This is a genomic window from Acetobacterium paludosum, assembly GCF_008086595.1.
Classification (GTDB): Bacteria; Bacillota; Clostridia; order Eubacteriales; family Eubacteriaceae; genus Acetobacterium; species Acetobacterium paludosum.
Window position 1 is genome coordinate 1 of record NZ_RXYA01000007.1, and the last position, 115343, is coordinate 115343.

At 37.3% G+C, this 115343-nt stretch carries 103 protein-coding genes, 1 tRNA gene, 1 other RNA gene and 1 other annotated feature (1 of these 106 running past the window's edge); of the genes, 82 read left to right on the forward strand and 23 right to left on the reverse strand.

Features of this window, described 5'->3' with window-relative positions; translation table 11 throughout:
* Positions 1-404: 404 nt before the first annotated feature.
* Genes FZC41_RS08465 through FZC41_RS08475 form a run of 3 tightly spaced genes read right to left on the reverse strand, consistent with a single transcriptional unit; the run spans position 405 to position 1736 of the window.
* Positions 405-905: an AP2/ERF family transcription factor gene (locus FZC41_RS08465; protein WP_148566974.1), complete on the reverse strand. Its 501-nt coding sequence runs from the start codon at positions 903-905 to the stop codon at positions 405-407.
* Entirely contained in the window at positions 895-1302 is a 408-nt protein-coding gene (locus FZC41_RS08470; protein ID WP_148566975.1) for a helix-turn-helix domain-containing protein, read from the reverse strand. Before FZC41_RS08470 ends, FZC41_RS08465 begins: the two co-directional genes overlap by 11 nt.
* A 41-nt stretch (positions 1303-1343) precedes the next feature.
* The gene (locus FZC41_RS08475; protein WP_148566976.1) at positions 1344-1736 is read right to left on the reverse strand and encodes a hypothetical protein; all 393 of its coding nucleotides are present in this window, start codon (positions 1734-1736) and stop codon (positions 1344-1346) included.
* Positions 1737-1903: 167 nt separating this feature from the next.
* On the opposite strand from FZC41_RS08475, the gene FZC41_RS08480 reads away from it, so the two are divergent.
* From FZC41_RS08480 to FZC41_RS08565, 18 genes are all read left to right on the forward strand, one after another.
* A complete protein-coding gene (locus FZC41_RS08480) occupies positions 1904-2932 on the forward strand; it encodes a hypothetical protein (RefSeq protein ID WP_243136679.1) in 1029 nt (342 codons plus the stop codon).
* A gap of 287 nt (positions 2933-3219) precedes the next feature.
* Positions 3220-4614, forward strand: a complete 1395-nt coding sequence (miaB, locus tag FZC41_RS08485; protein WP_148566978.1) for a tRNA (N6-isopentenyl adenosine(37)-C2)-methylthiotransferase MiaB — start codon at positions 3220-3222, stop codon at positions 4612-4614.
* Positions 4568-7213, forward strand: a complete 2646-nt coding sequence (mutS, locus tag FZC41_RS08490) for a DNA mismatch repair protein MutS (RefSeq protein WP_148566979.1) — start codon at positions 4568-4570, stop codon at positions 7211-7213. Before miaB ends, mutS begins: the two co-directional genes overlap by 47 nt.
* 16 nt (positions 7214-7229) lie before the next feature.
* Positions 7230-9446 (forward strand): ribonuclease R, encoded by a 2217-nt coding sequence (gene rnr, locus FZC41_RS08495; protein WP_148566980.1) that lies wholly within the window; start codon positions 7230-7232, stop codon positions 9444-9446.
* Positions 9447-9499: 53 nt separating this feature from the next.
* Complete coding sequence (gene smpB, locus FZC41_RS08500) at positions 9500-9958, forward strand: SsrA-binding protein SmpB (protein ID WP_148566981.1); 459 nt, start codon at positions 9500-9502, stop codon at positions 9956-9958.
* A gap of 10 nt (positions 9959-9968) precedes the next feature.
* Positions 9969-10366, forward strand: a transfer-messenger RNA (tmRNA) gene (gene ssrA / locus FZC41_RS08505).
* A 484-nt stretch (positions 10367-10850) separates the two neighbouring features.
* A complete protein-coding gene (locus tag FZC41_RS08510; protein ID WP_170253921.1) occupies positions 10851-12203 on the forward strand; it encodes a P-loop NTPase fold protein in 1353 nt (450 codons plus the stop codon).
* A 145-nt stretch (positions 12204-12348) separates the two neighbouring features.
* Positions 12349-12588, forward strand: coding sequence for a hypothetical protein (locus FZC41_RS08515; protein WP_148566983.1), 240 nt, complete (start codon positions 12349-12351; stop codon positions 12586-12588).
* 465 nt (positions 12589-13053) lie between these two features.
* Positions 13054-13395, forward strand: coding sequence for a cupin domain-containing protein (locus tag FZC41_RS08520; RefSeq protein WP_148566984.1), 342 nt, complete (start codon positions 13054-13056; stop codon positions 13393-13395).
* 538 nt (positions 13396-13933) lie between these two features.
* Entirely contained in the window at positions 13934-14725 is a 792-nt protein-coding gene (locus FZC41_RS08525; protein ID WP_170253922.1) for a flavodoxin family protein, read from the forward strand.
* Between the two features lie 236 nt (positions 14726-14961).
* Positions 14962-15810: a creatininase family protein gene (locus FZC41_RS08530; protein WP_148566986.1), complete on the forward strand. Its 849-nt coding sequence runs from the start codon at positions 14962-14964 to the stop codon at positions 15808-15810.
* Position 15811: 1 nt separating this feature from the next.
* Positions 15812-16084: a MerR family transcriptional regulator gene (locus FZC41_RS08535; protein ID WP_279235173.1), complete on the forward strand. Its 273-nt coding sequence runs from the start codon at positions 15812-15814 to the stop codon at positions 16082-16084.
* On the forward strand, positions 16068-16556 hold the full coding sequence (locus FZC41_RS08540; protein WP_148566988.1) for a hypothetical protein: 489 nt from the start codon (positions 16068-16070) through the stop codon (positions 16554-16556). Before FZC41_RS08535 ends, FZC41_RS08540 begins: the two co-directional genes overlap by 17 nt.
* Before the next feature lie 940 nt (positions 16557-17496).
* Positions 17497-18666, forward strand: a complete 1170-nt coding sequence (locus FZC41_RS08545) for a MerR family transcriptional regulator (RefSeq protein WP_148566989.1) — start codon at positions 17497-17499, stop codon at positions 18664-18666.
* 173 nt (positions 18667-18839) lie between these two features.
* The gene (locus tag FZC41_RS08550) at positions 18840-19862 is read left to right on the forward strand and encodes an alpha/beta fold hydrolase (RefSeq protein ID WP_170253923.1); all 1023 of its coding nucleotides are present in this window, start codon (positions 18840-18842) and stop codon (positions 19860-19862) included.
* Between the two features lie 467 nt (positions 19863-20329).
* Positions 20330-20728: a transposase gene (locus FZC41_RS08555; RefSeq protein WP_148566991.1), complete on the forward strand. Its 399-nt coding sequence runs from the start codon at positions 20330-20332 to the stop codon at positions 20726-20728.
* 24 nt (positions 20729-20752) lie between these two features.
* On the forward strand, positions 20753-20986 hold the full coding sequence (locus FZC41_RS08560; RefSeq protein WP_148566992.1) for a phosphotransferase: 234 nt from the start codon (positions 20753-20755) through the stop codon (positions 20984-20986).
* A gap of 272 nt (positions 20987-21258) precedes the next feature.
* Positions 21259-22110 carry a sensor domain-containing diguanylate cyclase gene (locus FZC41_RS08565; RefSeq protein ID WP_148566993.1) on the forward strand — a complete coding sequence of 284 codons (852 nt, stop codon included), beginning with the start codon at positions 21259-21261 and terminating at the stop codon, positions 22108-22110.
* 157 nt (positions 22111-22267) lie between these two features.
* On the opposite strand, the gene FZC41_RS08570 is transcribed toward FZC41_RS08565, so the two are convergent.
* Positions 22268-23200 (reverse strand): helix-turn-helix transcriptional regulator, encoded by a 933-nt coding sequence (locus tag FZC41_RS08570; RefSeq protein WP_148566994.1) that lies wholly within the window; start codon positions 23198-23200, stop codon positions 22268-22270.
* A gap of 119 nt (positions 23201-23319) precedes the next feature.
* Between FZC41_RS08570 and FZC41_RS08575 the strand changes: the two genes are divergently transcribed.
* Both FZC41_RS08575 and FZC41_RS08580 read left to right on the forward strand, forming a co-directional pair.
* Positions 23320-23958 (forward strand): type 1 glutamine amidotransferase family protein, encoded by a 639-nt coding sequence (locus FZC41_RS08575; RefSeq protein WP_148566995.1) that lies wholly within the window; start codon positions 23320-23322, stop codon positions 23956-23958.
* Positions 23959-24395: 437 nt separating this feature from the next.
* On the forward strand, positions 24396-25385 hold the full coding sequence (locus tag FZC41_RS08580) for a nucleotidyltransferase family protein (protein ID WP_148566996.1): 990 nt from the start codon (positions 24396-24398) through the stop codon (positions 25383-25385).
* Between the two features lie 40 nt (positions 25386-25425).
* Here the strand turns inward: FZC41_RS08580 and FZC41_RS17880 are convergent, their stop codons facing one another.
* The 3 genes from FZC41_RS17880 to FZC41_RS08595 form a co-directional block, all read right to left on the reverse strand.
* Complete coding sequence (locus tag FZC41_RS17880; RefSeq protein ID WP_148566997.1) at positions 25426-25686, reverse strand: TSUP family transporter; 261 nt, start codon at positions 25684-25686, stop codon at positions 25426-25428.
* The gene (locus tag FZC41_RS17885) at positions 25671-25997 is read right to left on the reverse strand and encodes a TSUP family transporter (protein WP_148567122.1); all 327 of its coding nucleotides are present in this window, start codon (positions 25995-25997) and stop codon (positions 25671-25673) included. Before FZC41_RS17885 ends, FZC41_RS17880 begins: the two co-directional genes overlap by 16 nt.
* 260 nt (positions 25998-26257) lie before the next feature.
* Complete coding sequence (locus tag FZC41_RS08595) at positions 26258-26830, reverse strand: TetR/AcrR family transcriptional regulator (RefSeq protein ID WP_148566998.1); 573 nt, start codon at positions 26828-26830, stop codon at positions 26258-26260.
* A 232-nt stretch (positions 26831-27062) separates the two neighbouring features.
* Here FZC41_RS08595 and FZC41_RS08600 point away from each other — a divergent pair, with 232 nt between their 5' ends.
* The 10 genes from FZC41_RS08600 (at position 27063) to FZC41_RS08645 (ending at position 36272) form a co-directional block, all read left to right on the forward strand.
* Positions 27063-27452 carry a DUF2089 domain-containing protein gene (locus tag FZC41_RS08600; protein ID WP_148566999.1) on the forward strand — a complete coding sequence of 130 codons (390 nt, stop codon included), beginning with the start codon at positions 27063-27065 and terminating at the stop codon, positions 27450-27452.
* A 15-nt stretch (positions 27453-27467) separates the two neighbouring features.
* Positions 27468-27905: an SHOCT-like domain-containing protein gene (locus tag FZC41_RS08605; RefSeq protein WP_148567000.1), complete on the forward strand. Its 438-nt coding sequence runs from the start codon at positions 27468-27470 to the stop codon at positions 27903-27905.
* Positions 27895-28209: a hypothetical protein gene (locus FZC41_RS08610; RefSeq protein ID WP_148567001.1), complete on the forward strand. Its 315-nt coding sequence runs from the start codon at positions 27895-27897 to the stop codon at positions 28207-28209. The genes FZC41_RS08605 and FZC41_RS08610 overlap by 11 nt, the downstream gene beginning before the upstream one ends.
* Positions 28210-28227: 18 nt before the next feature.
* Positions 28228-28581, forward strand: coding sequence for a phage holin family protein (locus FZC41_RS08615; RefSeq protein WP_148567002.1), 354 nt, complete (start codon positions 28228-28230; stop codon positions 28579-28581).
* A gap of 230 nt (positions 28582-28811) precedes the next feature.
* Positions 28812-29498: a response regulator transcription factor gene (locus tag FZC41_RS08620; RefSeq protein ID WP_148567003.1), complete on the forward strand. Its 687-nt coding sequence runs from the start codon at positions 28812-28814 to the stop codon at positions 29496-29498.
* On the forward strand, positions 29485-30474 hold the full coding sequence (locus FZC41_RS08625) for a sensor histidine kinase (RefSeq protein ID WP_148567004.1): 990 nt from the start codon (positions 29485-29487) through the stop codon (positions 30472-30474). Before FZC41_RS08620 ends, FZC41_RS08625 begins: the two co-directional genes overlap by 14 nt.
* Positions 30475-30556: 82 nt before the next feature.
* Positions 30557-31243: an ABC transporter ATP-binding protein gene (locus tag FZC41_RS08630; RefSeq protein ID WP_148567123.1), complete on the forward strand. Its 687-nt coding sequence runs from the start codon at positions 30557-30559 to the stop codon at positions 31241-31243.
* A complete protein-coding gene (locus FZC41_RS08635; protein ID WP_148567005.1) occupies positions 31240-33822 on the forward strand; it encodes an ABC transporter permease in 2583 nt (860 codons plus the stop codon). The genes FZC41_RS08630 and FZC41_RS08635 overlap by 4 nt, the downstream gene beginning before the upstream one ends.
* 358 nt (positions 33823-34180) lie before the next feature.
* A complete protein-coding gene (locus FZC41_RS08640) occupies positions 34181-35074 on the forward strand; it encodes an aminoglycoside phosphotransferase family protein (protein WP_148567006.1) in 894 nt (297 codons plus the stop codon).
* Between the two features lie 571 nt (positions 35075-35645).
* Positions 35646-36272: a 50S ribosomal protein L25 gene (locus tag FZC41_RS08645; RefSeq protein WP_148567007.1), complete on the forward strand. Its 627-nt coding sequence runs from the start codon at positions 35646-35648 to the stop codon at positions 36270-36272.
* A 251-nt stretch (positions 36273-36523) separates the two neighbouring features.
* Here the strand turns inward: FZC41_RS08645 and FZC41_RS08650 are convergent, their stop codons facing one another.
* Positions 36524-37969, reverse strand: a complete 1446-nt coding sequence (locus tag FZC41_RS08650) for an MFS transporter (RefSeq protein ID WP_148567008.1) — start codon at positions 37967-37969, stop codon at positions 36524-36526.
* Entirely contained in the window at positions 37966-38385 is a 420-nt protein-coding gene (locus FZC41_RS08655; RefSeq protein WP_170253926.1) for a MerR family transcriptional regulator, read from the reverse strand. Before FZC41_RS08655 ends, FZC41_RS08650 begins: the two co-directional genes overlap by 4 nt.
* Before the next feature lie 529 nt (positions 38386-38914).
* On the opposite strand from FZC41_RS08655, the gene FZC41_RS08660 reads away from it, so the two are divergent.
* From FZC41_RS08660 to kdpC, 9 genes are all read left to right on the forward strand, one after another.
* Positions 38915-40096 carry a glycosyltransferase family 39 protein gene (locus tag FZC41_RS08660; protein WP_148567010.1) on the forward strand — a complete coding sequence of 394 codons (1182 nt, stop codon included), beginning with the start codon at positions 38915-38917 and terminating at the stop codon, positions 40094-40096.
* A 12-nt stretch (positions 40097-40108) separates the two neighbouring features.
* The gene (locus FZC41_RS08665) at positions 40109-40516 is read left to right on the forward strand and encodes a hypothetical protein (RefSeq protein ID WP_148567011.1); all 408 of its coding nucleotides are present in this window, start codon (positions 40109-40111) and stop codon (positions 40514-40516) included.
* Between the two features lie 111 nt (positions 40517-40627).
* Positions 40628-41638 (forward strand): glycosyltransferase family 2 protein, encoded by a 1011-nt coding sequence (locus FZC41_RS08670; RefSeq protein WP_148567124.1) that lies wholly within the window; start codon positions 40628-40630, stop codon positions 41636-41638.
* 56 nt (positions 41639-41694) lie between these two features.
* Positions 41695-43887, forward strand: a complete 2193-nt coding sequence (locus FZC41_RS08675) for a glycosyltransferase family 39 protein (RefSeq protein WP_148567012.1) — start codon at positions 41695-41697, stop codon at positions 43885-43887.
* A 222-nt stretch (positions 43888-44109) separates the two neighbouring features.
* Complete coding sequence (locus FZC41_RS08680; RefSeq protein WP_148567013.1) at positions 44110-44499, forward strand: tetratricopeptide repeat protein; 390 nt, start codon at positions 44110-44112, stop codon at positions 44497-44499.
* 6 nt (positions 44500-44505) lie between these two features.
* Positions 44506-44595, forward strand: coding sequence for a K(+)-transporting ATPase subunit F (kdpF, locus tag FZC41_RS17890; protein WP_148567014.1), 90 nt, complete (start codon positions 44506-44508; stop codon positions 44593-44595).
* Positions 44592-46280 (forward strand): potassium-transporting ATPase subunit KdpA, encoded by a 1689-nt coding sequence (kdpA, locus tag FZC41_RS08690; protein ID WP_148567015.1) that lies wholly within the window; start codon positions 44592-44594, stop codon positions 46278-46280. Before kdpF ends, kdpA begins: the two co-directional genes overlap by 4 nt.
* Positions 46281-46290: 10 nt before the next feature.
* Positions 46291-48348 (forward strand): potassium-transporting ATPase subunit KdpB, encoded by a 2058-nt coding sequence (gene kdpB, locus FZC41_RS08695; RefSeq protein WP_148567016.1) that lies wholly within the window; start codon positions 46291-46293, stop codon positions 48346-48348.
* 14 nt (positions 48349-48362) lie between these two features.
* Entirely contained in the window at positions 48363-48923 is a 561-nt protein-coding gene (gene kdpC / locus FZC41_RS08700; protein WP_148567125.1) for a K(+)-transporting ATPase subunit C, read from the forward strand.
* A gap of 99 nt (positions 48924-49022) precedes the next feature.
* Here the strand turns inward: kdpC and FZC41_RS08705 are convergent, their stop codons facing one another.
* On the reverse strand, positions 49023-49892 hold the full coding sequence (locus tag FZC41_RS08705) for a LysR family transcriptional regulator (RefSeq protein WP_148567017.1): 870 nt from the start codon (positions 49890-49892) through the stop codon (positions 49023-49025).
* Between the two features lie 155 nt (positions 49893-50047).
* Here FZC41_RS08705 and FZC41_RS08710 point away from each other — a divergent pair, with 155 nt between their 5' ends.
* From FZC41_RS08710 to FZC41_RS08750, 9 genes are all read left to right on the forward strand, one after another.
* Positions 50048-51784 (forward strand): ABC transporter ATP-binding protein, encoded by a 1737-nt coding sequence (locus FZC41_RS08710; protein WP_148567018.1) that lies wholly within the window; start codon positions 50048-50050, stop codon positions 51782-51784.
* Positions 51781-53517 (forward strand): ABC transporter ATP-binding protein, encoded by a 1737-nt coding sequence (locus tag FZC41_RS08715; protein WP_148567019.1) that lies wholly within the window; start codon positions 51781-51783, stop codon positions 53515-53517. The genes FZC41_RS08710 and FZC41_RS08715 overlap by 4 nt, the downstream gene beginning before the upstream one ends.
* Before the next feature lie 257 nt (positions 53518-53774).
* Positions 53775-54851, forward strand: a complete 1077-nt coding sequence (rsgA, locus tag FZC41_RS08720; protein WP_148567020.1) for a ribosome small subunit-dependent GTPase A — start codon at positions 53775-53777, stop codon at positions 54849-54851.
* 104 nt (positions 54852-54955) lie between these two features.
* Positions 54956-55011: a sequence feature (sodium ion sensor (DUF1646 type); this cis-regulatory element may regulate processes involved in with the transportation of sodium ions), on the forward strand.
* A 204-nt stretch (positions 55012-55215) separates the two neighbouring features.
* On the forward strand, positions 55216-56547 hold the full coding sequence (gene rsxC, locus FZC41_RS08725; RefSeq protein WP_148567021.1) for an electron transport complex subunit RsxC: 1332 nt from the start codon (positions 55216-55218) through the stop codon (positions 56545-56547).
* Positions 56548-56558: 11 nt separating this feature from the next.
* Entirely contained in the window at positions 56559-57515 is a 957-nt protein-coding gene (locus FZC41_RS08730; protein ID WP_148567126.1) for an RnfABCDGE type electron transport complex subunit D, read from the forward strand.
* On the forward strand, positions 57515-58135 hold the full coding sequence (locus FZC41_RS08735) for an RnfABCDGE type electron transport complex subunit G (RefSeq protein ID WP_148567022.1): 621 nt from the start codon (positions 57515-57517) through the stop codon (positions 58133-58135). The genes FZC41_RS08730 and FZC41_RS08735 overlap by 1 nt, the downstream gene beginning before the upstream one ends.
* A gap of 15 nt (positions 58136-58150) precedes the next feature.
* Positions 58151-58741: an RnfABCDGE type electron transport complex subunit E gene (locus FZC41_RS08740; RefSeq protein ID WP_148567023.1), complete on the forward strand. Its 591-nt coding sequence runs from the start codon at positions 58151-58153 to the stop codon at positions 58739-58741.
* Between the two features lie 13 nt (positions 58742-58754).
* The gene (rsxA, locus tag FZC41_RS08745; RefSeq protein WP_148567024.1) at positions 58755-59333 is read left to right on the forward strand and encodes an electron transport complex subunit RsxA; all 579 of its coding nucleotides are present in this window, start codon (positions 58755-58757) and stop codon (positions 59331-59333) included.
* Positions 59334-59345: 12 nt separating this feature from the next.
* The gene (locus tag FZC41_RS08750; RefSeq protein ID WP_148567025.1) at positions 59346-60176 is read left to right on the forward strand and encodes an RnfABCDGE type electron transport complex subunit B; all 831 of its coding nucleotides are present in this window, start codon (positions 59346-59348) and stop codon (positions 60174-60176) included.
* Here FZC41_RS08750 and FZC41_RS08755 read toward each other — a convergent pair.
* Positions 60171-61160, reverse strand: a complete 990-nt coding sequence (locus tag FZC41_RS08755; protein WP_148567026.1) for a 2-hydroxyacid dehydrogenase — start codon at positions 61158-61160, stop codon at positions 60171-60173. The genes FZC41_RS08750 and FZC41_RS08755 overlap by 6 nt on opposite strands.
* Before the next feature lie 553 nt (positions 61161-61713).
* On the opposite strand from FZC41_RS08755, the gene FZC41_RS08760 reads away from it, so the two are divergent.
* The 15 genes from FZC41_RS08760 (at position 61714) to FZC41_RS08825 (ending at position 77141) form a co-directional block, all read left to right on the forward strand.
* Entirely contained in the window at positions 61714-63849 is a 2136-nt protein-coding gene (locus FZC41_RS08760) for a family 2 glycosyl transferase (protein ID WP_148567027.1), read from the forward strand.
* A gap of 11 nt (positions 63850-63860) precedes the next feature.
* Positions 63861-64982, forward strand: a complete 1122-nt coding sequence (locus FZC41_RS08765) for a hypothetical protein (RefSeq protein ID WP_148567028.1) — start codon at positions 63861-63863, stop codon at positions 64980-64982.
* A gap of 14 nt (positions 64983-64996) precedes the next feature.
* On the forward strand, positions 64997-66070 hold the full coding sequence (locus FZC41_RS08770; RefSeq protein WP_148567029.1) for a HEAT repeat domain-containing protein: 1074 nt from the start codon (positions 64997-64999) through the stop codon (positions 66068-66070).
* A gap of 3 nt (positions 66071-66073) precedes the next feature.
* Positions 66074-67471, forward strand: coding sequence for a glycosyltransferase family 2 protein (locus FZC41_RS08775; RefSeq protein ID WP_148567030.1), 1398 nt, complete (start codon positions 66074-66076; stop codon positions 67469-67471).
* Positions 67472-67918, forward strand: coding sequence for a ferritin family protein (locus FZC41_RS08780; protein WP_148567031.1), 447 nt, complete (start codon positions 67472-67474; stop codon positions 67916-67918). It begins immediately after the preceding gene.
* Positions 67919-67960: 42 nt separating this feature from the next.
* Complete coding sequence (locus FZC41_RS08785) at positions 67961-68953, forward strand: glycoside hydrolase family 16 protein (protein WP_148567032.1); 993 nt, start codon at positions 67961-67963, stop codon at positions 68951-68953.
* A gap of 226 nt (positions 68954-69179) precedes the next feature.
* A complete protein-coding gene (locus tag FZC41_RS08790) occupies positions 69180-69818 on the forward strand; it encodes a cobalamin B12-binding domain-containing protein (RefSeq protein WP_148567033.1) in 639 nt (212 codons plus the stop codon).
* Between the two features lie 12 nt (positions 69819-69830).
* Positions 69831-70538 carry a GntR family transcriptional regulator gene (locus FZC41_RS08795; protein WP_148567034.1) on the forward strand — a complete coding sequence of 236 codons (708 nt, stop codon included), beginning with the start codon at positions 69831-69833 and terminating at the stop codon, positions 70536-70538.
* Positions 70539-71258 carry a GntR family transcriptional regulator gene (locus FZC41_RS08800; protein WP_148567035.1) on the forward strand — a complete coding sequence of 240 codons (720 nt, stop codon included), beginning with the start codon at positions 70539-70541 and terminating at the stop codon, positions 71256-71258.
* A gap of 204 nt (positions 71259-71462) precedes the next feature.
* The gene (locus tag FZC41_RS08805; RefSeq protein WP_148567036.1) at positions 71463-72266 is read left to right on the forward strand and encodes a methyltetrahydrofolate cobalamin methyltransferase; all 804 of its coding nucleotides are present in this window, start codon (positions 71463-71465) and stop codon (positions 72264-72266) included.
* Between the two features lie 65 nt (positions 72267-72331).
* A complete protein-coding gene (locus FZC41_RS08810) occupies positions 72332-72958 on the forward strand; it encodes a corrinoid protein (protein ID WP_148567037.1) in 627 nt (208 codons plus the stop codon).
* Between the two features lie 56 nt (positions 72959-73014).
* On the forward strand, positions 73015-73998 hold the full coding sequence (locus FZC41_RS08815; RefSeq protein WP_148567038.1) for a uroporphyrinogen decarboxylase family protein: 984 nt from the start codon (positions 73015-73017) through the stop codon (positions 73996-73998).
* Positions 73999-74143: 145 nt separating this feature from the next.
* Positions 74144-75310, forward strand: coding sequence for a uroporphyrinogen decarboxylase family protein (locus FZC41_RS08820; protein WP_148567039.1), 1167 nt, complete (start codon positions 74144-74146; stop codon positions 75308-75310).
* Positions 75311-75319: 9 nt separating this feature from the next.
* Positions 75320-75442, forward strand: a complete 123-nt coding sequence (locus FZC41_RS17730) for a hypothetical protein (RefSeq protein WP_279235174.1) — start codon at positions 75320-75322, stop codon at positions 75440-75442.
* 310 nt (positions 75443-75752) lie between these two features.
* A complete protein-coding gene (locus FZC41_RS08825; protein ID WP_243136680.1) occupies positions 75753-77141 on the forward strand; it encodes a uroporphyrinogen decarboxylase/cobalamine-independent methonine synthase family protein in 1389 nt (462 codons plus the stop codon).
* Between the two features lie 79 nt (positions 77142-77220).
* Here the strand turns inward: FZC41_RS08825 and FZC41_RS08830 are convergent, their stop codons facing one another.
* A complete protein-coding gene (locus tag FZC41_RS08830; RefSeq protein WP_186855168.1) occupies positions 77221-78522 on the reverse strand; it encodes an EAL domain-containing protein in 1302 nt (433 codons plus the stop codon).
* 903 nt (positions 78523-79425) lie between these two features.
* On the opposite strand from FZC41_RS08830, the gene cooS reads away from it, so the two are divergent.
* The 4 genes from cooS to FZC41_RS08850 all read left to right on the forward strand — a co-directional run bounded on the left by cooS (position 79426) and on the right by FZC41_RS08850 (position 84894).
* A complete protein-coding gene (cooS, locus tag FZC41_RS08835) occupies positions 79426-81309 on the forward strand; it encodes an anaerobic carbon-monoxide dehydrogenase catalytic subunit (protein ID WP_148567041.1) in 1884 nt (627 codons plus the stop codon).
* A gap of 12 nt (positions 81310-81321) precedes the next feature.
* Positions 81322-81771 (forward strand): 4Fe-4S dicluster domain-containing protein, encoded by a 450-nt coding sequence (locus FZC41_RS08840; RefSeq protein WP_148567042.1) that lies wholly within the window; start codon positions 81322-81324, stop codon positions 81769-81771.
* Entirely contained in the window at positions 81768-83000 is a 1233-nt protein-coding gene (locus FZC41_RS08845; RefSeq protein WP_148567043.1) for an NAD(P)/FAD-dependent oxidoreductase, read from the forward strand. Before FZC41_RS08840 ends, FZC41_RS08845 begins: the two co-directional genes overlap by 4 nt.
* A gap of 253 nt (positions 83001-83253) precedes the next feature.
* Positions 83254-84894 (forward strand): MBL fold metallo-hydrolase RNA specificity domain-containing protein, encoded by a 1641-nt coding sequence (locus FZC41_RS08850; protein ID WP_148567044.1) that lies wholly within the window; start codon positions 83254-83256, stop codon positions 84892-84894.
* A gap of 50 nt (positions 84895-84944) precedes the next feature.
* On the opposite strand, the gene FZC41_RS08855 is transcribed toward FZC41_RS08850, so the two are convergent.
* From FZC41_RS08855 to FZC41_RS08875, 5 genes are all read right to left on the reverse strand, one after another.
* A complete protein-coding gene (locus FZC41_RS08855) occupies positions 84945-85787 on the reverse strand; it encodes a pentapeptide repeat-containing protein (RefSeq protein ID WP_148567045.1) in 843 nt (280 codons plus the stop codon).
* Positions 85788-85924: 137 nt separating this feature from the next.
* On the reverse strand, positions 85925-86545 hold the full coding sequence (locus FZC41_RS08860) for a hypothetical protein (protein ID WP_148567046.1): 621 nt from the start codon (positions 86543-86545) through the stop codon (positions 85925-85927).
* Between the two features lie 259 nt (positions 86546-86804).
* On the reverse strand, positions 86805-87260 hold the full coding sequence (locus FZC41_RS08865; RefSeq protein ID WP_148567047.1) for a ferritin-like domain-containing protein: 456 nt from the start codon (positions 87258-87260) through the stop codon (positions 86805-86807).
* A 158-nt stretch (positions 87261-87418) separates the two neighbouring features.
* Positions 87419-88324, reverse strand: a complete 906-nt coding sequence (locus tag FZC41_RS08870) for a DMT family transporter (protein WP_148567048.1) — start codon at positions 88322-88324, stop codon at positions 87419-87421.
* 168 nt (positions 88325-88492) lie between these two features.
* Positions 88493-88581, reverse strand: a tRNA-Ser gene (locus FZC41_RS08875).
* Positions 88582-88924: 343 nt separating this feature from the next.
* On the opposite strand from FZC41_RS08875, the gene FZC41_RS08880 reads away from it, so the two are divergent.
* The 6 genes from FZC41_RS08880 (at position 88925) to FZC41_RS08905 (ending at position 98420) form a co-directional block, all read left to right on the forward strand.
* The gene (locus tag FZC41_RS08880; RefSeq protein ID WP_148567049.1) at positions 88925-90820 is read left to right on the forward strand and encodes an APC family permease; all 1896 of its coding nucleotides are present in this window, start codon (positions 88925-88927) and stop codon (positions 90818-90820) included.
* 463 nt (positions 90821-91283) lie between these two features.
* Entirely contained in the window at positions 91284-93995 is a 2712-nt protein-coding gene (locus tag FZC41_RS08885) for a sensor histidine kinase (RefSeq protein ID WP_148567050.1), read from the forward strand.
* Positions 93988-94695, forward strand: a complete 708-nt coding sequence (locus tag FZC41_RS08890; protein ID WP_148567051.1) for a response regulator — start codon at positions 93988-93990, stop codon at positions 94693-94695. Before FZC41_RS08885 ends, FZC41_RS08890 begins: the two co-directional genes overlap by 8 nt.
* Before the next feature lie 57 nt (positions 94696-94752).
* Positions 94753-95241 (forward strand): universal stress protein, encoded by a 489-nt coding sequence (locus tag FZC41_RS08895; protein ID WP_148567052.1) that lies wholly within the window; start codon positions 94753-94755, stop codon positions 95239-95241.
* A 361-nt stretch (positions 95242-95602) separates the two neighbouring features.
* Positions 95603-97897, forward strand: coding sequence for a methyl-accepting chemotaxis protein (locus tag FZC41_RS08900; RefSeq protein WP_148567053.1), 2295 nt, complete (start codon positions 95603-95605; stop codon positions 97895-97897).
* A 25-nt stretch (positions 97898-97922) separates the two neighbouring features.
* Positions 97923-98420, forward strand: a complete 498-nt coding sequence (locus FZC41_RS08905; RefSeq protein ID WP_148567054.1) for a chemotaxis protein CheW — start codon at positions 97923-97925, stop codon at positions 98418-98420.
* Between the two features lie 263 nt (positions 98421-98683).
* Here FZC41_RS08905 and FZC41_RS08910 read toward each other — a convergent pair whose 3' ends face one another.
* From FZC41_RS08910 to FZC41_RS08940, 6 genes are all read right to left on the reverse strand, one after another.
* Positions 98684-100066, reverse strand: a complete 1383-nt coding sequence (locus FZC41_RS08910) for an LPXTG cell wall anchor domain-containing protein (RefSeq protein WP_243136686.1) — start codon at positions 100064-100066, stop codon at positions 98684-98686.
* Positions 100067-100598: 532 nt separating this feature from the next.
* On the reverse strand, positions 100599-101177 hold the full coding sequence (locus tag FZC41_RS08915) for a hypothetical protein (RefSeq protein WP_148567056.1): 579 nt from the start codon (positions 101175-101177) through the stop codon (positions 100599-100601).
* Between the two features lie 598 nt (positions 101178-101775).
* Positions 101776-102075, reverse strand: a complete 300-nt coding sequence (locus FZC41_RS08925) for a LytTR family DNA-binding domain-containing protein (protein ID WP_148567058.1) — start codon at positions 102073-102075, stop codon at positions 101776-101778.
* Positions 102076-102241: 166 nt separating this feature from the next.
* The gene (locus FZC41_RS08930; RefSeq protein WP_243136681.1) at positions 102242-103102 is read right to left on the reverse strand and encodes an ABC transporter permease; all 861 of its coding nucleotides are present in this window, start codon (positions 103100-103102) and stop codon (positions 102242-102244) included.
* Positions 103092-104006, reverse strand: a complete 915-nt coding sequence (locus tag FZC41_RS08935; protein ID WP_148567059.1) for an ABC transporter ATP-binding protein — start codon at positions 104004-104006, stop codon at positions 103092-103094. Before FZC41_RS08935 ends, FZC41_RS08930 begins: the two co-directional genes overlap by 11 nt.
* A 161-nt stretch (positions 104007-104167) precedes the next feature.
* Positions 104168-105043 carry a LysR family transcriptional regulator gene (locus FZC41_RS08940; RefSeq protein ID WP_148567060.1) on the reverse strand — a complete coding sequence of 292 codons (876 nt, stop codon included), beginning with the start codon at positions 105041-105043 and terminating at the stop codon, positions 104168-104170.
* Between the two features lie 274 nt (positions 105044-105317).
* On the opposite strand from FZC41_RS08940, the gene FZC41_RS08945 reads away from it, so the two are divergent.
* From FZC41_RS08945 to FZC41_RS08985, 9 genes are all read left to right on the forward strand, one after another.
* Positions 105318-105914: a TetR/AcrR family transcriptional regulator gene (locus FZC41_RS08945; protein WP_148567061.1), complete on the forward strand. Its 597-nt coding sequence runs from the start codon at positions 105318-105320 to the stop codon at positions 105912-105914.
* A 13-nt stretch (positions 105915-105927) separates the two neighbouring features.
* Positions 105928-108003: a chemotaxis protein CheA gene (locus FZC41_RS08950; RefSeq protein ID WP_148567062.1), complete on the forward strand. Its 2076-nt coding sequence runs from the start codon at positions 105928-105930 to the stop codon at positions 108001-108003.
* 29 nt (positions 108004-108032) lie between these two features.
* The gene (locus FZC41_RS08955; protein ID WP_148567063.1) at positions 108033-108545 is read left to right on the forward strand and encodes a chemotaxis protein CheW; all 513 of its coding nucleotides are present in this window, start codon (positions 108033-108035) and stop codon (positions 108543-108545) included.
* 48 nt (positions 108546-108593) lie between these two features.
* A complete protein-coding gene (locus FZC41_RS08960; RefSeq protein ID WP_148567064.1) occupies positions 108594-109934 on the forward strand; it encodes a HAMP domain-containing methyl-accepting chemotaxis protein in 1341 nt (446 codons plus the stop codon).
* A 67-nt stretch (positions 109935-110001) separates the two neighbouring features.
* Complete coding sequence (locus FZC41_RS08965; RefSeq protein ID WP_148567065.1) at positions 110002-110817, forward strand: CheR family methyltransferase; 816 nt, start codon at positions 110002-110004, stop codon at positions 110815-110817.
* A 50-nt stretch (positions 110818-110867) separates the two neighbouring features.
* On the forward strand, positions 110868-111338 hold the full coding sequence (locus FZC41_RS08970; RefSeq protein ID WP_148567066.1) for a chemotaxis protein CheD: 471 nt from the start codon (positions 110868-110870) through the stop codon (positions 111336-111338).
* A 47-nt stretch (positions 111339-111385) separates the two neighbouring features.
* Positions 111386-114448, forward strand: a complete 3063-nt coding sequence (locus FZC41_RS08975; protein WP_148567067.1) for a PAS domain S-box protein — start codon at positions 111386-111388, stop codon at positions 114446-114448.
* A 58-nt stretch (positions 114449-114506) separates the two neighbouring features.
* Positions 114507-114908, forward strand: a complete 402-nt coding sequence (locus FZC41_RS08980; protein WP_148567068.1) for a response regulator — start codon at positions 114507-114509, stop codon at positions 114906-114908.
* A 17-nt stretch (positions 114909-114925) separates the two neighbouring features.
* A protein-coding gene (locus FZC41_RS08985; protein ID WP_148567069.1) for an HD-GYP domain-containing protein crosses the window boundary here: on the forward strand, positions 114926-115343 show its 5' portion. The gene runs 413 nt beyond the window's last position; only the first 418 of its 831 coding nucleotides appear in the window; the start codon lies at positions 114926-114928; the stop codon falls past the right edge of the window.

Sequence of the window (115343 nt, forward strand, 5' to 3'; positions counted from 1 at the left end):
GGCCCGGGTTGCCATGCAGATCGGGCTGACTTTGGCATGCCTGAATATGAAAAAACTGGCAAATCTGCTGTACCGAAAACGAATGCGTTTTGGGTTGCCTTCACGTTTTATTCTGTTTTTTCATTTTGGGGCAGCAATATAAAAACCCGACTACAGCTTTGTTTGCTTGTAATCGGGTTTGTCTTCGCTCTGAAGCCCCGGTTAAGGGGCTAATCTTTTTTTCTCCAATTTTTATATTCCCCGGTTGTTTCTCGTTTATCTAAATATGGCTCGTCTTCTTCGATCACCCAATTTCTCCCGATCTTCCGGGCGGTTTGAAATCCACCGCGTAAAACTTTTTGCCGAACACTGTCGGGTGATTTCCCATGTTTTACTGCGTATTCCACTAAACTTATTAATGCTATTTATTTTTCACCTCGATACTTTTCTAAAATTGGTTTAAAATACTTTTCTTCGGCTTCTTTTCGGGCTTTTGCGGCATCTTCAATTTCACCAAAACGGCCTAAAAAAATATGCTTTCTCATAAAATTAATTTGTGCTACCCATTTTTTTCTCGATTTATCCCACGTGACACCTTTTATGCCGCTGGTATTTGTAGAAAGAAGTGGGATTTTTAAAGCCTGTATATTTGTACCGTCGACAATATTTTTGGATACGTGCGATGCCCCGACCTTTTTTCCGTTGTTCTGTCTGCTTTCTTTTTCTAAGCAACCGCAGCTTCTAATATCTTTTCGCACAAGTAAATATTCTGCAACGTCCTTAAAATTTCCACATTTACATTCACAACGCCAAATTACTGAGCCGTTATCTTTATCTCGCTTATCGGTTGGGTAGAGCGCTGTAAGCCTCCCGAATTTGAAATTAGAGATATCTTTGGCCTTAAACTTTGTATCTTTATTTTTCATTGGCGTCGTACAATTTTTCTAGTTCAAGCATTTCTACAAAAGATATTTCGGCGCTCATTATCCAATAATTAGCAAAGTCTTCTCTTGCAGAAGCTTCTCCGGAATCCCATGTATAAGGAAGACCGACGTCTTCACCGTTTTTAATTAAATCTTCTCGCCAAATTTTATACATATTAAATAAGACGGGTTGCTTTTCTTCATTGGTATTTTCCAACAGATCTTCAATCTTGCAGGAAAGAGCCGTCGATAATTTAAGTAAGGTAATGGCAGCAGCCTTGTTTATCTCTCTTTCACCGGACTCGTATTTTAAAATTATCGTTCGCGAAACGCCAGACGCTTTTACTAGATCGTTTTGGCTCAACATTCTCTTTTTTCGCATTTCCTGTAATTTGCTCATTATAGTTCTCCTTATTAAATTTTAAAAGGGAGAAAGCCTCCCTAGTTATTCCAGATTGTTAATTCAGCGTATTGGCAGGCTTCATCGAAATCAAACGTTTCGACAGTTTCGTAATATTCTGCTACACATTCATCGTCATGCCCGCTAACACCAGTGTCATATCCGTTAAAAACGATAAGGTTAAAATCTTTATCGAATTCATTTACAAATCTCATGCTCATAATTCCAGCAAATGTATCCATACAACTTTTTCCCGGTAAAACTGCTTCTTCTGGGTCTAAACCCATATCTTCAAAATCTTGTCTAGCTTCTTCTTCGGTAGAGTAGATCATTCCGAAACTTACATCGCCAACTTCCCATTCAGGGTTTTGGAAGCGGTAGAACATTTGGCTGTCATCATCGTATTTTTCTATAAGTTCTTTCGTAAGTTTCATCTTCGTAATCTCCTTTATCTCTTTCATTGATATAAGTGTACCACCATAGTGGTACAGTGTCAACCCCTTATTTCATTTATTTTTAAATTATTTTACTGTTGAATTTATCTCCCCATCAATGTTACAATCGTTACCATAGAGAAAAAAGTAAGAGGGAGGATGAATTTGTGAAGAAAAGTATTCAAAAAAGTTTTGTATTACTATTATCCCTGCTGTTAATTGTTGGATTAATTCCGGCGAGTGTATCTGCTGCGAGTACTCCGGGGGTTTCGTATCAAACCCACATTGAAAACATCGGATGGGAAGCTGATGCTGGCATTGGGATTAAAAGTAATGGCGATACAAGTGGCACATCTGGCCGATCATTAAGACTTGAAGGTATTAAGATCAATCTTGACTCGCAGGGCTACGATCTCGGTGTATCGTATCAGACGCATATTCAAGATATTGGATGGGAAGCAAATGCAGGCCGAGGTTGGAAAAGCAACGGAGTGATGAGTGGAACACAAGGAGAATCCAAACGCCTCGAAGCTATCCAAATCAAACTCACAGGTGCTGATGCTGATAAGTTTGATATCTATTATCAGGTCCATGCTCAAAACATTGGTTGGATGGGCTGGGCTAAAAATGGAGAATCAGCCGGAACCGCCGGATACAGTTATCGTTTAGAAGCTATTAGAATTCAAGTTGTTCCCAAAGGTACCGATCCGCCACTAAACTCAGGCGCCCCATTCAAGGATGCTTCTGTCGTGCAATACAAAGATGCTTATAAGCAGGTTGTATATCAGCTGTTTAAGGATAATGGCGCTAAATATGGCTACTCTCAATATGCTTGTCCTTACAGCTTGTTTGATATGGACAGCAACGGGATACCAGAACTATTTGTTAAAAAGGGCGACTGCGAAGCCAATTATGAATATTCGATTTATACATATGAAAACGGACAAGCAAAATTTATAGGGACGACAAACGGCGGACATAGCGGCTTGTATGGGCAGTCAAATAACTCAAGCGGAGAATTAATTTTACTCATGGCTCACATGGGATACCAACAAGTTGATGAAATTAACTACGTCAATGGGGTAATCACAAGAAATACTATTTCGAGCGGAGAAGTTCCAGCTGGCAAAGATTACTATAAAACTGATTATCCTGTTCCATGGGCATATGCTCGGGATACATCATTACTGAATTGATTTTTTGGAAAAAAAGTGTGATGTAATTACTAACCTTCAAAATATCACCGATATTCCCAATATAATGAGTTTTATATATTACCAGGAACTAAGTGACCTGTAAAACCAGAAAAAGCCGTCATAATCGACGGCTTTTTTCAATATGCTGCTTTGCTTAACTAAAAAAGGCCCAAATTAATACCTGAGCCTTAAATTTAACATACGTTCAATATTAACATTCATTTTTATTGTTTTTAGTATATAATAGATAGATATTTTAAAATAGATAATTAGGAGCAATAATATAGATGAAACATTTTAACAAAAAGCTAACGTTCTTTATAAAAACTTTCGGATGTGCGATGAATGAGAATGACTCAGAAAAGCTGTCAGGGATGTTAAAAGCTCTAGGGTATGTTGAAGAAAACGACATAAATAAAGTGGGATTGGTCATTTTCAATACCTGCAGTATCCGAGAAAATGCGGATGATCGGGTATTTGGAAATATTGGTGCAATCAAAACCGTCAAAAAAACGAATCCTGATTTAATCCTGGCAGTGTGTGGCTGTATGATGCAGCAGCCTGAAATTGTAAAAAAAATAGTCCGAACCTATCCTCAGGTCGATCTGGTTTTTGGCACTCACAATATTCACCAGTTTCCGGAACTGCTCAACAATTTTTTGGTTAATGGTCAACGGATGATCGAGGTCTGGGAAGATTCAGATGCCATTGTCGAAGATCTTCCAACGGATCGACGCTATCCGTTCAAAGCATTTGTAACCATTATGAACGGATGCAATAATTTCTGCACCTATTGTATTGTTCCTTACACAAGAGGGCGAGAGGTCAGCCGGCAGCCGGGTAAAATATTTAATGAGGTTCAGGCCTTAGTCGCTGATGGCTGTGTGGAAGTGACGCTTTTAGGTCAGAATGTCAATTCCTATGGAAATGACCTGGAAAAGGATGTCAACTTTGCTAATCTGTTGAGAAAACTGAATACCATCGAAAATCTCAAACGCATAAGGTTTATGACCTCCCATCCCAAAGATCTGACGGATGCGGTAATTGAAGCCATCGCCGACTGTGATAAAGTATGTAATTATATTCATCTGCCGATTCAGTCCGGGAGCACGCGGATATTAAAGGCGATGAACCGAAAATATACCCAGGAAGATATTATCAATCGGGTCCAGAAAATGAAAGACCGGATTCCCGATGTGGCCATTACAACCGATATTATTGTGGGCTTTCCCGGCGAGACGGAAGAAGATTTTATGGAAACTTTAAAGGTCATTAAGGCCTGCAAATTTGATTCGGCCTTTACCTTTTTGTATTCCATTCGTACCGGTACGCCGGCAGCAACCATGGAAAACCAGATCCCTGAAGAAATCAAGCATGACCGCATTAATCGCTGCCTGGAAGTGCTGCATCAGATCGGCCATGATATCAATCAGAACTATCAGGATCGGGTAGTGGAAGTATTGGTCGAAGAGACCAGTAGGAATAATCCGGATCGTATGACCGGACGAACCAGGACCGGCAAACTGGTTATTTTCGAAGGTGATTTATCGGACATTGGAAAGCAAGTCATGATAAAGATTACGGATGCAAAAACCTTTAGTCTGGATGGCAAAAAAATAGAACAGGAGGAGACCGATGGCAGAATTAACCCCTATGATGATCCAGTACCTGAAAATTCATGAAGAGGTCCCCGATGCACTCCTTTTCTTTCGACTCGGAGATTTCTATGAAATGTTCTTTGACGATGCGCTGAAGGCTTCCCGAGAATTGGAAATTGCATTAACCGGCCGGGATTGTGGCTTGGATGAACGCGCGCCAATGTGTGGAGTCCCTTATCACGCCGCACAAACCTACATTACCCGGTTGGTCGAAAAAGGCTATAAAGTAGCTATTTGCGAACAGATGGAAGATCCGAAAGAGGCAAAAGGAATCGTTAAACGGGAAATCATACGCGTGATTTCGCCGGGGACGATTTCGGAAGGAAAGCTCCTGGAATCCAAAAAGAATAATTATCTCATGACCCTTTATTTAGAAAACAATTGTTTGGGAATTGCCAGTCTGGATGTGTCTACCGGTGATTTTTTTGTGACAGAAATGAAGGGGAAAAACAAAGAGCAGTGGATGGCGCAATTATCCGACGAACTTGGTCGACTCCTGCCAGCAGAAGTAATTTTAAACCCGGAGCTGTTTAAAGATTCCCAGGCTTTGGGACTGATCGAAAATAATTTTGGTATTCTTGCCAGTCTTTATCCGGAGAAATACTTTAACGTCAGAAATGGCGGCAAGCGGATTATTGAACAGTTTGATGTGTTTGCGTTAGGTGCTTTAGATCTTGAAAGGCGAGATCATGCCGTTGCAGCCGCCGGAGCGCTACTTGGTTATCTTGACGCAACCCAAAAACGCGCATTGACACATATTAAAACGATTCGCTATTACAACAGCAAAGATTACATGGTCCTTGATTTGTCGACGCGGCGAAATCTCGAGTTGACGCAAACCCTGCGGACGCTTGAAAAACGTGGAAGCCTGCTGGGGGTTTTGGATAAAACCGTTACAGCCATGGGCGGACGAACTTTGCGACGCTGGGTGGAAGCGCCCCTTCTTAAAACCGAGAGCATTTTTGAAAGACAGGGCTGTGTTGATGCTTTTTACAATAATGCTCCCCGTTTGCCGGAATTTAAAACCATCCTGACTAAAGTCTATGATCTGGAGCGTCTTTGCGGAAAGCTTTCTTTCGGAAGTATCAATCCCAAAGATTTGTTGGCACTGAAACAGTCTCTGGGTGCTTTGCCTCTAATTAAAGACTTTATTGATACCATTGATTCAGAAAAGCTGCAACAGCTTTTTGATAACGACGACATTTTAGAAGATATATGGGACTATATTGAAAAGGCCATTGATGATGATGCGCCGATGGTATTAAAAGACGGACACGTAATTAAAACTGGCTTTCATCAGGAGATCGACGAATTTCGGGAAGCCACTGATAAAGGTCAGGACTGGATCAGAGATCTGGAATGCCGTGAAAGAGAAAATACCGGAATAAAAAACCTAAAAGTGAAATATAATCGGATTTTTGGGTATTTTATTGAAATAACCAAAAGCAATCTGTCACAAGTCCCAGAGGGATATATCAGGAAACAGACGCTTTCAAATGCTGAACGTTATTTTACCCCAGAACTGAAGGATATGGAAAATAAAATTCTTGGTGCTCAAGAAGGATTGCTCAGATGCGAGACCGAGATTTTTCAAAAAATAAGAGAGCAGTTGCTAAAGGAAATTCCTCGGATTCAGAAAAAAGCCCGGGAAGTGGCTGAATTGGATGCAATCTATTCCTTAGCAACCGTAGCCCAGCAGAATCATTATGTTTGCCCTAAAATCGTCGATGAAAAGACGATTTTCATTGAAAACGGTCGGCATCCAGTGGTAGAGGAAATGATTGGATCGGATCATTTCATTGGAAATGACTGCACCCTCAATAACGATGACCAGCGCATGCTCATTATCACCGGACCGAATATGGCGGGAAAATCCACCTTTATTCGTCAGGTGGCGATCATTACCTTAATGGCACAAATTGGGTCTTTTGTTCCGGCAGACGCCGCAACCATCGGAGTAGTTGACCGTATCTTCACCCGGGTGGGCGCCAGTGATGATCTGGCCAGCGGGCAAAGCACCTTTATGGTGGAAATGACTGAAGTGGCCAACATATTAAAAAATGCGACGGATAAAAGTCTGGTGATTTTAGATGAAATTGGTCGCGGAACGTCAACGTTTGATGGCATCAGCATTGCCTGGGCAGTGGTTGAATATTTACACAACGAAGACAATATCGGCGCCAAGACGTTATTCGCAACTCATTATCACGAATTAACTGAACTGGAATCCTTAAAACCGGGAATCAAAAATTTCAGTATTCGTCTTAAAGAAACGCCGGATGGGGTTATCTTTCTAAGAAAAATCATATCCGGCCCGGCCGATCAGAGTTATGGGATCGAAGTTGCTAAACTAGCAGGTTTTCCTACAAGAGTGACGCAACGGGCCCAGGAAATTCTGGGACATCTTGAATCAGGCGAAAATACCTATCGACAGGAACTGTTGGTGACAGAGCCACCCATGTTAAGCGGCGGAAAGGGCAGCCAGCTGAATTTTTTCGATGTGGCTAAAAGCATGACTGATGAGGAAGAAGCAGCATTAAGCACCCTTAGAGATTTGAAAATGGATGAAATGAGTCCCATCGAAGTTATGAATGTGATTTATCAATTGCGGGAAAAAATATAAGGTGATAGGAAAAAAAATGAAAACCAAAGAATTAAAACGAATCGTGAAACGATTGATGCAGGATAAAAAATATCAGCAAATGACATTTGATGAATTGTCAACGGTGATTGGTCTCAATAAAAAGAAAGAACGCCAAATGCTGACTCACGTCTTAAAAGAGACGGGAGTCAAAAGCAAGAATGAACAGGACCGAAACTGGTTTGGAAAAGAAAAAAGCTTTGGCGATAAAAAAGAAGTTGCAAAAGACAAAGGTTGGAGCGATAAAAAAGGCCGTGGCAGGAGCGACGAAAATGAAGACGACGATTCCCAAAAAGTTGTTGGTATTCTAAGAGGCAATCAGCGGGGTTTCGGTTTTGTCATTCCAGATTACAGCATTTTTTCAGAAGATATTTATATCCATGAAAAAAATCTTTTTGGCGCGCTGGATATGGATAAGGTCTGCGTGAAAATTATCTCTGAACCCGGAGAAAAAAGACCAGAAGGAAAAGTCGTTGAGATCATCGAGAGGGGTCATAAAAAAATTATCGGCCGCTACGAAAAAGGAAAAGGCTTTGGTTTTGTCATCCCCGATAATGATCGTATCTGCAAAGATATCTTCATTCCCGAAAGACGGGGGAAAAAGGCGAGAACCGGAGATAAGGTGGTAACCGAAATTCTCATCTGGTCTGACAATGGCAAAAGCCCGGAAGGTGAAATTGTAGAAATTCTGGGAAATAAAGACGAACCCGGGATTGATATCCTTTCAGTATTAATGGAATACGATATTCCCATGGACTTTCCCCACGAAGTTGAAAGACAATCCAATCTGTTGTCTGACGAAATTAATGACACTGAACTTGCTAAGCGCAAAGATCTCAGAAAAGAAGTCATCTTCACTATTGATGGCGATGATGCCAAAGATTTTGATGACGCGGTGTCCATTAGTAAAAATGAAAATGGGCATTTCATATTAGGCGTGCATATAGCCGATGTCAGTCATTACGTTCGATTCGGGGATGCGATTGATGCATCGGCTATGGAGCGCGGTACCAGCGTGTATGTAGTGGATCGAGTCGTTCCCATGTTGCCGTTTAAACTTTCAAATGATGTTTGCAGCCTTGTTCCAAAAAAAGATCGACTGACCTTCAGTTGCAAAATGGAAATTGATGAAAATGGACAGGTTTTGGATTACGATATCTTTAAATCAGTCATATGCTCAAAATCCCGGATGACCTACCGTCAGGTGGCGGCTCTTTTGGATGAAGAGAATGAAGAGCCAAACGTGCAGGAACCTTTTAGAGATGAGCTTGTCATGATGAATGAGTTACACGAGATTCTGCGGGTAAAACGTCGTATCAGTCGAGGTGCCATTAATTTTGATTTTCCTGAAGCGAAGATCACTTTGGATAAAAATGGCTTCCCGGAAAAAATTTCAATCGATGAACGGCTGGTATCTCATCGAATCATTGAAGAATTCATGCTGGTTTGCAACGAAACCATTGCCGAGCATGTTTCGAAAATTGATGTTCCCTTTATTTTTAGAAATCATCCCAATCCCGTACCTGAGAAAATAACTGCTTTTAGAACATTTGTCAACCGGTATGGTTTTAAACTTGGTGTAAATGATGAAGAAATGCCGACCGGAAAAGATTTTCAAAAGCTGGTGGAAGATATAAAAGGTAAAAATGAAGAGCATGTCATCACGTTGTTAATGCTTCGTACGATGCAGCAGGCCGTTTATGAAGGTCACAATCTCGGACATTATGCCTTAGGTGCAGAGTTTTACACCCATTTTACTTCACCGATCAGACGTTATCCGGATCTTTTTGTTCATCGATACCTGGCAAAATTTTTGCTTGGAAAAATAAACCAAAAATCAGTGGACTATATAGAAAAAAACATCGAAAATATTGCCGGACATGCCTCAGAAACCGAACGACGTGCAGAAACCATTGAAAGAGAAATAACCAAGCTTAAGATGACGGAATACATGACCAGGCACATCGGCGAAATATTTGAAGGTCGGATCAGCGGAGTGACTTCTTTTGGTATGTTTGTAGAACTTCCAAATACCATCGAAGGTTTGGTAAAACTCCAGGATATGAAGGATGACTATTATAATTACGATCCTGAAATGCACCATCACATTGGAGAACGTACGAGGAAAATCTATCGCTTGGGACAGGATATCAAAGTGATGGTTGCAAAAGCTGATATTAATTTAAAACAAATTGATTTTGAAATAGTTGATTAATTAATATCATTGTGCTATAATAATATACTAGCTAAGAAACAGAGGAGTTACGCATGGGCGAAAGCATAAAGATTATTGCCAAAAACAGAAAAGCACGTCATGATTTTCTCATTGAAGATACTTATGAGGTGGGCATGGTTCTTTCCGGTACAGAAGTTAAATCAATTCGACAGGGAAAAGTCAGCTTAAAGGAAAGTTTTGCGGATATCTATAATGGTGAAGTTTATGTGTATCAAATGCACATCGATCCTTATGAACAGGGAAACATCTATAATAAAGATCCGTTGCGTACTCGAAAACTCTTAATGCATAAACAACAGATCCGAAAATTAATCGGATTAAAGCAACGAGAAGGATACACTCTGGTACCACTCACACTCTATTTTAAAGATAATCATGTTAAGATGGAACTGGCTTTGGCAAAAGGTAAGAAGCTTTATGATAAGCGTCATGCCATTGCTGACCGAGATTCTCAACGAAGAATTCAAAAAAGTATGAGACATGAGGATTAGCTAATTATTTGGGGGCGCACTGGTTTCGACGGGGGTTTTGAAGCTTGAGTAGCGAGTCGATGTTGCTGATCATCGTAAAAAGCGGCGCATAAATATAAACGCAAAAACAGAAAAAAGTTACGGAATGGCTTTAGCTGCATAATAACGCACTAAAGTTGTTTTAAGACTTCGCGGCAAAATTATTGCCGCACGCCTCCCGGTTCAACCTGTGGTTCAGGGTTTCGGCGTTCATCGAAGCAGGGAACCGTTTTAGGTTGTGTCTCGGGCCTTTAACGCATAAGAGACTGGTTTCTTTTTTCCTTTGTCATTGGAGAAGAAGAGGAATGAGAAAATAATCAATGACTGCACTCGGAGAAGCTCCTGTGAATGGACTTTCGGACGTGGGTTCGACTCCCACCGCCTCCACCAATTTTATAAACAAAGCTCTGGAATGACCTATATATGCGGCATTCAGAGCTTTTTTATTTGCCGAAAAAATATTTTGCCCATAATTTTGCCCATTATAACTTTCTTATATCGTTGTTAGCAAGCGCAAATGATCCGGTTGCAGTAACGGCACCGGTTTTTACTTTACCAGAAGGGGCGGCGTCTGAGATTTACTCTACATGCTAGGTAAAGCCATAGACTGTTATTGCCTAGGACTGGGCATCATCGAATTTGCGCGGATAGCATGGCATGTATTTGGAATTGCGGTTAGGGTATACTTATCACAGAAATTTGCTCATTTAGAGTTGCCGGATCTTGGTGGAGTGTACAACCAGGAAACCGGCGATTTTATTTATTGATTTTGGCCACCTTCGGGTGGCTGTTTTTATATTTTTGTTTTTAGACAATGAAGGGAAGGGGTGTTATAATCAAAGAAAGTTTAAATTGATGAATGGAGAATGACTTAATGGAGATAGAAAAAAAGAATGATTTATTTGTGCAAAGAGAGCAATTAATAGGTGAGCTGATTAAGTTTAATAACATCGAAAAAAATAGAATATGCTCATTGGTTGGAGAATGGGGAAGTGGAAAAAGCTTTTTTATTGATAAATTTATCGAACGAGTTGAACAAGAAGATATTCTTAAGACTAGTGAAGAAGAATCGGAACCAATGACAAAACAAAGTTTTAAAATTATGAAATTTGATGCTTGGGAGAATCAAGCAAGTACGAATATTAATGGTATTTTTTTGGAGTTTGTTTATAATGACTTGATAAAACCTTTAAAAGATGGGAAGTCTTTTTATGAGTTCATGCAAGAATATGGGCTCAAGTATTTTAAAGACTTAATAAAAAGTGTAGGTGAAGCTCTGTTGCCGCTGACTAAGGATGTTAGCAAACAAATGATAAAACCAATTGATGAGTTCAATAATATGGCAGTGTATAAAATGCTTTCTAATACTATTTTGAACGAGATCATTGATGAAAAAAAATTCTATGAAATTATGATTGACTTGCTTTTTTCCGAAGAACAAATTAATAATAAATACCTATTAATTATTGATGAACTTGACAGATGCGAGCCCAGGTTTTCAATTGAGCTAATTAAAAAAATAATATATTTGAATAAAGAAATAATGAAAAAGGGAAAAGACGTTAATTTCTTAATATCTATAAATAAACTAGAATTTGCAAACTTACTTAATGGTTATTATGGAAATGAATATGATACACATCAGTATTTTGATAAGGTATTTGATTATGAATTTTATTTGCCAGAAGCTCAAAATAAATATGAGTATTTAGGTACTCTACTGACAAAACAAATTAGCTTAGAGTATGAATTAAACACGAAAATAAGTTTAAAAAGCAAAGAAATTTTTGAATCACTTAATTATCGAAAGTTAAATATTTTGGCAGAAAAAATAGAAAATAAGAGACCAATACAATGGGAAAATCAATACTATATGAGCGGGTTTGATCCAGCTTATTATTTTGATATTACGCGCTTCATCATTGAAGTTATTAAACTAAAGAACTTTAAAGAGTATTTAGAAATAAAAAGTGCGATTCTTAGATTAAGAAAATATAATAATTTTTCTATCGTTAAAGGAGAAGCAAGAATTACTTTTAAAAAAACTATAAAACAAAAAGATGCATTCATTAAGGATATTTCAAAAGTTAGTGAGTATTTTAAAAAAGAGGATCTTAATGAAATTGGAATTATCAGTAATGGATATTTAACTCAATCTGAAGAAGATCAGCTTTTTACTTTAATTAGTCCTGAGATACTTTGTTTGATGATGGATTGTCCGATCTAGCTTTAATGGTGTTGTTGTTGATGGCAGTACCTATGTTTCGCCAGATTTATTTAAACTTACAGGAATAACAAATGTAAATGTTAATTCCTCTTTCGATATAAGTAAAATAAAATTAATCAATAATAATTATACACAAGGTATTAACTTGCGTTCTTATACATATACAAAAGTTAATAGTGTTGCCGATTTGAGTATTGAGGGAAAATATTATTATGGTTTTGATTCTACTACAAGCTCAAATTGTTTGATAATTTCGCTATCTTCAGCAGATAGTTTATTATTTTATGGATCTGATGAAAAAATAACAGCATTGGAGGGCTGGAACATAATAGGTACAAATGCTCCAGCATCTCAAATTGGTCCAATACCGGTTACTTATCAGTAATAATGGTCTTAATGGTAATAAGTGTTTGGTACAATGAAGTTGTGCAGTGGTTTATGAGAAGATGGATAATGGTATAGGGCTTATGTTATAACGTTTAGGGAGTTTTTCCGAGTTAGTTTGAGATTAAATATGACGATAATTAGAAATATTTATTGTCACCTTGAACCGGTACGGTCCGCCTCCACCTAAAATGAATACTATGTAACATAAAAGCTGCTAAATAGAAATATTTGGTAGCTTTTTATTTAAAACGAATTATAAAAGTAAAATATTGGTAATAAAATAGAGCTAAATTGCTTAAATTTGTGAAGGAGGTTCGGAACGGCTCTTTTATTTGCTTTTCATTTGAAAATTTCTTCTTTATTTTATTTTTATTATTGACCTGTAAATGATAAAATAAGCCATACCGATTTACTCTTAAATTTACAAATACTTTTGTTCGAACAGAACAAGGAGGTGCTAAACATGAAAGATTTTCCCAAATTTATGAAAAATGAAAAGAATCATATTAGTAGCAATCAACAAAATACTGAAGATATTGATGGATATTATTTTGAAGGTGAAAGTGGTAGCCAAATGGCTTTTTGGACATGCTATTCAGATAGGGTTTCAAAAGAACATAAGCATGAATTTGATGAATATACAGTTGTCGTTTCGGGTCAGTATACAGCAATTATTAATGAAAAAGAAATTATACTAAATCCAGGTGATGAGATATTTGTTCCGAAAGGAACTTTACAAGGTGGAAGGTACGTTGCTGGAACGAGAACAATTTCAGCTTTTGGAGGTAAAAGAATTCATAAATAAATTTTATAAGTGAGAATCGCACTTATGACAAAAATAAAAAATATAAGAATGAATTTGAAAGTCAAATCGAAGAACTTTTTCATGAATAACAGAAATCTATTTCCTCGTTAAAAACGGTTTAACTCGTGAATATAAAAAGGTGATCTGCCTAAATTGGAAGTTATGCAAAAGGAACAGTTTACTTTAAAGATATTGAAAATAAAAATAGAATTCATTTATTCTTTGACGAATATCGCAAGAAACCGAGCAATGTCATAAGTTTGGCAGAGTATCAGTTTATAAAAGAGTAGCGTGAAGCGAACAGTAGAAAATCAGGTTTTAAAAGCCGGAATCTTTCTTTAATTTGTTTCTCAGGAAACTGGGAGATTAGCATTAAAAATAAGATAAAAAGCGGATAAGAGATAACTAAAGAATTATTGGAAGATCATAGGGCAATTTCTAAACTGACATAGGTTCTGATATCGTTATTAGGATTGGCTAAATTTTAATGATGGAATGATAAATTGATAAATAATTATTTTTTAAGGTGGAGATTATATTGAGGATAATATCATTGGTCAGCAGCTATAGAACAAATGGCAACACAAACAAGACTGTTTCACTGATTGAACAACAACTTTTATCAATTGCTAATAAGGAGAAGATTACTCTGGAGATTGAAAAAATACTGTTGAGTCACTTTGATATTAAGACCTGTTGTGGTTGCAGAGCTTGTTTTGATAAAGGAGAAGAAAAATGCCCTTTGAAGGATGAGCTGCTTTTTATCTGGGAAAAGATATATCAAGCAGATGGGATACTTGCAGCAAGTCCTGTATATGTGGAGGATGTCAATGGGATAATGAAAAACTGGATCGACCGAATGGCATTTAACTGCCACAGGCCTGCGTTTGCAGGAAAGAATGTATTTATAGTAACTACTTCGGGAGGCGGCTCATCAAATCATACAATAAATACTATGAAAAACGCATTTACCACTTGGGGTATGAATTTGGCAGGGAGCAGCAAGTTTCGGACAGGCAAACAGATGGATTCTGTTGAGATAGAATCAAGATATAGTAAAGAGATTAAAAAGGTAGCCGAAGCGTTATTCAAGGCAGTTAAAAATAAATCTAATCAAAGACCCTCATTTTATTCGTTGATCACATTCAGGGTTCAACAAAAATGTTGGCAGAAGTCAACACAATGTCAAGATACAGTTGATTATAAATATTGGCAAAGGAATGAATGGCTTCAAAGAGACTGTAATTACTATATCCCCAATAAGGCGAGTTTTCTAAAAATTAAATTTGCACAGCTAATTGGAAGTATAGTTGCAATTTTCTATATGTAGAATGCATTAAAGAATAAGTCTGATAACCAGTGAAATCAATACAGTCTAGACGCTTTATCAGTTTTTTATCTGTAATAAAATTACCGATAAAACCTTTAAATTGTCAAATAATAAGGAAAATGACAAAACCTAGATAAAAAAGATAAAAAATATGTTTCGAAATCCCATTTTATGCTTGACCTTCCGGTAAATAGAATGTTTATACTTGATATATAACCGATCACAGGAGGTAATTGATGCGTTTAAATATTTTGGAAATTAATTGGCCGGAAGTTGAGCAGTGTAACAAAGAAAAAACCATTGCGTTCATTGGCTTGGCACCCATCGAAGAGCATGGAAGACATCTTCCTTTAGGTGTTGACGTTTATGAAACACAATACTGGATGGAAAACAGTTTGAGCAAACTGGAGGTCGAATTTGGAGATTACACATTTCTTACAATGCCTGTTATCACCTTCGGACATGCCAATATGAAGGGAATCCCGGGAAATATTCATCTTTCGCAACAGTTATTATATGAACTGGTGCTAGCCACAGTAAACAATATTGTTGAATGGGGAATAGAACATATTGTTATTATTTCAGGGCATGCAGACCCCAAGCATACCATTGCAATTGAACAGGCGTGTGAAAAAGTGAATAATGAAAATGGAATAGTTGCATTTGCTCCTATGGGGGCGATATTTTCTGGGAAAGTTCCAATCAAGGCTGGAAATCAAGATCAAGATATGAAACAAAAATTGAAGGCATATCCAAATGATTTTCACGCAGGTTGGATTGAAACATCAAACATGTTAGAGATTCGAAAGGATTTAGTTAAACACGACTTTATGAAACAGCCGGATATAATTGTAAATGACAAAGATATGCTCAATCCTGAAGTGGTGATGACAAAAACTTCAGGATACGGACATCTTGGTTATCCCAAGGAGGCGTCAGCGATGTTAGGGAAAACGCTGAATATGGCAGTAATTGAAAAAATCAGATATTGTACATCGTGCTTTATAAAAAGACAAAACTTTCAACAATTTGCACATCATAAATTGTATGGTATCCCATCGTTGCATGTGAAAGGAGTTGAGTGACTTGTATAGCATCGGGAAATTTTCGATTATGTTAAATCTTAACAAAAAAACGTTGCGCTTTTATGATGAAATTGATTTATTTAAACCCGCATATGTAGATGAAACAAATCAGTACAGATATTATGAAGAGTCTCAGATTGATGAGATCAAAGAAATAATTAGACTTAAAAATATTGGCATTTCACTTGAACAGATCAAAATAATTACGATTAAAATGAATGGTGCAAGTTTAGAGACTATATATCAGGAACGCTTATTTGAAATTACTGGCTAAACAAAAAGAATTAATTATCAATGAACAAAGGCGTACAACCGGAGAAAATGATGATGAAAATGACTGCATTGTTGACAAGGGGTATTTTATTGAACAGGGCAATGTATATTATCGAAATATACATTGCGAAATGGATCAGTTAAATCGTTTCATGAGTGAGTTTTATGAAAATGTAAAGGGTAAAATGCTTCGCAGCGGACATATTTTAAAAATGAGTTTAGCAGATGATGCAAAGGACATTTGTGAAATATTTGCCTATACTGATGAGGATGAAAAAGATGAGAGTGTTCGAATTCAAGAAAAAGAAATGTGTATAAAAGTTGCATGTAATAAAGTCGGACAAAGAGAAAATGGCTACAAGTCTTTATTTGATTATGCAGAAAAAAGCAAAGCCATCATCCACAATACTTATGAAAAATACAATATGAAGGATGGTCAGATGCATTTGGAAATAATATGTAGTATTGCCTAAATGGATAAAAAACTGCTTATGAAAATTTGTAATAACACGATATCCGCTGAGAATTTTTTAAAACTGATTTGTTGATTCTTATTTGCTGACTTTGAATTTTGATAAAAGAAATCAAGCTGTATTTGTCGGCGACCTGCAACCGTACAGAAGGTTGGATTGAGATTCATTTAGTTGTTTGGTGCAAGCTGATGGCGAAGTCCAGGGAACTTTTCAAATAACTTAGAAAGAGCGATAAAAATGAACCCGGATTGAAAGAATTAAAATTGTTAATTAGGTTCCCCGGCTGAGCCTAACATCATAAAAATAAGGAGATCCAGAAATATTAATTGGATTTCCTTATTTTTGTTTATGTATTAGAATATAAGCAGGGGTGGCATGAATGGTAATCATGCCAGAAAATTCAGAAAAATGTATGAATCGATTAATTCAGAACAAATCAAGCCACATGTTCATCTTGAAAACCCAAATAGTTTTTCAAGGAAACGCAAGAAGCCACTTGAAGACATTATTCTATGTACGTTTTTAAATAAATATAAAAATAATCAGAAGAATAGTTTTTGAAAAGCGCATAAAGATCAATTTTATAAGATGTGATTTTTATGCGCTTTTTCAAGTGTTAATTAAGGATAAATGTGGATATTCTTGATAAATCTAAACATGTATAAAACGGAAACTCTTAAGCTTATGATGTTGCGCATAGCAGGTGGTTTATTGTTTAGCGCGCTCAACAGACTAAAGACTATAATAAATTCTAATCTTGTTTATGAAGAATAAATGAACTATGCGTACTAAAACCAATAACAGTTTTAAAAAATGTTGACACTCACATCATGTCATAGTGTAATATAAAATTAGAGTTTGAAGATATAAACTAAAACTCATAGCCGGCAGAGTATTAGGCATTATTGACAGTTCTAAATCATGTTTGGAGGGAATAGTCATGAGAACAATAAAACAAGTTTCGGATCTGACTGGGGTAAGTGTGCGCATGCTGCATTACTATGATGAAATAAGATTGTTAAAGCCAAGTGCAGTTACAGAGGCAGGTTACAGGCTTTATGACGATAAAGCTCTTGAGACCTTGCAGCAGATTTTATTTTTTAAAGAACTTGATATTCCACTAAAAGAAGTTAAAGAAATCATGGTTAGTCCATATTTTGATAAAATGCAAGCTCTGGAAAATCAAAAAAAGATTCTGATTTTAAAACGAGATAGATTGAATGGTTTGATAGGGCTTATAAATAAAACCTTAAAAGGAGATAATACCATGAGCTTTAAAGAATTTGATATGACAAAATATTATAATGTATGGATAGAATTTAAGAAAGAAAATAAAGATAGAGTAATCAAGACTTGGGGAAGTATAGGTGAATTTGATAAAATGATTGAACAAATGAAACATAATGAAACTAAACTTGCTAAAAACGCTATAAAACTGTATGGAAGTATAGAAAATTTTACTGAATCTACGAGGAAAGATTTAAATAATGACGGGTTAATAATTATGGGAGAAAAATATGATGAGTTTGAAAAGGATTTTCTTCACTATAATCATCCTGTATTAAAGGAATTATATAAAAATCTTACAATTGATTTAAATAAAGATCCTACTTCAAATGAAATTCAGCAAATTGCTAAAGAAATAACAGATACTGTTAAAAAAGACTATGAAATTTTTAAAATGGATAGAGGTGATAATCATTGGTACATTATGATGACCATGACAGATCGTAAGTGGAGAGAAGCCGTAGATAATAAATATGGAAAAGGTGCAGCTAAGTTTATTAAAGAAGTTTTTAAAATTTATTTGAGAGATAAACAGCCTAAACTAGATAGATTATATGAAAAGCTTGTAGCTGACTTAAGTAAAGATTCTACTTCAAAAGAGATTCAACAAATTGTTGAAGAAATAGCAGATACAACTAAAAGCAATTATGAACATTATCATATAGATATGGGAATAAACTGTAAGGCTTTTTTATCCAACATGGCTGATATTTATTTATCAAATGCCAATAAAAATCTGAATGTTGTAGATAAGAAATTTACGAATGACGAAGCTAAATTTATTGGAGAATCTCTAAAAATTTATTCTGAAAATAATAAGTAATGAATTAAAATGGGATGCTAAGCAGATTTTAATAGATTAAATACTTGATATGATATATCATAAAAAAGCGCTAGTAGAGCGCTTTTTAGTATTTGAAATAATTTGACGATGTTTGTCGTGAAAGATATAAACATTCAGGCATGACAATTCAATTAAAAATTGGAGGCATTCTTATGTCACTATTCAGGGCTTATACACCATCCTTTAAGGATATGAAAGGGAGAGAATTAAAAAATAGTATTACAGAGATGAGCATGGTTATAATCGGAAATACAAAAGAGTCGATCATAATTCGTGGAGAAAACAGAAACAATCCCGTGCTATTGCTTTTGCATGGCGGACCTGGTTCATCTGAAACTAGTCTTTTCAGATATTACAACTCTCCATTGGAAAAAAAATTTGTAGTTGTGTATTGGGACCAGCGAGCCTGTGGAAAATCATATACAAAAAGGACTGCAACCGAGCCATTATCGGTAAGTATGTTTGTTGCGGATATTTGCGAGTTAACACAGTATTTAAAAGCGCGCTTTAGCAAGAATAAAATTTTCTTATTGGGTCATTCCTGGGGAACGTTAATTGGGACTTTGGCAGTATTGCAACATCCAGAACTTTTTTGTGCATATATCGGAACAGGGCAGGTTTCCAGCATGCCGGCAAGTGAGTTGAAATCTTATCAATTTACATTAAACGTCGCCGTCGAACAACATAACCGAAAAGCTATTCGTGAACTTAAAGAAATAGGTAAATCCCGGAACGGCATCTATAAATGCGGGGTAACCGGAACAAGAACACAAAGAAAATGGCTCGCTTATTTTGGTGGAGCAATTTACGGTTCTAAAAACTTGAGTGCGTTTATTATGAAAATATTTACAGTCAAAGAATATAATATTACCGATATTATCCGATTCTTCAAAGCAATGAATGCACCATCAAGGAATAGCATGTCACAAAATGAATTTTTAAAAATTGATCTTTTTGAAACAGTGAAAAGCCTGGATGTACCAGTTTGCTTTTTCCTTGGCAAGAATGATTTTCAAGTTTCTTCCATTGTCGCTGAAAAATACTTTCATTACTTAAAAGCGCCCAAGAAAAAACTTGTTTGGTTTGAAAAGTCAGCGCACTCTCCCTGTTTTGAAGAATCTGAAAAATTTAACAAATTAATGATCGACATGGTTTTATCCGAAAACAGATTATAAAATAATAAAACGGCGTGGACAATCTTGGTATTATGAAGTCATGCTTTTATCTGTTGTTACTACATTCTCGCTATAGACAAAATATACAATGAAGTTGTCAAAATCAACACAAGTCAAGCAAATAGGATAATCGGAGCCGATCGTGATGTGTAATCTCTTGAAGTCATTGCAGAATTTTCTATCACACTTATCCTACTTGAGTGCATACCCTTTTATGGCGTTCTTTCGTTAAAAAGTTTAAATAATTTACTCAATCTATAAGTGGCTTTTTACATTACTGTAGCAGAGTCTTTAAAGATTTCGTTCTTTTTATATTTTTAAATCAAATTTTGGTTAGGGGGTCAAAAGTAATATCGATCAATTTTACATATAATATGGTGAGTAAAAGTGTATGCCAAAGTCAATCAACCGTCTTGAAAAAGTATCCTTTGACGCATATAACGAAGCAAACTATCTGATCGAAGTGATTGAGCGATACAAAGATCAAATCGGAGTTTATTCGTCACGGATTCTGGCACAAGGTTTACCGAAACCGGGAAAACCTCAAGTTGTGCAAAGTAAAAGGGATTCGATTATCAGGTCCGGCACGAGGTCGCCCACCCCAAAATGATGTGATTGATAAAAAACAGGACTACGTGGATATTTGTGAACGTATTGAAGTTGAACGAAAATTCAGTCTGGCCAAATTCAAATGTGGTCTGGGTCTGATCCGGTTACGTTTGCTAGATACCGGCCTTTGTACCATTGCACTGTCGATTGTTGTTCTGAATCTGAATCTTCGAAAGGTTCTTTGTGCCCATTTTCAGTTTTTCATGTTGGGATTGAATGGGGACAGTTATTTCCGAAAATTGGTGATGATTCAGTAGGCATTAGATAATCAAAAATTAGTATTGAAAATTTCTGGAGATGAGGTTGCACTTAAGTTTATCAATGATAATCTTGATAAGATATGGTTGAAACCTCAGGTATACCAACATGGGGATTTCCTTTCTGAAAATTTGATATTGACACCTGATGGAAAATTTGTTGTAATAGATTTTAATCATTGGGAAATTGGTGATCCGTATGAAGAATTTTATAAGCTAGAAAGTTTTAGGACAGAAGTAAGTAGCCCTTATTATTGAGAACAGATTGATACCTGATTTGGGGATAATGTACCGGAAGATTTTTGGGAAATACTTGTAATATATGTAGCTCATGACTCATTCTATTTAATAAAATGGGCTGATGAATTTGGACAATATGATTGAAATATGCAAAAAATCATTGGCCATTATGAAAATTTACAAAGCGTATACCAAACTGATATAAAAAATTCGAGTGCAGTATCAGGTATCATTCAGCGTTATTTATTCCTGATAAATAGAAAAAGTGAATATACTTGAGAGGAAATTGAATGAATTTAGATAATGATCAGTATCGTATAATTGTAGAATCTTCGCCAAATATGATTTGGCGATCCGGGAAAGATACTTTATGTAATTATTTTAATACAACCTGGCTGAACTTTACCGGTAGACCTCTGGAACAGGAAATGGGAGTTAGATGGGCGGAAGGTGTCCATCCTGAAGATTATGAGACCTGCCTCAAAATATATTTAGATGCCTTCGAAAAGGAGGAATCTTTTGAAATGGAATACCGTTTGAAACGCAAAGATGGTGTCTGGAGATGGATTAATGACAGAGGAGTGCCCTACTATATTAACAATCACGAGTTTTCAGGATACATTGGAAGCTGTATCGATGTGACTGATAAAGTAGAAGGACAAAACATGAGAGAACTTGCACAAATAGACGGCCTGACTCGTATCAATAATCGACAATACTTTGAGCAACTGGCAAATGTTGAATTTTTAAAAACAAAACGGTTTCAGACCAATCTTTCAATTGCTATGATTGATGTTGACTCATTTAAAAATATTAATGACACTTACGGTCACCATGGAGGAGATCTTGTTTTAATGGAAATAGCAAAAACGATCAATGAAAGTATCCGTGAGTTTGATATTTTCGGTCGCTTTGGTGGCGATGAGTTTATACTACTTATGTCAAACACAAATTACGCTGAAGCCAACCTTTTGATTAAACGAATGAAGAATATTATTAATCATATAAAAATAAGCTATAACGACAGTGTTATTCATGCTAGTGTCAGTTTTGGATTATACCAGATGTACGATGAAGACACTCTTGAAAAAGTTATTATTGAAGCGGATAAAAAGCTTTATGAAATTAAAAAAAGTCGCTGAAAAAGATAAGTGGATAAACCAGTGCCCGACTTATATAACTTAATCTGGTACGGTTAAATAACTGGCATGCCGTTGACTATTATCTTGAGCATGGTAAATTCGTATCGCGGACAGTGAAAAAGCTTGGTATTGTGAATATGAGAATAGACTCCTTGTTTTAGTTTTCGTATAAGCCAGCTATATCCTGTATTCTACGCTTCATTTCTGTGCGGATATGTAATGGCTCTAAACACTCGCATTTATCCCCAAAACTGAAAAGAATATTGTAGTAGTATTCGTTCTCTATGAAAGGAAAACTAACTATGTAATGCTCATCACCATCTGGCGAAAAGTGTTCATAAGTGCAATAATCAAGTACCCTGTCCATGACCGATTTATGAATACGAATTTTGATTTTTGTTTGCATCGTTGCCAAAATATCAGTAAAATCTAACTGCGGTTTTTGATAATCCCGTGGCGTAAAAAATTCTTCCTGTATTTGTAGGTTTGATGTCCGGGATAGTTTAAATAAGCGAAAATCATTTCTCTTATGGCAATACCCTTGCCAATACCAATGACTGCTTTTCAATACAAGCTGATACGGTTCGGCTGTTCGTGCAGTTTTATTTCCGTAACGGTCTGCATATTCAAATGAAAGTAGCTTGCTTTCCTGTAAAGCTGTTTTGATAATTTCTAAATAGGGTTGTACGTTCCTGTTGCCCATCCACGGACTTAAATCGATATATATTTGATTTGCTTTTAATTCAATGTCTTTCGCTCTGTCGGCGGGGATAAAACTTTTGACTTTCGCAAGGGCATTTACCAGTTCATCACCTCGGATCATGTTGGAAAGACTGGAAAGCCCCATCAAGATAGCGGAAAGGTCGGCAGTTGAAAAAACCTTTCTGTCAATCTTATATTCCTGCATGATTTCAAAGCCGCCGCCCACTCCCGATGTTGACCGCACAGGAATACCCGCCATGTTGATTGTGTCGATGTCGCGGTAGATTGTCCGGGGTGAAACTTCAAACATATCTGCTAACTCCTGTGCGCCGATACGCTTTTTATCAAGGAGTATCATAATAATGCTAACAAGCCTGTCAACCTTCATCGGATAACCGCCTTCCAAAATTTCTTGTTATCATTATAGATTGTTGCCATACTGTTGTCAACAATTACACGGTATAATAAAAAAGTAAACAAATCAATCTACCAATTAGGAGGAAATTTATGTTTAAAATCTATGTTTATGTTCTTGATACTTTAGCCGACTGGGAACTGGGGTATGTTACTTCGGAGCTGAATTCTGGTCGGTTTTTTAAAAATGGCGCGCAACGGGTATCGCTCAAAACGGTTAGTTATTCTCAAGCGCCAATCAATACAATGGGTGGTATGACAATTTTGCCCAATTGCTTAATTGATGATATTGTTGTGAGTGAAACAAGCATGTTGCTATTACCGGGCGCAGATACATGGAACGACCCAAAGCATAGCGCTATCATCGAAAAAGCAAGCGAATTTCTCTCTTTAGGTGCTACGGTGTGTGCAATTTGTGGGGCTACCGCTGCGCTTGCCAACTTTGGGCTATTGGACAAGCGTCCGCATACCAGTAATGGACCGGGATTTCTTGAAATGGTTTCGCCTGGTTATAAAGGGCAAAGTTTTTATATAGACAAGCCATCTGTAGCGGATAACAACCTGATTACTGCAAGTTCCACCGGAGCTTTGTTATGGGCGAAACAAATTATTGAGCATTTAGATGTTTTTCAATCAAACACACTGGAATCTTGGTATGAATATTTTAGTTCCGGTGAGCCTGAACATTTCTTTGCCCTCATGCAAACTTTGCCGTCTAACAATGAAAACTGATCCACCTTTGTCATAAACAGAACGGGGACATAGAACATATGAGATGCCTAACAATCAATCTTCATCTGGTTCTTGAATTCATTAGTATATCTACTTCATGGATGAGATAAGTTCTTGAGTAGATCTCCATTTTTTATTAATTATTACTCTTATTTTACTTGCCCACAATTTTATTGTACAATTAATTGTAACCTTTCTCTGAATCTAAAATTATTGAACAAGTTCAAGCAGAAATAAAACACAGGAGCAATATTGGAATTATCAATGGTAAGGCAACGAGAAAAGGAACACACTATAAGCATAAAAGCACAAAAAGAACTGTGCATGATTGAATATATCTGTTATATTTGATTTTGTGTGAGCGATAAAATGAGTTGGGCATTCTGATTATCATTTGATAACTGATGTTCAAACACTTTAGGAAGGAAAGTGCATCTGTGAAAAAATTAAATGACTACTTATATTCGGGGGATACCGTTCTTAAGATTTTACAGAGATATTCTGAGGATCTGAAACAGGCGGCGAAGGAAACTAATAATCAGATTGATCTTTTGCATAGTAATTTTCTGCTTCAAATTGCAGAACTTTTGGAGCACAACGAATTCCTGACTTCGCAATCTCAACGGATTCGGGAATTCTATAAACTCATGGCAAATGAATATCCTTTTCTGGCATTTACTTTTAAGGGCCGAATTAAATCTCTGATCCGCGCGGAAGCAAAATTTAATGGATACATTGTGGAATATATTTACGATTATTATACTCAACACGGCAATTACCCTTCTCTTCCTGAACTGAAAAACTCTTTAAATTGTTTTCGCGACTTGATCGCATACAGAATTGTGATTTCTCTTCCAAAATGTCACTTGCAAGAAGGGGAGACTTACGCGGATGAAGAAATAAAATATCTATATGATGTTGCCAACCAGTTGCCTGGTTTCCTAGAGGAACGCGGGTTTACGGCAGAAATGTCTTCTTTAACAGATCAGAAAATATCGCTCTTGTTAGAAGAGAGCGTAAGCCCGTATTATCGGGATTACATTGCAAATTCAGAATCTAATGGCTATCGTTCACTGCATATAACATTTTATGATAACATTGCCCGTTGTTATGTAGAAGTACAGCTTCGCACAAAAGAAATGGACGATTTTGCTGAAATTGGTCCTGCTAATCATTTTGGTTACGAAAAACGACAGGAAAGTGAAAGAGCCAGACGAGATGCAATACCAAAAGGAGAAAATATTTATTTTGATGATGCAAATGAACGAGGGATCATATTGCAGCAGCTTGAATTATCAAAATTGGATGTAAATATGTTTTCAGCAGTGAATAATTCCCTTATTAACGATGGTTGCGGACTCTACCGCGGAAGACTTATTCTTCCGTATGAGCATCTTTCAAGTTTCCAGAATGACCTAATTGATTAATTTTTTCACGAAGTTGTTTATGAAAATCACAAAGTTTGGGCTAGAAAAGTTGAGTTAGTAGATATATACCGGCAATAATTGCCATAGCCGCTAGAACGATGGTGAGAACTTTTCGATTAATTTTAGGTGTAAGTTTTGCCCCCAATAAAGCGCCCACGGCAGAGCCGATACCAAAGATCAGAAGTATTTGAGGGTCTATATATATTTTTGAAATATGAAAGGCGTAACTGCTTATGTATATTATCGAAATACTTAGGACATTTCCAACAAAGCTAACAAGAGTCGTTAAGCCAACGGCCAAGCCACGGCCAAGCTAGGGGAGAAGTCAAGCAGTCCAATCAGGTATGAGGAACTCATTGTGCTGGCGCTGAGACCTGTTGTTCCAGTGGTAAGGCCTGATACAAGCCCGACCGGCGCAATGATTGGCCGCCTTTTTATGGCTTTTGATATCTTACTTCTGCTATGCCTTGAGGATTTTACTTTCAGTAGGGAAGTCAGACTTGATAAGATCATCACAAAAAAAATAATGACTTTCAGAACATTCTCATTGATATGGTTCAGTAACATATTGCCAAGCAGAGTTCCGATGATATCCAAGATTGAAAGAATGATAAAATAATCCGTTCGAAACTATCGCTTTTTCCAGTATTGCCATGATGCACCGCTCAACGTGAGCGTTGAAAGAACAAGCGCTGTAATGGCGGCTGTTTTCGCATCCTGATGAAAAAAAAAGCAAGATAACGACATAAATTCCACCGCCACCACCCCCTATGATTCCCATCAAAAGCCCAATGGTAACTGATATGATGACAGTTAAGAATACCCATAATGAGAGCTCTTAAATATTAATTTAAAACAACCGCATGAGAATTTTATAATCTGGTATTTTGGAAATTGTCCCCTAAACTTTTAAAGAGGCAAGGCCAAGAACTGTCGAAAAACAAGTTACGGCAAGATCCTTCCGGATTACCTTCTCTTATTTGACCAAGTTTCTGACCTCTGACTACTATATCTCTGAGCAGCGTTAAACGATTCATTGACTTCTGAATGATATCGGATGCCGAGATGGGGGTTGCCTCACATGAGATTGCATTCATCATTAGTACATAATAATAGCCGGGAGCTTCTCTGTTGTCGATGCTTTCAAATATACGAGAGGCAATCTGGAGAAGCTGCTCGATTGGTTCATCCGCAATTGCCTTTATCTCCGTAATCACATTTCCAAGCGAATCGATTGCATATTCAATGAGCTCTGTGAAAATTTCATCTTTCGACTTGAAGAAGTGATATACAAGGCCATCGCTTATTTCAGCATCATTTGTAATATCACTCATTTTCGTTGCAGAGAAACCGTTTCTGGCAAATCGCTTAAGAGCTGCTAGAAGAATTTGATTTCGACGTTCATCTTTTATTTGGTCGTTGGCTTTAACATTACGCGGTGCCATATTTCCTCTTTTCTAAATTCGATAAATTCATTATGGAATATATTGACTGATAAATCAATCATAAATTAAATATAGCCGATTCAGCTTCTCAATACGCATTGATAATAATTAAAATAATCAATCTATTAATCAATATAATTGATGCTTATATTAATTATATTGATTAATGGATTGACATATTTACTTTTTTGTGCTATTTTATAATAAAATAATCGATAAGGATTGTGAGAATATGAAATACAAAGCTCCGGGTAAATGCCCTGTCTGTGATGAAAAACTTTCCATAACTAAACTCAATTGTCCTAAGTGTGCAACCACCATTGAAGGCAACTTTCAACCATGCGAATTCTGCCGTCTACCGGATGAAGATCTTGAATTTATCAAAGTATTCATCAAGTGCCGGGGAAATATCAAGGATGTTGAAAAAGAACTGGGGATCTCTTATCCAACAGTTCGCGGTAAATTGGATACGGTCATCAGAGGTTTGGGCTATGAAGTCCCATCAAAAGAACAGCTTAAAGAAAAAGAAGATAAATCAGTGGTCAGAAATGAAATCTTAGATCAGTTATCGAGCGGTGAGATCACCTCGAAAGAAGCAATGGAACGAATAAAAAATTTATAAACGGAGGTTTAAGTGATGAATGAACAACAAAAGATTTTGGAAATGATTGAAAAAGGACAAATTACTGCTGCCGAAGCGATGGAGCTTCTGGAAGCGCTGAATATGACAAAGGAAGTAGCTGCGATTCCCGTCGTTCAAACTGCCCCAAAACATAATTATAAATTTTTCAGGATAAAGGTTACATCGGATAACAATTCTGTTAATGTGAATGTCAATATTCCGATCGGCCTTTTGACCTCTATCGGTGAAATTGCCGACAAGATGACCACGATGATTCCTCCCGATGCCAGAAAAGATATGGAATCCAAAGGAATCGATATTGCCAACATCGATTTTGCAAAAATCATTGAAGAGGTAATCAATGGGACACTGGATGAACCGAATATCATTGAGGTGGAAGCCTGGGATGAAAGTAATAAATCAATGATTAAGGTACGGGTATATGTCGATTAATGGATTCCGTGCATTGTGGATCCGGCTTCAGATTGAGGACCGACGATTCATAAAGATACCCTTTCCAATCCCGTTGTATATCTTTGAAGAGTTGCTGGACTGTTTTCTGGACATTCTGATTATTGCATGTTTTTTTACACCAAAAGTACTTGCTTCGAATACAACATCCCGTATTTCAGTCCATTTAGTGAAAGAACTCACTTATGATGTTATCAAACTGCTGCAATCTTTAAATAGCAATGAGCCCTATGATCTTATTGATGTCAGCACTGATAAAGTCAAGGTTTTGATTAAAATCAGATAACCTGTTTGAGAGGTAAAAATGACAAAACTGTTTATGAAATATTTATCAATCATCGTGACGATCTATTTTTTGTCACTCGTTTTTCATACGATTCAGATTGACAGCATCTCGGCATTGCTGATCATGGGATTGGTTCTGTTGGGAGTCAATTTATTATTAAAGCCGATTCTGCTATTGGTTACACTACCGCTCAGCCTTCTTACTCTAGGATTATTCAGTTTCATTGTGAATGCCTGGACGATCATGATTGCCGATCATTTTGTAACCAATATCAGTATGGGTGGTTTTCTTAATTCTTTAATTGCCGCTTTCATCATTGTTTTTATTAATCAATTATTTATGGATATAAATAAGAATCCGGCTAAATATTAGTTAAAAAAAGTCCCAAATAATTACAGCCGTGAAAAAGCCCTTTGCGAAAATTTAACGTAAAGGGCTTTTTTTACGTTGTTTTAGTTTTTCTAACGAAATGTCTCCGCGTCATATTAAAGAGTGTGAATGACTTTGCACGTGCCTCTATTCTTTTCTCGATACCTCAGCTTGTATATTTTCGTTGAAAGAAATATAATATAAAAGCAGTAAAGCAAAGGTGGGTAAAATAAATGAAACGGATATTTTTGGTTGAGGACGATAAGGAAATTGCAAAAAACCTTATCCTTTTGCTACGTTCGGAAGGATTTACAGTCACCCACGCCGCGACACGGGGTGAAGCCCTTACCGTGTTTGCCGGAAATAAATTTGACTTGGCGTTGATTGATATTTCTTTGCCGGATGGAAATGGCTTTATGGTTTGCACGGAAATCAAAGAAACGCAAGATATTCCCGTTATCTTTCTGACGGCTTACGGTGATGAGGCGAGTGTTGTGACCGGGCTGAACATGGGCGCGGACGATTATATCACCAAACCTTTCCGTCCGCGTGAATTGATTGCGCGAATAGGAACCGCGTTGCGAAAAAGGGGGCATTTCGGGTCGGCTTTTGAAATCCGCGGGCTTTATGTCGATACGGCCAGCGGAGTTGTGAAAAAAAACGGCAATGAGGTTTTTCTTTCAGCATTAGAATACCGCTTGTTGCTGGTGTTTATTAGCAATCCAAAAAGCATTATCACGAGGGGCCAGCTGCTTGACGAATTGTGGGATGCGGCGGGTGAATTTGTTAATGATAACACCTTGACCGTGTACATCAAACGCTTGCGGGAGAAGATCGAGAGCGATCCAGCAAGCCCGCAAATAATTCTGACTGTGCGCGGGACAGGGTATCGATTGGGGGATGCGGATGTTTCGAAATAGAGAGCTTCGGCGGTTTGCCATTTTGTTCGCCTTAATGGCCACTGTCGCAGTGCTGTTAGGATTTACAATCAATACGATGGCGGGAATCTTTACCATCGTCTCTACCGCCGCCTATGGCACCGCGTTTTTCACATTTACCAAAGCCCGATACAAGAGTATTGAGCGAATTTCAAATCAAATTGATTGTGTGCTTCATAACGCTGACCATCTGTATATTGGGGAATCGAACGAGGGCGAACTTTCTATTTTGCAAAGCGAGATAACAAAAATGACGCTGCGTATTCGGGAGCAAAACGATGCGCTGAAAAAAGAAAAAGAACATCTTGCCGATTCGCTGGCTGACATTGCCCACCAACTCCGCACTCCTCTGACATCTGTAAACCTTATTCTGTCTTTGTTAGCGAATAACCCTGCTGAAAATGACCGAAAAACATTGCTGCGGGAAACCGAGGAATTGCTGATACAGATGGATTGGCTACTTACTTCCCTGTTGAAATTATCTCGTTTAGATGCGGGCATTGTGGTGTTCCAAAGCGAGCAGATCGATGTAAACAGCTTGATAAGCGCTGCACTTCGCCCGTTTTTGATCCCAATGGAGCTGCATGATATTGATTTGCAAATTGATGTGCCGAAAGGGATGACGATTCAGGGCGATTCGGGGTGGCTTTCGGAAGCCATTCAAAACATCCTCAAAAATTGTATGGAGAGCACTAGTGAAAACGAAAAGATTGAGATTATCTGCACTGACAACCCGCTGTTTACGGAGCTTGTCATCCACGACAACGGTGCGGGCTTTGAAAAAGAAGATTTACCTCGCCTGTTTGACCGATTTTATCGTGGAAAAAACTCAAATGCTGCCGGATACGGGATTGGATTGGCTCTCTGCAAGATGATTATAACTCGGCAGGGAGGGACGATTACTGCCAAAAATCACCCGCAGGGCGGTGCGATTTTTGTTATTCGCTTCCCAAAGTGACGAATCTCTCACCTGAAAGTCACCGAGATGTAAGTTGATGCTGCTATTATATGGGTAAACCATGAGAAAGGGGACTCACATAATGGAGTTTTTAAAAATTGAAAATCTATGCAAAGTCTACGGCAAGGGTGAAAACCAAGTTACCGCGCTTGACCATATTTCGCTCACAATTGAAAAGGGGGATTTCACCGCAATCATCGGCTCTTCCGGTTCGGGCAAATCTACATTGCTTCACATCATCGGTGGGGTGGACGTGCCGACAAGCGGAAAGGTGTATTTGGACGGACAGGATGTCTATGCCCAAAGCAATGAAAAACTCGCCATTTTCCGGCGGCGACAGGTTGGACTGATTTATCAGTTTCATAACCTCATTCCCACTCTGAATGTAGTGGAAAATATTACCTTACCGATCCTGATGGACAAGCGGGAGGTCAACGAGGAACGGCTGAATGACTTGTTGGAACTGCTGGGGTTAAAAGACCGAGAAACGCATTTGCCCAATCAGCTTTCGGGCGGTCAGCAACAGCGTGTTTCCATCGGACGCGCTTTGATAAACGCTCCGGCGGTCATGCTTGCCGACGAACCCACGGGCAGTTTAGACAGCCGAAATGGACATGAAATTATTAAACTGCTGAAAGAAAGCAATCAAAAATATCGGCAGACACTGCTTCTCGTCACGCATGATGAAAATATTGCTCTGCAGGCAGACCGCATTATCGGCATATCAGACGGTAAAATAGTACGGGATGAGCGGATGGTGAGGCGATGAATATTTTCAACAAAGTCACCCTGCAAAGTATGAAAAAAAGTCGTACCAGAACGATTGTCACGATTATCGGCGTTGTTTTGTCTGCTGCTATGATTACGGCCGTCGCCACTTTTGGCGTTTCTCTGCTGAACTATTTGGCCAACGGCGCGGCCCAGAAATACGGTGATTGGCATGTCGAGTTTTTAGATGTTCCTGCTTCTTTTGTTCAGGAACGAACCCACGACGAGGGCGTTGCCAATACCACGGCAATTGAAAATATCGGCTATGCAACGCTTGACGGTGGTAAAAACCCGGACAAACCGTATCTTTTTATTGCCGGTTTCAGTGATGAAGCTTTTAATACTCTGCCCATCAGCCTGATTTCCGGGAGGCTGCCTGAAAACAGCGGGGAGATTCTTGTTTCGGGGAGCGTCGCCGCCAATGGTGGCGTTAAATTTGCGGTGGGTGACACGCTTTCACTTACTGTCGGCAGCCGCATCAGTAGTAACAAGATGCTGAGTCAGCACAACCCTTACACTTACGAGGGCGAAACGCTGGTGCCGCAGGACGAACGAACTTACACGGTTGTCGGCATCTACCAAAGGCCCGGTTTTGAGGAATCGACCGCACCGGGATATACCTTAATAACGAAAGCAGATGCTCAAGATCAGGTGGATAGCTTCAGTCTCTTTGTTACGCTTAAAAACCCGCGTGGGGTTCACGCTTACGCCAGCAGTACTGCCGACGTAGGGGCTTATGTCTTAAACGATAAGGTGTTGAGCTTCATGGGCCTTTCGGACGATAATGTGTTCAACCAATTTTTGTACGCGGTCGGCGGTATTTTGGTCGCCATCATCATGATCGGTTCAATTTTTCTGATTTATAACGCTTTCAACATCTCGCTGAACGAACGTACTAGACAGTTCGGAATTCTTTCATCGGTGGGCGCCACGGCAAAGCAACTGCGAAATTCGGTGTTGTTTGAGGGGCTTTGTATCGGTGTGGTCGGCATCCCGATTGGCGTTATGGTCGGTATCGTCAGTATCAGACTGGTGATTTTGGTTGTCGCCAGGAATTTCGAAAACGTTATGTACAGTAATGTTCCGTTAACCTTGACGGTGTCCATTCCCGTTATTGTCGTTGCGGCGGCGGTTAGTATGGTTACGATTCTGATTTCGGCCTATATTCCGGCCCGAAAGGCCGCAAACACGCCCGTAATGGAGAGTATTCGCCAAACCAACGAGGTTAAAGTTGAATCCAGAGCCGTGAAAACATCAAAAATGGCCCAGCGACTTTACGGTTTGGAGGGAACCCTGGCACTAAAGAATTTTAAAAGAAACAAGAAAGGTTACCGCAGCATTGTACTCTCACTTGTTTTAAGCGTCGTGCTGTTTATCTCGGCCAGTACTTTTGTAACGGATATGAAACAGGCGGCGGAGCGTTCAGTAGAGGTTACGACCTATGACATCGGCTTTGCTACGCAGAATATGGACGATAGCGAAATGTTGCCCCTTTACGACAAACTGAAAACCGCTGATGGCGTTTACGAAAGCTCGTATCAAGCGTTGATGAAGTATTCATGTGCTGCCAAAGCCAGCGATCTTTCCGGCGATTACTGGGAAAGCGTGGGTTCACATGCGTCGGACGAAACGGTCAATCTGCCCATGGACATCCAGTTTCTTGATGACAATACCTATTTGAATATGCTAAGCGACTTGGGCTTGTCGGCTGAGGACTATACCGGGCCAAATGCGAAACTGATCGCCGTTGCCAAAATGCCAGACCAATCCAATCAGAAGGCGGAGGTTGATCAGCTTAGTGATCTATTCGTAAGTTCTTCCCTGAATTTTACCATTGCTCCCGAAACAAATGGCGCACCAACGACGGAACCGGGGCAAAACATCAGCATGACTTTTGTCGAGACCGTACCACCAGATACACTGCCGGTACCGGGCAACTCCGGGTCGGATAATCCGTTCTTTTTTAGAGTGATGGCCCCTTATTCGCTCAAAGAGCAATTTGAAACCGCTGATACCCAGGTGGCTGTTAAGGGCATAACCTTTCGCTCAACGAACCCCACCCAGTCGGCGGCTGAAATGGAAACGATGATTCAGGGTGCGGGAATTACTGCCGATTACAACCTGTACAATATGTATAAAATGTTTGATGAGAGCCGTAATTATATCTTCATTGCCAATGTGTTTGCTTATACCTTTATCATTATGATTTCGCTGATTGCGGTGGCCAATGTGTTCAACACGATTTCCACGAATATTAAGCTGCGTCGGCGGGAGCTGGCCATGCTTCGCTCGGTGGGGATGTCCGACCGCGATTTCCAGAAGATGATGAATTTCGAGTGTGCCTTTTATGGCCTGAGGGCGCTCTTGTTCGGGCTTCCTATTGCGGCAATCGCTTCCTGGCTGATTTACAAAGGGATGGTCCTCGGCGGGACCGATAATATCGATTTTGTGTTTCCCTGGGGCAGTATGGCAATTAGTATATTTAGCGTGCTCTTTGTCGTGTTCATTACCATGCTGTATGCCATTAGCAAGATAAAAAAAGAAAATATCATCGACGCACTGCGGGATGATATGACTTGATTCAAAATCGATATTAACTTGATAGAAAATCAAAAAATATCGATGTGATTGAGTCCAAGTGATTCGCAATCGTTCCGAAAGGCGAATTAATTTCGGACCATGCCTATTTACTGCCCCAGCTGCCGTTCCCGTCTTCTTCGTTCATCAGCCATAGTCTGTGGAACAATCCGCAAACATGATGAATGGGAGAAAAAAATAATGGAGAAGCTATTAGTTGCATTTTATATAAATTCGCCAATGAGAGTCAGATTAGCATTGAGGTTTTAACTTCTGTCAAGGAACTGCTGGAACAGTTCGATTTTTTGCTGGCTGAAAATAATTTCCAAATCTAAAGTTGGATTTTAAAAAGAGGGTTGCGATGTTTGAAGAGATTATAAATAATGACACATGGTGTAAAATTGAGAAAATCAATAAAGGTTGGTCTGACGATACTAAATACTATATTGAAACGGTAGATAATCAAAAATTAGTATTGAGAACTTCCAACATAGATAATTATAAGCTAAAAAAAAGAGAATATGAGATTATTTGTAAATATTCAAGTCTGGGATTTAAAATGTCAGAACCGGTTAGTTTCGGTCTTTGTAATAAAAATCAAAATGTCTATATATTATTGACCTGGGTTGAAGGAGAAGATTTAGAATTTGCATTACCTAAACTTGACTGGAATAAACAATACATATTAGGTAGGGAAGCCGGGATGATTTTAAGAAAAATCCATAGTTTAAAAGTATCTGTGGAGGAAATACCAATACATACAAAAATACCTAAGAAAAAAAAGCAAATTCAAAAGTATATTGATTCGGATGTGAGAATTTCTGGAGATGAAGTTGCACTAAAATTTATTGATGACAATCTTGACAAGATATGGTTGAAGCCACCTGTATATCAACATGGAGATTTTCATCCGGGAAATTTAATATTGACACCTGATGGGGAAATTGGAGTAATAGATTTTAATCGTTGGGAAATTGGTGATCCCTATGAAGAATTTTATAAGCTTGAAAGTTTTGGGACAGGAGTAAGCATTCCTTATTGTAGAGGTCAGATTGATGCTTATTTTAGTGATAATGTACCGGAAGATTTTTGGAGAATTCTCGCGATATATGTGGCTCATGCCTCACTCTATTCAATAAAATGGGCTGAAAAATTCGGACAAAAAGATATTGATAATATGGTTGAAATATGCAAGAAATCATTTGGACATTATGAAAATTTTACAAGGTGTATCCCAAACTGGTATAAAAAATAAAATTCTTCGCAGACAAGAAATCAGAGAAAACGGAATACCTTTAGAACTGAAAATTACTGTTTCAAATCTGGAAACGGTTTGAGCTATGAAATTGTTCGAATTGAGAAAGAAATGAAAGACACCAAGTTGGGAGCTTACTTTAAGCTAAATTAAAGGTGTTTTTCAAAATTATGTGTTGCAATGTAATACAAATTGTCATCTTGAAGCGATACGGACCGCCTCCATCGAACATATTAAAAAGCTCTGTAATGACCTATTTAAGCGGAATTTAGAGCTTTTATATTTCAAAGAAATCTTTCGCTCATAATTTTGCCCGTTATAATTTTTTTTATTGTTTAATCGCATTGAGCTTATCGATGTATCTTTTGGAAGCCTTATAAGCAGATCAAGGTAAGTGTACTGTTGCATTTTTTTTTAAAAACTTGATATTAATTCATTTGCTTGGTATAATATAAAATATAATAGATAAACATAAAAAAGAATAATTCGGCAAGGTTTTAATTGAAATATACCAAATAAAAACAATACGAATAATATTATGTGAGCGTTTATCAAAAGAGGAGAAAATAATATGAACGAAAAAGTAACAATGGCAATTGAAAAAAGAGAAAATGGAAATGGCAGTGCCGGTAAAAAACTAAGAGCTATAGGTTATATCCCTGGCGCTATCAATAGAAAAGGTCTGGAATCAGTTTCAGTAAAAATAAAAAAAGATGAATTGATAAAAAACATATTTAAATATGGGAAGAACTATTTATTCACTCTCGATCTTGGGGGACAAGAATCATATTCGGCAATGATAAAAGAGATACAACATTCGCCAATAAAAAGAGAAATTTTAAATGTTGTTTTTCAGCAGGTGTCTGTTACTGAAAAAATTAAATTCAATCTTAATATTAAAATAGTTGGCAAGGAAGCAATAGAATTAAAAAATCTTCATTTTGTGGAGCAAATGGACAAAATACTTGTGACAGGATTACCACAGGATATACCTGATTTCCTTGAAATCGATGTAACGGATCTTAATTTGAATGACAAAATATGTGTCGGTGATATTAAATTTCCAAAAGGAATTGAACCAGAAATTGAAGCTGATAAAATCGTATTAGTGATCACTGAAACGAGATTAGATGATACGATCATAGAAGATGTGTTAGATGATAAAATCTCAGAAGTCGTTCAGGAAGAAAACCTGTAAAGTTTATTGATTAGTGTGCAGATCACAATATCAAAGAGTATGCTTTAGCCCTAATGGCGAAAATCTTCTTTGTAACATTTACAGGTTTCTCAAAATTGGTGGTAAGCATAAAGATTGCGAAAAAATAGCTTAAAAAAAGCCTTCTATGATAAAGTAAGTAATCATAGGAGGCTATTTTTATTGTTGAAATAGGGCTCGGTGTCAAATGGTGTTGGTAGCATAAGACAAGAAAAAATTACTCAACTACTCTATTAAGCGGGCTTTTCATAGGGGGTGTTTTTCCATTTCGGCGCGGGTCCCCTCATATAAGACAGGATGGAAGCCAAAATGCTGAAGCCAAATGAAATGCCAAAAGCCAGCCGCAGTCCGCCGATAAAACTATCAACAACAATTCCCTGAGATCCAACCTGCGTTCCGAAGAATAGCCCCTGCATGGCTTCAGGGGAGACGCTTGAAGTGACGATTGCCATTGAAATTGCGATGCTTAAAACATTCCCGGCATTGTTGAACATGGTTCGAACGCCAGAGGCGATTCCTCTTTTATTCGGTGGAACAGCTCCCATGATTGAATTGGAATTGGGTGAAAAGAACAGTCCCGATCCTAGGCCCATAATAAACATCCAGATGAGCAGCAAAATCGTGGGCGTATCATCTGATATCCACATAAGTCCGAAGAGTCCAATTGCCGAAATCATCAGTCCCAGGGAACTTAAAAAACGCGAGTCATATTTATCAGACAAGATACCACTGATGGGTGAAATGAGGAACATCGACAAGGCCATCGGTGTCAGCAATATTCCTGCAGTCATGGGATCATCACCTTTTATTCCCTGAAAATAAAATATCATAAGAAAGGTAATCGCGCCTCTAGCGATTCCATTGAATAAATTGCTTGCGAATGCAAAGGCTAATACCCGGGCTTTAAAAAGCTGCAAATCCAGCATCGGCTGAATTGTGCTATTTTCGATTAAGACAAAAACAATCATGGCCACAACGGCAATGACAAACATAGCAATTACTTCAATGCTGAACCATCCCGAAAAACTACCGATTGTCAGAGCCATGAGGAATGAAAACATCCCGAGTGTAAACGTCAGAGTACCGAACCAGTCAAACTTTTGTTTTTCGGTGTAAGAATAGACTTCACGCAACTGAAAGGCCGCCCATAGGGTTCCAATGATCCCTACAGGAAGATTCATGTAGAAAATACTCCGCCATCCAATACTGACAAGAAATCCTCCTAAAATTGTTCCGATAACGCTTCCTACACTGATAAACATCAGGTTAATTCCCAGTGCTTTTCCAAGCTCGTTCTTAGGAAAGGCATCAGCAATAATGGCTGTGCTGTTTGCCACTAAGAGTGCTCCACCGATTCCCTGAATCAATCTGAAAATCAGCAGTTGGATGCCGTTGTTCGACCAAGCGCAAAACAACGACGCGATGGTGAATAAGGCAAATCCACCCACATAAAGCTTTTTTCTTCCAAACATATCGGCGACTCTTCCGATTGATGGCACCAGTATCGTCAGGACAAGCATATAGCCCATCAGGATCCACGTCAGAATACCCATTCCAGCGTTCAACTCCTTCATGATATCAGGCAAAGCGACAATAAGAGTACTACCACTTAGAACGGAAAGCAATGCACCCATTGTAGTGCAGGAAAGTGCAATCCATTTATAATTTTCGTTTTTCATAACTGACATTCCTCCGGTTGTTTAGTTCTTTTTTCTAGTTCATTTAAATATTTATTACAGTTATTTTTGATGCGTTTAAGCACCGCATCTTTTTCATCCACCAAAATCATTAATTCTTTAATTTTATCTTCAGTTTCTTCGATCTGTCTAATATCTTTTGTATCGCCATCCAGAATTTCTAAGATGCTATTTTTCAGTCCCAAAAAATGTTGAATCTGTTCAAAATTCATGCCTAGTTTGATTCGTAATTCTTTTATTTCTTTAATAATTTCAATATCCGACTGTGTATATAAACGGTAACCGGCCTCCGTTCGCATCGGTTTTAACAGTTCCATTTCCTCATAGTATCGGATGGTTCTTTTGGTGATTCCTGTTGATTTGGCAACTTCATCGATTTGGTAATAATTTATGTTCATCTGTATACCTCTGGAAAGGATTTTACCATGCCTTAACATTCACGTCAATGTTATAGTCGAAACATGCGATCGTTATAAAAAACAGAAAAGCGAAGGTTTTATGGCGTATTGTCTTTCGAAATACCCCTGGAAAAATTGAATATGTTGGATTTGCCTGCTATGATTATTATGAATCCTTTAAAACTATCATTAATTATCGGGATTGAAATATTTGTCAGAGCTAACTGAATTATACTGCCTCAATTTTACAGAGTTCATTTTGTTAGCCTGGTTTTTGAGCAATTTAAATCCTACCCATTCACAAAAAATTCACATTGCGTTCACCTATTTACTACAAATAAAGAGTAAGATTACAACAGTGTGAATTGGAGATGATGTAATGAAAATATGTTGAAAATGAATATTTAAGTTGCAAAAGTTTGATGGTCCCACCTTTCATTTCTTTGAGATAAGATTTACATAATAATTGGATGATGTGACTGAATTTATTCATATCTTTTAATAAGAAAAAGTGAGGAAATAGAATGAGATGAAGCTAGTCAAAAATAATTTACTGAAGATATGTTTGATTTTTATGATGTTTTTAGCAGGTGCAGTTTGTATCTATTCCGTTGTCGTTTATAGTGGCACCACCACTGAGATGATGGAGAACACTCAGCAAATTAACACCCAGCGTTCCAATTCGAGTGATTCGACAGCGCAGCAATCTGCAAAGAATAATCTCCAGACACAAACACAGCGTAAGGATTTAACTTCGGGAAATCAGTCAACGGTTCAATCGCAAAATCAAAATACTCATACCAGTACGCAAAACGCGAACATTCAGTATGCGCCCTTGCTGGCCATTTATGCACTAATCTTTTTAAGCTTGTTTAGCTGGGTCTATTTTGTGAGGGGAAGAATAAAGACCCTATCTGGTGACGGTAAGAATGATAAACTAATAATCGTAACGGTGCTGATTGTTGCCCTTTTAATGAGAATTTCTTTGGCAACGGTTATTCAGGGTTATTCTGGAGATATCAGTCTCTTTAAAAGTTGGGCGACAGCGGCAGCAAAAGATTTTTCAAATTTATATGCAAGTTCAAACAATATTGATTACCCTCCATTATATATTTATATTTTAGCTATTATTGGCAAACTGGCAAACATTGGAATATTCAGTAAATACTATATTCTGATGCTTAAGCTTCCTTCCATTTTGGCTGATGTTGCAACCTCACTGATTTTGTATAATTTAAGTAAAAAACGATTTTCCATACAAATTAGTCTTTTACTGGCGGCATTTTATGCCTTTAATCCAGCCACTTTTCTAAATTCAGCGCTTTGGGGACAAGTTGATTCATTATTCACCCTCTTGGTTGTGCTGTCTTTTTATTTCCTTTCAGAGAAGAAAATAACTATTTCAGCAATTTTTTTTGCTTTAAGCATTTTGATGAAGCCACAGGGAATTATTTTTGCTCCTGTTTTATTATATGAACTTGTACGTGAAATAAGCCCTAAAAATTTCATAAAAGCAGCATTAGCCGGCTTGGTTTCCGTTTTTGTGGTAATTCTACCTTTTTCTTATCAACATGGCTTCTTATGGATTTTCGAGTTATATTCAGGGACAATAGCAAAATATCCGTATGCCTCGATGAATGCTTTTAATTTTTTCAGCTTAATCGGCGGGAATATGACCAATTACAATAATACGTTACTGCTGTTCAGTTAACATACCTGGGGGATGATCTTTATTATCCTTGTTTCAGCCTTATCGTGGTTTTTATACGGAAAAGAAAAAAATAGTTCCTATGCTTTTTCCGCGGGACTAATACAAATTGTAGGTGTCTTTATTTTTTCAGTGGGAATGCATGAACGTTATTTATTCCCGGTCATGGCGATCGCACTTTTCGCGTTTATCTATTTAAAGGATAGAAGATTTCTTTTGCTGGCAGGTGGATTTAGTATTTCTTGTTTTGTAAATACATACTGTGTTTTATTATATGGTCTACAAGGAGGCATGGGATCCGTTACCAATAATAGTTCTCTGATTGCTGGTATTACAGCACTTTTCAATCTATTGCTATTTGCGTATCTGGTAAAAGTTGCTTGGGATAATGCGCTGAGAGGTACAGTTTACAGTCTTGAATAATACCGAAAATTCGAGAGAATTCACTGCAAAACAATTAATTTATGCCTACTATTTATAAAAAAATTAAAAAATACAATTCATCAAGAACGAGGTGATGATATGAAAAATAATATGATCTATGTAGTAGCAGATGATCGGAATGATCAGATTGATAATGATGATGTAAAAAATCAAGTGATTTACTCAATTGTAGTTCCTTTATTTAATGAGGAACTGGTAATAACGGAAAGCTACAATCGGTTAAAGGCTATCATGGACAGTACCAATGAAAATTACGAAATAGTCTTTGTCAATGATGGCTGCAAAGATAAAACGGAATCGATTGTGCGTGAAATTTGTGATCGGGATGAAAATATCAAGCTGGTCAATTTTTCTCGAAACTTTGGTCATCAACCCGCGATTACGGCGGGGATGGTCGAAGCATGCGGGGAGGCCGTGGTGGTGATTGATGCCGATTTACAGGATCCTCCGGAAATAATTCCGGCAATGATCAAAAAATGGCGGGAAGGATTTGATGTTGTTTATGGCAAAAGAACGAAAAGAGAGGGCGAAACTTTCTTTAAGAAATTGACATCCAAAGTTTTTTATCGCACGTTCAACAAACTGACTAATATTGACATTCCCTGTGATACCGGCGATTTTCGATTGATTGACAGAAAAGTATGTGATAAGCTCAATACCTTGCCGGAAAAGAACCGTTATGTCCGGGGATTAATCAGTTGGCTGGGTTTTAAACAGACTTCTGTAGAATTTGTTCGACAGGAGCGATTTGCCGGCAAGACAAAATATCCATTAAAAAAGATGATCAAACTGGCTTTGGATGGCATCACTTCATTTTCATACAAGCCAATGACCTTTTTTGGTTATTTCGGAGGCGCACTGTTTTTAATCGGATTTATTTCTTTTGTGGTAGATCTAATGAGGGATGAACTCGGTAATTTAGGCGTCATGAGTCTTTCTCTGTTTTTAATCATCATGATGATGATGTTCGGTATCACATTCATTGCCATTGGCATTATGGGGCAATATATTTACCGGATTTTAGATGAAAGCAAAAATAGACCGAATTACATCATCAGCGATGTCATTCACTATAATAAAAAAAATAGCAAAGATAAATAGCCGTTCATTTTAATGTGTTTAGAAGTATGTTATAAAATATTTGTTAGGGGATTACAATGAAAAAAATAAAACTTACTAAAGAAAAGATAATACTTTTACTGATTATGATGATGTCTGCAGTCTTGAATTTTGGAAATTTAAGTATCCAGGGCTATGGAAACGCCTATTATGCAGCCGGTGTGAAGAGCATGACAATGAGTTGGAGCAATTTCTTCTTCGTCGCCTTTGATCCGTCCGGATTCGTAACAATCGATAAGCCGCCACTGGGATTTTGGATCCAGGCACTTTCCGCTAAGATTTTCGGCTACAGCGGGGTAAGTATTCTGTTGCCGGAGGCATTGGCCGGCGTGATATCCGTCTATATTCTGTATCGATTGGTCAAGAAATCTTACGGTAGTACCGCTGCTTTGATTTCAGCATTTTGTATGGCCACAACTCCAATTTTTGTTGCGGTCAGCAAAAATAATACGATTGACGGTATTTTGGTTCTCACGCTGCTGCTTGCCTGTCTGGCATTATCCAGAGCGACTGAAACTGGAAAATTCAGATATTTAGTCTTAAGTTTGGTGATTGTAGGAATTGGTTTTAATGTAAAAATGGCGGAGGCTTATATGATCCTGCCGGCGATCTACATCACTTATTTTTTTGTTTCAACGATTCCCATAAAAAAAAGAATCCTACAGTTGGTTGCCGGAACGTTGATATTGGTAGTGGTCTCACTTTCATGGGCTACCATTGTTGATTTGGTTCCAGCCGTAGATCGTCCATTTGTCGGCAGCAGCACCAATAACAGTGAGTTGGAACTGATCTTTGGTCATAACGGTGTCGAACGTTTAACCAGTACCAGTGGCAGTGGAATGGGTACCCGTGGTGGCGGAATGGGAACAGCGGCTGACGGCCAATCGCGAGAAAATGCATCAGGTAAAGATACGAATCAGGCGTCAACATCTCAGGCTGTGCAAGATTCATCCGAAACTGGTCAGGATCCAACGAGCACTGTTGGATATGATGATATGAGCGATGCTCCTGGTGGGATGGAAAACGGCCAAAATGGCAATACCCATAGTGGAAGTATGTTTGGCGGATCGGAACCTGCCAGTATTATAAGATTATTCTTAAACAACGGCTTAACCGACCAAATCATTTGGCTATTCCCCTTTGCTGTGATCGGATTAATTGCAGCCTTCCTGAATGAAAAGAAAAAAGCTTCATCATTCGATGTGAAGAAAAAACAGGGGCTGCTGTTATGGGGAATGTGGCTGGTACCAGTGTTTCTGTATTTCAGCTTTACAACGGGACTGTTCCATCCATACTATCTGATTATGTTAGCCCCGCCGATTGCGGCGCTTACTGGTATCGGCATGGTATCGATGTGGGAATTGTATCAAAACGGAGGCTGGAAAGGCTGGATTTTACCGGCAGCGCTGATTGTGGATGCAGCAGTAGAATTACTGGTTTTAGCCTATTACTACACGACTTCAGGTCTTACCCTGTATTTGATGATTGCAACAGGTGCCTTGTGTTTTGTGGCAGCTCTGATGCTGGGCATTCTAAACGTCATAAAAGACAAAGAAAATCCATCGGAAAGAAAGAAAAAACTCAAGCTAATTTTCGCAGGCGTGGGATTGCTTGGGTTAGTTATAGCACCGACCGTTTGGGCCGGTACAACTCTTTTCTATACGGAATCAAGCTCAATGCCTTCGGCTGGGCTGGAGCTTGCGAGTTCAAACGATAAGGGTGGAAATAATGGCGGAATGTCCAGCACGGAAAACACGGATAAGTTGGTGAGCTATTTAAAAGCGCATACGACCAATGAAAAATATCTACTGGCAGTTTCATCTGCGAATGGGTATGCTTCGGACATCATCATAAAATATGGTGAACCTGTTATGTCTTTTGGTGGATTTTCAGGATCAGACAACATCTTGACTCTAAATGAATTTAAGCAAATGGTTGCTGATGGCGAAATTCGCTATGCAATGATTAATGGCGGCGGAGGAGCCGGCGGCATTAATGAAATTAGTGGCGATGGAGAAACCGTTGGTACCAATGAATTTAGTGGCACTGAGGCAACCGGTAGCAACAATGAAATCACTGCATGGATCAAGGCAAACGGCAAGACCATTTCTGAAAGCGAGTGGTCCGAAACAGCTTCGTCAACTTCAACGGTATCAACAGCAACATCTCAAAATGCTGATAAAGGGATGCTGGGCGGTAATTCAGAACAATTATATGATTTAAAACAATAATAAAAAACAATCAAGATAAATACAACACAGAAAACGGCTAAATATTTCAATTTAGCTGTTTTTTTTGTGTTCCAGGATATCTGGCAAAAGTCCCGGGGATGGAAGGAAAGATTGAATTCTTAATAGAATCTTTATCTTTCAGCATGTTTTTGATATAACAAATTTATTGAGAAATAACTATAATAAAGGTACAAAGAAATAACTTTTATTAGGGAGAAAAAAATGTCTAATTATCAAAATGCTTTTGAAGAATATATTGATTTAGCAAAAAACGCCTTAAAATTGGGGAATTTTGTGCTGGCGGAAGAAAGAATTAAGAATGCGATGTATGAAAATCCGCATTCTCCATGTGTTCATAACCTATACGGTATTTTAGAGGAACTGTTAAAGGAGGATAATTTGGCCCACAAACATTATCGGGTTGCCAATGTTTTGGATCCAACATATAAACCCGCATACAGAAATTTGGAAAGAATATCGTCTTTTGAAGGTCGACCCACGAATAAACCTATTGATTTTGGGGATGAACCAGAGAAAGAAGACGATGATTTATATGTTGTCGAATATGACAAGAATCACGTTGGTCATTTGCAAAAAAAGGAAGGGAAGTGACAATAAATGGGAGTTGTTTTAATCATTTCAGGATTTGTAGCACTGGCTTTGTTGGTATATCTTGTTTATGTGTTATTTAATGGTGAAAAATTATGAGCTCTATTGTAATTGAGGATGGTTTATTTTTAATAGTATTAGTGGCTCTTTCATTTCCTCTTGGTCATTACATTTATAAGGTAATGACTGGTCAAACGGTATTTCTATCTCGTGTCATTGTTCCTGTTGAAAGAAGTATTTATAAGTTAATGGGAATGAATGATGAAGATGAAATGAGTCCGCGAAAATATGCTTTTTCGGTATTAATATTTAGTGTTATCGGACTCATCTTCGTTTTTGGAATTCAAATGTTTCAAAGTAGTTTGCCCTTTAATCCAGAGAATTTTCAAGCACCTAGTTGGGATTTGGCGTTTAATACAGCGGCAAGTTTTGTTACAAATACAAACTGGCAGGCTTATTCAGGAGAGCTTAGTCTATCATATTTTACTCAGGCAGTGGGGCTAGGCGTTCAGAACTTTTTAACAGCAGCAACAGGGATTGCCGTTTTGTTTGCATTAACAAGAGGTTTCATAGCAACAAAAAAAACAACAATTGGAAGCTTTTGGAAAGATTTAATAAGAACAACGTTGTATGTGCTCATTCCATTGTCACTGATACTTGCGATTATTCTTGTTTCACAAGGTGTTGTCCAAACACTTGCACCTTATAAAGAAATTGTAACACTTCAAGGTGGATCAGCTCAGACAGTACCTTTAGGACCGGCAGCAAGCCAGATTGCAATTAAACAGCTTGGTACAAATGGCGGCGGATTTTTTGGACTTAACTCAGCGTTTCCTCTCGAAAATCCGACAGCATTGTCTAATTTTCTGCAGCTTTTATCAATTCTATTGATTCCGGCAGCCCTTTGCATTTCTTTTGGAAAAGCAGTAAAGGACAGTAAACAAGGAAGATCAATTTATGCAGCTATGCTCATTCTGTTTGTGGTGGCACTTGCAGTTTTAACATATAGTGAGCAATATCTAGCACCTGTTTTTCAAGGCGTCATGGCCTCAGGTAATATGGAAGGTAAAGAAATCATTCATGGTGTTGGAACATCAGCTCTATGGGGAGCAGCAACAACAGCAGCTTCTAACGGTTCGGTAAATGCGATGCTTGATAGTTTCACGCCATTAGGTGGGATGATGCTCATGTTCTTAATGCAGCTTGGCGAAGTTGTTTTTGGTGGTGTTGGTAGTGGATTATACGGGATGATTGCGTTTGTGATCCTAACTGTGTTTATCGCCGGGCTGATGGTAGGAAGAACGCCTGAGTATTTAGGGAAAAAAATTGAAGCGTTTGATATGAAAATGGTATGTCTAATTGTTCTTGTTCCCCCGCTTTTAACCTTGTTTGGAACAGCAACTGCGGTTCTCATGCCCCAGGCGAGCACATGGTTAACAAACTCGGGAGCACATGGGTTTTCAGAATTACTCTATGCATTTACATCAATGGGAGCTAATAACGGAAGTGCCTTTGGCGGTTTTACGGCAAATACGATATTCACAAATGTGATTGGCGGGATAATGATGCTGTTTGTACGTTTTATCCCGTTAGTTGCAGTTGTGTTTCTCGCTGGGAATTTATCAAATAAGAAAATTGTTGCTGCAAGCGATGGAACCCTTTCAACAAGCAATGGGTTATTTGTAGGACTGCTTATTGTTATCGTGCTATTAATCGGAGCACTCAGCTTTTTGCCTGCTTTAGCATTAGGGCCAATTGCAGATTTCTTTACAACGATCAAGTGAGGTGATATTAGTGAAAGATAAAGATTTAAATAAGAATATTTTCAAAGATGCAATAAGGCAGTCTTTTGCAAAATTGACACCGCGAATTCAGATTAAAAATCCGGTTATGTTAGTCGTTTATATTGGAGCGATTTTTACAACCATTCTATTTTTTATAAGTTTCGCAGGAATAAAGGATGAGAATTCAGGTTATACTTTGGCAATTGCTCTTATTCTTTGGTTTACGGTTCTTTTTGCAAATTTCGCTGAGGCCATCGCAGAGGGCCGAGGCCGGGCACAGGCAGACAGTTTACGCAGTGCCAGAAAAGATGTAAAAGCCAAAAAACTGAAATCAGCATCCGATTTTGAAGACTATACCGAAGTACTGTCAAATCTCTTGAAAAAGGGCGACATTGTTTATGTTAAATCTGGAGAACAGATACCCATGGATGGGGATGTGATTGATGGAGCTGCATCAGTCGATGAAAGTGCCATAACAGGGGAATCCGCACCGGTAATTCGAGAATCAGGCGGGGATAGAAGTGCTGTTACAGGAGGAACTACCCTTTTGTCCGACTGGCTTGTCGTTCAGGTAACAGCGGAAGCGGGAGAAAGCTTTCTCGATAAGATGATTGCAATGGTAGAAGGCGCTTCTCGAAAAAAAACACCAAACGAAATAGCGCTTCAAATACTTCTGGTAACACTTACCATTATTTTTCTGGTGGTTACAGCAACCTTGTTGCCGTTTTCAAATTTCGTAAGCAGTCAGGTCGGTCAAGGGTCGGCAATTTCTATCACCAATGTGATCGCATTATTAGTATGTTTGGCTCCCACAACAATAGGAGCACTTCTTTCATCAATTGGGATTGCTGGGATGAGTCGGCTTAATCAAGCCAATGTATTGGCAATGAGTGGCAGAGCGATTGAAGCCGCAGGTGATGTGGATGTCCTTTTATTAGATAAAACAGGAACCATTACCCTTGGAAACCGACAAGCTAGTGTTTTTATTCCAGTTAATGGGGTGACGGAAAAGGATCTTGCCGATGCTGCTCAGCTTTCTTCACTTGCTGATGAAACAGCTGAAGGCAGAAGTATTGTCGTTCTTGCTAAAGAACGCTTTGGAATAAGAGGACGTGATCTTACCAAGCTAGGTGCAACATTTGTCGAATTTACGGCAAAAACGAGAATGAGCGGGATTGATTACCAAGGGAACGAGATTCGAAAAGGTGCGGCAGAAGCAGTGAAAAACTTCGTTCTAGACAAAGGTGGGGATTATCCGGAGGAATGCAACCAAATTGTAAAGCAAGTGGCAAGTGATGGCGGAACACCTCTTGTCGTTGTAAAAAACAACATCATATTAGGCGTGATTTATCTCAAAGATATTGTTAAGAACGGTGTTAAAGAACGCTTTGAAGACTTGCGAAAAATGGGCATCAAGACCATTATGATCACTGGTGACAATCCTATGACAGCGGCTGCCATCGCAGCCGAAGCAGGAGTAGATGACTTTTTGGCAGAAGCAACGCCAGAAGCTAAGCTGATACTAATTCGTGATTACCAATCCAAAGGACATCTTGTCGCGATGACTGGCGATGGAACCAATGATGCGCCGGCCCTTGCCCAGGCAGATGTGGCAGTGGCAATGAACACTGGGACGCAGGCAGCCAAGGAAGCAGGAAATATGGTTGACCTGGATTCAAGCCCAACTAAACTCATTGATATTGTAAGAATAGGAAAGCAGTTATTGATGACAAGAGGCGCACTAACAACATTTAGTGTAGCAAATGATGTGGCAAAATATTTTGCCATTATTCCAGTTCTGTTTTTTGGTATTTATCCACAATTAATGGCACTTAACTTTATGGGACTAACCAGTACAAAAAGTGCTATTTTATCAGCCATTATCTACAATGCCTTAATAATCATTGCGTTGATTCCTTTGGCTCTGAAGGGTGTGAAATATCATGAAATGCCAGCTGGCAAACTATTAAAAAGAAATATGCTAATTTATGGTTTAGGTGGGATTGTAGCACCTTTTGTGGCAATTAAACTGATTGATGTATTGCTGACCGTAAGCGGTTTGGTATGAGGTGAAATGATATGATGAAAAGAATTGGAAAAGATTTACGACCAGTGTTGGTGTGTTTTATGGTTATGACTTTACTTTGTGGTGTTATTTATCCGATTTTTGTGACAGGTATTGCACAAATTGTATTTCCAAATCAGTCAAATGGTAGCATTATTACGATAACACAAGAAAATGGCACAAAAATAGATGTTGGGTCTGCATTACTTGGGCAGGAATTTACCAATCCGGAATATTTAATTGGCAGACCGATGGGTGCATCTAATTTATCACCAACCAGTGAAGAACAAAATACTCTGGTGCAGGAACGTGTAGCAGGGTGGCATGTCCTCGATCAGAATAATACTGGAGACATTCCCATGGACCTGGTAACAGCATCTGCAAGCGGAGTTGATCCTAATATTTCTCCTGAAGCAGCTGAATATCAAGTGGCACGTATTGCCAGTGCAAGAGGAATCAATGAGGATGCCGTTAGAACAGTCATAAGTAAATATACTTCTGGAAGTTTCCTTGGATTTTGGGGCGAATCTGGAGTTAATGTATTAAAAGTGAATTTAGCACTGGATGGATTAATATAATAAAAGGAAAATCGATGCCACAACTAATGAAACTCAGGAACAAATAAAAAACCTAAAAAGCGGCTAAATGCTATTATTTAGCCGCTTTTTAGGTACAGATTACACAATTCCAAAGCTCTTGATAAAGTTCGCTGCAAGAGGCGAGATATATCTATCTTTTACCCATATTGCAGCTATTTTTGTTTTTAGCTTTTCACTTTTGATCTCTTTGATAACCAGATTACTATTGGCTGCAAGTTCAAATGCGGATTTGGGAATAATCGCTATTCCAGTCCCTGCATTTGCCCATAAAAGCGCTGTTCTTGCATCATCACATTTACAGAATATTTCAGGAGCAAAGCCGTGCTCCATACAAGTATCGCAAATGAGCTGTTCAAATCTACGGTAAATGATCAACGGCTTATTTTTGAGTTCGCGGATGGATAGCGTCATGTTATTTGATTTCCAATTCATTTCTTTTGGTATGGCTACAATCATCGGTTCTGTTTTTGCATATTTACACTCGAAATTCAAAGCATTGAAGGGTGTCCTGACAATGCCCACTTCAATAATCCCTTTATTTAACAAATCAATCAGAGTAAAGGTATTCCCTTCGAATATTTCAAATTTAATATTGTCATATTGCTTGTGAAATTCCGACATTCTTTCGTTTAAAAGAGTTGCTCCCGAGGAAGAAACTGTACCGATGGATAAAGTTCCCTGTAATCCATTGCTCAAATCCTTCACTTCTTTTACAACTGAGTTGGTTAGCTCTAAAATTTGGTGGGCTCGGTTCATCAGTATTTTTCCTGAATCAGTAAGCTGTACATGCCGAGGACCTCGCTCGAAAAGTTTCACTCCTAGTTCTTCTTCCAATAGCTTAAGCTGATGACTTAATGGCGGTTGAGCCATATTAAGCTTTTTAGCTGCAGCAGTTATTTGGCCTTCTTCAGCAATGGCAAGAAAGTATTTCAATTGCTTGATATCCATAGGAACCTCCAATAAATATATACCATATGATTTTCGTATATCACCCATACAAAATAGATATTTTTCATATGTGAGTTTACATGTTATAATTTTAATCGGGAAACTAAAATTAGGCAATAGATTTATAATATTTTCGAAAATGGAGGTTGATATATTTGTTCAAACTTGCTGTCTTTTTAAAACCATATAAAAAAGAGTGTATCATTGGCCCTGCATTTAAGCTGCTGGAGGCAATATTTGAGTTGCTGCTGCCTACTCTTATGGCACTTATCATTAACAATGGGGTTGGTCAGCATAATCAAGATTATGTTCTTGAAATGGGAGGAGTGATGCTTCTGATGGCAGTATTAGGATTTTGCTGCTCGATGATCTGCCAATATTATGCGGCGCGAACTTCCCAAGGATTCGGTACAACTTTAAGAAATACCCTTTTCAAACATATTTCATCCCTTTCTTATGTGGAAATCGATCGATTTGGCACGTCTTCATTGATCAATCGCATTACAAATGATGTCAATCAACTTCAACTTGCGGTTGCCATGCTGATACGTCTCGTTATACGCGCACCCTTTATTTGTATCGGTGCCATAATCATGTCCATGATTATGGATTTTCGTTTATCACTGATTTTTTTAGCTGCTACACCTGTTTTTGCTGTGATCTTGTACCTTGTTATCAGCAAATCATCACCACTTTACCGTAAATACCAACAGAAACTTGACAAAATGGCATTGATCTTACGCGAAAATCTTTCTGGCGTCAGAGTAATCCGAGCCTTTGCCCGAACTGAAAAAGAGAAGGAACGATTTTATGATGCCAATGATGATCTAACTGGTATCGCCATTCATGTCGGTAAAATCTCAGCATTACTTAATCCACTGACATCCTTTGTGATGAACGCTGCCATCATCGCGATATTATGGACAGCCGGGTTTCATATCAATTCAGGAACTCTTTCGCAGGGGGAAATCATTGCCTTTGTCAATTATATTACTCAGATACTGCTTGCGCTGATCGTCGTGTCGAACTTGGTGATTATCTTCACTAAGGCCGTGACATCGGCTGGGCGTATCAATGAAGTGTTGGCGGCTAATACATCCATTCCCGACAATCCCAGTCAGATTTCACAAGTGATGAGTAACAGTAGCCCATCCATTCAATTCTGCAATGTGTCCTTTACTTACAATCAGACCGATAATATGGCACTTGAGGATATTTCAGTCACCATTAAAAAAGGCGAGACCATTGGTGTGATCGGCAGTACTGGATCCGGAAAATCTACTTTTGTTAACCTTATTCCCAGATTTTACGATGTGGTAAAGGGTGCGGTGTTTGTTGATGGTATCAATGTTAAAAATTATCCACTGCATGAGCTTCGCAAGAAAATCGGGATCGTTCCACAGAACATGATGCTGTTTACTGGAAGCATTGCAGAAAATATTCGTTGGGGAAAACAAGATGCCACGGATGAAGAAGTGATAACAGCCGCAAAAATTGCCCAGGCCGAGGAATTTATTTCAAAACTGCCTGAAGGTTACAATACCCATGTTTCGCGTGGCGGATTGAATTTTTCAGGGGGGCAAAAACAGCGATTAACGATTGCACGGGCGATGGTTTCAACGCCTGATATTTTGATATTGGATGATTCTTCAAGCGCACTGGACTTTGCCACAGATGCTGCCCTAAGACTGGCTATTAAAAAAAGCAGTCAAAACATGACGGTTCTGATTGTTTCTCAACGAGCCAGTACGATCAAACAGGCGGATAAAATTATTGTTTTTGATGATCGGCATATTGTCGGCTTTGGGTCACATAAAGAGCTGATGGATAGTTGTGAAGTTTATAAAGAGATCTGTCTGTCCCAGCTTTCAAGTGAGGAGGCTTTATTATGAACAAAGCAACGTTAACCCGAATTTTAAAATACATCGGAAAATATAAAAGCCACGCAATCGGATCCTTTATGGCTGCTATTTTAAGCGTTGTTTCGACATTGATCGGACCGCTGCTGATCGGTAAGTCCATCGATCATATGATCGGGATTGGTACGGTGGACTTCGCCGGTATAAAATATATTTTAATAGCGCTGGCGCTGATCTATATTGTTGGTAACATATTTGTCTGGCTGTTAACTTATTTAACAAATTGCTTAGCTTATCAAACGGTTAATGATATGCGTCATCAACTGATTGCCAAAATAAATACGCTACCGCTGAAATTCTTTGACACCCATTCTCATGGCGATACCATCAGCCGCTTTATCAATGACATGGACGCTATTTCAGATGGAATGCTCCAAGGAGGGGCAACGCTGCTGACAGGGATTGTTACCATCATTGGAGCGATCGGATTCATGTTGTATATCAAACCAGAGATGACGCTGGTTGTTGTTTTATCGGCTCCGGCTTCTTTTCTAGTGGCCCGGTTTATTAGCACACGTTCACAGCAAATGTTTAAAGGTCAGGCAAAAAGCTTGGGTGAATTAAACGGTTATGTTGAAGAAATGATTGGCGGACAAAAAATCGTTAAGGCTTTTAATTATGAAGCGCATTCTTTCGAAGAATTTGCGAAGATTAACACCGCATTATATCGTTCCGGTGTAAAATCGCAGTTCTATGGCTCGCTATCCGGACCAACAACCCGTCTTGTCAATAATATTACCTTTTCTGCTATCGGTGTCATCGGCAGCATACTAGCAATTTCAGGCCAACTCACAGTGGGTGAGCTATCAAGTTTTCTGATTTATGCAAGCCTTTTTGCAAAACCGTTTAACGATTTATCTGGAGTCTTTACACAAGTACAATCGGGGGTTGCATCAGCACAACGTATCTTTAATATTCTTGACATGCCGTCAGAAAAACCGGAGGCAAAAGACGCCATCATACTTAAACACAGTCAGGGTGAGATCAGTTTTAATCATGTAAGCTTTTCATATAACCCGGATCAGTCGCTGATTATTGATTTCAATCTTGATGTAAAGCCAGGAAGCAGAATTGCCATCGTTGGTCAAACCGGTGCAGGTAAGACGACCCTCGTCAACTTACTAATGCGATTTTATGATGTTGACAGCGGTTTTATATCGGTTGATGGCACAAATATCAACGCCATCAAGCGTGACAGTTTACGGCGTAATTTTGGTATGGTCCTACAGGATACCTGGTTGTTTGCAGGCAGTATTCGCAACAATATTTCCTATGGTAAACCGGATGCAACGGAAGCAGAAATCATTGCTGCAGCTAAAGCGGCTGAAGCTCATGACTTTATAAAATGTTTGCCGAATGGTTACGACACCTTGATTTTTGACGAAGGTGAAAATTTATCGCAAGGACAAAAACAACTTCTTACCATTGCCAGAGTCATGCTTGTCGATCCGCCAATGCTTATTTTAGATGAAGCTACAAGCAATATCGATACCCGAACAGAAAACCATATCCAAAAGGCATTTGAGAAAATGATTAAAGGCCGGACAAGTTTTGTGATCGCCCACAGGCTTTCAACAATACGCGACGCCGATTTGATCCTGGTACTTGATCATGGCAATATTGTAGAACGCGGAACACATCTTCAGTTATTAAAAAACGGAAGCTATTATGAACGGCTTTATAATAGTCAGTTCGCACCGGTATAGATTAATGTATTCCATATTTACAGAAAACAATAAAAATTCAATCAAACAAAATTAAGTTTTGGAGTATTAATCATAGAGATGTCATATATTTGTCTTGACTTAATTAAAAAGAATCATTTACAATAAGATCAATATAAAAGAAAAGGAGAATTTATGAAAAAAAATAATAAAGTAGATATTGTATTAATACCGGAGGGTAAAGTAATACAATAAACTTTTAACCTTCCAATAGGATTAATACAAAATTGGAGGAAAAAATGAATAGACTGAATTTAGAAAAATATGGATTAACACCACGGTTTAAGCAGGAAGCAGCCTTATACAGCAATTTGTTTATTGCCAGGGTTTCGGAGCAACATCGTGATTTATATAAGGTCATCAGTGAAAACGGAGAATTACTGGCTGAAGTTTCGGGAAAATTTTTATTCAATGCAGAAGATAACACTAGTTTTCCCGTTGTGGGTGATTGGGTAATGATTGATCGGCTGGATGACACTTCGGGCAATGCGGTGATTCACCAGGTTTTGACACGCAAGAGCCTCTTCGAGCGAAAGGCCGCCGGGACCAGTAAAGGGGTGCAAATTGTTGCATCAAATTTTGACCTTGTTTTTATTTGCATGTCTCTGAATGCTGATTTCAATTTACGTCGGCTGGAACGCTATCTATCCATTGCCTGGAACAGCATGGCTACACCGGTGATTGTGCTGACAAAGGCGGATTTATGTGATGACCTGAATCGTCGTCTGAATGAAATTTCCAGTGTCCGGGTGGGAACGGATGTGGTGGTCTGTTCCAGTAAGGATAATCGGGGCTATGATGAGATTGCTGACTACCTAACACTAGGAAAAACAATTGCCTTTATTGGATCATCAGGTGTGGGCAAATCTACCATCATCAATCGGCTCATGGGGGAAGAAGTTCTGCAAACCAAAAACATTCGCAATGATGATCGTGGGCGTCACGCCACAACCCATCGTCAACTGCTGTTGTTGCCAAATGGCGGGATTGTCATCGATACCCCTGGGATGCGGGAACTGCATTTAGATAGCGCAAATTTAGCTAAATCTTTTGAGGATATAGAGAGTTTGGCTGAGAATTGCCGCTTTCGAGACTGTACCCACACCGGAGAACCTGGTTGTGCAGTGCAAAATGCCATCGAAACGGGGATATTGTCAGAAAAACGATTTGCAAATTATTGTAAACTGCAAAAAGAAATGGAATACGTGGGCCTGAACTCGCGACAATTGGAAGAGGAGAAAATAAAAAAAATGTTTGGCAGCAAAGGTGAAATGAAACAAGCCAAAAGACAGGTAAAAAACAAAAACAAACGATGAGGTTCAATCCCGATTCGGATGTTGGCAAGATGGTCTGTAAATTTTAAGATTGCAAATACTATCAAAGTTAGGTATAATGAGTACAAATTTAATATTTGACATACGGTTGGACAGGTGAAAATCTGTTTTCAAGAAAAATATGTTTCCTGGGTGGGAAGCTCTTTTATAGAGTTTCCCACCCTTCTTTTATTCTAATAAGATGGCTGTTTAATAAATCAAAATTACTTAATAACTAATCATTTATATATAATATATCAAAATGCGTTCATTGATTAATACTAGCTTTAATATTTAAAGTGCATTTGTATATACAAATATCTAGATGGTTCTTATAAAATCATGATTGAGAGGTGTTAAAATTAAAATGAATGTAAAACATGGAACTTTTAGGGGGGGGATCCATCCGCCTTATGGAAAGGAAAGTACAGCTGCAGTTCCCTTGGAATTTGGTGAAAAACCAAAAATGGTGACCATACCCATGTCGATGCACATTGGGGCACCGTGTACGCCAAGTGTGAAAAAAGGTGAATACGTTTATCTTGGACAAAAAATTGGGGAACCAAACGGTTTTGTTTCGGTACCAATACATGCGAGTGTTTCTGGAAAGGTTGTTGCAGTCGAGGTCAGACCGCATCCATCTGGGGATCGGGTCATGTCTGTGGTTATTGAATCAGATGGACTGGATATACTTGAACCCAGCATCAAACCGTATGGTTCATTAGAGAAAATGGATGCTGAGTCCATCAAAAATATGATCTTGAATGCTGGCATTGTCGGACTGGGCGGGGCAACCTTTCCAACCCATGTAAAATTAACTGTTCCACCAGATAAAAAGGTGGATTCTATTATTTTAAATGGTGCGGAGTGTGAACCGTATTTAACCGCAGATCATCATTTGATGCAGACACAAGCTGAAAAGATTGTACTAGGGTTAAAAGTTGCAATGAAAGCTGTTGATGTCGAAAAAGGCTTTATTGGAATTGAAGATAATAAAGGTGAAGCTATTGAAGCGTTGACTAAGGCGATTGGAAACGATTTAAATTTGGAAATATATTCTCTACATACAAAATATCCTCAAGGAGCTGAAAAACAGCTGATTACTGCAATAACCGGACGCGAAGTCCCTTCAGGTGGACTTCCAGCCGATGCCGGGGTTGTAGTTATGAATGTTGGAACAGCTGCTCAGATAGCCGAGTCTATGACAACCGGAATGCCATTGTACAAACGGCTTTTAACCTGTACCGGAGATGCGATTAAAAATCCGCAGACCCTTGAAATCCGAATTGGTGTATCCTTTCAGTCCGTCATTGATCAGTGTGGTGGATTTATTTCCGAACCCGGAAAAGTTATTTCAGGCGGACCCATGATGGGGGTTTCTCAATTCGAAACCGAAGTACCGGTAATCAAAGGGACTTCAGGAATTTTATGTTTAACTAAAGAATTTGCCGACGTATCCATCCCATCAAATTGTATTCGCTGCGGAAAATGTTTAAGTGTCTGCCCCATTCATTTGGAACCACTTAATCTGGCAGCGTATTCTCAGAAAAACAAATGGAAACAATGTGAAGAAAACCATATCATGGATTGTATTGAATGCGGAAGCTGCTCCTATATCTGTCCTGCAAAAAGAACCTTGGTTTCTTCAATTCGTGTGGCTAAACGTGAGATTGTTGCACAGAGAAGAAAAGGAAATTAGGAGGAATTATGATGAATAACTTAAATCTTACCATATCCTCATCTCCTCATATCCATGCAAAGCATTCAACGGCAAGTATTATGCAAAATGTTTTGATTGCGTTGCTGCCAGCGTTGGCGGTTGCAGGATATGTTTTTGGAGTATGGGCATTGGCATTAGTGGCAATTTGTGTTGTTTCTGCAGTGACTACAGAAGCAATTATTCAAAAATTATGTAAAAAAGCAGTCACCATCAATGACTGGAGTGCGGTTGTAACCGGAGTGTTGCTGGGCTTTAATTTACCAATTAATGCACCTTGGTGGCTGGCAGTCATTGGATCTGTTTTTGCAATTGCAATTGTAAAACAATGTTTTGGCGGATTGGGTCAGAACTTTATGAATCCTGCTTTGGCGGCAAGAGCTTTTTTGCTTGCTTCATGGCCAACCCGTATGACCAGTACCGCCTATATTCCAGCTTATGATACGGTGACAACCGCAACACCGCTTGCTCTTCTTAAATCAGGCGATTTAACAAACATGCCATCAACACTGGATTTATTTACAGGCTTAAACGGGGTTTACGGTTGTATCGGCGAAATCTCGGCTTTGGCTTTGTTAGTTGGTGGGTTATATCTTATTTTTAAAGGCATTATTAGTTGGCGGATACCAACGGTTTATCTTTTAACCGTTGCAGTTTTTGCAGTTTTAGTTGGACAGGATCCTCTTGTGCACATTGTATCAGGTGGTGTCATGTTGGGTGCTTTCTTCATGGCAACCGATTATGCCTCTTCACCGGTTACCCCAAAAGGTCAGATAATATTTGCCCTCGGATGTGGTTTAATCACAATGATTATTCGCTTATATGGCGGATACCCGGAAGGTTGTTCTTATTCGATTCTTCTTATGAATATTGCAACCCCTTTAATCGATCGCTTCACAAAGAAAAAAATTTATGGTGTTGCCAAAAAGAAAAAGGAGGTGCAGGCATAATGGAAAATAAAGTTCAAATTGATTGGAAAAATGTTTTTAAATTGGGCTTTATTCTCTTTGCGATTTCAGCTGTCGCTGCTTGCTGTTTGGCATTAACAAACTATGTGACAGCGGGTACAATTGAGAAAATGAATTTAGCAACAAATCAAACGGCTCGTCAGGAAGTGCTTTCCGAAGCGGTAGATTTTGAAGAGATACCCGCTGAAGATCTGACAAAGATCGGAACTGAAATAGGTCTGGACAATCCCGATGAACTTGTTGAAGCCTATATTGGGGAAAATGGTAATGAAGTGGTTGGGTATACCGTTAAAACGGCGCCACAAAGTGGCTACAGTGGAGAAGTACAAGTATTGACCGGTATTTCAACGGATGGTGTTGTTCAGGGCGTAATCATTCTTGAGCATAATGAAACGCCGGGGTTGGGTGCGCTGGCGACGCTACAGAAATTTAAAGATCAGTATAAAGGTTTGACTGCTTCAGAGAAAATCACGGTTGTTAAAAGCAACCCTGAATCGGGAAGTAATTCAATTCAGGCCATTACTGGAGCAACGATCACGTCCAGTGCGGTAACACTTGGGGTAAACATCTCAAATGAAGTTTATCAGATTTTGTCGAAATAAGAGGGGAGAATATAGATGAATTTTATAAAAAACCTGACCAGAGGAATCATAAAAGAAAATCCAACATTCGTACTTGTGTTGGGGATGTGTCCAACTCTTGCGGTTACAACATCGGCGATTAATGGTATGGGAATGGGTTTAGCGACCACCGCAGTGCTTGTCGGTTCCAATGTGGCTATATCAGCATTGCGTAAAGTAATTCCCAATAGTATTAGAATCCCGGCTTTTGTCGTGATTATTGCATCTTTTGTAACAATTATTGGCATGTTAATGAAGGCTTATGTACCAACCTTAGATGCCGCATTGGGACTGTTTATTCCCTTGATTGTTGTTAACTGTGTTATTTTAGGCCGTGCGGAAGCCTTTGCTTTTTCAAATGGAATTGCGGATTCTTTTGCTGATGGCCTTGGAATGGGTCTTGGATTTACATTGTCATTAACGGTTCTTGGCTCTGTGCGCGAGATTTTAGGAGCAGGCAGTATTTTTGGCCTTTCATTATTTGGTGCTTCGTATGAACCTGTCATATTGATGATTCTTCCACCAGGCGCTTTTTTAACGCTCGGTCTTTTAATGGGGCTTATTAATTGGAAAAAGAAAAAGGTATAGGGGGAAGAGATAAATGAGTTTGATTTTTATTCTGATTAGTAGTATATTCGTTAATAACTTTGTATTATCCCGTTTTTTAGGTATCTGTCCGTTTCTAGGCGTTTCTAAAAAAGTCGAAACAGCTCTCGGTATGGGTGCTGCTGTAACTTTTGTTATGGCTTTGGCTTCAGCGATTACCTATGTTGTGCAGTATACGATTCTGGAACCCCTAAACCTTGGTTATTTACAGACAATCGCCTTTATTTTAGTTGTTGCGGCATTGGTTCAGTTTGTCGAAATGGTTATAAAAAAAATGACTCCGTCCTTGTATCAGGCTCTTGGTGTGTTTTTGCCATTGATTACAACAAACTGTGCTGTGTTGGGAGTGGCATTTTTAAATATTCAGTATGAATACAATTTTATTGAAACGGTTGTTAATGGGATTGGAGCAGCACTGGGTTTCACACTGGCGATTGTGCTTTTTGCAGGTGTTAGGGAACGTCTTGAATCATCAGAAATACCAATGGCTCTTGAAGGATTTCCCATTGCCTTATTAAGCGCAGGATTAATGGCGATAGCATTTTTAGGTTTTTCCGGAATGAAACTGGGTTAGGAGGATATGGAAATGTTAAATGCAATTTTAGTTCCAGTCGGTATCATTAGCGCGTTTGGTTTGATTTTTGGAATTGGTCTGGCTATTGCTGCCAAGGTTTTTGAAGTGCAGGAAGACCCTCGGGTTTCATTAGTCAGAGCGGCTTTGCCGGGCGCAAATTGTGGCGGATGTGGCTTCCCAGGATGTGATGCATTGGCCGGTTCAATTGTGGAAGGTTCAGCAGCTGTTGATGTCTGCCCGGTTGGCGGAGGTGATACGGCCGCTGTGATTGCCAAAATTATGGGCAAAGAAGCTGGCAGCGCGGTTAAAAAAATTGCAACCGTTATTTGTCAGGGAACCTGTGAAACGGCACCTAACCGTGCTGACTATTATGGTGAAATGGACTGCCGTGAAGCAATGATTGCTTCGGGTGGTGCTAAAGGATGTCGTTATGGCTGTATGGGGTATGGAACCTGTAAGTCCGTTTGCCCATTCAATGCGATCAGCATGGGTGAGGACGGACTGCCGAAGGTCGATCCTGATAAATGTACATCCTGTGGTAAATGTGTGGATGCCTGTCCAAAATCAGTCATGAATTTGGTGCCGATAACACAAGAAATCATCGTTAAATGTCATAACTTGGACAAAGGGAAGATTGCCCGATTATCCTGTACAACTGCTTGTATCGGTTGCGGAGCCTGTGAAAAAGCGTGTAATTTTGATGCCATAAAAGTGGAAAATAATTGTGCGAAAATTGATTATGATAAATGTCGCCAATGTTATGAATGTGTTGATAAATGTCCGATGAACTGTATATCCGGTGATATTGAATATGGCAAATCAACAGCTCAAACTGGATTATAACCCATTAACGCAATTGATTGGTTGTTCCCCCTGTGATACCGCTAAAATATTTGCCCATACGGTTTTGTGCATTTTTTCAAAAGCCTGTTTGGTAGTTCCGGCAATATGGGGGGTGAACAACAGTTTATATTGGTAATCCTCCGGCAGATTAAGAAGAGGATTATCCAGGGTAACAGGCTCAGGATTCAATGTGTCCAATCCTGCTCCTGCAATCTGTCCATTGACTAGAGCTGTGACCAAACTTTCCTGGACAACCAGTTCGCCTCTGGCAGTATTAATAAGCAAGGCTGTTGGTTTCATCAGTGTCAACAGCTCCTGATTGATCAGTCCTGTCGTTTCTGGTGTTACAGGCAGATGGAGGCTGATGATATCACATGTTTTACAGAGTTCTTCCAGTGGTAAATAGGACAGTCCCAATTCCTTTTCGGTCTGGATTTTTCTGGTGCGATTAAAATAACTTAGCTTTGAGCCAAAAGGTTTCAATCGCTTTGCCGTTTCAAAAGCAATAGAACCCATTCCCACTAGACCTATATGACAGGCCCCTAGTTCGGAAATTCCTTCTAGAATAAATGACCCCTTTGCCTGAATCTGTTGGCCGCTGCGAACCATCTGATCCCCCTCCAGAAGCCTTCGCTGAAGCCCCAGCATCAGCAGAATAGTATGTTCTGCCACCGCCCCGGAGTTAGCGGCAGTATTATTACAAACATAGACACCTTTTTCTTTTGCGGCATCAAGATCAATTTTATTATAGCCCACCCCTTCAGAATGAATGAGTTTTAGATTGGACATGTTATCAATTAAGTTTTTACTGACCTCTCGAACGGCATCGGCAAAAATAAAATCGGCATCGCCTCCGGCATAAAGAATGGCGTCATCGGTAGTAAGGTCTTCACCGAAAATGAGATCCCAATCTTTTGGAATATTTGTTAAATCGGAAAACTTTTCCACCCGTTTCTTAGATGTTAAAATCAGTACCTTAGTCATAGTGTAACCTCCGTTATTTTGATATAATTCATTATATCGTGTGAATGAATTAAACGCTACTAATTATTTCTGTTGTCGTACCATAGCTACCGCTCCTGTTCTAATTATTTTTCTGAGAATATTTCCGGCACAGAAAAGGTTTATTTTTTTAAAGAATACGATGATTATTAGGGGAAATTTCTCTTTAATTTGAGAAATTGGAAAGCTTGAAGAGCTATTATCATGTTTTTCTGAAATAAAATAATTAAAAACTATAATTTGCATTATATTTGGGTAATAATATTAAAAAGTTATTTTCCACTATATATTGGAAAAAGTGTACATGTTGTTGAATAGAAAAATATACAGATTATTCAAAATATACAACAGTAGAATTGCAAGATGAGGATGATGCTCGAGCTTGTTATTCAGCGGGATAGGAAAAAATTGTTAGATGTGAAAATATAAACGAACTGGCATAAGGAATTTTGAAAATTTTGAATATGGATGAGTTTTCATATCAAACGTTTTGCTAAAGTAGTTCTGATTTTTATAGTGAAGGTGAATCGCAATAATGAAGAAAAAGATTATCATAGTTGTTATCTTAATTAGTCTAGCTGTAATTGGTGTTATCAGTTATCAAATATTTTCGAGAATGATGAACAATAAAATATCCATGTACACAGATACGAATGATATTCAATATCTGGCCAAGGTTGATTCAGAATATTTTTATGTCTATCGGAATAACCAATGGCAAAAGGAATTTATTAAAGGTGTTAACATTGGTGCGGGTATGCCCGGTAACTTTCCGGGAGAATTTGGAACCACTAAAGATGACTATCTACGATGGTTTAAATATATTAGCGATATGAATGCAAATACCATTAGGGTTTATACCATTTTAAAACCTGATTTTTATAATGCCCTGCTAGAATATAATCAAAGCGCGAAAACGCCGCTATTATTGATCCAAGGTGTCTGGATTAATGAAGAAGATATTGCCACCTACATGGATGCCTATAATCCAGAGATCAAGGATAAGTTTAAAAGTGAAATAGAAGCAACCATTGACGTTTTGCACGGAAATAAAATCGTGCAAAAACAGACAGGACATGCCTATGGGGTCTATGAAGCCGATGTATCTCAATATGTAATTGGGTATATTATGGGAATCGAATGGGATCCGGGTTTTGTGATGACGACGAATAATAACAACTCGGAAAAGACAAATTATGATGGCCAATATCTTTACAGTGTGAATGCTTCTCCCTTTGAGAATTTTTTATGTGAATCAGGGAATGATTGCATTGCCTACGAAACGGATCATTATAAAATGCAAAAAACGGTGAGCTTTGTAAATTGGCCCACAACCGATATGCTGAGTCATCCCAATGAACCTCTTGAAAACGAAGACAGTGTGTCAGTCAATATGGAACATATTAAAAAGAAAGATACATTTAAACCCGGCCTGTTTGCTTCCTATCATATCTATCCTTATTATCCTAATTTTATGAATTATCAGAAGCAGTACATTAATAATAAAGATGAGAATGGAAATGTGGATACCTATGGAGGTTATTTAGCGGATCTGAAAAAGCAGCATACCATGCCTATTCTTGTGGCAGAGTTTGGAATACCCGCTGGTCGTGGTAAGGCTCATGATAATATTTACATGGGGTTTAATCAGGGGAATGTAACCGAGACACAACAAGGTGAAATGGAAGCATCAATGTTAAAAGACATATATAATGAGGGATATGCCGGTGGTTTGGTGTTTGCATTTCAGGATGAATGGTTTAAGAGAACCTGGAACACCATGGATTTAGATTTGCCACAACGACGCGCATATTGGAACAACCAGCAAACCAATGAGCAGCACTTTGGTTTACTCGCCTTTGATTCCGGCGAAAAAGAATGCCCCTGCTATGTCGATGGGAATGCAAAAGAGTGGGAAGGTAGCACGCCGATTAGTACAAACAACGAAAATGAGTTGTTTGTAAAATCCGATGACGCCTATGTCTATTTCATGGTAAAGACATCAAATTACAATTTTGATCAAGATACTCTGATTATTCCGGTGGACACCATACAAAATCAAGGGAATACCAGCAATAATGATGTGAGTTTTGATAAAGCAGCTGATTTCTTGATTTCAATTAATGGAAAAGATAATTCGAGAATCATGGTCGACGCTTATTATGATAGTTTTCAGTATCTTTATGGTGAAAATAGCAACATAATTCCAAAGAAATCAGAATTCAGTATTAATAATAGTGGCGCATTTGATCCCATGAATCTATACTTAAGTAAGGATTTGTATTTGCCGGAGGATAAAATTACGGTTCCCTTAAGTCAATATGAAACAGGTAAACTTGCTTACGGAGATGGGAATCCCAATAACAGCGATTTTAATTCCCTGACGGATTTTTGTATGAAGGATAATATTCTTGAAATCAGAATACCCTGGCAGCTCCTAAATTTTATGGATCCTTCTTCTAAAATAGTTATGAATGACTTGCATATTAATGGAATACAACCCCTGCAAATCGATGGTATTAATGCTGGTGTGGGGATTTTAAATAATATGACCGATGCAAACATTGCGATGAATTTTTATGGTTGGGAAGATTGGGATATCCCAGTTTACCATGAACGACTGAAACCATCTTACTACATTTTAAAAGATGCATTTAATTTATATCAATAGAGAGGCATGCAATGAAGAGACGAAAAAATCGTAAAATAGTTGAAATAATGGTTTTTATTCTGGTCATTATCGTTGGGGCACCTTTTGGAGTCTGGTTTGTCCAACCTTCAAAAACTCTTGATGTCGTCATCATTGACAAAACGGTTCCCGACACTACCTATCGGGAACACAAGGGCCTCATGTGGATACTCAATAATTTAAAGGTAAATAACGGGGAATTAAACAAACCATTTAAATATGAAGAGGATTATTATGGCTTCTTTCCTTTGAATAACGAACAATACACCATCAAAGAGATTCCTGATAATCTGGGGAAGCCTGATTTAATCTATTTAACCGACACTTATGGTGTTTACAAAGAGGATTTCTACAATAAAAGTGATCAGGGTAATCGCTCAGGAATCATTTATGGTGGGACCCAGGAAAAAGAAGTAACCAGTATCAAGAATGCCCTCGATCATAATGTGATTATTGGAGAATTTAATATTTTAGCCAGCCCTACCGAAAGTCAGGCAAGAGCAGACCTGGAAAATATTTTTGGAATTAAATGGAATAACTGGATGGGTCGGTATTTTTCCGACCTTTCAAAAGAAAACCTTGAAATCCCCGCCTGGATGAAAGAAAATTATGCCATGCAATATGGAATAAAGTGGGACTTTACCGGAGCCGGTATTGTTTTAGTTGGTGCTGATGATACCATTATTGTTTTAAGAAATAATGTTGAATTGGGAAAAGACTTGAATTCCATAAATTTTTCAGAAAATGTAAAAAATGAATTTCCAATAAGAAATAATACAAACTATTATTATTGGTTTGAAATAGCAAGTGCAGATAAAGATACTGAGGTTCTTGCTAACTATAAACTGGACGTAACTGAAGCCGGACAAAAAATATTGGATGAATATGAAATCCCCACAGTGTTTCCAGCGATTGTGAGGAAAACAGGGCCTTACACCAGTTATTACTTTGCCGGTGATTTTGCAGACAGTAAGTCAACACCGAGTATTTATAATATGCCAGGAATTCCGTTTTTAAATCGGATTACAACTTTTGATGAAGACTCCAATCAAAATTACTTTTATTGGAATGTCTATTATCCTTTGATTGAAAAAATTATCAGCTCAATAAATTAGGATGGTGAAAAAAAATGTTTTCAAATAATATGCAGTCATTTATTATCTTAAACATATATATACTAATCATCGTCAATGTCATCTTGCTAATATCTGTTTATTATCAAATCATAAAAGACAAGATTAAAAAAAAGCGCTATGAAAAAAAATCCATTTATTTAAAACCAATGATTATTGCCTTTCTAAATGACGAAAACCATGAGGTGCAGGTCAAACGGGAATTAAAGAACAATTATTTGAAAATGATAGCCATAGACATAATGGTAGAATATGCAGAAGCAAATCATGTAAATCTCAGCACACAATTTGTTAGTCTTAATTTGGTAGACTTAGTCATTAAAAAATTAAGAAAGAAACTGAACATCATTTATCTGAAAAAGCTGGCTTTAATGGGATCTGAACAGGCATATGATATCCTAATGGATTTTGCCCAGTCTGAAGATTTGGACATCAGCTATATGAGCTATTTTGGACTAGCGCGTATCAATGCTCAAAAAGATAAAAAAATAGCAGCCATCCAGCAGTTGGTTCGCTCCGATATTTTCAGGGATCGAATTATTGAGATTTTGAGACAGTTTGATCTGGCTTTTGAAGAATGGCTCGAGCTGCTGGAAAAAGAGGAATCAGTCAAAGGAAAAATTATTTTTATAAAAGTAATTATGATAAAAGATGATATTCTAAGAGAAGACTATTCCGATCATTTGGAAAAATTCTTGAATGATCAGAGAGAAGTGAAAATTGCGGCAATTGAAGCATTAGGCAACAGCCGGAATGCAAAATATATTGATGTGCTGAGAAGAATATATGAAAATGAAGAAAATTGGCAAGTCAGAGTGGCTGTTGCAAAAGGTCTCAGCAGTTTTAAATTTGAAAGTGTCAAAGATGTTTTGCTGAAAATGACAAAAGACAGCGAGTGGTGGGTACGCTATAATGCGATTAAATCAATAGTGGCAATGGGTGAAGATGGTTTGTTCAGTCTTATCGATTTGTCACTTGAATCAAGTGATGAAAAGATTTCTGATTTAGCCTATTATTTTTTAAATGCTAATCACGATGTTTACAATACAGTAAAGAATATTGAGGTGTAATAAATGGATATAATCGTAAACAGCATCGCAATTTACAGCCAAATAATATTCGTGTATTTTTTTGTCGTCAGCTTGTTATATGTCTTATTAATACTCATATCCTCGGGAGAGCTCAAGGAATTTGTTAAGCGCATTAATAATGATGTTACCATTATCAGTAATTATACAAAACCCATTTCCGTCATTATCCCAGCTTTCAATGAAGAGGCAACAATTATCGATAATATTATTTCACTTTTAGATCTAAATTATCCCGAATTTGAAATAATTGTGATAAATGACGGTTCCTCAGACAATACTCTGGAGAAAACAATCGACTATTTCAATTTGAGAAGAATTGACGTAGAAATAAATATGCAAGTTGATTGTAAAGAAATTAGAGGGGTCTATGGATCCTTTGTTATTCCAAATCTTGTTATTGTAGATAAATTGAATGGCGGAAAAGCAGATGCTTTAAACGCAGGAATCAATTTATCCCGGTATCCCCTTTTTTGTGGAATTGATGCAGATTGTATCATCGAAAAAAATGCCTTATTAAGAATTGTAAAGCCATTTCTCATTCATGAAGATACTATTGCAGTTGGTGGTATTATCAGAATAGCAAATGGATGTACCATCAAAGAAGGCAAATTATTGGAAGCAAAATTACCCAAGCAAGCCATTGTCAGATTTCAAATTATTGAATATTTCAGAGCCTTTTTAACGAGTCGAATTGGGTGGGAAAGAATCAATGCACTGCTAATTATTTCTGGAGCTTTCGGGGTCTTTAAAAAATCAGCGGTGGTTGCTGTGGGAGGATACAGTACAACTATTGGGGAAGATATGGAACTCACTTTAAAAATGCATGAATATTTTAGAAAAAACAAACTGAAATATAAAATTGATTTTGCGTCAGATGCTGTCTGCTGGACACAGGCACCAGACACGCTAAAAGATCTTAAGTCTCAACGAATTAGATGGCAACGCGGTTTGAGTGATTCCCTTCTGAAGCATAAGAAAATGATATTTAACCCTAAATATGGGACAGTGGGAATTTTAGCCATGCCATATTTCTTTTTAGTGGAAATGATCGGTCCTGTCATTGAGACTTTTGGTTATTTCATGTTTATTATTGCAATCATTACTGGAAGTGTTTCAAAATTCTTCATCTTTGTTTTTTTAATGGCTTTTCTATTTGGTATATTGTTTTCACTTTCAGGGATATTATTTGAAGAATTTTCTTACAAACGCTATAGTGGGTTTAAAGAAATTTCTAAACTTATACTTTACAGCTTTTTAGAGCAATTTTTTTATCGCCAACTTACGGTATGGTGGCGAGTCCGATCTTTTTTTAATTTCAAAAAAGGAAGTAAGGATTGGGGTACAATAAAAAGAAATACCTTTTCAAACAAGGAGGAATAAATGAATTTACAAGAATATTTTTTAGAGCTTTCTCATGTTGAGAAACTCGGAGAAGATTTATATGAAGAATTTTCCGAATCATGCAGCGAAAAATTAAAACCGGTTGTTCTTGCCTTTTCCCAGGAAGAAGCAAAGCATCAGCGATTAATGTTAGATCTATCTAGAGACGAACACATAAAAGATGAAATGGTAAATAAAGAAATTGAATTGATTTTAAACCAACAAATCGATCATATAAAAATTAATGGAGGAAAACTTGATATCCATTCAGAGAAAGAATTTTTTCAATTTGCTTTGCAAGTAGAAAAGAATTCCATAGATATCTATTCAGCGCAATTAAGTGTATATGAAAAAGAGTCGAATAAATATAAAATGTTTAAAAATATTACTAAAGAAGAAAGAAAACATATGTTGTTTATTTTAGATCGACTTTATGAACTTAAATAAGAAAACAGACATCTGAATTTGTGCCAAAAAAGATTAGGAGCTATGATGAGAAGGGTACTACTGTTTATTATCAGTATAACTGTACTTGGCCTTACAGGTTGTCATTTAAATAATGAAAACCTCGTGATTAAAAGTTTTCATCACCCGAATGGCGTATATTTTTGTCAAGAAAAAGTCAGTTCTGAAATAAATATTCTTAATCCAATGAAAAATGAAAAAGAAGTTTGGGTTGAGTTTGAAATCAAAGATAATTCTGACAATCAGATCGATTCATCTATACAGAAAGAGACAATTTCTTCGGAAAAAGAAACGCATGTCGCTCTTGATTGGACCATTCCAGTTGATTTTAAGAGTGGCAGTTATAAAACTGAAATTATTGTTTGGGACAAATCTCCAGAAAATTCCGACGCTAAAGAAATTGCTCAAAGTGTAGATCAAAAAGGCTTTTTAATCTTTAAGAGCCAAGATGATTTTAATGAACTGGATGGGAATGTTTGGTTAGTGTCAGAAGGTAATCTTGGCAGAAGTGAATTGAAAAGTGAGAATGTAACATTAAATAATGGTTTGTTAAGCATTGAAATGCCCCAAAATACTCTTAATGGTGGAGAGATATATTCCAAAGAACTTAAAGATTACGGGGCTTTTGAAACGAGGATGAAACTACCTGATGCACCGTCTTCAATCACAGGCTTTTTTCTATACAAGGCTCCGGACTATTTTTATGAAATTGACATTGAAGTCTATAATCAGTCAGATGGAAACCTAATGCTTACGACTTACTCAGATGGCGAAAAAAAGAATGTTTATAGTGGTAACTTGGACTTTGATCCAACAAAAGATTTTCATGACTATCGAATAGAATATCAGAAGGATCATGTCGCGTTTTACATTGATAATATTTTTATCCAAAGCTGGTCAGATGGTTTTCCGAAAGAAGGAATGTATTTAATGATTAACTGTTGGTATCCTAAATGGCTGGATGGAGAAAAACCAAAAGAAAACCAATACTTATTGGTAGACTGGATCAGATTTTGATAAAGATTTAATTTTCGTTCCGGGAGACAGAATTTCATGCTAAACTTTCTGCTCTAAATTGCATTTCTAATTGTTGCATAGTCTGAAAATCTGTGGATATTTGAGCCAAGGCAGTTTTACAAGAAAAATTGTAGAATCCGTTTTAGCTCTTTTTTGATTAAATGCTATTCATTATAATAAATATTTATGCTATACTAAAATTAAATTAAAAAAATGAGGGTTTATAATGGAAGAGCTACTTATTCAAGCGGTGAAAGATGTCAATGAAAAGGATATTCTAATGTTGGTTGACCAGGCATTCGCGACCGGTTATAAACCGGATCAAATTATCGAATTGCTAAAAAAGGGAATGGACTGCGTTGGTAAAGAATACGAAACCGGGAACTATTTTATCGCTGATTTAATGATGTCTGGTATTATTTTCAAAGAAATTCTTTCTCAAGAACGTATGCAGCCCAGCACATCAAAGAAAAATCAGAATTATAATGGCACTATTCTGATCGGAACTGTAAAGGGTGATCTTCATGATATTGGAAAAGGTCTTTTTTCCGGTTTGGCACTATCATGCGGTTATAACGTTATTGATCTTGGTGTCGATGTTTCTCCGCAGACCTTTGTTGATCAGATTATAAAACTCAAGCCCGAAATTCTTGCATTAAGCGGGGTGTTGCATACCGCTATTAAAAGTATGAAAAACACAGTAGATCTTATTGAAGAGAACGGATTAAGAAATCAAATAAAAATTATTGTTGGTGGAAATCCCCTTACTCAGGAAACATTTCATTTTATCGGAGCTGATGCATTCAGCCGTGATGCCACCGAGGGAATTAATATTATAAAAAGCTGGACTCAAGAACAAAAATAAAGGGAGAATAATATGGCTGAACCGGTTTATTTGAAAATTGCTGACGATATCCGAAAGCAGATTACTTACGGACTTCTCAGTGCCAATGATCCTCTTTCTTCAGAAAAAGAACTTTGTTCTAAATACAGTGTCAGTCGAATGACAGTGAGAAAATCACTATCTATTCTCGTAGATGAAAATCTGCTTTACTCTGTGCCGGGAAAAGGTTATTTTACAAAAAAAATTAATCGTGATAAATATCTCTTTTTATTCGATGAACTGGATATTCTGATCGGTTCAAATAAAGAAAGTCAACTGATGGAAGTTGAAATTATCAAACCCACTGCTGAATTGATTTATCATCTGAGAGTTTCGCCTGATAAACGGATTGTCGTGATCAAACATCTCCTTTACAGTGATGGCGAAATTGTCGCTTATGACATAAAATACATCCCATATTTTACAGGAATACCCATTGTGGAAAAAGAAATAAATTACATTACATTTCCGGAAATTATTGCCAGCCGAACATCGATATTTGATGTTCATCGAAAAATCGCAATTAGCATGGAAATCCCCCCTGATGAAATCATCAATTTATTGAATCTTTCGCTTTACGATCCGGTAATTATCATTCAACAGCATATATTGGATCAAGAAGGTTTACCCATTGGATTTGGACAATTGTATTGTCATTATAAAAAATGTCGCATTGAAGGAATTTCTGTAATAGGTGAATAAATGAAGCAGCAGATTTATCAAGTCATTCAAGAAGATATAATAAAAAAAATAAGAAACAATACCCTTAGACCGGGAGATAAATTACCAACCGAATCAGAGTTTTGCGAGATTTATGATACCAGCAAGTCTTCCGTAAAAAAAGCGCTGAACCGACTCGTAAATAACGGGTACCTTTATGCCATTCAGCGTGTTGGTTATTATGTGAATATTCCAAAATACAACAACTATATTCTTTCTTTTGATCCCATGGAATTATTCTATCAAGGAGAAAAACTCGATCAAATTAAACTTGAACAAATATCAGAAACTGATACTTATGATTTTAGAGATGATTCTGATCCGAAGAAAGCTAAAATCTTATGTCTGCCTGAACTTTATTCGGTGGGTAATGTTGCTGTGGCTTTATCTCTTACTAAATTTTTTTATCGTAAGGCACTTTTCTTAAAAAATAAAAGTACACTCACACAGATTCCAGATCATAACCAAATAGGGGAGCTGTTAAAAATATTTACTCACAATCGAAAAATAACAATTTATGGCAAGGATTCGCCTATGATTATTGAGAAACTTCTAGAATTACCATCACAAATACCGCTGTTTGTTGTTGAAGAATCTTTTTATGATCGATATGAAAAACTATTTGGGAAAAGAACGATTTATTACAGAAAAGAATACATTGTACTCTCGGGAGTTTCAGACAAAAATAACATCATGTTATAGATTTTACTTTCAACGAGAAATGTTTCTTAAAATATATTTAATACCGTTGACAATTAATAAAAAGAGTGCTATTATCATTTTAAGATATTGGTGTATACATGTAGTATTCAACATTCTAAGAACTGCGTTTATACCTTATTGCTCCACAAAATCTGAGTTGGAGTATTAAAAAAAGAATTCTGTAAATATGGAGGTAACAGAGTATTGATAATTATTGGAGAAAAAATTAACGGTGCCATTCCTTCCACCGCGAAGGCCATTGCCGCCAAGGATTCAGAGTATATTAAAAGTTTAGCCATCAAACAGGCAGAAGCCGGTGCCGATTTTATTGATGTCTGTGCTTCGGTGGATGATGCCATCGAACTGGAAACCATGAAATGGCTGATTGATATCGTCCAGGACGCCACGGATGTGCCGATTGCAGTGGACAGCCCCAACGTACACACCTGCGTCGAGTCGATGAAGTATTGCAACAAACCGGGATTGTTTAACTCGGTATCATTGGAAGGTGATAAAATTGATTTTGCATTTCCTGCAATCGCTGACACGAAATGGGAATGTGTTGCTTTGTTAAACAGCGACAAGGGCATTCCGAAAACAGCCAAAGACCGTAGCGATGTTTTTACCGATTTAATGGCGAAAGTGAAGGAATACCAGATCGATCCATCAAGAATGCACATCGATCCGTTGATCGAAATGCTCTGCACTTCAGAAGAAGGCATCAGCATGGTAACCGAAGTCATCAGAGGCATTAAAGAACAGTATCCAACCATTCATGTCACTGGTGCTGTCAGCAATATTTCCTTCAATCTGCCCGCCCGAAAAATCGTCAACCAGGCTTTTGCCGTACTGGCGATGAACGCCGGAATGGACAGCTTTATCCTGGATCCGCTGAATCAGGATCTGATGGGGATGCTGTTTGCTACCGAAGCCTTGTTGGGTGAAGATGATTACTGCATGGAATATATCGGCGCCTATCGCGAAGGTATTTTTGGTCAGAAAAAATAATTTTAATAATTAACGACACACATCGTTAAGAAATAATCATTTAAAAGAAAAAAGGAGAAAACAAAATGTCGAAAATTGAAGAAGTAAAAGCCCTGGTGGAAGCCGGTAAATCAAAGAAGATTGCTGCAGCGGTACAGGAAGCCCTGGATGCCGGAGATAAAGCGCAGGATATCCTGGATGCCATGGTTGCATCGATGAGTGTTGTTGGCGATAAGTTCTCAGCCGGAGAAATCTTCGTCCCGGAAATGCTGATTGCTGCCAAATCGATGTCCAAAGGGGTTGAAGTACTGAAACCCGTGATGGCCGGTGATACCTCAAACTCATTGGGAACCTGCATTATGGGCACCGTCGCCGGAGATCTGCACGATATCGGTAAAAATCTGGTTGTGATGATGCTGGAAAGCGCTGGTTTTGATATGGTTGATTTAGGCGTCGACGTAGCGGCTGAAAAATTTGTACAGGCAGTCAAAGATAATGACAATGTCGTCCTGGTAGCCTGTTCAGGTTTGCTGACCACCACCATGCCGGCATTAAAAGAAGCGGTACAAACCGTAAAAGCCGCCTTCCCAGACATGAAAGTTATTGTTGGCGGAGCACCGGTCACCCCGGAATACGCAGCCGAAATTGGTGCCGATGGTTATGCGCCTGATGCCGGCAGTGCTGCTGTGAAAGCAAAAGAATTAGTCGCTTAATATAACCATTATGATTATTCAAAAATTAACAACTACAATTCCAAGGAGGAAATAATATGTTATCGATAAAACAAAATTTATTAGAAACAATACAAGGCGGAAATCCGGATCGATTTGTAAAGCAGTATGAATTTCTTGATATTATCATGGAAACACCAATGGAACTGGCTCTATGTCCTGGACCAGGCACAGAAATAGTGAATTCTTGGGGAGTTACTGTTAGATGGCCTAAAGGTCAAATCGGTTCTTTTCCAGTACATGATGCTGAACACATCGTTCTGAAAGATATCACTGAATGGCGAAAATATGTTAAAGCCCCTTCAGTTGACTATCCTGAAGAAAGATGGACGGCAGCGATTGAACATGTCAATTCAGTTGATCGCAACGAAAAATATGTAACAACTTTAGTGGCACCCGGCGTTTTTGAACTGACACATTACCTGATGAGTATGGAAGAGGGATTAATGGCTTTTTATGAAGAACCAGAAGCGATGCATGAACTGATTGACTACATCACCGACTGGGAAATAAGATATGCAAAACAGGTCATTGATCACCTTCATCCAGATGCACTTTTCCATCATGATGATTGGGGTAGCCAGATTTCCTCATTTATTTCACCTGCAACTTTTGAGGAGTTTTTATTACCTGCCTATAAAAAAATCTACGGCTTCTACAAAGCAAATGGAGTAGAGTTGATTATTCATCACAGCGACAGCTACGCAGCAAATCTTGTTCCTTTTATGATTGAAATGGGAATCGATATATGGCAGGGCGTAATGTCAACCAATAACGTTCCTGAATTAATTAAAAAATACGGCAAACAAATTACTTTCTGGGGTGATATCGATAGCGGGAAAATTGATACCCCGGACTGGTCACAGGAAGTCATTGCACAAAATGTAGAACATGCCTGCAGAGAATGTGGAAAATTGTATTTTATTCCTGGCGCAAGCCAAGGCTTAAACATCAGTTCATTCCCAGGTGTTTATGAAGCAATTGACGTAGAAATTGATAATATGACAAAAAAAATGTTCTAAAATCAAATCAATTTAATAATTATAGTATAATTATCGTTCTGTTCTTTTTAATTCTATCTGTTTTAAATGGAATGGAGCGATTTTTATACCTTTTTTTATCCAATATGTTATAATTGACCTGTTAAATAACTTTAAGGGGTTCAATATGGATTCATCAATACAAACAATTTATACAGAAAAAATTGATCGTTTCAATCTTGCCTTTAAAAGAGATACACCTGATCGAGTTCCCATTTTGTTTATGTCCGAAATGTGGCCTGTTCATCATTGTGGTTTATCAGCCGAAAAAGTTTTAAAAAATCCGCTTCTGTTTTACAAGGCTTTTGAAAAAACGTTTTCTGAAATTTACATCGATGGGTTATACGGACTGGGAAATTTATGGATTAAACCCATCTTTGATGCCCTCAATAACTCAGGAAGTTACAAATTGACGGATGGTATCGTCAACTATGAAGATAAAATTAGTTGTTATATGGATGTTGATGATTATAATTCCTTGATAAAAAATCCTGGCCACTATATTCTAAATGAGTTTTTCCCAAAAAAATTCAAAGTGCTTGAATCTGGTGACACAATATCTGCTCAGGCACTTGAACATGCGTATAATGCTTTTGTTAATTATCGACAAGCCAATTTAGAACTTATCGATAAGACTGAAAACGTTTTAGGTATCCCGATTTTTGCAAGAACCTTAGCTTTTTCCGGACCTGATATGCTTCTGGATTATTTCAGGGGATTTGAAGGAATTATCACTGATATTAACCGGATTCCCCAACTTTTTTTAAAAGCTTCATCGGCGCTCAATTTGTTTATTACCAATATTAAAATGCGTATTTACAATACCCCTGAAGATGGGCATTTCATTTTACTGCCGCTTCATCTTGGAAGCTACTTAAAGCCAAAAGATTTTGAAAAATACTATCTGCCATTTCTTAATCAGTTATTGGAGATGTATACTAAAAACAATTACACGGTATGTTTGTTTTTTGAAAATGACTGGACACCTTACTTGGAATATTTTGATTCATTTCCTGACGGAAAAATCCTTGGAATTTTTGAATATGGAGATCTTTCAAAAATCAAAAAAAAAGTTGGCCATAAAATCTGCATCATTGGGGGAATGCCCATTAGTCAGTTATCATACGGCACTAAAAAAGAATGCATTGATATGGCAAAAAGAATCATCGATGAATGTGCTCCTGGTGGAGGATACATTTTCTCCACCGATAAGATACTCCTTTCTTTGGATGATGGTTGTTTTGAAAATATCAGAGCTGTTCATGAATTCGTTTATGATTACGCTAAATATTAGGAGTGTATTATGGAAGAAATAAAGAGTGTTGAAATGTTATTTGAAGACTTAAAAAACAAACATAAAAATGAAATGGATGAGGAATCACTTGAAATGATTATTGATGAAATGATTTTTTCATTACTTTTTTAATTGTATTCTTCTATCATCGGGAGTTTAGGAGATTAAATGGATTTACAATATTATTTTTCAAATGATTTTTCAGCTTTACTTCTGAATGTATTTTAAGATACAGAAAAGTGCTTTACTTTGTGTTAGGATAGTCTCATTAATGCAAACGTTATATATCCAACTGCAGTTTTAATCCAAACAGGTTTATTGAACATGCCAAATCGACATAGTATAATAATATGTCGATTTGGCAATAGCTTTTTTAGCATTAGGCAAAACGATTGAGAAAAAAGAAAATTGTCAATTCAATTTCAGATTACTGGAGGTAATAATGATGAAAGATACAGTAGCATTACAGCAGGAACGAGGAAAAATATATTCTGATTTCTATTCAAATAAAATACCAGAAAGAATGCCGGCCAGTATTACATTGCCACAGCATCTGATTGCTGAATACGGCGGACAGAATTTATTCGATTTTCAATTTGACTATTCAAGACTTGCTGAACCGGCCAAAGAATTATGTAAAAATATTTACTCTGACAGTTGTCCGATACTTCCGGCTGATTTTCTTCTGTCGAGAACGCCTTCAATGTATCAGTTGTACGGCTCTCAGTCTTTTGTTATGGGAAAGGGCGGTTTTGTTCAGCATCCTGAAGTTATCGGCATGATTGATAATGAATATCCCCAATTGATTGAAAAAACTTTCGACTTTCTTGTGGAAACAGTCATCCCAAGACAGCATAAAAATCTTGATCCAACCAATCCCATAAAAATGGCAGTTGCAATTCAAATGGGAAAATCTGCTCTGAATGATGATATGATGTCACTTCTTCCAACCTTTCTGGAATTAATTCAAACTCATGGTTACTATACCGGAAGCCCTATGGGTTCCTTCTCTTTTACAGAAGCTCCTTTCGATTTTATTGCAGATCAGCTCCGAAGCTTCTCCGGTATGAGTATGGATATCAGAAGACATCGATCAGAAATAAAGGAAGCTGCTGATGCCGTCATGCCGTTGACATTCCAATGGGGGCTGCCAGCAAATCCGCAACCAGAAGGTGGGGTATTCATCCCGCTTCATATGCCAACTTTCATGCGGGAGAAGGACTTTCTTGAATTGTATATACCATCCTACAAAGCGATGCTGGAACAATATGCCGCTATTGGTGTAAGACCTCAAATGTTCTGCGAAGACAACTGGATGCGGTTCCTCGATGTTTTGTTGTCTGAAATACCTGCCGGTTCCCAGCTGATGTTCGAATACGGGGATCCACAAACCATCAAAGACAAACTCGGCAAGAAATTCTTGATCAGTGGTTTATTCCCAAGCAGTTCGCTTAAGACGGATACGCCGGAGCAGATTGTCGACCGGGCGAAGAAATTCCTGGATATCATGCTTCCCGGCGGCGGTTATATTTTCGGACTGGACAAGGGACCACTGACACTTAATGAAGTGAGAATGGATACACTGGCAGCATTGATGGAATTTGTACGAGATTATTCAAAATATGACAATGCCGGTGAGTCTTTCGGTACGCCGCTAAATAGTGAAGGATTTAAATTCGATGCAAACCGAGTTGCCCTGCCACAATCGCAATACTTGTTCAACTGGGATGAATTCAAAAATAATTATCCCTTAACACCAGATTTTGCCAGAGCAAATTTCGAACGATATAGTCTGGAAGTCTTTAATTTCTATATGAATCTTCTGATTTAAGTTTATATGTTTTTAAAATTACTGATTTCATTTGGATATAATTTGAAGGCTGTCAATGAAAATTGGCAGTCTTTTATATTTACATGTTATTTGTTATTTTAAAGTCGGATTCTTCATTACTAAGAGATATTGGCTCCTTTTTTTCCAGAAAATCCACACATAATATATATTTTTTATTTGTATGCTTAAAAATTTTTGAATAGGTGATGCATAGACTGCCAGTTGCCATTGATACATAAGGTTCAGTCACGTAAGTATTTTGTTTTCTTCTAATTAAATTGTAATAATATTTTTTAATTGAATGATCCACACCGATCTTTGCAGAATGAAAAACAAGTTTCTCACAAATACTGGAGTGTTTTGCTCCGACTGTTTCACTGCATTGAATTCCAGATTCATCCAGAACATAGGCGCAGTCTATCAATACGGAATCTTGGATGCATTTTAATAATTGAAAATTAAATTCAGACACATCATAAGTTGAGATGGATTTTATCATCCGATTCACTGTTTGAGAATACTTGAGACATTTCCGATTATAATCCTCTAGCTCCCTGAACAAAAAAGCTTTGTACTCCTCAACTATATCAATATTTTTTTCTAGAAGCGCTTCGCTGAAAACAAACTCTTCGACTGGCTTTGAAAAGTAAAAGCCCTGTATAAGTTGTCCGCCAAGGTTTAACACTTGTATGGCCTCTTGTTTTGTTTCAACGCCTTCTGCAATGATTAAGGCACCAATTTTATTTGACAAATTGACAAGCGATTTAAAAACTTCCTGTTTATGATAAATATAATCCATTTTATGAACAATAGCACGATCAATTTTAATGATATCTGGTTTTAGATCTGCAATTCGATCCATATTTGAGAAGCCGGCTCCAACGTCATCCAGAGCAATTAGAAAACCATAATTTTTATAAGTATCTACGAATTGCATAAGTGCCAACGTATTTTTTGCTTTGGATTCATTAATTTCAATGACAATGTTCTTGACATTAATCCCATTCTGATTAACCTGATCATTCAGATAGTTGGAACATCCAACTTCATCGATAATCGAAGTATCCAAATTTAAAAATAATAAAAGATCCTGGTCTGATTGATAGAAAGGTTTAAAGGCTGCTAAAACCTTATCTCTGCAGGCCCGATCAAGATCTTTTGACAATCCTTCTTTATTGCCGGCTTCAAACAAAAGTAGTGGTGATATGATTTGTGTTGTTCCGGGTATAATCCCGCGGATTAAGCCTTCAAGGCCAATTATTTTATTTCCAGTTACAGACATGATGGGTTGAAAGTAAGCCAACAGGCTTTTTTGCTGAATGATTTCACTAATATTAAGTTCTTTCTCTATTGCTGAATTTTCTCTTTCTGTTATTCTCAATTCTTCTCTCCAAATTCCCAACATTTTTATATTTAAAATTCAACTTGAACTAAAACTAAAACTAAAACTAAAACATCTATATGAGTAGTTGCAACGATTTGAATAATTATCATTTGAATAAAAATTCACTTAACTAGTATTAAAACTAATTTTCATTAAATGTCATTTACAATTGCGTATTCTTCAAAAAATAGTTAATCTTTTACGTCAATGCTTTATATTGATTATGCTAATTTAATTTTCCAGAACAATTATATCGTTATTTTACTGTTTAATGAGTATTTATTCAATCATTTTCGTCATTCAAACAGAAAAATATTCTATAGTATGTTCAAATCCATCACAAGTTTTACTAATTGAACTTACCTTCAACATTTTTTAATAATTCCGAAAAACACACTTCAAAAACTCTCGTATAGTTATCATTGAAAATATATGTTCATATTTTTCATAATGATAGCTTTCAATTTATATAAAATTCTAAATGCTTTTCAGGATAGTAAATTAATTCAAGTCTATAACTTGAAGGATAAAAATGAATCTTTTATTAAATTTAAAGAATAAAGCTAAATTATATCAGGAATCATTCTTGACATATACTTAACACTTAATTATAATGATTATAATATATTTTTAATGAATGTGATTCTTTCAACCAAGTTATACTATTTTAAATTAAGTTATAAAATAACCAACATTCTAATTTTATGAATTGATTATTTTATGTCTCAGGTTAGATATGCCAAATTTATCTGATCAACTCATGCAATACAAACAATTCTCATTATTGAATTGACAATGCTAAATTTGTATTCTGAAAATTACAATTGCCTTGAGCTATTTCTTATGTAAAAAATCACAATTATTAGGAATTAAAATTTTAAAATTTATGGAGGGTATCAAATGAATTCAAATTTTAACTGTAAAACCTGTGCAAGTGCGGATCAAAAGCTGGAAACCTTTATCTCTAATTTAAGTCAGGAAACGTCCCATCACCGAATGGAGGGACAAAGTGTAAAATGCGGTTTTGGATTACAAGGAATTTGTTGTCGTCTCTGTTCAAACGGTCCCTGTCGAATCACGCCTAATGCTCAAAAGGGTGTTTGCGGTGCCACAGCAGATACAATTGTTGCGCGAAATTTTTTAAGAGCAGTTTCTGCTGGTTCTGGTTGTTATATCCACATCGTCGAAAACACTGCTCGATTATTAAAAAAGACGGCCGAAAGCAATGGTGTCCTTAAAGGAAAACAGGCACTAGCCAAGCTTGCATCATTATTTGAAATCGATGAAAGCGATGAGCACATCTGCGCGGGTAAAATTGCGGATCTGGTTTTAGCCGATCTATATAAACCAGATTATGTAAAAATGGAACTTGTTGAAAAAATGGCTTACAAACCAAGATTTGATCGTTGGAAAGAATTAGGAATATTACCCGGTGGGGCAAAATCAGAAGTATTTACCGGAGTTGTCAAAACATCAACAAATCTAAACTCAGATCCAGTTGATATGTACCTAAACTGCCTGAAATTAGGCATTTCAACTGGGCTTTATGGCTTAACTTTGACCAATCTCTTAAATGACATCATGCTGGGAGAACCTTCCATTCGTTTGGCATCAGTTGGTTTGCGGGTAATAGATACTGACTATATCAATATTATGATCACCGGCCATCAGCATGCCATGTTTGCATATTTACAGGATCGCCTGATTGAAGATGATGTCATTGCCAAAGCAAAGGCAGTTGGAGCAAAGGGTTTCAAATTAGTTGGTTGCACCTGTGTGGGTCAGGATCTTCAATTACGTGGTGAACATTATCAGAAAATTTTCAACGGACATGCGGGCAACAACTTCACTAGTGAAGCCATCCTTGCCACTGGTGCCATTGATGCTGTTTTATCTGAATTCAACTGTACTTTGCCAGGGATTGAGCCTATTTGTGATGAGTTAAAAATCAAGCAAATCTGTTTGGATGATGTCTCCAAAAAAGCCAATGCGGAAATGAAACCTTTTGTATTCGAAGAAAAAGAAAATCAAAGTAATGAAATTATTGATTCAATTATTGAATCATACCAAACTCGTCGGGGTGAAATTACATTAAATATGCTGCCAGATCATGGCAATGACGATACTTTAACCGGTGTCAGCGAAGGTTCTTTAAAGTCTTTTCTAGGGGGAACATGGAAGCCGCTCATTGATTTAATTGTCAGTGGTGAAATTAAAGGAATCGCAGGGATTGTGGGATGCTCAAGTCTAACTGCTGGGGGACATGATGTTCTCACTGTTGGTCTGGTTAAGGAACTAATTGCTAAAGATATTCTTGTATTGTCAGCAGGCTGTTCATCAGGCGGATTGGAAAACGTTGGCTTGATGTCACCTTCAGCTGCTTCTCTTGCTGGTCCAAAACTTCGGGCTGTTTGTGAAAGTCTTGGTATTCCACCGGTTCTCAATTTTGGTCCTTGTTTAGCTATTGGTCGTTTAGAATTAGTTGCAACTGAATTAGCAGAAGCAATTGGCATTGATTTACCGCAATTGCCTCTTGTCTTATCAGCTCCACAATGGTTGGAAGAACAGGCCTTAGCCGATGGAGCTTTTGGTTTAGCACTTGGGTTACCGCTCCACTTAGGATTACCGCCATTTGTTACCGGAAGCCCTGTAGCCGTGCAGGTATTCACTCAGGATATGTTAAATCTTACCGGAGGACAATTGATCATAGATGACAATGCTCAATCTGCAGCAAATACCCTCAATGAAATCATCGAAAAGAAAAGAAAAGAATTAAACATCTAAGGAGGTGTAATCATGAAACGAATCATCATTGATCGTGAAAAATGCGATGGTTGTTTAAACTGTAATGTCGCTTGTATTAGTGCCCATGAAGAAGGCAGTAATTTTTACACCGTTAATCTTGGAAGTGTGGATTCTGAAACTCGTAACTTTATAAAATTTGATGCAAAAACCGGTTACACCCCTATCTTCTGCCGCCATTGTGACGAACCGGAATGTGTTTTGTCTTGCATGAGTGGTGCTATGGAAAAAGATCCGGTAACCGGGCATGTAAAGTATGACGAAAGTAAATGCGCTGCCTGCTACATGTGTGTCATGAACTGTCCTTTTGGGGTCTTAAAGCCGGATAATAAGACCCGCACCAAAGTTATAAAATGTGACTTCTGTGAAGAAAAACAAGATGGGCCAAGTTGTGTTAAAGCATGTCCAAAGCAAGCCATTGAAGTGAAGGAGGTAAGTAGATGAAAATTGTGATTATTGGAGCCAGCGCTGCCGGAATAAGTGCCGCCAAAACAATAAAGGTTGCAGAACCAGATACTCAAATAGTTGTCATTTCAAAAGAAGACAGTATCCATTCCCGTTGTATGCTCCATAAATATTTGGGGCATGAACGGGATGCCAAGGGAATTAGCTTTGTACATGAGAATTTCTTTGCGGAAAACAATATCACTTGGCTGAAAAATACCACAGTTGTTGATTTGGATACCGATAAAAAGTTTGTAAGAACGAATGACAACCAAGCGATATATTTTGATAAACTGCTTATTGCCACCGGAGCTTCTTATTTTATTCCGCCGATTCCAGGATTGAGAGAGGCCAAAAACGTCTATGGTTTCAGAGATTTAAAAGATGCTCAACTGCTTGATTCGGAATGCAAAACTGCAAAAAACGCTGTGGTTATCGGTGCCGGACTGGTTGGAATGGATGCTGCCGTAGCCCTATTGGAGCGCGGTTTAAAAGTGTCTGTTATTGAAATGATGAATGGCATTATGGGTTTACAGCTTGATGAAAAATCAGCCGAAGCTTACCAACAGCTTTTTGAAGAACATGGGGCTGAATTCCTGTTGTCGGATAAGGTCACGTCTGTTGATATCGATGAAGCGGGGAAGGGCAGAACGATTCATCTTGCCAGCGGGAAATCAGTTTGTGCGGACGTTATTGTTATTGCCGCTGGGGTTCGTCCTTCATTTGATTTTGTAGAAAAATCAGGTATTGCGACTAAAAATGCGATTCTGGTCGGTGATGATTTACAGACAAATATAAAAGGCATCTATGCCGCCGGCGATGTAATAGGAATTTCTGGAATTTGGCCAAATGCCATGAAGCAGGGAAAAATTGCAGCAATCAATATGCTTGGAGAAAAACTCCGATACGAAGATCGATATGCTCTTAAAAACACAACTAATTTTTATGGACTCGCCACACTTTCATTGGGCAATATTAATCCAAAACTTAAAGAAAGCTTCGATGTTTTAATAAGAGAAGATCGAAACAATTATCAAAAGGTTGTCATGAAAAACGGTATAATTCTCGGTGTCATTATGCAGGGGAATATAAACAGTACGGGATTCTGGCAATATCTTATTAAAAACAAAATCGATGTTTCTGGCATTGACAAAGACGTTTTTGATTTAAGTTATGCTGACTTTTACAAAGTAGATTCTATAAGCGGAGAATACCTTTACGCCATATAATTTTCTACTGAGAGACAATTATATATCGTTGTAGACATCATTTTTTGACCGACATTTCTTGTTTGGCTTAATGTCTATAATTGATACATAATTGTTTTTTTTGTGGGCAATAAGTCCTAATCCTAATGATATTTGTTTTTATTTTCTTTATCAGGGTATTTATATCTGTAAGAAGGTACTTCCACTCGAAATGCTGAAATTATATCGAAAACAGTAATATGTCAAAACTATTTCCGAAAGGAGTGTATTGAAGATGAAAGTCAAATTTTTAGGCGCCGCCATATCCGTTACCGGATCCTGCCATCTGATTACCACAGACAAGGTTAAATTCTTGCTGGATTGCGGTCTGTTTCAAGGAAATGAGGCTTTAGAGGAATTAAACTATCAGGATTTAGGCTTCAAACCATCTGAGATTGACTTCATGATTTTAAGTCATGCACATGTTGATCACTGCGGACGAATACCTTTATTGATTAAGCAAGGATTTAAAGGCAAAATATACTGTACCGGTGCAACCGCTGAAATTGCGGACATTATGCTTCAGGACAGCGGTAATATCCATGAAATGGATGCAATCTGGAAGAATAAAAGATCTCGTAGATCCGGCCGGCCGCAGGTTAAACCGCTTTATACCCAGGTAGAAGCAGCCGCTTGCGCACGCTATTTCAACTCGATCAGCTATGGCGAGTTGATCGAGATAAGTCCCGGTGTTACCGTCAAATTAAATGATGCAGGCCATATATTGGGAGCCGCAATTATAGAACTTTGGATCAATGAAGGCGAAAAAGTGACGAAGATTGTCTATTCAGGGGATATCGGGGATAAGAATCAGCTAATGCTTAACGAACCCACATTAATAAAAGAAGCGGACTATCTGATTATGGAAACAACCTATGGCGATCGTGCTCATGAAACACATGCACAAAGCTCAAGGCGGTTTATGGATATTATTTTCAAAACAATTAATCGTGGGGGTACCATTGTCGTTCCGTCCTTTGCGTTGGGCCGAACCCAGGAACTGATCCGTGATTTGGAGCTATTTTACGAGAGTCATGAGAAACATCGAAAATCACTTGATAAAGTCATGGTTTATATCGATAGCCCTCTTGCGACAGATGCCACAGAAATTTTTAGGACAAATTCGCAGTATTTTAATGAAAAAACGAGAGATTGTATCTCAAGAGGTGATGAATTTCTGAATTTTAGGAACTTAAAATTCACGAGAAGTATTGACCAGTCCAAGCAGCTGAATCATAATTTATCGCCGAAAATTATTATTTCTTCCAGCGGAATGGCTGATGCCGGGAGAGTTCAGCATCATCTGAAGCATAACCTCTGGAAATCAAAAAACAGCATTGTTTTTGTTGGATACCAAGCGGAAGGAACACTTGGAAGATCCATTATAAGAGGTGATAAATTTGTGCGACTGTTACGTGAAAGAGTAAGCGTTCATGCAGAAATTTATTCATTAGAAGGTTTCTCGGCGCATGCTGACAAGGACTATCTTTTGGAATGGCTTTCCGGATTCCAGGATCCGCCGAAAAAAATATTCCTTGTACATGGGGATGAAGGAGCAAAGAAGTCTTTTGCAAACACAGTGAAAAACATACTCGGGTATAACTGCACGGTTGTGGAAGAGGTATCGGAATACGACTTTGATGACGAAGAAAAGGTCTGCATTGATGATGTCAGAAATCGTGTTGATACAAAATCTCAGTTAATAAAAATAAAGGATAATCTTGAAGATATGCATGATGATTTAGATGCTCTTCTACATAATGAAAATCTTGTTATCGATGAAACATTTCCACAGGATAAAATCGAGGACATTTCAAATCTAACACAAGATCTTGAGAAAACATGTTTGAAACTGAAGTCTATAATAACCGATTGATATATGGCATGGCTTAATCAATAATAAACAGTATTTTATCAGGGTGCAGGTCACTTCCGCCAATGATCCGGAGTTCGAAGCATCTTGGGGAGCTTTGTATTGGAATCACCTTTTGCTGAGTTGATCTGTCCCTGAGTAAGAAAGAGACTGTTTTTCAGATTGGCTCCACTTATATCGGCATCCCGCAAATCGGCACCAATAAAATTGGCGCCATTCAAATCTTGATCTTTAAGATTTGCTGCAATGAGGCAGGCTCCTTTGAGATCTGCACCTATCAGGTCGAAATCTTTAAGATTAACGCCAAAATAATCACATTGATGGCTTTTGATATTTTTTGAATATTTGTGCTTTCCGATCCGAGCTTGTTTTCTTGCACGATCACTCATATTCTGCAGGAATCTCTTCACCTCGTTTCGATGCTCATCCACATCCACTTTAAGTAGGGCATCTACTTCAAGAAGAGTTAAATTTTCTGTTTTCTCCAGCAATAGACCGATTTTTTCCTTGATAATGGGTTCCTCCTGGAGAGCAAAGGCTTCGGCGAGATACCACAGGATTTCATGAAGCTGCCGCATAATTAGAAAGGATTTAAACATTTTTATAGCGGATTCTGGTAACTGCCGCCAGTCAAGCCCATGGAAGGTATGCTGGGCGACCTTTTGTCCGGCGCCTAGACAGTCATAGGCGGTGCAACCCTTAAGTCCATTCCTAATCAGATCTTTATGCACTTTGCAGGTAAAGTCTTCTTTCAAGTTTATACAGGGAGTATTAGCATCTTTATCAGTGGGGAAGCCTTCCGAAGCCGAAAAATACAGGGCTACACAACAGAATCCGAAACATTTTTCGCAGTCAGCCCTTAACTCTGTTTGCCGCGGATCTACAGTTTTAATCATTATATCTATCACCTCATAATATAAATCAAAATAATTTCAATAAAATTATATCATACGAAAGGTTAAGTTGAAAACAACTGATTTATGTTCTTTTTTTATGTGTTTGCCAGTCGGAAATATTTTTCGACACAAATTATCTATAATATCTTCATGATATCAATTACAGTAATATCTTCCAATTTAATTCTGAAGCTGGTCATAATATTATTCTCATCAAATACCAGATCTATTCCATGTTTGCCAATATCTTTTTTTAGTTGTTTTACATTACCATTTAAAGCGTTCTCTAAAACATTCTCACCTGAAAGACGAAGAGTGCCACGTTTCGTGTAAGATAGGACTGCCTCATCCAAAACGAGCTGCTCATCTAAGTAAATAGGGCTTTTGTTGTTGAATTTACTACTTAATTCACTTAGCCATGGATGATAGTGTAGAGGCACGTTAGCAACAGTAATATCAATTAGTATTTCGCCAGCAGCAATCGCTCTTGCCGTTTTTTTTATCAAGTCGGATTTCTCAGTTATTAACTTGGATTTAAGAGCATTCAATTCGTTGAAAATATTATCGGGTAGCTTAATCTGAGTCTTTCCTCCCAAGTTAAATTCTCCAAGAGACATTGTTTTAGAATGTTCTGAAAGTTCAGAATTAAAACATTTGTTATCCATTTTAAGTTTGCAAACAAGGTGGTTATATTGATCTAATTGTAAATTTTCAAGCACAAACTCTACATTATTATCAGTAAATCGATATTCTTGCATAAGTAAAACTCCTTCACTATAATTTTGTGGTTTTTCAATGCTTTTATTTGGGTGTGATTAGGGAATTCATTCATCGGAACAATTTTACACTTATTAACGATTGATCAAATTTAGATTTGATAGTAATGGAAAGAATATTAAAAAAGGAAACTGAAGATTTCCCAGTAAAATATTGAGAAGCTTCGGTTTCCTTTTCGATAAAGAGAAATAAGACATCGATTTATAACTTAAAAAAGCTATTAGCAAGGCACACTTATAATTATGCTTCTGCTAACAATTTCTTAAGAATAACCAAATGTCCTTCTTCTTCCTTAATTATGGTTGCAAGCATTTCTTTTGTTTTCTCTTTTGAATGTTTTAATAAAAACTGATAATACTCAATAGAATTTTTCTCTGTTACTATACCTTCTTCAATAGCATCCTTAATAGAGGTTATTTTCACCTGTTTTCTATTAAATGCAGCTGAATTCGCATAAGTTTTAAAATATGCGGTTACTTCTTCTTCAAAAAGATAATCAACATCTGGTTTTTCTTTTAAGTCATTATATAAACCTCTGTAATAGGATGCATGTTTCATTTCGTCTTTTGCTAAATTTTCTAGTACTTCTTTTACATTTCCTTTTGTAGTAGCAGCCCATTTTTCATAAAATTTAATGCCTTCATCTTCTAAATTAATAGCCAGTTGCAACACTTCATAAATTGACGCGTTTTCCATATTTATCCCTCCATCTAGTAATATGTTTTTCAAAAATAATATATCTTAATTGTAACCTATTTAGTAAATTATTTCAACCTTTTTGATAAGGATCTGTTTATTTCAATATGTTGAAAAAACTCATTTACCGACAATTATCAATCGTTGTCAATAAAGTTCTATTTTTTATTAACGATCCATATACCAATACTTACACTGACAAGAGCCAACAATATATGCAGGGTTAGGAACTGCTCTTCAAGAAAAATGCCAGATAAAACAACGCCAAATACAGGGATCATAAAGGAATAAATGGCTATGATCCCGATAGGATTGTGCTTCAAGAGTACCGCCCAGATTGTAAAGGCTACTGCTGACAGAAATGCCAAATAAAGAAGCAATAAGATTCCCTGAATTGTTATCTGGGTTATTTCGCCTCCCATTGTCAAGCCGCCGATGACAAGTACTAAGCCGCCGATAATCAGCTGATATGCGGTTAATATCATAGAATCACATTTTTTGGTAAAGATTCGAGTCAGCACTATACCCAATGCAGAGGCTATACAGGCTAAAAAAAGAAAACCATCACCCATCAAAGAAAAACTGCTGTCAACTTTTGGACCACTGACCTGTATGATGAGTACTCCGATCATTCCCAGAACGCATCCAAGTACTTTTGCTTGTGTCATCTTTTCGTTCTTTAAGAGAATGTGAGCAAACAGAATAGCAAAAAATGTGGAAGATGCATTGATGATTGCGCCTTTAACACCGGATGTGTTGGCCAAACCAACATAGAAAAATATATACTGAAGGGTTGTTTGCACAAGTCCTAGGGTTATCATTCCCTTTAACTCGTTTTTTCTTGGTATGATCCATTTTCTGTAGAAAACACTGGTTATAATCAAGGTCAGGATTCCTGCTAGTGTAAAACGATATCCGGCAAACAGAACCTGAGCACCAGTGGTCTGTATGTTAAAAAGACTGTATCCTATTTTTACTCCGGGATAGGCACTTCCCCACAAGAGGCAGCAGAATGTTGCTAATGCAAACACAACGCCTTTATTTTGTAGTTTACTAGTCGTCATTTATCCTCCTTTGGCAGGAATACAATATATAATCTATGCGACCTGTTTAACAGATAGTTTATTCTGAAACGCGAAAGCATTATTTAATTATTTTATCCAACTATATAAAAACACCGCTACTAAAGCAGCAGTGTTTATTAAAATTCGAATTTGATGTATGATATTTTGTGGCGGAGAAGGTGGGATTCGAACCCACGTGCCTTTGCAGGCAACCGCATTTCGAGTGCGGCTCGTTATGACCACTTCGATACTTCTCCAAATAGTTTTAAATTCATAAAATGTTTATATAATTATACCCTTAATTTAATATCATTACAACTACAAAAACATTAGAACATTATATATTGCATTTTCTCTTTTTTTTGGAATCGCATCTCAATTCCTTTGCGATGTCATGAGATCATCAGGAACAGACATGGTCTAAATGTCGATTGTGCGAATACTATGTTAGTTGGTATCTTGCGTTCTTTATGAATTTAACACTAAATTTATGCGAAGTCGTGTTTTCTTTATACAAACTTTATATCAATTATGATATTTTATACGAGTTGTAAAAAAAAAAATATTTTTACTATTTTATAAAGAAACAGGTGATTCATTTTGTTTAAAGTTAAAAAAGCACTGCTAGGAAAGTCATTACGTACAGATGAAATCAAACAAGAACGGCTGTCACAACTCTGGGGCTTGCCAATTCTGGCCAGCGATGCTGTTTCATCTGTCGCCTATGCCGTTGAAGAAATATTACTCGTTCTGGTTCCATTACTTGGTTTTGCCGCTTTTGGCTATGTTCCCGGGGTTGTTGCCGCCATCATTCTTTTACTGCTGATTCTGTGTTTTTCTTATTCGCAAATTATTTCCCATTACCCCAGTGGCGGTGGGGCCTATATTGTTTCAAAAGAAAATCTCGGAGAGATGCCGGCTTTGATTTCGGCCGCCGCCTTGATTGTGGACTATATTCTGACAGTTGCTGTTAGTATTTCAGCATCAACCATGGCGATTGTGGCAGCGGTACCAAGTCTTGCTCATCATGCGGTCCTCATTTCAGTCGCCTGTATTGTCCTGGTCACGATTGTCAATCTCAGAGGGATGCGGGAATCATCCAAAATCTTCGGCATTCCCACCTATGCTTTTATTTTTTCGATGGGTATTATGATTGCCATTGGTCTTTTCCGTTTGTTTTCCGGAACGCTTGCACCGATCACCTACTCAGCCGACCAGTTGGCCAGTGTTTTACCGACTGAAGCATTCCAGGGCCTTCTGGTTGTCGTCGCTTTGCATGCATTTTCATCCGGCTGTTCGGCATTAACCGGTGTCGAGGCGGTAAGCAATGCGGTACCATCCTTCCGAGATCCGTCACAGTATAATGCCCGCCATGTCCTGTATCTGTTGGCTGGTATTATCGTGTTGATCTTCGGCGGCACCACCGTTCTTGCCGTGAGCCTGCATGTTGTTCCACTATCCGGGACAACCGTAGTTGCCCAGATAGCCCAGACGATTTTTGGACGGAACTTTTTTTACTATATAATCCAAATAACAACATCATTGATCTTGATTCTTGCCGCCAATACTGCCTACAATGGCCTGCCGACTTTACTCTATCTATTGGCGCAAGACCGTTATGTACCAAAGCAGTTTTCCCAACGCGGGGCCAAACTGAGCTTTTCCAACGGGATTGTATTTATAATGGTCATCGCTATTTTCCTGGTTATTGTCTTTGGTAGCAATCCACACAACTTAATCCCGCTCTATTCTGTCGGTGTTTTTATTTCATTTACATTGTCGCAATATGGCATGTTTCGAAAATGGCTTCGTGAAAAAGAAAAAGGGTGGCAATACAAATCCCTCATCAACATATTTGGAGCGATTGTAACAGGGATTGGATCGATTGTCATCTTTTATTCGAAATTTCTCCAAGGTGCCTGGTTATTGGCCATTGCCATGCCGATTATTATTCTGGTCATGATTTATATCCGAAATCACTATGCCGAAGTCCAAAAGCAGGTGGAACTAAAAGAATTTGCTCCCTATTACCCACGACCATCCGGGGGAAAGGGAACACCCTGTATTGTATTGCTTCAGTCCATCAATAAGGCAACTTTAAAAGCCCTCAACTATGCTAATACCATTTCTGACGACATTACGGTGCTCCATATCTGCCGCTATCCAGAGCATGCTATCCAATTACGTGCGCAATGGGCCGAACTGCAAATCCCACTGAAACTCGAAATAATAGAAAATCCATACCGAGATACTTCCAATACGCTGAAATGTTATGTTTACAAAAGAGCAAAGAATCTTGGTCATGGTGAAAATCTGACGGTTATTATGATCAAATATATTGCCAACCATTGGTATGATGTCGTTTTACACAATCAGACAACTTACTTTCTGGAACAGAATCTCAGCCATTTCAAAAATGTAACGACCATTCTGATACCTTATCACTATTCGCTTGATACAATTGTTGAAAAAAAGACAGATATTGATGAGGACTAAAAGGCTTGAATGTTCACTATTTAAATTACAAAAATAAAATTTAGCCCATGCAAAATAAATCTTACTTTGAGACATTTTGCATGGGTACATGATAAAAATAATATCTTTATGATTGGGGGCTTATGGCCTCCTTTTTATAATTTAACTGCTTGACATGTTCCTAACATATGTAGTTTAGTGTGATTAAAAGAGCAACGATATTGAAGACTCTATAACCGTAGTATCGTGTTTTGTTATAAAAAATGTGATCATGGATGTATCTTTCTGGCAATCACAACAAATATTAATTATAATCTATTTCCAAAAGAGGCAAATGGTAGTATTATGACTATAAGATTACAAGAGGGGACACAAAAATAAATTGCAGGGAATTTGGCTAACGTTTTTTGTGAATGTGATATAAGTAATTTTGCACTTAATGAATTAATTTTATATAAATAAAGTGACTTAAGGTGGTGAGTAAATGGTTGATTTCAGTGATAAACGACCAAACCCTGATGATATTTTAGAAGATTTATCTTCGAATTTAGAAAATGGAAAAGGCCGTCTTGAAATCTTTTTTGGATATGCAGCAGGGGTCGGGAAAACCTATGCTATGCTTGATGATGCCCAAGAACAAATGAAGAGCGGCGTTGATGTCCTGGTTGGTTATATAGAACAACATACCCGTCCAGAAACGATTCAACTATTGAGTGGATTACCTGTTTTGCCACCAAAGATTATAGAGTATCGAAATATTCAACTAAAAGAGTTTGACTTGGATGCAGCCCTTAAAAGAAAGCCAAAATTAATTCTGGTGGATGAGTTGGCTCATACAAATGCTCCCGGCGTGCGGAATAAAAAACGATATCAAGATGTCGAAGAACTTCTTAATGCCGGAATTGATGTTTTTACAACCGTTAATGTCCAGCATCTAGAGAGTTTAAATGATATTGTAGAAAACATTACCCGTATTAGTGTACAGGAAACCATACCAGATTATATTTTTAATAATGCCGATAAAATCAAACTGATTGATATTGAACCTGAAGAACTTCTGAATCGATTTGAGAGTGGAAAAATTTACCGTCAGGAACGTACTGAAAAAGCACTTGAAAACTTTTTCACGAAAGAAAACTTGCGTCTTTTGCGTGAGATCGCTATGCGGAAAGTTGCAAACAGAATTAGTTATGCGAATCAGAATGAACCGCATTTGTCTCCCAAAATGGCGAATATCAAACTATTGGTTTGTATCAGTGCTTCGCCATCCTCAACCAAATGTATCCGTTGGACAGAAAGAACGGCCGAAGCTTTTCATGCTCCATGGACAGCTGTTTATGTTGAAACCATGGAAAGTGATTATTTTACTGATTTGGAAAAGCAAAGCATCCGTGATAATTTAGCTTTAGCAGAGCGATTAGGAGCAGAAATTGTTACGCTTAACGGTTATGATATTGCGACTGTGATTGCAGAATATGCAAGACTTTCAGGAATTACAAATATTGTCATCGGAAAAAGCAGAAATAAAAAAACAATTGGTAATTTATTTAAATCAAGTCTTGAGGATCAGCTTATCGAAATGTTGGCAAGTATCGAAATCCATATTATTCCGGGCAATATGCCCAGACATAGTACATCACAATACAAACGACGTAGAATGCGAATTGGAAAAAATTTATATTTATCCTGGCAGGATGCATTTAAAACGGTGGGATTATTAATGATTGCAACCCTTTTTTCATGGGGAATCAATACTTTAAATATTGGCAATCAAAATATTATTATGGTCTACATCTTATCAGTACAAGTCATTTCAAGAATAACCATGGGTTATGTTTATGGTATTGCGGCATCGGTATTAAGTGTTTTAACATTTAATTTCTTTTTTACAGTACCTTATTTTACATTTCATTCAATACAAAAAGGCTATCCTATTACCTTTTTTATTATGTTGCTTGTTGCTTTAATAACCAGTGCTCTAACGGTTCGCATTAAAACTCATGTACGACTTGCTGTTGAAAAAGAACATCGTACCGAAATTCTTTATGAGATCAATAAAAAGTTGTTGGCATCAAATGATCTTGACGGAACTGTGATGTTGGTTAATGAATATATGGTGAAAGTTTTCGGAAGATCGTCAATTCTTTATACACAAGACCCTGTAAACAGTTTAACTGAGAACTTTTTGCAGTCACCGTCAGACCCCGATGCCTCATTTTTATTATCAAAAGACGAGCGAGCTGTGGCGCATTGGGTATTTATGAATAAAAAAAGTGCTGGAGCAGGTTCTGATACACTTATGGGTGCTGGAGCTTTTTATATGCCGATCGTTTCTTCAAGTAAAGTATTGGGAGTCATTGGTTTATCGTGTGCAAACGGAAAGTTAAATCAAAATAACCGTTTGTTTTTGCGTGTGATTGCTTCACAGGTGGAGATTGCTTTAGAACGGCATGTTCTTTCTAATGAACAACGACGGATGACCATTGAATCTGAAAAAGAAAAAATGAGAAGTAATCTTCTTCGTGCGATCTCTCATGATTTGCGGACGCCGCTTACCGGAATATTAGGGGCGAGCTCAACGATTTTAGAAAATGGAATAAATTTGGATGATGAAACCAATAAAGCGTTGATTTTAAATATTAAGGAAGAGTCACAGTGGCTCATACGGATGGTAGAAAATCTTTTATCTGTAACACGGATTAATCAAGAGCCAATGAATGTCACAAAAACACCAGAGGCCGCTGAAGAAATCCTTGCAGAAGCTTGCAGTCATATTCATAAATGGTTTCCCATTCGAAAAATATCGGTAAAAGTCCCGGACGATCTTTTGATGGTACCCATGGAAGGAACCTTAATTGAACAAGTCATCATTAATCTTCTCGAAAATGCAATAAAACATTCGCCAGAAGACTCAATTATTAAAGTAGAAGCAAAGAAATTAGGGAATAATGCAGTATTTGAAGTGAGTGACAACGGGTCAGGTATAAGTGATGAGGAGTTCCCCAATTTATTTGAGGAATATGTCCATCAAAAAAAACGAAGCGCAGATTCATCCCGAGGAATGGGAATAGGCTTATCAATTTGCAAATCCATCATCAAAGCGCATAATGGAAAAATAGATGCCGAAAACAAAAAAAACGGTGGGGCAGTGTTTCGATTTACACTGCCATTAGAAGAAAGTGAAGATAATGGATAATAAATCAGTAATATTAATAGTTGAAGATGAAGAAGGCATTGCAAACTTTATATCAGCTATATTGAAAGCAAATGATTATAAAGTAATAAAGACAGCTAAAGGCAAAGAAGCCATTTCTATGACAGCATCCTACTCGCCAGATTTAATTTTATTGGATTTAGGGTTACCGGATATGGATGGGGTGGACGTACTAAAAACGATTAGAGAGTGGTCAACTATACCGATTGTTGTCGTATCGGCACGGGGATATGAACGTGAAAAGGTTGAAGCACTTGATTTAGGTGCAGATGATTATATTACAAAACCATTTGGAACGTCAGAGCTCCTTGCCAGGATAAGGACGGGAATTCGTCATAGCAAAAAGTATCCCAATGAAAATTCAGGAGATATCAGTAAAACTTCTGTTGGTGAGCTTGAAATTGATTATAATAAAAGACTGGTGTCTATTTCCCAAAAAGCTATTCATCTTACTCCAATTGAATATAAAATCATCGTATTATTGTCCAAACATATTGGAAAAGTACTGACCCATGATTTTATTATTAAAGAAGTTTGGGGACCTTATACAAATGAAATACAGACGCTGCGTGTTAATATGGCAAACATCCGTAGAAAACTTGAAGAAAACCCAGCTGAACCCAAATATATTGTTACCCAGGTTGGTGTTGGTTATCGTATGGTAGAGGAATTGGAACAATAAAACAAGGATATACTAAAACAAATTAACCAATAAAATAAAAGCGGGAGGTCAATATCTATGAAAATACTAATTCCAATTGATGGTTCGATTGCATCGATTAACGCATTAAAAAAAGCGATTGAAATAGCAAAGAGCTATAATTTTTCAATAAAACTAATTTCTGTTGTTGATATCAATAATCTACCAAATTATAGTAGAAATGATAAATTCTGGCGTCAAGTGGATGGGTCCATTATTACTCAGGATGCAAAAATGCCAAAGGAGAATGAAGCAGTAACAAAAATGAAAGATAATGCCACTGAATTATTGGAAGATATTGTTTCAGAATTTGATTTAGCCGGTATTAGTGTGGAAAAAGCTGTCTTAGTTGGTGAGCCATCTTTAAAAATTTTAGAAACCGCTAAAAATGAAAAATTTGATTTGATTGTAATGGGAAATAGAGGGTTCTCGAAAATAAAACGTTTTTTTATAGGTTCTGTTACCCAAAGAGTAATTTCAGAGGCGCCATGTCCTGTATTGGCAATTCATGAAGATGTTGTGGATTAATTATTCCAAGTACAACTCAATTTATGCCGATTTTGCAGAAATAATTGTGGAGTTGGCTTTAGATTTTTTGTATAGCAATCTGATTTTTGAAAATATAAGAATAGTATAGAAAGTAACGACGGATATATATAAATAAAGTGTAACTTAAAAAAATGACGATATTTGCTAAAATAGCATAAAGTATTTCTTGAATATGACGATAATATAATATGAAATAGAAAATGAAGTATGGAAAAACAAAATGTAGAAATAAAACAATGAAAGGGATAAAAAAAAGCAGAAAAAGGTAGTAGTTATTCGACATGATGAAATGTAAAATGTTGGTATTTGGAATAGAATTTATATGTCAAGGAGAAGAAAAATGAGAGATTGTAAGGGATTGTTAACAAAAATGCTTTTGACTATTGGGGTTCCCGCTGTGCTTATATTTATTATTGTAATAGGTATATCATTTAGCAGCATTAATCAGGATCAAATGATATTAACCTCTGTATTGGGATTGGTTGCCATGATCTTCGCAATCTTTTTAGCAGTTAAGGGATTTACAAACAAAATATCTAAACTTGTCGAAGAGGCTAATCGGATTGCAGACGGCGATGTTGAGAAAGAATTTAACATGCCGACCAAAGTTTCTCATGACGAATTGGGGGGACTTACTTTGGCGATTGCAACCATCTCTGAGAATATCAATTCCTATGCCATTGCAGCAAAAGAGATAGCAGCTGGGAATCTGTCGATTGAAATACAACCGATTTCAGAGAAAGATTTGCTTGGAGTAAGTTTGGTAGGAATCAGAAATTCAGTTAAACGCCTTGAAACAGATACCTCAAAGCTTTTTGAGTTTGCAAAACAGGGCATTTTTGACAAGAAAGATGATGGCACTGGGCTTTTGGGCGATTACAAAATGGCAATCAATAATGTCAACCAAACCATGAATACCATTGTTGATAAGATGATGTGGTATGAAGAAATTCTTGACGCGATTCCATTCCCGGTTCACGTTATCGACAATAATATGAACTGGATTTTTCTGAATAAACCATTTGCAGATTTAATGATTGCCAATGGTGTCATCAAGGATCGGGATGACGCTTGCGGTAAAGCCTGTTGCAGTGCGAATGCCACAATCTGCAATACCGATGGCTGTGGAATCAAACGATTGGTTGAGCATGGCTTGACCGAGAGTCATTTTGAATGGGTAGGCAAAAACTTCAAACAGGATACCGCCTATCTTAAAAATAAAAATGGAGAGAAAATCGGATTTGTTGAAATCGTAACCGATATGACAGCCATAATAAGCTTGGCAAACTATACAAATACAGAATTAGACCGATTAGAAAATAATTTAACATGCTTGGCAGAAGGTGATTTAAACTTTGATCTTAATATTGGAGAAGCAGACGAATATACTTCGGATAGAAGTGAACAATTCAAAGGGATTGGAAGAGACCTATCTGAAGTAAAAAAATCAATTGGGAACTTAATTGAAGATGCCACCTTTATTACCAATGCTGTTAAAAATGGACAACTGGACTCAAAAGCTGATGATACAAAATTCAAAGGATCCTGGAAAACACTCATCGGTGATATGAATAATATTCTGGTAGAAATTGAAAAACCGCTTCAGGAAGTTTCAGATGTAATGAATGAAATGTCCAATGGCAATTTACAGGTTAACGTTAATGGCGCCTATGAAGGTAAATTCGATGAACTAAAACAGGCAGTTAATTTTACTGTCAGTCATTTAAATATGATTGTTACCGAAATAGCGACGGTAACGGGTGAAATTGGGAATGGAAATCTCAATATTGAAAATGTTAGGGTATATAAGGGCGACTATATCGGTATATCCAATGCATTGAATGCAATCATTGAGTCGCTAAATTCTTTACTTGGTGATATAAATGATGCTGCTGAACAGGTAACTGCCGGCTCAAATCAAGTGTCGGATGGCAGCCAGGCTTTAGCCCAGGGTTCAACAGAACAGGCAAGTTCAATACAGGAATTGACAGCATCTATTACAGAAATTGCAGATGAGACCAAAAACAATGCAGTAAATGCAAATCAGGCCAAAGAATTGGCGACCGTTGTCCATGATAATGCTGAAATAGGCAATACACAAATGATAGAAATGCAAAATTCAATGGTGGACATTAATACGTCATCAAAAGATATCTCGAAAATAATAAAAGTCATTGATGATATTGCATTCCAGACAAATATTCTGGCATTAAATGCGGCGGTTGAAGCTGCGAGGGCAGGTCAGCATGGCAAGGGTTTTGCAGTGGTAGCAGAAGAAGTTCGAACACTGGCAGCGCGAAGCGCAGAAGCCGCTAAGGAAACAACTTTGTTAATTGAAGGTTCAATTGCCAAAGCTCAGGCGGGTACAAAAATAGCAGACGAAACAGCGGTAGCACTATCTGAAATAGTAGACGGCATCGAAAAAGTAACCAATTTGGTTGGCAACATTGCAGAAGCTTCAAATGAACAGGCAACCGGAATTGCACAGATTGACACAGGAATTGAACAGGTTGCACAGGTTGTTCAACAAAACTCGGCAACAGCGGAAGAAAGTGCAGCTGCAAGCGAAGAACTGTCCAGCCAGGCAGAAATGCTAAAAGAAATGATTGGTCGATTCCAACTAAGAAGAGGATAAGAATTTAAATAGAAGGAGAATCAATATGACCGAAAACGTCGTAGAAAAAGACTATTTGGAAGAAGATACCCAACATGGCAGATTTTTAACTTTTGCTTTAGAGGAAGAAGTATTCGGTATTGAGATAAAATATGTGACTGAAATCATTGGAATGCAGTCAATTACGAAGGTTCCAGAGGTGCCACCGCATATAAAAGGAATCATAAATTTAAGAGGGAAAATAATTCCTGTCATTGATGTTCGTCTGCAATTTGGGAAAGAACCAGTGGATTATAATGATCGAACCTGTATTATTGTCATCGATATCGACGCAGTATCGGTAGGATTAATTGTAGATAGTGTCGATGAAGTAATAACCATTGAAGATGAAGAAATCTCAGCTCCGCCATCAAGTAAATCCGGTTTTGAAAATCGTTTTATTAAAGGAATAGGGAAATCTGGAGGAAAGGTTCAATTACTTCTTGATTGTGCGAGTTTGTTAAAAAGCGATGAAATGGAAATAGCCAATGATCTTCTAGAATAATTGAGCAGCGTATTTTGAAGAAAGAAAACACAAAATTATTTACAATGCTAAAAATAATGAAATGTCCCTAAATTTAGAGAATTGATTTTAATAGTTTCTATCAATTCAGTTATAAAAAGAACTCCATTTTCACAGATGATTCGCTTATATTCATCAGGAATTGGAGCTCTTTTTTTTCTATTCGCCAAAGTAATGAGTCAGAATTCAATTACTTGGTGAATTGAATAGCAGTGTTTATTTTGTTGTTTTAATTAATGTGAGTATTAAGCTTTAGTGTCTCGTTTGTTCAGTAAAACTGCCAAGCCCATAAGAGACAGAAGTGCTAAACCAGCTACCATTGCATCAGTTGCTGAAGTATCGACACCTGTTTTTGGATTAGAAGAAGCGGTTTTATGATGATTGAAATGCTGGAAACCTTGATGATGGCAGCAATCAAGGAATAGACTGGATGCTGAGGTATCTACATACCCATAACAAGGATTGATATAGATACCTTCTCCGCCATAAATGGCTAGAGGATTAGTCCCGCCTGTTGCAGCTAGGTCAAGAATACCATGGTTAATTACAAGCCAGCTAGCTGCAGATACAGCTGTGGCTACACCAGTAATTGTGTTGGAACGAACGGTAGTTTTTCCGCCGTTAAACACGATATCATCTGAGGCTCCGATACCTGTGCTTGTCCCAGATGTGGAGCTTGTAAGAACATCAGTTTTTCCGCCGTTGACGACTAGATCACCGTAAGCATACATACCATAAGCGCCTTGAGTTCCGGTATTGATTGCTGAAACGTCAATATTTCCGCCGTTGACGGTTAAATCATTCGACATAATACCAACAGCTGTTAAATCGCCAGCATTTCCGACTGCGGTAACATCATATTTACCACTGTCGATAACCAGATCACCGGTAACATTAATGCCGCCGCCTAATGTGGTAGCTGTTGGCTGTCCTTCAGCTATCAGTTTACCGGTGCCGCTTAAGTTTAAATCACCATCAACACTAACGGCAAAACCATTATCTGTTTTCAGTGTGTTTGTGCCAAGAAGTACGATCGCAAAATTATCGCCCATCAATTGGGCCAATAGCGATTTTCCGGTAAAATTGTTTAGTGTCAATGCATTGGTTACCGTATTATAGGCGTATCCTTCACCCGAGTTGGTGGCAAGGATATTAATCTCTGATCCGTCAGTTTTGTACAAAGCCATAAAAGGAATCGCAGTTACTTGAATGTTTTGTTCTGTAACAATGGGTGCTTGAACTACGGCAACTACCGGTTGTTCTGCAACAACGGGAGCTTGGACTGTAGTGACTGCCGGTTGTTCTGCAACAACGGGTGTTTCAACAATTTTATCGGCTGTAACAACAGGTTCTGTAGTAGCTGTTTTATCGGCTGCTACATCAGTTGTCGTAGTGGTAGCTGTTACATCAGCTTTTTTTGTCGTAGAAACTGTTGTATCTGTAGTAGTTGCAGTAGCCGCCGCCACTGTTCCGGTTGTTACTACCTCCAATGCAGCCACGTTACTGTTATTTGCAACCGTTGTAGTTTCTTCACCACTTGCGGCCAAGGCAGAGACGGGAACAAGCATAAACATCATGGCCATAACCATCAACAACGACATCAATTTGGACATTTTTCTCTTGGACATTTTTATCACTTTACTATTCCTCCCTTTCTGAATCGTTTGCATTTTTTTGAACCAACTCTATTCTGACTGGAATTTAGACCTCCTTTCTTTGAAATCATAGCATTGTGTAAAACAACTGTATTTTAATTTCAATGCTACATTGATTATTAATTACCCGTAATAAAAAATATTATTCAAATTATTCTAAAAATTTATCAATAAGGTAATATTATTTTAAGTTATAAAAAAAAGATCTCCATGTCTCTGATAAACCCATCAGAAGTTGGCGTTTTTTTTTATGTGCCTTTGTTTTAAATATAACGTATTTTTAAGATTTTACATCTCGTTTGCGCACTGCAAATGCCAGTTCCATAAGCTCAATCCGTATAAGCATAAACAAGAAATCTGTCTATGCTTATACTATACGAGAATATTATAGAATCTAGGATTTATATTAATGATTCAGTTTAAAATTTGAGGTAAGAAAGGACTTTATAAATAACAAACATCTGAATATAAAGTGTCGTTTCAAAGGGAAAACTAGTCTAAATAATTATAAAAAATTCTGTCCCAGTTCATTCATTATATTAGGAAGGCCAAAACTTATAAAAAGATCCATAAGGCCGTTCCAATAAGGAGGATAAAAATCGTTTCCCTTGGATTGAAAGGTTTGGAGATCTTCAAATTTAATGGTAAGATCCCAGCCAAAAGCATGGGAAGAACCTACTTCGCCATAGTCTAATTCCCAGTCAATAATATTGAGTTTGTAAAAATCTTTCAAAAAGCGGGAACAATCTTCCTGGTTGAAGTAAAGCTCAGGAAGATCAGGATAATAACATTGAAAAGGGCCTTCAAAAGTAGCCCCAGATGTGGTTTTATAAAAAGTTATTGTTTGGCTGACTGTCCCTGTTTTATAGGTGTTTACATCAATTCGAATGGTGGACTTTTCTAAATGGCGATAGTCCCTGCCAAAGTTTTTTTTACAGTGGTTGCAATGATAGAATGGATTTGTTAATAGCGAGGTATCGTCTTGATTTCTTATTTTCCGAGAAACATCAGTATATAAAGCTTTTGAATCAAAGTTTACAATGGTGTTTTCACTACCACATTTTGGGCAAATGATTGGGTTCATAGAATCCTCCTTAATAGAATGATTGAAATAGGTACTATAATAAAGAATATTTCATCTTTTATGCACATAAAGACTAAAAAAATAGATGACATGTTAAAGTCAGACAGTGAAAAATCTGAGTGGCTATTGGATGGGATGAAGGCAATGCAGCGGACACCTTCAGCAATTAATCAGCAACCAGACCAATTTATTAAAAAATGGTAAACTCAACGGTTTCGTTATATTAAAGCTGGGTTGCGAAATGATTGATTTAGGTATAGCTAAACTTAATTTTGAAATCGGCTCAGACAACATTGGCAAATGGAGATGGGGAAATGGTGGAGAATTTATTCTAAAATAATCAGATTTTCAAAGTGGCTATTCTCTTCTTTTGCGTTTAATACTATCATTAATAACACTGGAATATTCCCTGGAAACCAAATAGCTAAGGACATAAGCAACAATGAACCCAGGTATTAAAACTGGACTCATATAAAGAAGTGAAGTCCATGAAAAAGTAAACATATTGAAAAAACAGCCTTGAAAAAATACAACAATATAACAAATAAGCACACGTATTATAACCTCCAAGAAAACAGAAGAAACATCAAAATGTTCTTCAATATTTTTTGAAATAACCATAAATATTGCGATGGTTAGGCACATATTCATATAATTTTTTATCACAAGGGTAGACTGCATCCTCCATATAGATAAACGTTTTGTTATCTGCAGTATCAAAATAATATATCTCTTCCAATGGAATGGCTATCGCTACACCATCTTTTTTTGCTGTGACCGAAAATGAAAACAGTCTGATTTGTTCAATCAACCGTTTTAAACGATCATCCATCAAGCTACAGGTTATTTTAATTTCGGTTTCACTATAAATTAAGGATTGCTCAATCAATAACTTCAAATTCATACTCCTTTCACAGAAAGCAATACAATTTTATCAGTAAACCGAGAACTATTGCAAGCATTATGAAATATTTTATAAAATGGTCTGAACTTATTGCTAAATATCCAACAGATATCTGATCACAAATACATAGTGATAATTACTGAGAAGTGCAAATATTAGTTTAAATTTGGCTCTTTCTTGATACATTTAACAATGCTAATACTAAAAATATAATAGTGGATCCAGCAAGAACGAGAATATGTGTGGTGGCAGTTGCAGTGAAGTCTCCATAGGTATAAGTGATCCCCATCAAATTACTAAATTTGGTGCTATAAGTTTCGGGAATTCCTGCAAAGCTAGTTGCCATGGGGCCTTCCATCATCACTTGTCGAATCAATGCTCCGGCATGAGAAACCGGGAAGAGCTTAACTGCCCATTGAACACCGTCTGGTAAAGTTCCGATGGGAAGATAGATCCCAGTAAGGAACCCGATAAGAGTCCCAATAATCGTGCTGGCAGTTGCAAATGCACTGTTGCTGGTAAAAAAGCTGACAATAAAAAACACCAATGAACTTGACATCATGACAGAAAGCAAAATAGCACCAAACACCTTTATAGTTTCAAAAAATGAAAGAAGTTCACCTCCAGAAAAAACAATATAGGCTTCTCCAAGACCAAAAGCAAGAAGGCTCATCAGTAGACCAACTAAATAAGCACTCAAAATATATCCACCCATAATTGTACTTCGTTTAATCGGCGAAGCATAAAAATCCTTGCTATTTTTTCGCACTCTATCATCTACCATTGTACCAAAAGCTCCCATGGTGGTAGTAATTGCTGTAATAGAAATAATACCCGCCATGATCCAACTGTTCATAAGCGTTTTGATCTCAGGCAAATCGACATAATTTTGTGTCCAAACATCGCCTAAAAAAACAACATATAAACCAATGATGACAAATACCCCTAAAAGGGAAAAGAAAACCGAACTTTTCTGTCGAAAAAAGATTTTTAGATTACGTTGCGCAAGATTAAGCATCATACTCACCTCCTGTAATGTTCAAAAATACATCCTCCATGGATCCATGTATTACTTCAAAACTTTCCAAAAATGGTTTGGCTTTATTTAAAATTGGAATAGAATCCATAGTTTCAGAAATATCAGCAATGATTAGCCCATTTTTTTCTTGATAATGAAATTGGGCTTCATTCAACAAATCTTTAATCTTATCAACATCTTTAGGTTTCATTCGCATGGTATCCGAACTGTGCTTTTCCTGTAAGTTGTAAGGTGTTCCTTTGGCGACGATCTCACCATGGTTGATGATGATAATAAAATCTGCAGTGGCTGCCTCCTCCATATAATGGGTGGTGAGAAAAATTGTCATTCCTGTTTTCTTTTGAAGGTCATAAATTGTTTTCCAGACGCTTTCTTTTGTTTTTGGATCAAGTCCAGTTGTTGGCTCATCTAGAAATAGAATTTTCGGCGTATTAACCAAGGCTCGTGCAATATCGGCTCTTCGCCGTTGTCCTCCTGATAATTTTCCATAAGGTCGATTTATAAATTCCGTAACATTTGCAATGACGCCAACTTTTTCCACCGTTTCTATAATTTGGGATTTCGACATTTTATAAAATCGAGCCCGAGTAATCAGGTTTTCCTGAACGGTTAAAAGCGGATCAAGGACACTTTCCTGAAAAACAACCCCGATACTATTCCGTATGGCAGCATCTTCTTTTCCAAGGACATGGCCATCAATCATAATTTCACCGCAATCTGGTTTTAATAAAGTACATAATATATCAATGGTTGTCGATTTGCCTGCTCCATTTGGGCCTAAAAATGCAAAGAGCTTTCCTTTCTCAACATAAAAATCAATTCCTTTGACTGCTTGGAGTTCTCCAAACCGCTTCTTTAAATCTTTAACAATAATAATATTTTTCATATCACCTCTCCTTTTAATGGTTCTATTATATCAGCTTGTTTTTTCTTTTCAATACCTGATGAAGTAAGATGACAAATAGTTGCGGTGAAGTGACGAAAAAGAATAAGAAAAAAGCAGAGAAGACATCCTCGGCTAAAAACGGAGCTTAATTTACTACTGTATCAGGAATATTTATTGACTACATAGTCGTAAAAAGACGTTTCAGGAATAGACTTGTACCGTTGAGTGTTGTAAATAAAATAAAAATGCCGTATTATTTTCTTGTCATCAAGGATAATCAAAGTATTATTTTCAAGGTGATCCTTTAATACATTTTCAAAAAAATAACCAATGCCTGTTCCTGAAAGAATGAGTTCTTTTACCATCTCATTACTATCACATTCCATAAAAGTATTAATACGCTCCATTTTTAATAGGTTCAGGTGTTTCTTTACCTCTTGTAATGTAGCGGATCCTTTAGTTCTTAACACAAAGTTTTGATCTTTGATTTTTTCCGGGTGATTAATCAGAAAACTATATTTTTTCTTAACGCCTACCAATACCATATTGGAAGTGGCGATTTCCAAACTTTCGATATTTGGAATGTCTTTCTTGATTCCTACAAAGCCAAAATTATAGATACCATTCTTTACATTATAATAAACATCCTGACTATGAGTAGATTTTATACTGTAAGTAATATGTTCACAAAAGCTTGAATGTTCATTAAGTAGTTCCGGTAAAATATAATGAGCAGGATAATTGCTGGAAATCAAGTCTATATGACCAGAAGAGTTGTTGATTTCATTTTTAAATTCACGCAGTAGCTCATGGTTTTCGGTTAATATATTTAACGCACAGCAATATAGCTTTTTACCTTCTCGAGTCGGTATTGTTTTATTATCTTGTCTTTGTGTTAATACCACACCATAATACTCTTCTAAGGTTTTTATCTGTTTCGTAACAGCTGGTTGAGTCAGATATAATTCTTCCGCAGCATTTGAAATACTTTGAAGTTGTATTACTTTAACAAATGTATTTAAGTATGCTAATCTCATAAGTCACCTCAGGTTAAATTATTTATATTAATGATATCATAAATTTGCAATTGTTTTTAATAAATTGATAAAAAAGATACAGAATAAATTGTAGAAGCGCAAACATTTCGCAAATGGTTTTCCACCCCGGTATGTTTTGCTGGTTTGAGCTGTTTTAATAAACTTGAATTTTCTTATGGAATTTATAATATACCAATAAAAAAGTTGACAATTAAGCACATCAGAGTATAATTGTTTCAATAGGAGTAAGTATTCACTCCGGTAGGAGAAAGCTATGGAAAAATCATTGATAAAAAGAAGAGAAAGTATTATTGTATCTACAATCGAAACATTAAATGAAGTCGGCCTCCAAAATTTGTCAACAAAATTGATAGCAAAACGTGAAGGCGTATCGGAAGGGACGCTCTTTAGACATTTTAAAAACAAAACCGAACTTATATTAGCAGTTATTGATCAATTTAGTCAATTTGATGACGCCATAATGGAAACATGCAAGAGAAATAAGCTTTCTTCTTTGGAAACAATCAAATATTTTTTTAACGCTTACGCTGAATATTATGAAAACTACCCTGAAATAACGGTAATCATACAATCCTATGATAGCTTAATGTGTGATATAGAATTATATGAAAAAGTAAGTGGTATTATCAATAAACGATCCAGCTTTATTTTTGAGACATTAAAAGAAGCTCAAAAAAATGGAACCATTCGGTCAAGCGTCGATGCTCAGTTGCTCGGAGATATTCTATCAGGCGCTAGTAGTGAGCTTTGTTTGAAATGGCGAATGACTAAATTTAATTTTTCAATTAAAAACAAATCTTTAGAAATGATTGATGTGATATTAAATGCATTTATAGAAAAAACGACTTGAGGAGGTGATTACTTTGGCATCACAATATGTAAATGATCCAATGCTGGAAGTATTTATATTCGAAACTTCTCAGCAACTGGAACAAGTGGAACAATCTGTTCTTGAAACAGAAACATTGGAAACTTATCCAACAGATACGATCAATGAAATATTTAGAATTATGCATACCATCAAAAGCTCAGCTGCGATGATGCTTTTTAACAATATTTCAATATTATCGCATACCACAGAAGATCTATTTTATTTTATCAGGGAAGATAAGCCACAGAACATTGATATGATCATGCTTTCTGATCTTGTTCTTGAAAGCATAGATTTCATGAAACTGGAAATGGGAAAAATAAAAAATGGGGATAAAGCTGATGGTGATCCCCAAATCATAATTGGAAAAATTAAAGAACATTTATCGATTTTGAAAGAAGTGAACAATTTAACCGATTCAGCAAAAACAAACGATGAACCAGTGAAAGAACAGTATTATATCACTTCAAACCGATTATCAAAATCGATTGACAAGAAGACCTATAAAGTCATAGTAACTTTTGATGAGGATTGCGGAATGGAAAACATTCGTGCTTTTACGGTTATTCACAACTTGAAAGATATAACTGATGAAATCAAGAGCATTCCCGAGGATGTCATCAATGATGTCGATAGTGTCGAGATTATAAAAAAAGACGGTTTTATTATCTTTATTAAAACGGATGAGTCTGAGGAAAAACTTCAAACTTTCTTCAAAACGATGGCGTTTATAGAAAATGTGGATCTTCAAGAATTCGATAATGTTGCAGAAAATGAGAACGCCGGGAATAAGATTTTATTAGATGAAAATGAAATAAAAATTCCCCAAATAAAAGAAGCTAAATCGGTATCGGAAAATGAAATTCAGTCTACCAATAGTCATCAGAGTCAAAGTATGATATCAGTCAGTGTTGAAAAGCTGGACCGGCTAATGAATTTGGTTGGTGAAATGGTTATTTCTGAATCTATGGTTACACAGAATCCTGATCTTAAAGGCCTGGTTCTGAATAATTTTAATAAATCTGCAAGACAGTTAAAAAAAATCACCGATGAACTCCAGGATATGGTAATGTCTATCAGAATGGTTCCGCTGGGGCCTACTTTCATTAAAATGAACAGAATCGTTAGGGATATCAGTAAAAAACTGAATAAAGATATTGCTCTGAATATTCAGGGTGAAGATACTGAAGTTGATAAAAATATCATTGAACAAATAAGCGATCCACTCATGCATCTTGTGCGAAATTCCGCTGATCATGGAATTGAAGCCCCGGAGATACGCTTTTTACAGGGAAAACAAAAAACAGGAACCATTACTTTGGAGGCGAAAAATGCTGGGGGTGAAGTTTTAATCATTATCAAAGATGATGGGAAAGGCTTAAATAAAGAAGGAATCATGAAAAAAGCAATGGAAAATGGATTGGTTGGTGAAGAACTGGAAGCGATGAGTGACCAGGATATATTTAATCTGATTTTTCTTCCGGGATTTTCCACCAAAGAATTGGTAACTGAGTTCTCCGGCAGAGGCGTCGGGATGGATGTGGTCGCTAAGAATATTGAGAGTATCGGAGGTAATATCCTGGTTGAAAGCATTGAAGGAAAAGGCACAACCATTACACTTAAGATACCACTGACTCTGGCTATTATTGAGGGTATGAATATCCGGGTGGGTCAATCCTGTTACACCCTTCCCATAATGGCAATTAAGGAAACCTTTATACCAAAAGCAAATGAAATCTTTAAAGATCCAAACAACCACGAAATGATCATGATTCGAGGTCAGTGCTATCCGATCCTGCGATTGCATGAATGTTTTAAAATTAAAACCGGTGCAAACAATATTGAAGAAGGCATTCTCATCATGCTGGAAGGCGAGAGTCAGACATTCTGTATCTTTGCAGACGAACTTATGGGAGAACAGGAGGTTGTTGTAAAGAACTTGCCTAAATACATCAGCAGTATGAAAAAGATTAACGGACTGGCAGGATGCACACTATTGGGAGATGGCAATATCAGCTTAATTCTTGATGTCAACGGATTAAGCTCAAAAAGCAGAATGATCAACTAAATGTAAATTTGATATAAGGAGACAGTGAAATGTCAAATGTGATTGAAGAATTTGAAGACGAATTTGAAGATGATGAAGATATCGACGAAGGAAAGTTTTTAACATTTACAGTGGGTGATGAATCTTATGGTTTGGAAATTATTTATGTCACTGAGATACTCGGCATCCAAAAAATAACGGAAGTTCCAGAATTGCCAGAATATGTTAGAGGAATTGTCAGTCTTCGGGGGCAAATTATACCCGTTATTGATATAAGATTGAAATTCAAAAAACCATTTAGAGAATATGATGAAAAAACATGTATTATTGTTGTAGAAATTCAAGATATTTCAGTCGGTATCATTGTTGATGCCGTTTTAGAGGTTGTTACCATCCAGACTGAGGAAATTGTACCGCCTCCAGATATAAATGAAGGATACGGTAGAAAATATATCAGAGGAATTGGTGTCATTTCAAATGAAGTCAAGTTGCTTCTGGACTGCAATAAATTACTAAATAATGATGAAATTCAAGACTTGGAACAACAAAGGATTGACATGTAAATATGATTTTATATGGACCAAATAAAAATTTATTGGAGGAAATTAAAAATGAGATATTTTAAAAATTTAAAGTTAAAAGAGAAACTGTTTGCATGCTTCCTGCTTTTTGCAGCAATGACCGGAGTGGTTGGTCTATTTGGCATTTATAGCATGTATACAATTAATGCCCGAGTCGGAAATATGGTATCAGCTGACAATACAGTGAATTTTAATTTTTACTTCATTATTATGATTGTCATCATGATTCTAGGCATAGCATTAGCACTAATTATTGGTTCAATGGTAGCCAAGACAATTAGTCAACCATTAAATTTACTCGTTGCATCCGCCGAAAAAATTGCTGACGGCGATTTGGATGTTGATATCCATATCACTTCAAATGATGAGATTGGCGCGTTAGAAAGAGCATTTCAAAAAATGACCGATCACATTAACGATATTATGACAAGCATCGATTCTGCTGCGATACAGGTGGCTGCAGGATCAAAACAGATTGCGGATTCGAGTATGGGTCTCTCTCAGGGAGCAACCGAACAAGCGAGTTCCATTGAACAATTGACGGCCTCAATTGAAGAAATTTCATCTCATACAAAACTTAATGCGGATAATGCTGTTGAAGCCAATGAACTTGCGGAACGTACGAAGGAAGAAGCGGTTCAAGGAAATATTGAAATGAATGCGATGCTAAAATCAATGGAAGAAATAAATGAATCTTCAACAAATATTTCCAAAATTATTAAAGTAATTGAGGAAATTGCTTTCCAAACGAATATACTTGCGCTAAATGCAGCAGTTGAAGCAGCCAGAGCACGACAGCATGGAAAAGGCTTTGCCGTCGTTGCTGAAGAAGTTAGAAACTTGGCAGCCCGTTCAGCAGATGCAGCTAAAGAAACAACCGCAATGATTGAAGGATCCATTAAAAAAGTAGATGTGGGGACAAAAATTGCAACAAAAACAGCGACATCACTAAATAAGATTGTGGACGATATAACCAAAGTATCGGATATTGTCGGAAATATTGCAACGGCTTCTAATGAACAGGCGATTGGAATTTCCCAAATTAATCAAGGAATTATGCAAGTCTCAGAAGTGGTTCAAATGAATTCGGCTACTTCAGAAGAAAGCGCTGCAGCCAGTGAAGAATTATCAAGTCAGGCTGAATTATTACGTGAACAGGCAGAACGGTTTAAGCTCAAAAAAGCAACAAATTATTCTTATAGTAGTACCGATAAGTCAAAGTTGGAACTTGAACAAATGCTCAGAGATTTAAATGAAAACAACAACTCTAATAGGAATAACCGTTTAATTCAGCCGAGTTTTCAGACAGATGAAACGATCAACAATCCAACGCATATTTTTTTAAACGACAACGAATTTGGAAAGTACTAAAATCATATTTATTTTATATTCATCTATATAGTTGAATAGACTTAAATCAGGTTTTGAGGAATATGATATGGTTTCAATTACAGAAAATGAATTTAAGGAATTAGCCGGATATATAAAAAGTAACTATGGTATTCATTTAAATGATGAAAAGAAAAACTTGGTGACAGGACGGCTTCACAATGTTCTTTTTGAAAATAATTGCGGAAATTTCTCAGAGTTCTTCGATTTATTGAAAACCGACAAATCAGGAAGAATAGTGAACACACTGGTTAATAAAATAACGACCAATTATACTTACTTCATGAGAGAGTCTGATCATTTCAAATATTTTCAAGATAAGGTTTTACCATATCTTAAAAATACGGTAAGTGATCATGATTTACGAATATGGAGTGCCGGTTGTTCTTCTGGGGAAGAACCCTATACGTTGGCAATGATCATTGATAAGTATTTTAATCTGGAAAGAGCGACTTGGAATACAAAAGTATTGGCAACAGACATTTCAGAAGATATTCTTATAAAAGCAAAAAAAGGACAGTATTCCAAAGAACAGGTGGTTTCTTTACCAATTGACTTTAGAATGAATTATTTTAAAAAATTTGACAGCAAAAATGATGCGATTATTGAACGATTGAAGGATGAAATTATTTTCAGAAAATTGAATCTCATGAACAGCAGCTTCCCTTTTAAGAAAAAGTTCCATGTCATATTCTGCAGAAATGTTATGATCTATTTTGATAATAAAACTAAAATGGAATTGGTCAATAAATTTTACGAATATATGGAGCCGGGAGGAACTTTATTTATTGGACATGCTGAATCTTTAAATCGTGAACAGACAAAGTTCGAATATATTTTACCGGCCATATACAGAAAACCTTAGCATATGAGAACAATATTAATCATTGCAACCGCAAATAAAAAGGTGATAAAATGAATAGAATTATTGGCATTGGAGAAATGACTATTTCAAATGATATTAACGATACCATCAAAACATTCGCCTTAGCTTCCTGCGTGGGTATTACCGCATACTCTGCCGTGCGAAGAGTGGGAGGCCTGATCCATATAGCTTTACCAAACCCTTCAAGCATTGAAGAGATTGATGCCAGACGCTGCTTCTATGCTTCAACCGGAATTCCGTTTTTCATAAAAAGAATGTGTCAAGAATACGGATGCAGTAAAGGCGAGTTAATCATAAATATATTTGGCGGCGCTAACTCCATCATGAAGAGTGATGCATTTTATGTTGGAAGAAGGAACATCGAAATGACAAATAAAATTTTAAATGAATTAAACTTAAAAATTCATTTTTCTGAAACGGGCGGGAATGTCAGCAGAACAGTTGAACTGGATGTTGCTACTGGGGAAATCAATATTTGGCATCAAAATATTATTATCTAAGAATTAAAACTGTCAGTGAACATTAATTAAGGTATAGGAGGTTTTCAATGTTAAAGAAGATGCCGGTGGATAATGAGGAATGTTTTACACAAGAGTTTAATGCCATTTCCGTTGGAGTTCTTGTTCTGGATGAAAACCAAATGATTACCAAGGTGAACAACGCATTATTGGATTTTCTCAAGGCATCAAGGATAGATATTCTTGGAAAACGATTTGGAGATGCCTTTCAGTGCAAAATTTGTGTTTTGAATAAAAAAAAATGCGGTTTTAGTGCAGAATGTGATCAGTGTAAACTAATAAGTGAAATAAAAAAGGTGTTCGATTTAGAAGAAAAATCAGTTAAGCTTGAATTCAATAAGAGTCTTCTTTCCGGTTACATTCAAAACGATTATTGGTTTAAAATAAATATTTCACTTATGGCTCAGGATAATTCTAAAAATGTGGTGATTACTTTTGAAGATATAACTGATCAAAAAAACAAGGAAATCTCAATAGAAGAATCCAGAGATTATTATTTTCAGATGTTTGAAGATTTTCCTTCCATGATCTGGAAAATGGATATAAAGGGAAATATTATTTATTCCAACCGCAGCTGGTTCCTGTTTACCGGAAAAGATGTTCAAGAATGCAATAGTAATCAATGGCTTGATCTGATTCATCCTGAAGATAGAAATCACTATTTAAGATTACTGGATGTTGCATTAGTTAATAGAAGCGCTTTTGAAATTGAATACAGAATACTTCATAAAAGCGGGCAATATCGGTGGATACATGCTATTTACAGTCCCAAATATGAAATAGATGGAATTAATGTCTGTTATACCGGCCTTGGCATTGATATTACCGACCGAAAAATTACTGAAGAAAATTTGACCCGTTATAAAATGCTTTCAGAAAAAGTTGATGAAGTTATATTGTTTATTGAGAAAAGCAGCGGTAAAATCATCGGAGCGAACAAATCAGCCACGAGACTATATGGTTACAGCAAAAAAGAACTGGAGAAATTGACCGTTTTTGATTTAAGAGCCGGGGAAAAAGAATTAGTCATTGAACAAATGGAAAATAGCAATCATAAGGCAATTATTTTCGAAGCATTAAACAAAAAAAAAGATGGAACATTGATACCGGTTGAAGTCACCTTTACAGGCACCTTAATTAACGGAAAAAGAGTCGTTCTAAGTATTGTAAGAGACATGTCCGAACGGAAAAATTCTGAAAAAGCACTGCAAGACAATGAGGAAAAGTTTCGTAAAATATTCAATAATTCTGTGGATGCTAAATTTGTACAGAAATTCACTGACCAGGGTATCAACAGCAAAATAATTGAAGCCAATGAAACAGCTACTGAAATGTTTGGTTATCACTACGATGAATATTTATCATCAGAAAAATCGATAATCAATTATGTTGATTTGGAGCTTAGCATGGAGAGTTATTTTCATAAGTTGAATGAAGAAGGTCATGTATCATTTAGAGCATCGGCTTCAACAAAAGTAGGAATATTATTGCCAGTGGAAGTTTTCTGTACGCTATGTGATATTAATGGAAAAAAGACGATTATTACGATTGTACGGGATATTTCTGATAACGTTAAATTTGAGAAAGATTTAAAACAAGCAAAAGTAGACGCGGAAATTGCCAACAAATCTAAGAGTGAGTTTTTGGCAAACATGAGTCATGAAATCAGAACGCCATTAAATGGCATTGTCGGAATGGTTGATTTAATGCGACTCTCAAATTTGACCCCGGATCATCAGGAAAATATTATCATTGTTAAAACCTGTGTAAATGCCTTGCTTAATGTTATTAATGATATTTTAGATTTTTCAAAAATGGAAGCCGGAAAAATGGTGATACAAAAAACTGATTTTGATATAAAAGCCCTGATTGAGCATACAATCAAAGCTCAATTGCCTCATGCATTTGGAAAGGGTATCGAATTAAATTATGCATTTTCGGCGACTGTTCCCCAATACCTTATTGGGGATTCTCATAGAATTCAGCAGATACTCAACAATCTCATCAGCAATGCAATTAAATTTACTGAACACGGCGAAATTTGGATTAAAACAAAAAAAATATCAACCGAAGGCAATCATGTTAAAGTGCTCTTTGAAGTTGAAGATACTGGGATCGGGATATCCGATTGTGACTTAAAAAAAATCTTTGAGAGCTTCAAACAAGTTGATGGCTCCTTTACCAGAAAGTTTGGCGGAACTGGGTTAGGTCTGGCTATTACCAAACAACTTGTTGAGATTATGAATGGCGAAATATGGGTAGACAGCAAAGAGGGTGTTGGCAGCAAGTTCAGCATTGCCTTGTCATTTGATGTTGGTAAACCACCGCAAGAAGAATCTGAAAAAAATCGCGAGGTCTATCAAATTGACAAAGATTACCGAATCCTGCTAACTGAAGATGATAAAGTCAACCAAATCGTCACCGCTCGTATGCTGAAAGAATGCGGATATTCAGTAGATATTGCAAACAACGGATTTGAAGCGGTTGAAATGGCAGGAAAAAATGCATATGATGTTATTTTAATGGATATTCAAATGCCGGAAATGGATGGAATTGAAGCAACGAAGAGAATCAGAGAAACAGATCAAAAAACGCCTATTCTTGCTGTAACAGCCTATGCTCTTCACGGAGACCGGGAGAGATTTATAAAACAAGGTATGGATGAATATATTGCTAAACCAATAAAAATAGAAGAATTAGTCTGTGCAATTGAAAAGGCTCTGAAGAAAAAAGAAAATAATATTAATAATATAGGTGTTTCGATTAATGCAAATGGAGAAATTGTATTTTCAGAAAAGGAAATAAAACAAGAGGTAACTTATGAATCAGTAAAAATTATGGCGTTGTCCGATGCAATTGATATGCTAAACGTTAATGTTGCCAATGGTGAATTTGCATTCTTTGAAAAACAGGCTAATAAAATTAAGTGTCTGGCAAATGAACTGGATGTTGAAGATTTGAAGACAATAGCCTTCAAGATTGAATTGGATGCAAGACGGGGTGATTTTGAGGAAGCAGTTAAAAAAGCTTCAAAAATCTGGCCGATTTTTGAAGTGTTTAAAAAGACAGCTTTAGAATTGAAAATAGATTAAGGAATGAGAACTTATCAAAAATTGATAAGTCGTTTTATTTGAAAGGAATTGTAGTGAAATGAAAATATTGATTGTTGAAGATGATATGATAAGCAGAAAATTCTTATCAAAATTCTTATCAAAATACGGAGAATGTGACGTTGTTGTCGATGGTATGGAAGCATTAGATGCCTATTTGATAGCTGAAAAGGAAAAAGAGTCCTACGATTTAATTTGTCTTGATATTATGATGCCAAAAATTGATGGTGTGAAGGTATTAAAAGCGATCAGGGATTTTGAAAAGCAGCGCAATATATTACCGGAAAACAGGGCTAGAATCATAATCATAACCGCTTTGGCCGATACTGATTATGTGCACCAGGCATTTGAACTGGGTTGTGAAGCATATGCAGCAAAACCTATTGATACAGATAAATTAATTGAAGTTATGAGCAAATTAGGTATAACGAAAAATGATTAATTAGAGGTGCAAATGTCATGCTTGAAAAAACAAGAATAATAGGTGGTATTATTGATGATCGTCGCATAGTGACTGAACCTATATGTGATCTAAGTGAAATAGTAACAGATGAGCTTTCAAGGGAAATGCTGCTGGAATTAAAAAAAAATTTAAGTAATATTATATTTCAAAAGGATTACACATATTCCCGTGTTACAGAATATCTTGCTCATATGTATGAAAGTATTGATGAAAATCAAATAATCATAAATGCTCTTGACAAAATAAAAAAAATGGACGAATATACTTTCACACACAGCATCAATACTGCCTTTTATTCTATGTTTATTGCAATCTGGATGGGGCTGTCTGATCATGAAATTATTAATGCAACGCAAGCTGGACTATTACATGATATTGGGAAAATATACATACCGGCTGAAATTTTAAATAAGA

What these genes read in the sequence shown, in the direction of transcription:
- FZC41_RS08465 (WP_148566974.1), bottom strand. Translation starts at nt 905, where the DNA reads ATGAAAAATAAAGATACAAAGTTTAAGGCCAAAGATATCTCTAATTTC.
- FZC41_RS08470 (WP_148566975.1), bottom strand. Translation starts at nt 1,302, where the DNA reads ATGAGCAAATTACAGGAAATGCGAAAAAAGAGAATGTTGAGCCAAAAC.
- FZC41_RS08475 (WP_148566976.1), bottom strand. Translation starts at nt 1,736, where the DNA reads ATGAAACTTACGAAAGAACTTATAGAAAAATACGATGATGACAGCCAA.
- miaB (WP_148566978.1), top strand. Translation starts at nt 3,220, where the DNA reads ATGAAACATTTTAACAAAAAGCTAACGTTCTTTATAAAAACTTTCGGA.
- mutS (WP_148566979.1), top strand. Translation starts at nt 4,568, where the DNA reads ATGGCAGAATTAACCCCTATGATGATCCAGTACCTGAAAATTCATGAA.
- rnr (WP_148566980.1), top strand. Translation starts at nt 7,230, where the DNA reads ATGAAAACCAAAGAATTAAAACGAATCGTGAAACGATTGATGCAGGAT.
- smpB (WP_148566981.1), top strand. Translation starts at nt 9,500, where the DNA reads ATGGGCGAAAGCATAAAGATTATTGCCAAAAACAGAAAAGCACGTCAT.
- FZC41_RS08510 (WP_170253921.1), top strand. Translation starts at nt 10,851, where the DNA reads ATGGAGATAGAAAAAAAGAATGATTTATTTGTGCAAAGAGAGCAATTA.
- FZC41_RS08520 (WP_148566984.1), top strand. Translation starts at nt 13,054, where the DNA reads ATGAAAGATTTTCCCAAATTTATGAAAAATGAAAAGAATCATATTAGT.
- FZC41_RS08530 (WP_148566986.1), top strand. Translation starts at nt 14,962, where the DNA reads ATGCGTTTAAATATTTTGGAAATTAATTGGCCGGAAGTTGAGCAGTGT.
- FZC41_RS08545 (WP_148566989.1), top strand. Translation starts at nt 17,497, where the DNA reads ATGAGAACAATAAAACAAGTTTCGGATCTGACTGGGGTAAGTGTGCGC.
- FZC41_RS08550 (WP_170253923.1), top strand. Translation starts at nt 18,840, where the DNA reads ATGTCACTATTCAGGGCTTATACACCATCCTTTAAGGATATGAAAGGG.
- FZC41_RS08565 (WP_148566993.1), top strand. Translation starts at nt 21,259, where the DNA reads ATGAATTTAGATAATGATCAGTATCGTATAATTGTAGAATCTTCGCCA.
- FZC41_RS08570 (WP_148566994.1), bottom strand. Translation starts at nt 23,200, where the DNA reads ATGAAGGTTGACAGGCTTGTTAGCATTATTATGATACTCCTTGATAAA.
- FZC41_RS08575 (WP_148566995.1), top strand. Translation starts at nt 23,320, where the DNA reads ATGTTTAAAATCTATGTTTATGTTCTTGATACTTTAGCCGACTGGGAA.
- FZC41_RS08595 (WP_148566998.1), bottom strand. Translation starts at nt 26,830, where the DNA reads ATGGCACCGCGTAATGTTAAAGCCAACGACCAAATAAAAGATGAACGT.
- FZC41_RS08600 (WP_148566999.1), top strand. Translation starts at nt 27,063, where the DNA reads ATGAAATACAAAGCTCCGGGTAAATGCCCTGTCTGTGATGAAAAACTT.
- FZC41_RS08605 (WP_148567000.1), top strand. Translation starts at nt 27,468, where the DNA reads ATGAATGAACAACAAAAGATTTTGGAAATGATTGAAAAAGGACAAATT.
- FZC41_RS08610 (WP_148567001.1), top strand. Translation starts at nt 27,895, where the DNA reads ATGTCGATTAATGGATTCCGTGCATTGTGGATCCGGCTTCAGATTGAG.
- FZC41_RS08615 (WP_148567002.1), top strand. Translation starts at nt 28,228, where the DNA reads ATGACAAAACTGTTTATGAAATATTTATCAATCATCGTGACGATCTAT.
- FZC41_RS08620 (WP_148567003.1), top strand. Translation starts at nt 28,812, where the DNA reads ATGAAACGGATATTTTTGGTTGAGGACGATAAGGAAATTGCAAAAAAC.
- FZC41_RS08625 (WP_148567004.1), top strand. Translation starts at nt 29,485, where the DNA reads ATGTTTCGAAATAGAGAGCTTCGGCGGTTTGCCATTTTGTTCGCCTTA.
- FZC41_RS08630 (WP_148567123.1), top strand. Translation starts at nt 30,557, where the DNA reads ATGGAGTTTTTAAAAATTGAAAATCTATGCAAAGTCTACGGCAAGGGT.
- FZC41_RS08635 (WP_148567005.1), top strand. Translation starts at nt 31,240, where the DNA reads ATGAATATTTTCAACAAAGTCACCCTGCAAAGTATGAAAAAAAGTCGT.
- FZC41_RS08640 (WP_148567006.1), top strand. Translation starts at nt 34,181, where the DNA reads ATGTTTGAAGAGATTATAAATAATGACACATGGTGTAAAATTGAGAAA.
- FZC41_RS08645 (WP_148567007.1), top strand. Translation starts at nt 35,646, where the DNA reads ATGAACGAAAAAGTAACAATGGCAATTGAAAAAAGAGAAAATGGAAAT.
- FZC41_RS08650 (WP_148567008.1), bottom strand. Translation starts at nt 37,969, where the DNA reads ATGAAAAACGAAAATTATAAATGGATTGCACTTTCCTGCACTACAATG.
- FZC41_RS08655 (WP_170253926.1), bottom strand. Translation starts at nt 38,385, where the DNA reads ATGAACATAAATTATTACCAAATCGATGAAGTTGCCAAATCAACAGGA.
- FZC41_RS08660 (WP_148567010.1), top strand. Translation starts at nt 38,915, where the DNA reads ATGAAGCTAGTCAAAAATAATTTACTGAAGATATGTTTGATTTTTATG.
- FZC41_RS08665 (WP_148567011.1), top strand. Translation starts at nt 40,109, where the DNA reads ATGATCTTTATTATCCTTGTTTCAGCCTTATCGTGGTTTTTATACGGA.
- FZC41_RS08670 (WP_148567124.1), top strand. Translation starts at nt 40,628, where the DNA reads ATGATCTATGTAGTAGCAGATGATCGGAATGATCAGATTGATAATGAT.
- FZC41_RS08675 (WP_148567012.1), top strand. Translation starts at nt 41,695, where the DNA reads ATGAAAAAAATAAAACTTACTAAAGAAAAGATAATACTTTTACTGATT.
- FZC41_RS08680 (WP_148567013.1), top strand. Translation starts at nt 44,110, where the DNA reads ATGTCTAATTATCAAAATGCTTTTGAAGAATATATTGATTTAGCAAAA.
- kdpF (WP_148567014.1), top strand. Translation starts at nt 44,506, where the DNA reads ATGGGAGTTGTTTTAATCATTTCAGGATTTGTAGCACTGGCTTTGTTG.
- kdpA (WP_148567015.1), top strand. Translation starts at nt 44,592, where the DNA reads ATGAGCTCTATTGTAATTGAGGATGGTTTATTTTTAATAGTATTAGTG.
- kdpC (WP_148567125.1), top strand. Translation starts at nt 48,363, where the DNA reads ATGAAAAGAATTGGAAAAGATTTACGACCAGTGTTGGTGTGTTTTATG.
- FZC41_RS08705 (WP_148567017.1), bottom strand. Translation starts at nt 49,892, where the DNA reads ATGGATATCAAGCAATTGAAATACTTTCTTGCCATTGCTGAAGAAGGC.
- FZC41_RS08715 (WP_148567019.1), top strand. Translation starts at nt 51,781, where the DNA reads ATGAACAAAGCAACGTTAACCCGAATTTTAAAATACATCGGAAAATAT.
- rsgA (WP_148567020.1), top strand. Translation starts at nt 53,775, where the DNA reads ATGAATAGACTGAATTTAGAAAAATATGGATTAACACCACGGTTTAAG.
- rsxC (WP_148567021.1), top strand. Translation starts at nt 55,216, where the DNA reads ATGAATGTAAAACATGGAACTTTTAGGGGGGGGATCCATCCGCCTTAT.
- FZC41_RS08730 (WP_148567126.1), top strand. Translation starts at nt 56,559, where the DNA reads ATGAATAACTTAAATCTTACCATATCCTCATCTCCTCATATCCATGCA.
- FZC41_RS08735 (WP_148567022.1), top strand. Translation starts at nt 57,515, where the DNA reads ATGGAAAATAAAGTTCAAATTGATTGGAAAAATGTTTTTAAATTGGGC.
- FZC41_RS08740 (WP_148567023.1), top strand. Translation starts at nt 58,151, where the DNA reads ATGAATTTTATAAAAAACCTGACCAGAGGAATCATAAAAGAAAATCCA.
- rsxA (WP_148567024.1), top strand. Translation starts at nt 58,755, where the DNA reads ATGAGTTTGATTTTTATTCTGATTAGTAGTATATTCGTTAATAACTTT.
- FZC41_RS08750 (WP_148567025.1), top strand. Translation starts at nt 59,346, where the DNA reads ATGTTAAATGCAATTTTAGTTCCAGTCGGTATCATTAGCGCGTTTGGT.
- FZC41_RS08755 (WP_148567026.1), bottom strand. Translation starts at nt 61,160, where the DNA reads ATGACTAAGGTACTGATTTTAACATCTAAGAAACGGGTGGAAAAGTTT.
- FZC41_RS08760 (WP_148567027.1), top strand. Translation starts at nt 61,714, where the DNA reads ATGAAGAAAAAGATTATCATAGTTGTTATCTTAATTAGTCTAGCTGTA.
- FZC41_RS08765 (WP_148567028.1), top strand. Translation starts at nt 63,861, where the DNA reads ATGAAGAGACGAAAAAATCGTAAAATAGTTGAAATAATGGTTTTTATT.
- FZC41_RS08770 (WP_148567029.1), top strand. Translation starts at nt 64,997, where the DNA reads ATGTTTTCAAATAATATGCAGTCATTTATTATCTTAAACATATATATA.
- FZC41_RS08775 (WP_148567030.1), top strand. Translation starts at nt 66,074, where the DNA reads ATGGATATAATCGTAAACAGCATCGCAATTTACAGCCAAATAATATTC.
- FZC41_RS08780 (WP_148567031.1), top strand. Translation starts at nt 67,472, where the DNA reads ATGAATTTACAAGAATATTTTTTAGAGCTTTCTCATGTTGAGAAACTC.
- FZC41_RS08785 (WP_148567032.1), top strand. Translation starts at nt 67,961, where the DNA reads ATGATGAGAAGGGTACTACTGTTTATTATCAGTATAACTGTACTTGGC.
- FZC41_RS08790 (WP_148567033.1), top strand. Translation starts at nt 69,180, where the DNA reads ATGGAAGAGCTACTTATTCAAGCGGTGAAAGATGTCAATGAAAAGGAT.
- FZC41_RS08795 (WP_148567034.1), top strand. Translation starts at nt 69,831, where the DNA reads ATGGCTGAACCGGTTTATTTGAAAATTGCTGACGATATCCGAAAGCAG.
- FZC41_RS08800 (WP_148567035.1), top strand. Translation starts at nt 70,539, where the DNA reads ATGAAGCAGCAGATTTATCAAGTCATTCAAGAAGATATAATAAAAAAA.
- FZC41_RS08810 (WP_148567037.1), top strand. Translation starts at nt 72,332, where the DNA reads ATGTCGAAAATTGAAGAAGTAAAAGCCCTGGTGGAAGCCGGTAAATCA.
- FZC41_RS08815 (WP_148567038.1), top strand. Translation starts at nt 73,015, where the DNA reads ATGTTATCGATAAAACAAAATTTATTAGAAACAATACAAGGCGGAAAT.
- FZC41_RS08820 (WP_148567039.1), top strand. Translation starts at nt 74,144, where the DNA reads ATGGATTCATCAATACAAACAATTTATACAGAAAAAATTGATCGTTTC.
- FZC41_RS17730 (WP_279235174.1), top strand. Translation starts at nt 75,320, where the DNA reads ATGGAAGAAATAAAGAGTGTTGAAATGTTATTTGAAGACTTAAAAAAC.
- FZC41_RS08825 (WP_243136680.1), top strand. Translation starts at nt 75,753, where the DNA reads ATGATGAAAGATACAGTAGCATTACAGCAGGAACGAGGAAAAATATAT.
- cooS (WP_148567041.1), top strand. Translation starts at nt 79,426, where the DNA reads ATGAATTCAAATTTTAACTGTAAAACCTGTGCAAGTGCGGATCAAAAG.
- FZC41_RS08840 (WP_148567042.1), top strand. Translation starts at nt 81,322, where the DNA reads ATGAAACGAATCATCATTGATCGTGAAAAATGCGATGGTTGTTTAAAC.
- FZC41_RS08845 (WP_148567043.1), top strand. Translation starts at nt 81,768, where the DNA reads ATGAAAATTGTGATTATTGGAGCCAGCGCTGCCGGAATAAGTGCCGCC.
- FZC41_RS08850 (WP_148567044.1), top strand. Translation starts at nt 83,254, where the DNA reads ATGAAAGTCAAATTTTTAGGCGCCGCCATATCCGTTACCGGATCCTGC.
- FZC41_RS08855 (WP_148567045.1), bottom strand. Translation starts at nt 85,787, where the DNA reads ATGATTAAAACTGTAGATCCGCGGCAAACAGAGTTAAGGGCTGACTGC.
- FZC41_RS08860 (WP_148567046.1), bottom strand. Translation starts at nt 86,545, where the DNA reads ATGCAAGAATATCGATTTACTGATAATAATGTAGAGTTTGTGCTTGAA.
- FZC41_RS08865 (WP_148567047.1), bottom strand. Translation starts at nt 87,260, where the DNA reads ATGGAAAACGCGTCAATTTATGAAGTGTTGCAACTGGCTATTAATTTA.
- FZC41_RS08870 (WP_148567048.1), bottom strand. Translation starts at nt 88,324, where the DNA reads ATGACGACTAGTAAACTACAAAATAAAGGCGTTGTGTTTGCATTAGCA.
- FZC41_RS08885 (WP_148567050.1), top strand. Translation starts at nt 91,284, where the DNA reads ATGGTTGATTTCAGTGATAAACGACCAAACCCTGATGATATTTTAGAA.
- FZC41_RS08890 (WP_148567051.1), top strand. Translation starts at nt 93,988, where the DNA reads ATGGATAATAAATCAGTAATATTAATAGTTGAAGATGAAGAAGGCATT.
- FZC41_RS08895 (WP_148567052.1), top strand. Translation starts at nt 94,753, where the DNA reads ATGAAAATACTAATTCCAATTGATGGTTCGATTGCATCGATTAACGCA.
- FZC41_RS08900 (WP_148567053.1), top strand. Translation starts at nt 95,603, where the DNA reads ATGAGAGATTGTAAGGGATTGTTAACAAAAATGCTTTTGACTATTGGG.
- FZC41_RS08905 (WP_148567054.1), top strand. Translation starts at nt 97,923, where the DNA reads ATGACCGAAAACGTCGTAGAAAAAGACTATTTGGAAGAAGATACCCAA.
- FZC41_RS08910 (WP_243136686.1), bottom strand. Translation starts at nt 100,066, where the DNA reads ATGTCCAAGAGAAAAATGTCCAAATTGATGTCGTTGTTGATGGTTATG.
- FZC41_RS08915 (WP_148567056.1), bottom strand. Translation starts at nt 101,177, where the DNA reads ATGAACCCAATCATTTGCCCAAAATGTGGTAGTGAAAACACCATTGTA.
- FZC41_RS08930 (WP_243136681.1), bottom strand. Translation starts at nt 103,102, where the DNA reads ATGATGCTTAATCTTGCGCAACGTAATCTAAAAATCTTTTTTCGACAG.
- FZC41_RS08935 (WP_148567059.1), bottom strand. Translation starts at nt 104,006, where the DNA reads ATGAAAAATATTATTATTGTTAAAGATTTAAAGAAGCGGTTTGGAGAA.
- FZC41_RS08940 (WP_148567060.1), bottom strand. Translation starts at nt 105,043, where the DNA reads ATGAGATTAGCATACTTAAATACATTTGTTAAAGTAATACAACTTCAA.
- FZC41_RS08945 (WP_148567061.1), top strand. Translation starts at nt 105,318, where the DNA reads ATGGAAAAATCATTGATAAAAAGAAGAGAAAGTATTATTGTATCTACA.
- FZC41_RS08955 (WP_148567063.1), top strand. Translation starts at nt 108,033, where the DNA reads ATGTCAAATGTGATTGAAGAATTTGAAGACGAATTTGAAGATGATGAA.
- FZC41_RS08960 (WP_148567064.1), top strand. Translation starts at nt 108,594, where the DNA reads ATGAGATATTTTAAAAATTTAAAGTTAAAAGAGAAACTGTTTGCATGC.
- FZC41_RS08965 (WP_148567065.1), top strand. Translation starts at nt 110,002, where the DNA reads ATGGTTTCAATTACAGAAAATGAATTTAAGGAATTAGCCGGATATATA.
- FZC41_RS08970 (WP_148567066.1), top strand. Translation starts at nt 110,868, where the DNA reads ATGAATAGAATTATTGGCATTGGAGAAATGACTATTTCAAATGATATT.
- FZC41_RS08975 (WP_148567067.1), top strand. Translation starts at nt 111,386, where the DNA reads ATGTTAAAGAAGATGCCGGTGGATAATGAGGAATGTTTTACACAAGAG.
- FZC41_RS08980 (WP_148567068.1), top strand. Translation starts at nt 114,507, where the DNA reads ATGAAAATATTGATTGTTGAAGATGATATGATAAGCAGAAAATTCTTA.